Origin of the sequence: Serratia sp. CY27727, from assembly GCF_052169275.1 — a bacterium.
GTDB lineage: Bacteria > Pseudomonadota > Gammaproteobacteria > Enterobacterales > Enterobacteriaceae > Serratia > Serratia sarumanii.
This window is the reverse complement of sequence record NZ_JBJNLB010000006.1, coordinates 112940-227894: the sequence shown is the minus strand read 5'-3', so window position 1 is coordinate 227894 and position 114955 is coordinate 112940. Positions and strand designations below refer to the sequence as shown.

At 59.6% G+C, this 114955-nt stretch carries 103 protein-coding genes (2 of these 103 cut by a window edge); 78 read left to right on the top strand and 25 right to left on the bottom strand.

Annotated elements, in window-relative coordinates:
* Window positions 1–67, top strand: the 3' end of a protein-coding gene (locus ACJ8HB_RS16530) for an ankyrin repeat domain-containing protein (RefSeq protein WP_047570817.1). Its footprint begins 689 nt before the window's first position; only the last 67 of its 756 coding nucleotides appear in the window; the start codon falls outside the window, past its left edge; it ends in the stop codon at window positions 65–67.
* Window positions 68–119: 52 nt separating this feature from the next.
* On the opposite strand, the gene srmB is transcribed toward ACJ8HB_RS16530, so the two are convergent.
* Entirely contained in the window at window positions 120–1442 is a 1323-nt protein-coding gene (gene srmB / locus ACJ8HB_RS16525) for an ATP-dependent RNA helicase SrmB (protein WP_016929798.1), read from the bottom strand.
* Between the two features lie 99 nt (window positions 1443–1541).
* Between srmB and trmN the strand changes: the two genes are divergently transcribed.
* Window positions 1542–2321, top strand: coding sequence for a tRNA(1)(Val) (adenine(37)-N(6))-methyltransferase TrmN (trmN, locus tag ACJ8HB_RS16520; protein WP_047570819.1), 780 nt, complete (start codon window positions 1542–1544; stop codon window positions 2319–2321).
* Between the two features lie 38 nt (window positions 2322–2359).
* Here trmN and nadB read toward each other — a convergent pair whose 3' ends face one another.
* Window positions 2360–3961, bottom strand: a complete 1602-nt coding sequence (gene nadB / locus ACJ8HB_RS16515) for an L-aspartate oxidase (RefSeq protein WP_170943484.1) — start codon at window positions 3959–3961, stop codon at window positions 2360–2362.
* Between the two features lie 214 nt (window positions 3962–4175).
* On the opposite strand from nadB, the gene rpoE reads away from it, so the two are divergent.
* The 4 genes from rpoE to rseC are packed head-to-tail and all read left to right on the top strand — an operon-like array spanning window position 4176 to window position 6867.
* The gene (gene rpoE, locus ACJ8HB_RS16510) at window positions 4176–4751 is read left to right on the top strand and encodes an RNA polymerase sigma factor RpoE (RefSeq protein WP_004929136.1); all 576 of its coding nucleotides are present in this window, start codon (window positions 4176–4178) and stop codon (window positions 4749–4751) included.
* A gap of 30 nt (window positions 4752–4781) precedes the next feature.
* Entirely contained in the window at window positions 4782–5435 is a 654-nt protein-coding gene (gene rseA, locus ACJ8HB_RS16505; RefSeq protein WP_016929795.1) for an anti-sigma-E factor RseA, read from the top strand.
* The gene (gene rseB, locus ACJ8HB_RS16500; RefSeq protein ID WP_033635628.1) at window positions 5435–6394 is read left to right on the top strand and encodes a sigma-E factor regulatory protein RseB; all 960 of its coding nucleotides are present in this window, start codon (window positions 5435–5437) and stop codon (window positions 6392–6394) included. The genes rseA and rseB overlap by 1 nt, the downstream gene beginning before the upstream one ends.
* Window positions 6391–6867, top strand: a complete 477-nt coding sequence (rseC, locus tag ACJ8HB_RS16495; protein WP_047570822.1) for a SoxR-reducing system protein RseC — start codon at window positions 6391–6393, stop codon at window positions 6865–6867. The genes rseB and rseC overlap by 4 nt, the downstream gene beginning before the upstream one ends.
* Here the strand turns inward: rseC and ACJ8HB_RS16490 are convergent.
* Complete coding sequence (locus tag ACJ8HB_RS16490) at window positions 6864–7700, bottom strand: hypothetical protein (RefSeq protein WP_047570824.1); 837 nt, start codon at window positions 7698–7700, stop codon at window positions 6864–6866. The two genes, rseC and ACJ8HB_RS16490, sit on opposite strands and share 4 nt — an antisense overlap.
* A gap of 520 nt (window positions 7701–8220) precedes the next feature.
* On the opposite strand from ACJ8HB_RS16490, the gene lepA reads away from it, so the two are divergent.
* The 7 genes from lepA to acpS all read left to right on the top strand — a co-directional run bounded on the left by lepA (window position 8221) and on the right by acpS (window position 14765).
* Window positions 8221–10020, top strand: a complete 1800-nt coding sequence (gene lepA, locus ACJ8HB_RS16485; protein ID WP_033635625.1) for a translation elongation factor 4 — start codon at window positions 8221–8223, stop codon at window positions 10018–10020.
* A gap of 32 nt (window positions 10021–10052) precedes the next feature.
* Window positions 10053–11030: a signal peptidase I gene (gene lepB / locus ACJ8HB_RS16480; RefSeq protein WP_033635624.1), complete on the top strand. Its 978-nt coding sequence runs from the start codon at window positions 10053–10055 to the stop codon at window positions 11028–11030.
* 236 nt (window positions 11031–11266) lie between these two features.
* Window positions 11267–11947 carry a ribonuclease III gene (gene rnc / locus ACJ8HB_RS16475; protein WP_004929158.1) on the top strand — a complete coding sequence of 227 codons (681 nt, stop codon included), beginning with the start codon at window positions 11267–11269 and terminating at the stop codon, window positions 11945–11947.
* The gene (gene era, locus ACJ8HB_RS16470) at window positions 11944–12852 is read left to right on the top strand and encodes a GTPase Era (RefSeq protein WP_004929162.1); all 909 of its coding nucleotides are present in this window, start codon (window positions 11944–11946) and stop codon (window positions 12850–12852) included. The genes rnc and era overlap by 4 nt, the downstream gene beginning before the upstream one ends.
* 6 nt (window positions 12853–12858) lie before the next feature.
* Complete coding sequence (gene recO / locus ACJ8HB_RS16465; RefSeq protein WP_004929165.1) at window positions 12859–13590, top strand: DNA repair protein RecO; 732 nt, start codon at window positions 12859–12861, stop codon at window positions 13588–13590.
* 63 nt (window positions 13591–13653) lie between these two features.
* Window positions 13654–14385 (top strand): pyridoxine 5'-phosphate synthase, encoded by a 732-nt coding sequence (gene pdxJ, locus ACJ8HB_RS16460; RefSeq protein WP_047570828.1) that lies wholly within the window; start codon window positions 13654–13656, stop codon window positions 14383–14385.
* Entirely contained in the window at window positions 14385–14765 is a 381-nt protein-coding gene (acpS, locus tag ACJ8HB_RS16455) for a holo-ACP synthase (protein WP_004929169.1), read from the top strand. The genes pdxJ and acpS overlap by 1 nt, the downstream gene beginning before the upstream one ends.
* Before the next feature lie 45 nt (window positions 14766–14810).
* Here the strand turns inward: acpS and ACJ8HB_RS16450 are convergent, their stop codons facing one another.
* The 3 genes from ACJ8HB_RS16450 to ACJ8HB_RS16440 all read right to left on the bottom strand — a co-directional run bounded on the left by ACJ8HB_RS16450 (window position 14811) and on the right by ACJ8HB_RS16440 (window position 17699).
* Complete coding sequence (locus ACJ8HB_RS16450; protein ID WP_033635622.1) at window positions 14811–15071, bottom strand: YfhL family 4Fe-4S dicluster ferredoxin; 261 nt, start codon at window positions 15069–15071, stop codon at window positions 14811–14813.
* A gap of 91 nt (window positions 15072–15162) precedes the next feature.
* Window positions 15163–16707, bottom strand: coding sequence for a phosphoethanolamine transferase (locus ACJ8HB_RS16445; protein WP_190296740.1), 1545 nt, complete (start codon window positions 16705–16707; stop codon window positions 15163–15165).
* A 143-nt stretch (window positions 16708–16850) separates the two neighbouring features.
* Window positions 16851–17699 carry a MurR/RpiR family transcriptional regulator gene (locus ACJ8HB_RS16440; protein ID WP_033648938.1) on the bottom strand — a complete coding sequence of 283 codons (849 nt, stop codon included), beginning with the start codon at window positions 17697–17699 and terminating at the stop codon, window positions 16851–16853.
* Window positions 17700–17866: 167 nt separating this feature from the next.
* Between ACJ8HB_RS16440 and murQ the strand changes: the two genes are divergently transcribed.
* From murQ to yfhb, 3 genes are read left to right on the top strand one after another with little or no spacing between them, the layout of a single operon-like run.
* A complete protein-coding gene (murQ, locus tag ACJ8HB_RS16435; RefSeq protein ID WP_033648937.1) occupies window positions 17867–18760 on the top strand; it encodes an N-acetylmuramic acid 6-phosphate etherase in 894 nt (297 codons plus the stop codon).
* Between the two features lie 18 nt (window positions 18761–18778).
* Window positions 18779–20146: a PTS transporter subunit EIIC gene (locus ACJ8HB_RS16430; RefSeq protein ID WP_033635619.1), complete on the top strand. Its 1368-nt coding sequence runs from the start codon at window positions 18779–18781 to the stop codon at window positions 20144–20146.
* A gap of 3 nt (window positions 20147–20149) precedes the next feature.
* A complete protein-coding gene (gene yfhb, locus ACJ8HB_RS16425; RefSeq protein WP_047570892.1) occupies window positions 20150–20806 on the top strand; it encodes a phosphatidylglycerophosphatase C in 657 nt (218 codons plus the stop codon).
* Window positions 20807–20841: 35 nt separating this feature from the next.
* On the opposite strand, the gene ACJ8HB_RS16420 is transcribed toward yfhb, so the two are convergent.
* Window positions 20842–21906, bottom strand: a complete 1065-nt coding sequence (locus ACJ8HB_RS16420; RefSeq protein WP_033648934.1) for a DUF2157 domain-containing protein — start codon at window positions 21904–21906, stop codon at window positions 20842–20844.
* A gap of 117 nt (window positions 21907–22023) precedes the next feature.
* On the opposite strand from ACJ8HB_RS16420, the gene tadA reads away from it, so the two are divergent.
* On the top strand, window positions 22024–22530 hold the full coding sequence (gene tadA / locus ACJ8HB_RS16415) for a tRNA adenosine(34) deaminase TadA (RefSeq protein ID WP_033648933.1): 507 nt from the start codon (window positions 22024–22026) through the stop codon (window positions 22528–22530).
* On the opposite strand, the gene mltF is transcribed toward tadA, so the two are convergent.
* Window positions 22531–23991, bottom strand: coding sequence for a membrane-bound lytic murein transglycosylase MltF (gene mltF, locus ACJ8HB_RS16410; protein ID WP_004941352.1), 1461 nt, complete (start codon window positions 23989–23991; stop codon window positions 22531–22533).
* Between the two features lie 274 nt (window positions 23992–24265).
* Between mltF and purL the strand changes: the two genes are divergently transcribed.
* The 15 genes from purL (at window position 24266) to ACJ8HB_RS16335 (ending at window position 46593) form a co-directional block, all read left to right on the top strand.
* A complete protein-coding gene (gene purL, locus ACJ8HB_RS16405; protein WP_170943486.1) occupies window positions 24266–28159 on the top strand; it encodes a phosphoribosylformylglycinamidine synthase in 3894 nt (1297 codons plus the stop codon).
* An 887-nt stretch (window positions 28160–29046) separates the two neighbouring features.
* Entirely contained in the window at window positions 29047–30483 is a 1437-nt protein-coding gene (locus ACJ8HB_RS16400) for a sensor histidine kinase (protein ID WP_033635614.1), read from the top strand.
* A gap of 3 nt (window positions 30484–30486) precedes the next feature.
* Window positions 30487–31359: a two-component system QseEF-associated lipoprotein QseG gene (gene qseG / locus ACJ8HB_RS16395; RefSeq protein WP_094860016.1), complete on the top strand. Its 873-nt coding sequence runs from the start codon at window positions 30487–30489 to the stop codon at window positions 31357–31359.
* Window positions 31356–32696 carry a two-component system response regulator GlrR gene (gene glrR, locus ACJ8HB_RS16390; protein WP_033635613.1) on the top strand — a complete coding sequence of 447 codons (1341 nt, stop codon included), beginning with the start codon at window positions 31356–31358 and terminating at the stop codon, window positions 32694–32696. The genes qseG and glrR overlap by 4 nt, the downstream gene beginning before the upstream one ends.
* A 129-nt stretch (window positions 32697–32825) precedes the next feature.
* Window positions 32826–34448, top strand: a complete 1623-nt coding sequence (locus tag ACJ8HB_RS16385) for an NAD+ synthase (protein WP_025303930.1) — start codon at window positions 32826–32828, stop codon at window positions 34446–34448.
* An 11-nt stretch (window positions 34449–34459) separates the two neighbouring features.
* Window positions 34460–34798, top strand: coding sequence for a nitrogen regulatory protein P-II (gene glnB / locus ACJ8HB_RS16380; RefSeq protein WP_004847623.1), 339 nt, complete (start codon window positions 34460–34462; stop codon window positions 34796–34798).
* A 475-nt stretch (window positions 34799–35273) separates the two neighbouring features.
* A complete protein-coding gene (locus ACJ8HB_RS16375) occupies window positions 35274–36197 on the top strand; it encodes a LysR substrate-binding domain-containing protein (protein WP_004941365.1) in 924 nt (307 codons plus the stop codon).
* A gap of 115 nt (window positions 36198–36312) precedes the next feature.
* Window positions 36313–37776, top strand: coding sequence for a gamma-aminobutyraldehyde dehydrogenase (locus ACJ8HB_RS16370; RefSeq protein ID WP_047570901.1), 1464 nt, complete (start codon window positions 36313–36315; stop codon window positions 37774–37776).
* A 73-nt stretch (window positions 37777–37849) separates the two neighbouring features.
* Window positions 37850–39004, top strand: a complete 1155-nt coding sequence (gene ydcS, locus ACJ8HB_RS16365) for a putative ABC transporter substrate-binding protein YdcS (RefSeq protein WP_033648931.1) — start codon at window positions 37850–37852, stop codon at window positions 39002–39004.
* Window positions 39005–39057: 53 nt separating this feature from the next.
* The gene (locus ACJ8HB_RS16360) at window positions 39058–40086 is read left to right on the top strand and encodes an ABC transporter ATP-binding protein (protein ID WP_033635610.1); all 1029 of its coding nucleotides are present in this window, start codon (window positions 39058–39060) and stop codon (window positions 40084–40086) included.
* Between the two features lies 1 nt (window position 40087).
* Complete coding sequence (locus ACJ8HB_RS16355; RefSeq protein ID WP_094860015.1) at window positions 40088–41032, top strand: ABC transporter permease; 945 nt, start codon at window positions 40088–40090, stop codon at window positions 41030–41032.
* Entirely contained in the window at window positions 41022–41828 is an 807-nt protein-coding gene (locus ACJ8HB_RS16350) for an ABC transporter permease (RefSeq protein WP_004941378.1), read from the top strand. The genes ACJ8HB_RS16355 and ACJ8HB_RS16350 overlap by 11 nt, the downstream gene beginning before the upstream one ends.
* A gap of 35 nt (window positions 41829–41863) precedes the next feature.
* Window positions 41864–43288, top strand: a complete 1425-nt coding sequence (patD, locus tag ACJ8HB_RS16345) for an aminobutyraldehyde dehydrogenase (RefSeq protein ID WP_033648927.1) — start codon at window positions 41864–41866, stop codon at window positions 43286–43288.
* Window positions 43289–43501: 213 nt separating this feature from the next.
* On the top strand, window positions 43502–45412 hold the full coding sequence (locus ACJ8HB_RS16340) for an NAD(P)/FAD-dependent oxidoreductase (protein WP_047570904.1): 1911 nt from the start codon (window positions 43502–43504) through the stop codon (window positions 45410–45412).
* Window positions 45409–46593: a c-type cytochrome gene (locus ACJ8HB_RS16335; protein WP_047570906.1), complete on the top strand. Its 1185-nt coding sequence runs from the start codon at window positions 45409–45411 to the stop codon at window positions 46591–46593. Before ACJ8HB_RS16340 ends, ACJ8HB_RS16335 begins: the two co-directional genes overlap by 4 nt.
* 37 nt (window positions 46594–46630) lie before the next feature.
* On the opposite strand, the gene hmpA is transcribed toward ACJ8HB_RS16335, so the two are convergent.
* Complete coding sequence (hmpA, locus tag ACJ8HB_RS16330; protein ID WP_033648924.1) at window positions 46631–47821, bottom strand: NO-inducible flavohemoprotein; 1191 nt, start codon at window positions 47819–47821, stop codon at window positions 46631–46633.
* A 357-nt stretch (window positions 47822–48178) separates the two neighbouring features.
* Between hmpA and glyA the strand changes: the two genes are divergently transcribed.
* Together glyA and ACJ8HB_RS16320 are read left to right on the top strand one after the other, a co-directional pair.
* Entirely contained in the window at window positions 48179–49432 is a 1254-nt protein-coding gene (gene glyA, locus ACJ8HB_RS16325) for a serine hydroxymethyltransferase (protein WP_047570908.1), read from the top strand.
* Between the two features lie 156 nt (window positions 49433–49588).
* Entirely contained in the window at window positions 49589–50734 is a 1146-nt protein-coding gene (locus ACJ8HB_RS16320; RefSeq protein ID WP_047570910.1) for a 3-phenylpropionate MFS transporter, read from the top strand.
* On the opposite strand, the gene csiE is transcribed toward ACJ8HB_RS16320, so the two are convergent.
* Entirely contained in the window at window positions 50735–52000 is a 1266-nt protein-coding gene (gene csiE, locus ACJ8HB_RS16315) for a stationary phase inducible protein CsiE (protein WP_047570911.1), read from the bottom strand.
* Between the two features lie 182 nt (window positions 52001–52182).
* On the opposite strand from csiE, the gene ACJ8HB_RS16310 reads away from it, so the two are divergent.
* Window positions 52183–52818 (top strand): DUF1007 family protein, encoded by a 636-nt coding sequence (locus ACJ8HB_RS16310; protein ID WP_033651572.1) that lies wholly within the window; start codon window positions 52183–52185, stop codon window positions 52816–52818.
* Complete coding sequence (locus ACJ8HB_RS16305) at window positions 52809–53831, top strand: nickel/cobalt transporter (protein ID WP_094860014.1); 1023 nt, start codon at window positions 52809–52811, stop codon at window positions 53829–53831. The genes ACJ8HB_RS16310 and ACJ8HB_RS16305 overlap by 10 nt, the downstream gene beginning before the upstream one ends.
* A 55-nt stretch (window positions 53832–53886) precedes the next feature.
* On the opposite strand, the gene suhB is transcribed toward ACJ8HB_RS16305, so the two are convergent.
* Window positions 53887–54690 carry an inositol-1-monophosphatase gene (suhB, locus tag ACJ8HB_RS16300; protein WP_004941400.1) on the bottom strand — a complete coding sequence of 268 codons (804 nt, stop codon included), beginning with the start codon at window positions 54688–54690 and terminating at the stop codon, window positions 53887–53889.
* A 119-nt stretch (window positions 54691–54809) separates the two neighbouring features.
* Between suhB and trmJ the strand changes: the two genes are divergently transcribed.
* From trmJ to ACJ8HB_RS16190, 22 genes are all read left to right on the top strand, one after another.
* Window positions 54810–55544 (top strand): tRNA (cytosine(32)/uridine(32)-2'-O)-methyltransferase TrmJ, encoded by a 735-nt coding sequence (gene trmJ, locus ACJ8HB_RS16295; RefSeq protein WP_025303916.1) that lies wholly within the window; start codon window positions 54810–54812, stop codon window positions 55542–55544.
* Window positions 55545–55737: 193 nt separating this feature from the next.
* On the top strand, window positions 55738–56232 hold the full coding sequence (gene iscR, locus ACJ8HB_RS16290; protein ID WP_004941404.1) for a Fe-S cluster assembly transcriptional regulator IscR: 495 nt from the start codon (window positions 55738–55740) through the stop codon (window positions 56230–56232).
* Between the two features lie 54 nt (window positions 56233–56286).
* Entirely contained in the window at window positions 56287–57501 is a 1215-nt protein-coding gene (gene iscS, locus ACJ8HB_RS16285; RefSeq protein WP_016929764.1) for a cysteine desulfurase, read from the top strand.
* A 24-nt stretch (window positions 57502–57525) separates the two neighbouring features.
* A complete protein-coding gene (gene iscU, locus ACJ8HB_RS16280; protein WP_033635600.1) occupies window positions 57526–57912 on the top strand; it encodes a Fe-S cluster assembly scaffold IscU in 387 nt (128 codons plus the stop codon).
* Between the two features lie 54 nt (window positions 57913–57966).
* A complete protein-coding gene (gene iscA / locus ACJ8HB_RS16275) occupies window positions 57967–58290 on the top strand; it encodes an iron-sulfur cluster assembly protein IscA (RefSeq protein ID WP_004941410.1) in 324 nt (107 codons plus the stop codon).
* Between the two features lie 62 nt (window positions 58291–58352).
* Complete coding sequence (gene hscB, locus ACJ8HB_RS16270; protein WP_047570915.1) at window positions 58353–58874, top strand: co-chaperone HscB; 522 nt, start codon at window positions 58353–58355, stop codon at window positions 58872–58874.
* A gap of 32 nt (window positions 58875–58906) precedes the next feature.
* A complete protein-coding gene (gene hscA / locus ACJ8HB_RS16265; protein ID WP_033654281.1) occupies window positions 58907–60757 on the top strand; it encodes a Fe-S protein assembly chaperone HscA in 1851 nt (616 codons plus the stop codon).
* 2 nt (window positions 60758–60759) lie between these two features.
* Window positions 60760–61095, top strand: coding sequence for an ISC system 2Fe-2S type ferredoxin (gene fdx / locus ACJ8HB_RS16260; RefSeq protein WP_004941417.1), 336 nt, complete (start codon window positions 60760–60762; stop codon window positions 61093–61095).
* 32 nt (window positions 61096–61127) lie between these two features.
* On the top strand, window positions 61128–61328 hold the full coding sequence (gene iscX, locus ACJ8HB_RS16255; RefSeq protein WP_006327336.1) for a Fe-S cluster assembly protein IscX: 201 nt from the start codon (window positions 61128–61130) through the stop codon (window positions 61326–61328).
* A gap of 300 nt (window positions 61329–61628) precedes the next feature.
* The gene (gene pepB, locus ACJ8HB_RS16250; protein ID WP_047570920.1) at window positions 61629–62924 is read left to right on the top strand and encodes an aminopeptidase PepB; all 1296 of its coding nucleotides are present in this window, start codon (window positions 61629–61631) and stop codon (window positions 62922–62924) included.
* Window positions 62925–63013: 89 nt separating this feature from the next.
* The gene (sseB, locus tag ACJ8HB_RS16245; protein WP_033635596.1) at window positions 63014–63844 is read left to right on the top strand and encodes an enhanced serine sensitivity protein SseB; all 831 of its coding nucleotides are present in this window, start codon (window positions 63014–63016) and stop codon (window positions 63842–63844) included.
* A 162-nt stretch (window positions 63845–64006) separates the two neighbouring features.
* Window positions 64007–64432, top strand: coding sequence for a nucleoside-diphosphate kinase (gene ndk, locus ACJ8HB_RS16240; RefSeq protein WP_004941424.1), 426 nt, complete (start codon window positions 64007–64009; stop codon window positions 64430–64432).
* A gap of 237 nt (window positions 64433–64669) precedes the next feature.
* On the top strand, window positions 64670–65866 hold the full coding sequence (locus ACJ8HB_RS16235) for a bifunctional tRNA (adenosine(37)-C2)-methyltransferase TrmG/ribosomal RNA large subunit methyltransferase RlmN (RefSeq protein WP_004941426.1): 1197 nt from the start codon (window positions 64670–64672) through the stop codon (window positions 65864–65866).
* Between the two features lie 98 nt (window positions 65867–65964).
* Window positions 65965–66714 (top strand): type IV pilus biogenesis/stability protein PilW, encoded by a 750-nt coding sequence (gene pilW / locus ACJ8HB_RS16230; protein ID WP_039568691.1) that lies wholly within the window; start codon window positions 65965–65967, stop codon window positions 66712–66714.
* Complete coding sequence (gene rodZ, locus ACJ8HB_RS16225) at window positions 66704–67678, top strand: cytoskeleton protein RodZ (protein WP_004941432.1); 975 nt, start codon at window positions 66704–66706, stop codon at window positions 67676–67678. The genes pilW and rodZ overlap by 11 nt, the downstream gene beginning before the upstream one ends.
* 47 nt (window positions 67679–67725) lie before the next feature.
* A complete protein-coding gene (gene ispG / locus ACJ8HB_RS16220) occupies window positions 67726–68847 on the top strand; it encodes a flavodoxin-dependent (E)-4-hydroxy-3-methylbut-2-enyl-diphosphate synthase (protein WP_016929756.1) in 1122 nt (373 codons plus the stop codon).
* A 139-nt stretch (window positions 68848–68986) separates the two neighbouring features.
* Window positions 68987–70261, top strand: a complete 1275-nt coding sequence (gene hisS, locus ACJ8HB_RS16215) for a histidine--tRNA ligase (RefSeq protein WP_033635593.1) — start codon at window positions 68987–68989, stop codon at window positions 70259–70261.
* A gap of 13 nt (window positions 70262–70274) precedes the next feature.
* Entirely contained in the window at window positions 70275–70895 is a 621-nt protein-coding gene (locus tag ACJ8HB_RS16210) for a YfgM family protein (RefSeq protein ID WP_033635592.1), read from the top strand.
* A gap of 11 nt (window positions 70896–70906) precedes the next feature.
* Window positions 70907–72088, top strand: a complete 1182-nt coding sequence (gene bamB / locus ACJ8HB_RS16205; RefSeq protein WP_047570924.1) for an outer membrane protein assembly factor BamB — start codon at window positions 70907–70909, stop codon at window positions 72086–72088.
* A gap of 131 nt (window positions 72089–72219) precedes the next feature.
* Window positions 72220–73710, top strand: coding sequence for a ribosome biogenesis GTPase Der (der, locus tag ACJ8HB_RS16200; protein ID WP_047570926.1), 1491 nt, complete (start codon window positions 72220–72222; stop codon window positions 73708–73710).
* Window positions 73711–73809: 99 nt separating this feature from the next.
* Window positions 73810–74766 (top strand): AEC family transporter, encoded by a 957-nt coding sequence (locus tag ACJ8HB_RS16195; RefSeq protein WP_047570928.1) that lies wholly within the window; start codon window positions 73810–73812, stop codon window positions 74764–74766.
* A gap of 12 nt (window positions 74767–74778) precedes the next feature.
* A complete protein-coding gene (locus tag ACJ8HB_RS16190) occupies window positions 74779–75000 on the top strand; it encodes a zinc ribbon domain-containing protein (RefSeq protein ID WP_047570930.1) in 222 nt (73 codons plus the stop codon).
* Window positions 75001–75004: 4 nt separating this feature from the next.
* Here the strand turns inward: ACJ8HB_RS16190 and ACJ8HB_RS16185 are convergent, their stop codons facing one another.
* The 3 genes from ACJ8HB_RS16185 to ACJ8HB_RS16175 form a co-directional block, all read right to left on the bottom strand.
* Window positions 75005–75346 (bottom strand): protealysin inhibitor emfourin, encoded by a 342-nt coding sequence (locus ACJ8HB_RS16185; RefSeq protein ID WP_033648911.1) that lies wholly within the window; start codon window positions 75344–75346, stop codon window positions 75005–75007.
* A complete protein-coding gene (locus ACJ8HB_RS16180; protein ID WP_047570932.1) occupies window positions 75346–76371 on the bottom strand; it encodes a M4 family metallopeptidase in 1026 nt (341 codons plus the stop codon). The genes ACJ8HB_RS16185 and ACJ8HB_RS16180 overlap by 1 nt, the downstream gene beginning before the upstream one ends.
* A 62-nt stretch (window positions 76372–76433) precedes the next feature.
* The gene (locus tag ACJ8HB_RS16175; RefSeq protein WP_047570934.1) at window positions 76434–77516 is read right to left on the bottom strand and encodes a LacI family DNA-binding transcriptional regulator; all 1083 of its coding nucleotides are present in this window, start codon (window positions 77514–77516) and stop codon (window positions 76434–76436) included.
* Between the two features lie 359 nt (window positions 77517–77875).
* On the opposite strand from ACJ8HB_RS16175, the gene ACJ8HB_RS16170 reads away from it, so the two are divergent.
* Both ACJ8HB_RS16170 and ACJ8HB_RS16165 read left to right on the top strand, forming a co-directional pair.
* On the top strand, window positions 77876–79186 hold the full coding sequence (locus ACJ8HB_RS16170) for an MFS transporter (protein WP_033635583.1): 1311 nt from the start codon (window positions 77876–77878) through the stop codon (window positions 79184–79186).
* An 11-nt stretch (window positions 79187–79197) separates the two neighbouring features.
* On the top strand, window positions 79198–81564 hold the full coding sequence (locus tag ACJ8HB_RS16165) for a glycoside hydrolase family 31 protein (protein WP_047570938.1): 2367 nt from the start codon (window positions 79198–79200) through the stop codon (window positions 81562–81564).
* A 3-nt stretch (window positions 81565–81567) separates the two neighbouring features.
* Here the strand turns inward: ACJ8HB_RS16165 and xseA are convergent, their stop codons facing one another.
* Window positions 81568–82944 carry an exodeoxyribonuclease VII large subunit gene (xseA, locus tag ACJ8HB_RS16160; RefSeq protein WP_047571747.1) on the bottom strand — a complete coding sequence of 459 codons (1377 nt, stop codon included), beginning with the start codon at window positions 82942–82944 and terminating at the stop codon, window positions 81568–81570.
* Window positions 82945–83114: 170 nt separating this feature from the next.
* Here xseA and guaB point away from each other — a divergent pair, with 170 nt between their 5' ends.
* The 6 genes from guaB (at window position 83115) to ACJ8HB_RS16130 (ending at window position 89912) form a co-directional block, all read left to right on the top strand.
* Window positions 83115–84578 carry an IMP dehydrogenase gene (gene guaB / locus ACJ8HB_RS16155; protein WP_033635581.1) on the top strand — a complete coding sequence of 488 codons (1464 nt, stop codon included), beginning with the start codon at window positions 83115–83117 and terminating at the stop codon, window positions 84576–84578.
* Between the two features lie 102 nt (window positions 84579–84680).
* The gene (gene guaA, locus ACJ8HB_RS16150) at window positions 84681–86258 is read left to right on the top strand and encodes a glutamine-hydrolyzing GMP synthase (protein WP_033654273.1); all 1578 of its coding nucleotides are present in this window, start codon (window positions 84681–84683) and stop codon (window positions 86256–86258) included.
* A gap of 308 nt (window positions 86259–86566) precedes the next feature.
* Window positions 86567–87769: a tyrosine-type recombinase/integrase gene (locus ACJ8HB_RS16145; protein ID WP_023115105.1), complete on the top strand. Its 1203-nt coding sequence runs from the start codon at window positions 86567–86569 to the stop codon at window positions 87767–87769.
* A 291-nt stretch (window positions 87770–88060) separates the two neighbouring features.
* On the top strand, window positions 88061–88291 hold the full coding sequence (locus ACJ8HB_RS16140) for a helix-turn-helix transcriptional regulator (protein WP_000410046.1): 231 nt from the start codon (window positions 88061–88063) through the stop codon (window positions 88289–88291).
* A 3-nt stretch (window positions 88292–88294) separates the two neighbouring features.
* Window positions 88295–89173 carry a helicase RepA family protein gene (locus ACJ8HB_RS16135; protein ID WP_012540887.1) on the top strand — a complete coding sequence of 293 codons (879 nt, stop codon included), beginning with the start codon at window positions 88295–88297 and terminating at the stop codon, window positions 89171–89173.
* A complete protein-coding gene (locus ACJ8HB_RS16130) occupies window positions 89160–89912 on the top strand; it encodes a hypothetical protein (protein WP_012540888.1) in 753 nt (250 codons plus the stop codon). The genes ACJ8HB_RS16135 and ACJ8HB_RS16130 overlap by 14 nt, the downstream gene beginning before the upstream one ends.
* A 536-nt stretch (window positions 89913–90448) precedes the next feature.
* Here the strand turns inward: ACJ8HB_RS16130 and ACJ8HB_RS16125 are convergent.
* From ACJ8HB_RS16125 to ACJ8HB_RS16105, 5 genes are all read right to left on the bottom strand, one after another.
* Window positions 90449–90769, bottom strand: coding sequence for a hypothetical protein (locus ACJ8HB_RS16125; protein WP_023115107.1), 321 nt, complete (start codon window positions 90767–90769; stop codon window positions 90449–90451).
* A gap of 2 nt (window positions 90770–90771) precedes the next feature.
* Entirely contained in the window at window positions 90772–92376 is a 1605-nt protein-coding gene (gene trbL, locus ACJ8HB_RS16120) for a P-type conjugative transfer protein TrbL (RefSeq protein ID WP_012540889.1), read from the bottom strand.
* A 193-nt stretch (window positions 92377–92569) separates the two neighbouring features.
* Complete coding sequence (gene trbJ / locus ACJ8HB_RS16115) at window positions 92570–93364, bottom strand: P-type conjugative transfer protein TrbJ (RefSeq protein ID WP_012540890.1); 795 nt, start codon at window positions 93362–93364, stop codon at window positions 92570–92572.
* Between the two features lie 269 nt (window positions 93365–93633).
* A complete protein-coding gene (locus ACJ8HB_RS16110) occupies window positions 93634–93858 on the bottom strand; it encodes a hypothetical protein (protein ID WP_012540891.1) in 225 nt (74 codons plus the stop codon).
* 2 nt (window positions 93859–93860) lie between these two features.
* On the bottom strand, window positions 93861–94070 hold the full coding sequence (locus tag ACJ8HB_RS16105) for a TraC family protein (protein WP_000101767.1): 210 nt from the start codon (window positions 94068–94070) through the stop codon (window positions 93861–93863).
* A 487-nt stretch (window positions 94071–94557) separates the two neighbouring features.
* Here ACJ8HB_RS16105 and ACJ8HB_RS16100 point away from each other — a divergent pair, with 487 nt between their 5' ends.
* On the top strand, window positions 94558–94932 hold the full coding sequence (locus ACJ8HB_RS16100) for a plasmid mobilization protein (RefSeq protein ID WP_031633086.1): 375 nt from the start codon (window positions 94558–94560) through the stop codon (window positions 94930–94932).
* Between the two features lie 54 nt (window positions 94933–94986).
* Here the strand turns inward: ACJ8HB_RS16100 and ACJ8HB_RS16095 are convergent, their stop codons facing one another.
* Both ACJ8HB_RS16095 and ACJ8HB_RS16090 read right to left on the bottom strand, forming a co-directional pair.
* Window positions 94987–95841, bottom strand: a complete 855-nt coding sequence (locus tag ACJ8HB_RS16095) for a helix-turn-helix domain-containing protein (protein ID WP_012540893.1) — start codon at window positions 95839–95841, stop codon at window positions 94987–94989.
* A 3-nt stretch (window positions 95842–95844) separates the two neighbouring features.
* Window positions 95845–96435, bottom strand: a complete 591-nt coding sequence (locus ACJ8HB_RS16090) for a ComF family protein (protein WP_012540894.1) — start codon at window positions 96433–96435, stop codon at window positions 95845–95847.
* Window positions 96436–96633: 198 nt separating this feature from the next.
* Between ACJ8HB_RS16090 and ACJ8HB_RS16085 the strand changes: the two genes are divergently transcribed.
* From ACJ8HB_RS16085 to ACJ8HB_RS16060, 6 genes are all read left to right on the top strand, one after another.
* Window positions 96634–96762 carry a hypothetical protein gene (locus tag ACJ8HB_RS16085; protein ID WP_012540895.1) on the top strand — a complete coding sequence of 43 codons (129 nt, stop codon included), beginning with the start codon at window positions 96634–96636 and terminating at the stop codon, window positions 96760–96762.
* A 105-nt stretch (window positions 96763–96867) separates the two neighbouring features.
* Window positions 96868–98622, top strand: coding sequence for a hypothetical protein (locus ACJ8HB_RS16080; protein WP_012540896.1), 1755 nt, complete (start codon window positions 96868–96870; stop codon window positions 98620–98622).
* Between the two features lie 147 nt (window positions 98623–98769).
* The gene (locus ACJ8HB_RS16075; protein ID WP_012540897.1) at window positions 98770–98967 is read left to right on the top strand and encodes an addiction module antidote protein; all 198 of its coding nucleotides are present in this window, start codon (window positions 98770–98772) and stop codon (window positions 98965–98967) included.
* A 752-nt stretch (window positions 98968–99719) separates the two neighbouring features.
* Window positions 99720–102512: a hypothetical protein gene (locus ACJ8HB_RS16070; RefSeq protein WP_141240920.1), complete on the top strand. Its 2793-nt coding sequence runs from the start codon at window positions 99720–99722 to the stop codon at window positions 102510–102512.
* On the top strand, window positions 102509–105139 hold the full coding sequence (locus ACJ8HB_RS16065; protein ID WP_052133489.1) for a hypothetical protein: 2631 nt from the start codon (window positions 102509–102511) through the stop codon (window positions 105137–105139). The genes ACJ8HB_RS16070 and ACJ8HB_RS16065 overlap by 4 nt, the downstream gene beginning before the upstream one ends.
* A 364-nt stretch (window positions 105140–105503) precedes the next feature.
* Window positions 105504–106043 carry a GNAT family N-acetyltransferase gene (locus ACJ8HB_RS16060; RefSeq protein WP_047570944.1) on the top strand — a complete coding sequence of 180 codons (540 nt, stop codon included), beginning with the start codon at window positions 105504–105506 and terminating at the stop codon, window positions 106041–106043.
* Window positions 106044–106053: 10 nt separating this feature from the next.
* On the opposite strand, the gene ACJ8HB_RS16055 is transcribed toward ACJ8HB_RS16060, so the two are convergent.
* Window positions 106054–106428 carry a winged helix-turn-helix transcriptional regulator gene (locus tag ACJ8HB_RS16055; RefSeq protein ID WP_047570946.1) on the bottom strand — a complete coding sequence of 125 codons (375 nt, stop codon included), beginning with the start codon at window positions 106426–106428 and terminating at the stop codon, window positions 106054–106056.
* A gap of 122 nt (window positions 106429–106550) precedes the next feature.
* On the opposite strand from ACJ8HB_RS16055, the gene ACJ8HB_RS16050 reads away from it, so the two are divergent.
* On the top strand, window positions 106551–107384 hold the full coding sequence (locus ACJ8HB_RS16050; RefSeq protein ID WP_094860012.1) for an enoyl-CoA hydratase/isomerase family protein: 834 nt from the start codon (window positions 106551–106553) through the stop codon (window positions 107382–107384).
* Window positions 107385–107398: 14 nt separating this feature from the next.
* Here ACJ8HB_RS16050 and ACJ8HB_RS16045 read toward each other — a convergent pair whose 3' ends face one another.
* Window positions 107399–109180: a hybrid sensor histidine kinase/response regulator gene (locus tag ACJ8HB_RS16045; protein WP_060443642.1), complete on the bottom strand. Its 1782-nt coding sequence runs from the start codon at window positions 109178–109180 to the stop codon at window positions 107399–107401.
* Window positions 109177–109809, bottom strand: coding sequence for a response regulator transcription factor (locus ACJ8HB_RS16040; RefSeq protein ID WP_094860011.1), 633 nt, complete (start codon window positions 109807–109809; stop codon window positions 109177–109179). The genes ACJ8HB_RS16045 and ACJ8HB_RS16040 overlap by 4 nt, the downstream gene beginning before the upstream one ends.
* A 175-nt stretch (window positions 109810–109984) precedes the next feature.
* Between ACJ8HB_RS16040 and ACJ8HB_RS16035 the strand changes: the two genes are divergently transcribed.
* From ACJ8HB_RS16035 to ACJ8HB_RS16020, 4 genes are all read left to right on the top strand, one after another.
* Window positions 109985–110299, top strand: coding sequence for a hypothetical protein (locus ACJ8HB_RS16035; protein WP_047570950.1), 315 nt, complete (start codon window positions 109985–109987; stop codon window positions 110297–110299).
* A gap of 195 nt (window positions 110300–110494) precedes the next feature.
* Complete coding sequence (locus tag ACJ8HB_RS16030; protein WP_047570951.1) at window positions 110495–113557, top strand: autotransporter outer membrane beta-barrel domain-containing protein; 3063 nt, start codon at window positions 110495–110497, stop codon at window positions 113555–113557.
* Between the two features lie 181 nt (window positions 113558–113738).
* Entirely contained in the window at window positions 113739–114542 is an 804-nt protein-coding gene (locus tag ACJ8HB_RS16025) for a DUF3289 family protein (RefSeq protein ID WP_033655342.1), read from the top strand.
* On the top strand, window positions 114535–114955 hold the 5' portion of the coding sequence (locus tag ACJ8HB_RS16020; RefSeq protein ID WP_047570954.1) for a DUF943 family protein. 32 nt of this gene lie beyond the right edge of the window; 421 of the gene's 453 nt are visible here — the first part of the coding sequence; it begins with the start codon at window positions 114535–114537; the stop codon falls past the right edge of the window. Before ACJ8HB_RS16025 ends, ACJ8HB_RS16020 begins: the two co-directional genes overlap by 8 nt.

The following is a 114955-nucleotide window of genomic DNA, read 5'->3' as shown; positions in this document are numbered from 1 at the left end:
GCAGTTCCGCGAGCTGGATAAATGGCTGCAGGGGCATCGTCTGGCCACGCACTACGCGCAGCAGTAAACGCCCATAAAAAAACCGCCTGTACAGGCGGTTTTTTCTTAGGCAGCGGTGGTTATTCCGCGTCGCCGGCCGGTTTGGCCTTCGCCTGACGGCGTTTGCCGACGTTTTTGGCGTCGCGATGGCGCACTTTTACCTTGGCCTTTTCTTTGTTCTTCGCTTTATCTTCCGCGCGTTTGGCCAGCACTTTTTTCGATGGCTTGCCGTTGCTCTTCTCGTTCGGCACCTTGGTTTTCGGCCGCAGTTCGTCGATCACGCGCGCTTTCAGCGGCTCGTTCAGGTAACGGCCCACTTTGCCCAGCAGCAGATGGTCGTGCGCTTCCACCAGCGAAATGGCGGTGCCTTTGCGCCCGGCGCGGCCGGTACGGCCAATGCGGTGCAGGTAGGTGTCCGCCGTGCGCGGCATGTCGAAGTTGAACACGTGGGTGATATCGAGGATATCCAGACCGCGTGCGGCAACGTCGGTGGCGACCAGTACGTTAACCCGGCCATCCATCATGCGTTTGACCGCTTCGTTGCGTTTGGCCTGCACCATTTCGCCTTCGAGATAGCAGGTGTTGATGCCTGCTTCGCGCAGCCAGGTGGCCAGCTCGTGCACGCGCTCGCGTTTGCGCACGAAGATCACCGATTTCTGCACGTCCGGCTGCTTCAGCAGGTGGATCAGCAGCGCGGTTTTGTGCTGCACGTCATCGGCGCGGTAGTACCACTGCAGGATCTTTTTGCGTTCGCGGCGCGACGGATCGGCTTCCACTTCCACCGGCTCTTTCAGGATGCGCTCGGCGAATTCGCGGATCGCTTCGCCTTCCAGCGTGGCGGAGAACAGCAGCGTCTGGTTGCGCCAGCGGGTTTCGGCGGAGATGGTTTCGATGTCCTGCGCGAAGCCCATGTCGAGCATGCGGTCGGCTTCGTCGAGGATCAGGGTCTCCACCGCGCGGCAGTCGAAGTTCTCTTCTTTAATGTATTGCAGCAAACGGCCGGTGGTGGCGACCACTACGTCCTGGTTTTCGCTGAACACTTCCGCGTGGTTCATGTAAGCGACGCCGCCGGTGATGGTGGCGATATCCAGCGAGGTATGAGCAGCCAATTCACGCGCCTGATCGGCGACCTGCATCGCCAGTTCACGCGTTGGCGTCAGGATCAGTACGCGCGGCGGGCCGGATTTTTTGCGTGGAAAGTCCAGCAGGTGCTGCAGCACGGGCAGCAGGAAGGCGGCGGTTTTGCCGGTGCCGGTCGGAGCCGAACCTAAGACGTCGCGCCCGTCCATCGCCGGCGGGATCGCAGCGGCCTGAATGGCGGTGGGGCGATCGTAGCCTTTGTCGCGCAGCGCGTCGATCAGGCGATCATCGAGTTCGAGTTCGGAAAAAGTGGTTGCTGTCATGGTCTACCTCTACTTGGGGCGCCGATTATAGACGGGTTGGCCGCGATCTTCACCTATTTAAGCGGAAAGCCGCTCTTTTCCCGTCGATCAGATTGCCTTATGCTACGCCAGTTTTATAGCCAGGTGGTGAGTGTGAGCAAGCGATCGAAAGCCGATTTTACCCCGCGCCGCGGGGGTTTTACCTTTAAACAATTCTTTGTCGCCCACGATCGTTGCGCCATGAAAGTGGGCACCGACGGGGTGCTGCTCGGCGCCTGGGCGCCGCTGGGGCAGGCGCGCCGGGTGCTGGACATCGGCAGCGGCAGCGGGCTGATCGCGCTGATGCTGGCGCAGCGCAGCGGCGACGAAGTGACCATTGACGCGGTGGAGCTGGATGAAGCCGCCGCCGGCCAGGCGCGCGAAAACGCGGCGGCATCACCGTGGCCGCAGCGCATCCGCGTGCATGCGCAGGATATTCACCATTATGCGCAGCGGCATGCCGCTGAGTATGATCTGATCGTCAGCAATCCGCCTTATTTCGAGCCGGCGGTGGCCTGCCGCGACCAGGCGCGCCACAACGCGCGCTACACCGAAACCCTGACGCACGAGGCGCTGTTGGCCTGCGCGGCGCAGCTGCTGGCGGAACAGGGGACGTTCTGCGTGGTGCTGCCGCACGATATCGGCACCGAATTCGAACGCCTGGCGCAGCAAAGCGGCTGGCACACGGCGGCGAAAATGAACGTCAGCGATCGGGCCGATACGCCGCTGCACCGGGTGCTGCTGGCGCTGACGCGGCGGGAAACGCCGCTGCAGGCGCAGGCGCTGGCGATCAAGCAGGCCGACGGCAGCTACACCGACGATTTCCGCCGGTTGATCGCTGACTTCTACCTGTTCTACTGAAAAGAAAAGGGCGCCGATTAGGCGCCCTGTCGCAGCGTTTAAGGCTGCAATATGGTCGGCAGCGCTTCCGGCAGTAAATCCGGGTAGTCCAGCGTGTAGTGCAGGCCGCGGCTCTCTTTGCGCGCCATGGCGCTGCGCACGATAAGCTCTGCCACCTGCACCAGATTGCGCAGCTCCAGCAGGTTGTTGGAGATGCGGAAGTGAGCGTAGTACTCGTCGATTTCCGCCTGCAGCGTGTTGATGCGGCGCAGTGCGCGCTCCAACCGCTTGGTGGTGCGCACGATGCCGACGTAATCCCACATGAACAGCCGCAGCTCGTGCCAGTTGTGCTGAATCACCACCCGTTCGTCCGCATCGTCCACCCGGCTTTCATCCCAATGCGGCACCTGTTTGGCCTGCTGAATGAACGGCAGGCGCTGCAGAATGTCTTCCGCCGCCGACCAACCGTACACCAGGCACTCCAGCAGCGAATTCGACGCCATGCGGTTGGCGCCGTGCAGGCCGGTATAGCTGACCTCGCCGATGGCGTACAGCCCGTCGAGATCGGTGCGGCCGTGCTGATCGACCATCACGCCGCCGCAGGTGTAGTGCGCCGCCGGGACGATCGGGATCGGCTGCCGGGTCAGATCGAAGCCCAGCGTCAGCAGCTTCTCGTGGATCATCGGGAAGTGCTGGGTGATGAACTCCGCCGGCTTGTGGCTGATGTCCAGGTACATGCAGTCGGCGCCCAGGCGCTTCATTTCATGGTCGATGGCGCGGGCGACGATATCGCGTGGGGCCAGTTCGCCGCGCGGGTCGAAATCCGGCATAAAGCGGCTGCCGTCCGGGCGCTTCAGGTAAGCCCCTTCGCCGCGCAGCGCTTCGGTTAGCAGGAAGTTGCGCGCCTGCGGATGGAACAGGCAGGTCGGGTGGAACTGGTTGAACTCCAGGTTGGCGACCCGGCAGCCGGCGCGCCAGGCCATGGCGATGCCGTCGCCGGAGGAGATGTCCGGGTTGGTGGTGTATTGGTATACCTTGGCCGCGCCGCCGGTCGCCAGCACCACCGTTTTGGCGCGGTAGGTTTCCACCCGCTCCAGCTCGCGGTTCCAGACGTACGCGCCCACCACTCGGCGGGTGCCCGGCAGGCCGATTTTGTTCGAGGTGATAAGGTCAACCGCGTTGCGGCGCTCCATCACGCAAATATTGGGGTGAGCGCTTGCTTTCCCCACCAGCGTGGTCTCTACTTCCTTACCGGTCGCGTCCGCGGCGTGCAGGATGCGGCGATGGCTGTGGCCGCCTTCGCGCGTGAGGTGATAATGCTCTTCGCCCTGCGCGTTGACCTCGGTATCGAACAGCACGCCCTGAGCGATCAGCCACTGCACGCAGTGGCGCGCGTTGCCGGCGATGAATTCGACGGCCTCTTTGTCGCACAGGCCGGCGCCGGCAATCAAAGTGTCATCAACGTGTGAGGCAATGCTGTCCGTCTCATCGAACACCGCGGCGATCCCGCCCTGGGCGTAAAAGGTGGCTCCCTCGCTGAGCGGCCCCTTGCTGAGAACGGTAATCTTGCAATGCTGCGCCAGGCGCAGCGCCAGTGACAGGCCCGCAGCGCCGCTGCCGACGATCAGTACATCGCTTACATGTTCAGATGATGGTTGCATAACGTATGATGTGTGCAGAAGAAGAGTGAATTTCATGTTAGCCTAACTGTCCGGGCAAAAGCCACGGATAGGGTGACATCAACAGAAAAAACAATGGCGATATGGAACTTCGTGTTCTATATGAACTCCAAGCGAGTGCTTGCTCAGGAAAATAATGTATGGCTGGCAGTACAATTTTACGCGTGGAGACGGATTTGGGGAGAGTTTACCTCGGATGAGCGAGCAGTTAACGGATCAAGTTCTGGTCGAGCGGGTCCAAAAGGGCGATCAGAAATCGTTTAACCTACTGGTAGTGCGCTATCAGCATAAGGTGGCGAGTCTCGTTTCCCGCTATGTGCCGCAGGGCGATGTGCCCGATGTGGTGCAGGAGTCGTTTATTAAGGCCTATCGCGCACTGGAATCGTTCCGTGGCGACAGCGCTTTTTATACCTGGTTGTATCGAATCGCCGTGAACACGGCAAAGAATTATCTGGTTGCTCAGGGGCGCCGTCCGCCATCCAGTGATGTGGACGCCAACGATGCGGAAAATTACGAAAGTGCGGGCGCACTGAAAGAAATTTCGAACCCTGAGAACTTAATGTTGTCAGAAGAGCTGAGACAGATAGTTTTCCGTACCATTGAGTCGCTCCCCGAGGATCTTCGCATGGCGATTACCCTGCGGGAGTTGGATGGTCTAAGCTACGAAGAGATAGCCGCCATCATGGATTGCCCGGTCGGAACCGTACGTTCGCGTATTTTCCGCGCCCGGGAAGCTATCGATAATAAAGTTCAACCGCTGATCCAGCGTTAGCAATGGCGGGCACAGGAAGGGTACTTAGGCATGCAGAAAGAAAAGCTTTCCGCTCTGATGGATGGTGAATCGTTCGACAGCGAGCTGTTGAGTTCTCTGTCGCAAGATCGAACGCTTCAACAAAGCTGGCAGAGCTATCACCTGATACGTGACACACTGCGAGGTGATGTCGGGCAAGTGATGCATCTCGACATCGCCGATCGCGTAGCCGCTGCACTTGAGAAAGAACCCGCCCGGCTGGTGCCTTCCGCCGTTCAGGAATCTCAGCCGCAGCCTCACACCTGGCAGAAAATGCCGTTCTGGGACAAAGTGCGTCCCTGGGCGAGCCAGATTACGCAAATCGGTATGGCGGCCTGCGTGTCGCTGGCGGTGATCGTCGGCGTGCAGCAGTACAACCAGCCTTCTGCGCCATCGAACGCGTCCGAATCGCCGGCCTTCACCACGCTGCCGATCATGGGCCAGGCCTCGCCGGTCAGCCTGGGCGTCCCGGCCGACAGTTTCTCCACCGGCAGCGGCCAACAGCAGCAGGTGCAGGAACAGCGCAAGCGTATCAACGCCATGCTGCAGGACTATGAACTGCAACGTCGCCTGCACTCGGATCAGCTGCAGCTTGAGCAAGGCAACCCGCAACAGGCCGCCATTCAGGTTCCCGGAACTCAGTCTTTAGGAATGCAACAGCAGTAATGAAGCAAATCTGGTTCTCCGTTTGTTTATTGACGGGCAGCCTGCTCTATTCCAGCATCGCCCCGGCGCAGCCAACTGCGTCCGGGGCGTTATTGCAACAGATGAGCAGCGCCAGCCGTTCTCTCAATTACGAGCTCGCCTACATCAGCATCAGCAAGCAGGGAATCGAGTCGTTGCGCTATCGCCATGCGGTGATCGGCAACGTGCCGCTCGGCCAGCTGCTGCATATGGACGGCCCGCGCCGCGAAGTGTTGCAGCGCGGCGGCGGGATCAGCTACTTCGAGCCTGGCCTGGAGCCGTTCACGCTCACTGGCGATCACATCGTCGATGCGTTGCCGGCGATCGTCTATGCCGATTTCACCCGCTTGGCCAAGTACTACGACTTTATCTCCGTGGGCAGCACCCGCATCGCCGATCGGCCGTGTGAAGTGCTGCGCGTGGTGGCGCGCGACGGTTCCCGCTACAGCTATATCGTCTGGATGGACGAGGACACCAAGCTGCCGCTGCGGGTGGATCTGCTCGATCGCGACGGCGAAACGCTGGAGCAATATCGGGTGATCTCCTTCGCGGTCGGCGCCGACGTGCAGGGCGCGATGCAGGGGCTGCTCAAAGCCAACCTGCCGCCGCTGCTGTCGCTGCCGGCGGTGGAAAACGTCAAGCTCAGCTGGAGCACCGGTTGGCTGCCGGCCGGGGTGGACGAGGTGGCGCGCAATCGCCGCAAATTGCCGAACGTCGCCGTGCCGGTTGAATCCCGGCTCTACAGCGACGGCCTGTTCAGCTTCTCGGTCAACGTCAGCCCGGCGGGCAGCGGAGCCGGGCAGCAATACTACCGTCAGGGGCGCCGCACCATTCAGACCGAAGTGCGCGCGGGCAACGAAATCACTATCGTGGGCGAATTGCCGCCGGCTACGGCCAAGCGCATCGCCGACAGCATTTCTTTCAAGGTATCGCCGCAATGATGAAAGAGTGGGCCACGGTGGTTTCGTGGCAACAGGGCGTAGCGCTGCTGCGCTGTGAACCCAAGGCCGGCTGCGGCAGCTGCACCGCGCGTTCCGGCTGCGGCGCGCGCGCGCTGAACGAGCTGGTGCCGGAAACCGAGCATCAGCTGCAGGTGCATATCGATCAGCCGCTCGAACCGGGGCAGCGCGTTGAAGTCGGCATTGCGGAAGGCAGCCTGCTGCGCTCCGCCATGCTGGTTTATCTGACGCCGCTGCTGGGCATGATGCTGGGCGGCGCGTTGCTGCAATATTGTTTCGGCAGCGACGCCTCGGCGGCCGTCGGCGCCGTACTGGGCGGCGCGGCGGCCTTTATGCTGGCGCGTCGGTTGGCCCGGCGTCTGGGCGAGCAGGCCGATTATCAGCCGGTGGTGCTGCAGATTGGGTTGCCGCCTACCGCGATGCGCATGCAGGCGGAAAATTCCCCGCTGATTTAAACCGACGACCGCGTCATCGCCGGGTTGTGATAGGCGGGGATGCGGTTGTGGATCATATGCTCCAGCAGCGCGATGAACAGATCGGCGCTGAGCAGCGAATCGTAGTTAATCGCGAATAGCACATTTCCCTGGCCGTCGAGCAAGCGGATGCCGCGCTGTGGATGGTTTTCCACCGCGCGGATCTGCTCGAGCGGCACGTTGCCCCGCTCCGTGGTCAGCAAGGTGGCGCTCAGCCGCAGCGTTTCGGTCGGCGTGCCTTGCCGCTTGCCGAGCAGCAGTTGCCACAGCCAGCGCGCGTCGCCCTCAACGGTGTGAAACGACACCGTCTCCCCTTGAGAGAGCGCATTCAGCGCCAGCGGCCCGCGCTGCTGCAGCTGTTGGTCGACGATCACGTCCGCCAGCCGCCACGAATGGGCGACATTGCTGAAAACCGTACACCAGGGCTGATCCGCGCCGGCGCGGAACGCCGTGACGTCAAACAGCCCGCCAAAAGCCTGGCCGCCGCGAAAGCGATAGATATCGCCGATCTTCTCAAACGGGATGAAGCGCTCTTTATGATGGTGGCCGTCAAAGACCCGCACGCCGTGCTCGTACAGGCGATAGGTCAGCGTCGGGCGCAGATAGTGCCGCAGCGCCAGCAGCGTACAGCCGAGTAAAATCGTGCCCGCGCCGGCCTGCAACAGCGTGATGACCTCGCTCTCATCAATGCTGCTCAGCAGCGGCAGCACCAACAGCGCCGCCCCCACGCTAAACAGCAGCGCCGCCGCCGCCAGAATGCCCCAGTTGACCTTTGAAAAATCGTGCCGGCTCAGCATTTGCCCTTTATCGATCATAATGCACCTTCCAATCAACGTACTGGATATATGCTGGTGAACCCCGGTGGGCTGCCGATGTAGTGCCCTGAATAATGTTTTGTCGCGGAGTTCATGCCCTTTCTATCCGAGGGGCGGTGGTGGCGTATATGGGGTTTTTCCTAAAGGAAGATGGGTGAGATGGAAATCTAAGAGGTTGATCCAAATATTCTTTTTTTATAATTTCGGAGAGGGTTTATTGCGCTGCGGCCGGTTATGTATTAGCGCCGGAGTTTGGCGGCCACGAATCACCGGCAAGCCTTGGGTTCAGGCCGTATCGTCCGCGTTAACATCTGTTTTCATCCGCCGGGGCGCCCTGTAACATTTAGCGGCGCATAATAGAATGCCTTCACTGCACCGATCGCTAGGTTTTCAGTGGTGTGGCATGTAGAATGCAGCGATTCAGGTGCAAGACGGCCTAACCCATTCACTGTCGCTTTAGGTCCATGCGGGTTTCTATAGGCGAGTAATTCAGAAATACCAAGGCAGAAAAACTTTTATAATGAAGCATATACGAAATTTCTCCATTATTGCCCATATTGACCACGGTAAGTCGACGCTGTCTGACCGCATTATCCAAATCTGCGGCGGCTTGTCTGACCGTGAAATGGCCGCGCAGGTGCTCGATTCCATGGATCTGGAGCGCGAGCGCGGCATCACCATCAAAGCGCAGAGCGTGACGCTGGATTATAAGGCGCTGGATGGGCAGACCTATCAACTCAACTTTATCGACACCCCCGGCCACGTTGACTTCTCCTATGAAGTTTCCCGCTCGCTGGCGGCCTGCGAAGGCGCGCTGCTGGTGGTGGATGCCGGTCAGGGCGTCGAAGCCCAGACGCTGGCCAACTGCTACACCGCGATCGAAATGGATCTGGAAGTGGTGCCGGTGCTGAACAAAATCGACCTGCCGGCCGCCGATCCGGATCGCGCCGCGCAGGAAATTGAAGACATCGTCGGCATCGACGCCACCGATGCGGTGCGCTGCTCGGCCAAAACCGGCGTCGGCGTGCCCGAGGTGCTGGAGCGCCTGGTGCGCGACATCCCGCCGCCGCAGGGCGATCCGGATGCGCCGCTGCAGGCGCTGATCATCGACTCCTGGTTCGATAACTACCTGGGCGTAGTGTCTCTGGTGCGCGTCAAGAACGGCACGCTGCGCAAGGGCGACAAGATCAAGGTCATGAGCACCGGCCAGGTGTACAACGCCGACCGCCTGGGCATCTTCACGCCGAAGCAGGTCGATCGCGACGTGCTGAACTGCGGCGAAGTGGGCTGGCTGGTCTGTGCGATCAAAGACATCCTCGGCGCGCCGGTGGGCGATACCCTGACGCAGGCGCGTCAGCCGGCGGATAAAGCGCTGCCGGGCTTCAAGAAAGTGAAGCCGCAGGTGTACGCCGGTCTGTTCCCGATCAGCTCCGACGATTATGAGTCCTTCCGCGATGCGCTGGGCAAGCTGAGCCTCAACGACGCTTCCCTGTTCTACGAGCCGGAAAGCTCCACCGCGCTGGGCTTCGGCTTCCGCTGCGGCTTCCTCGGCCTGCTGCACATGGAGATCATTCAGGAGCGCCTGGAGCGTGAATACGATCTGGATCTGATCACCACCGCGCCGACGGTCGTCTACGAAGTGGAAACCACCGGCAAAGAAGTGATCTACGTCGACAGCCCGTCCAAGCTGCCGCCGTTGAACAACATCCAGGAGCTGCGCGAGCCGATCGCCGAATGTCACATGCTGATGCCGCAGGAATACCTGGGTAACGTCATCACCCTGTGCGTTGAGAAACGCGGCGTGCAGACCAACATGGTCTACCACGGCAACCAGGTGGCGTTGACCTATGAAATCCCGATGGCGGAAGTGGTGCTCGACTTCTTCGACCGCCTGAAGTCCACGTCGCGCGGCTATGCGTCGCTGGATTACAACTTCAAGCGCTTCCAGGCCTCCGACATGGTGCGCGTGGACGTGCTGATCAACAACGAGCGCGTGGATGCGCTGGCGCTGATCACTCACCGCGACAACTCGCAGTATCGCGGCCGTGAGTTGGTGGAGAAGATGAAAGATCTGATCCCGCGTCAGCAGTTCGACATCGCGATTCAGGCGGCGATCGGCACGCACATCATCGCGCGTTCCACCGTGAAGCAGCTGCGTAAAAACGTGCTGGCGAAATGCTACGGCGGTGACGTCAGCCGTAAGAAAAAGCTGCTGCAGAAACAGAAAGACGGTAAGAAACGCATGAAGCAGGTCGGCAACGTCGAACTGCCGCAGGAAGCGTTCCTGGCCATTCTGCACGTCGGTAAAGACGGCAAGTAACCGCGACGAGTTCGCGAAACGAGGGAGTTTGCATGGCGAATATGTTTGCCCTGATCCTGGCGTTGGCCACTCTGGTCACCGGGATCATCTGGTGCTTCGAGCGCTTCAAATGGGCGCCGGCCCGCCGCGCGAAGATCGCGGCGGTCAACGCACAGACCGCGGGCGCCGTAGACGATAAAACGCTGGCGAAAGTGGCGAAGCAGCCAGGCTGGGTGGAGACCGGCGCATCGGTGTTCCCGGTGCTGCTGTTGGTCTTTGTGGTGCGTTCGTTTATTTACGAACCGTTCCAGATCCCGTCCGGCTCAATGATGCCGACGCTGTTGATTGGCGATTTCATTCTGGTGGAGAAATATGCCTACGGCATTAAAGATCCGATTACCCAGACCACGCTCATTGAAACCGGCCATCCGAAGCGCGGCGATATTGCGGTATTTAAATATCCGCTGGATCCGAAACTGGATTATATCAAGCGCGTGATCGGCCTGCCGGGCGACCGTATTACTTACGATCCGGTGAATAAGCGCGTTACCGTGCAGCCGTCCTGCAACAGTGGGCAGTCCTGCGATACCGCGCTGGCGGTGACCTACGCCGACGCGCAGCCGAGCGACTTCGTGCAGCTGTTCAGCCGCAGCGGCATGGGCGAGGCCAGCAACGGCTTCTACCAGATCCCGCTGAGCGATAACGTGCCGCCGGGCGGCATTCGCATGCGCGAGCGCCAGGAAAGCCTCGGCAACGTCACGCATCGTATCCTGACCGTGCCGGACGCGCAGGATCGGGTGGGCGCTTACTACCAACAGCCGGGCAAACCGCTGGCGGAGTGGGTGGTGCCGGCCGGGCATTACTTCATGATGGGCGACAACCGCGACAACAGCGCGGACAGCCGTTACTGGGGCTTTGTGCCGGAGAAGAATCTGGTGGGTAAAGCCACGGCCATCTGGATGAGCTTTGAAAAGCAGGAAGGTGAGTGGCCTACCGGCGTGCGTTTCAGCCGGATCGGCGGCATTCATTAATCGCTGACTGATTCCCTGTTAATTTCACGCCGCAGCCTACTGCGGCGTGAAAGATTAAGGGGATATAAAACACAGCATTATGTTTCCACTCGTTGTAGAATACTTTCTCGAGCGATAAAAAGTTGGCCCCTGCTGGGAGCCACTGCAAACGAAACAGCTTTGGATCGGCTTTCGGCGAAGCAGGCCTGTTCCGTATGCTGCAAGTTTTTGACGCATTCTTGATCTATTGGTAACTCATGAACCCCATCGTAATAAACAGGCTGCAGCGGAAGCTGGGCTACACTTTTCAACAGCAGGAGCTTTTACTGCAGGCTTTGACTCACCGCAGCGCCAGCAGTAAACACAATGAACGTCTTGAGTTTCTGGGTGACTCGATTCTGAGCTTTGTCATCGCCAATGCGCTCTATCACCGCTTTCCTCGCGTCGACGAGGGCGATATGAGCCGCATGCGCGCCACGCTGGTGCGCGGCAACACGCTGGCGGAGATGGCGCGCGAGTTTGACCTGGGCGAATGTCTGCGGCTTGGGCCGGGCGAATTGAAAAGTGGTGGGTTCCGCCGCGAGTCAATCCTGGCGGATACGGTGGAGGCATTGATCGGCGGCGTGTTCCTGGACAGCGATATCCAGACCGTCGAGCGTCTGATTTTGGACTGGTATCGCAGCCGGTTGGACGAAATCAGCCCCGGTGATAAGCAGAAAGACCCGAAAACCCGTCTGCAGGAGTTTTTGCAGGGGCGTCATCTGCCGTTGCCTTCTTATTTGGTAGTGCAGGTTCGCGGTGAAGCGCACGACCAAGAGTTTACCATCCACTGCCAGGTGAGTGGTTTGAGCGAGCCCGTGGTGGGCACCGGCTCGAGCCGCCGTAAAGCCGAGCAGGCGGCAGCGGAACAAGCGCTGAAAAAGCTGGAGCTTGAATGAGCGAAGTAAAACAACACTGCGGGTTTATCGCCATCGTCGGCCGCCCGAACGTGGGCAAATCGACGTTGCTGAACCAACTGCTGGGGCAGAAGGTTTCCATTACGTCGCGTAAGCCGCAGACGACCCGTCACCGCATCATGGGCATCGACACCGATGGCGCCTATCAGGCGATCTACGTCGATACCCCAGGGCTGCACATCGAAGAAAAACGCGCCATCAACCGCTTGATGAACCGCGCGGCCAGCAGCTCGATCGGCGACGTCGAACTGGTGATCTTCGTGGTCGAAGGCACCAACTGGACCGCCGACGACGAAATGGTGGTCAACAAGCTGCGCAGCCTGCGCTGCCCGGTATTGCTGGCGATCAACAAGGTCGATAACGTCACCGACAAATCCAAGCTGTTGCCGCACATCGCGTTCCTCAGCCAGCAGATGAACTTCCTCGACGTGGTGCCTATCTCCGCCGAAAAAGGCATGAACGTCGACACGATCGCCGGCATCGTGCGCAAGCTGCTGCCGGAAGCGGAACACCACTTCCCTGAAGACTACATCACCGATCGCTCACAGCGCTTTATGGCCTCCGAGATCATCCGCGAGAAGCTGATGCGTTTCCTGGGCGAAGAGCTGCCGTACTCGGTGACGGTAGAAATCGAACAGTTCGTGGCCAACGATCGCGGCGGCTACGATGTGCACGGCCTGATCCTGGTCGAGCGCGAAGGCCAGAAGAAAATGGTCATCGGCAACAAGGGCGCCAAGATCAAAACCATCGGCATCGAAGCGCGCCAGGACATGGAACAGATGTTCGACGCCAAAGTGCATCTCGAGCTGTGGGTGAAAGTGAAATCCGGTTGGGCGGACGACGAACGTGCGCTGCGCAGCCTGGGCTATGTTGACGATCTGAAGTAACGATCCGTGGACGGCTGGGAGCGCGCTTTCGTCCTGCATGGGCGGCCGTACAGTGAAACTAGTCTGATGCTGGATCTGTTTACCGAAGGTCATGGGCGGGTGCGCTTGCTGGCGAAAGGCGCGCGCAGCCGCCGTTCCAATCTCAAGGGTTGCCTGCAGCCCTTTACCCCCCTGTTAGTGCGCTGGGGCGGCCGCGGCGAAGTGAAAACGCTGCGCAACGCCGAAGCGGTCTCCCTCGGTTTACCCCTCAGCGGCATGATGCTGTACAGCGGCCTGTACGTGAACGAACTGCTGGCGCGCGTGCTCGAGCAGGAAACCAACTACTCGGTGCTGTTCTTCGACTATCTGCAATGCCTGCAGGCGCTGGCGGCGGAAGACAGCTCGCCGGAGCAGGCGCTGCGCCAGTTCGAGCTGGCCTTGCTGCACCACCTGGGCTACGGCCTCGATTTCCTGCACTGCGCCGGCAGCGGTTTGCCGGTGGATGACGCCATGACCTACCGCTACCGCGAAGAGAAAGGCTTTATCGCCAGCCTGGTGGTGGATCACTACAGCTTCACCGGGCGCGAACTGCGCGCGCTGGCGGAGCGGCAGTTTCCCGATGCCGAGACGCTGCGCGCCGCCAAGCGTTTCACCCGCATGGCGCTGAAACCCTACCTCGGCGGCAAGCCGTTGAAGAGCCGCGAACTGTTCCGCCAGTTCGTGCGCAAACAGCCGAATACGCCGGTCGACGACGCCTGACCTTTTCCCGCCCTGCGCCCGCGTGTAAACTGCTGGCACTGAAAATCGTATTTAGAGGTTGTCATGGCTGATTTGCTGCTGGGCGTCAATATCGATCACATCGCCACGTTACGTAACGCGCGCGGAACCCAATACCCGGATCCGGTTCAGGCGGCATTCATTGCCGAACAGGCGGGAGCCGACGGCATTACCGTGCATCTGCGCGAAGACCGCCGCCACATCACCGACCGCGACGTGCGCCTGCTGCGCCAGACCATCCAGACGCGCATGAATCTGGAGATGGCGGTGACCGACGAGATGCTGGACATCGCCATTGAGCTGAAGCCGCATTTCTGCTGCCTGGTGCCGGAGAAGCGCGAAGAAGTGACCACCGAAGGCGGTCTGGACGTCGCCGGCCAGCTGGACAAAATGAGCGTGGCGGTCGAGCGCCTGGCGCAGGCGGGCATTTTGGTCTCGCTGTTCATCGATCCCGATCATCGTCAGATTGGCGCGGCGGTGGCGGTGGGCGCACCCTATATCGAAATCCACACCGGCGCCTACGCCGAAGCGCAGGGCGAGCTGGCGTTACAGGCCGAGCTGCGCCGCATCGCGGTAGCCGCCGCCTACGCGGCCGAGAAGGGGCTGAAGGTCAACGCCGGCCACGGCCTGACCTACCACAACGTGCAGCCGATCGCCGCGCTGCCGGAGATGCACGAGCTGAACATCGGCCATGCGATTATCGGCCAGGCGGTGATGAGCGGGCTGCCGGCCGCGGTTGCCGACATGAAAGTGCTGATGCGGGAAGCGCGCCGGTAATGGCGGTGCTCGGGCTGGGAACCGACATCGTCGAGATGGCGCGTATCGAAGCGGTGGTGGAGCGCAGCGGCGATCGCCTGGCGCGCCGCGTGCTGAGCGACGCCGAGTGGGCGCTGTATCAGCAGCACCAGCAGCCGATTCGCTTTCTGGCCAAACGTTTCGCGGTGAAAGAGGCCGCCGCCAAGGCGTTCGGCACCGGCATTCGCAACGGCCTGGCGTTCAACCAGTTCGAGGTGTTCAACGATGCGCTGGGCAAGCCGAATATTCGTTTGCACGGCCGCGCCGCCGAGCTGGCCGGGGAGATGGGGGTCACCGCGATCCACGTTTCGCTGGCCGACGAACGGCGCTATGCCTGCGCGACGGTGATCGTCGAAAGCTGAAAATAGCAAGGGCGCCTGTGGCGCCCTTGTCAGTCCTGCGGCAAATTAAATGCGATCGGCGTGGTGCAGCACCACGAACTTGTCCCACAGCTGTTCGTTGGTCTCACGATGCTGCGGATCGGTGATGATGGTGTTGTCGATCGGGCAAACCTGCTGGCAGGTCGGCGTATCGTAATGGCCGACGCACTCGGTGCAGCGATCGGTATCGATCTGATAAATCTCATCGCCCATCGAAATCGCCTGGTTCGGGCATTCCGGCTCGCACATATCGCAGTTGATGCATTTCTTGGTAATCAGCAGTGCCATTGTCAGTTATCTTTCCATCGGTGTGCTCGGGCTGGCGCGCAATCTATCATAGAATCACCGCGCGGCGGGCGTTTTTTCGTCATCTTACCGCTTAGGGTAACTCAGGTGGGTCGTCAGCCAACTGATCGAAATCAACCCTTCTCTGCCCGTCAAACACCCAGCGCTTATCGGTATCCGCCATACGCATCGTAGGCATCACCTCCGGATGGGTAACCCGTATTCCCGCCTCTTGAGCAAACAACCCGATAAAATCGAACGCGCTCAAGGGATCATCAATGATCTGGTGCTGTTGGTCGCGATCGCTCAGCACCAGCAACGGCACCTGGTAATTCTGCCGGGTATCGCCGCTGTGACGCAGAGAACGTATGCCGCCGATATCCTTATGGGAAAGACCGTGATCGGAGAAATAGAACAGTTTAAACGGCGCGCCGGTCTGTTTCAGACTGTGATAAACCTGCTCGATAAAACGATCAGTCTTGCGATAGGTAGAGAGGTAGCAGGCCAGCTCCTTATTCGGCGACTCGACGCTCGGCGGTTCGCCGTTAAGCCGCTCGCAAAAGTCGGCGTGCGAGCCCATCAGATGCAGCACATAAAGGTTGCCTTGCCCCTGGCGGCTCAATAATTGGTCAAATATCGGCAGCAGTGCATCATCATCGGTGTTGCGCGATTGATAGTCGCCTTTCTTCAGGAAGTAATGGTTATCGCTGAACATAGCGATTTTTGATACCGGCGTATCGAATTGCCCGAACATGCCCTGATTGGACAGCCAGTGGGTATTGAGGCCGGCGGCTTTTGCCAGGGTGATGATATTATCTCCGAGGGCAATGCTGTGGCCGTTGCTTAAAGCCAGCGTGCGGGGGAGCGATTCGAATGTATTCGGCGCGGTGGAAATATAATTACTGTAAAACCGTCCCTTGGCATTATCCAGAAACGGTGTAGTGGACACCGGATAACCAAATAAGGACATATGATCCCTGCGCATACTTTCGCCGACGATAATGACATAGTTTTCATTCTTCGGTGCGCCAGAGGTGAACGACCAAGAGTACGGTTCTGAAACGCCGGTGTTTAATTCATCAATTTGCTGTTGATATTGATCGTAAGCGGAGTAGGTGGATAAAAAGAAGTCAGGTAATTTAAGCTTAACCAAGCCACCGCTGAATATTCTGGTGATGACGATAACCGCAAATAACGCCAGCAAAGGCAATATGATTTTTTTTGGCAGTGCTTGTCGCCAAATAAACCTTTTTAAAATAATAAGCATGGTAAATATTACGACAGGCAGCAGATAACACCTGGCTGGGAGGGTATGCAGGAACTCACTCGCTTCTGTACTGTTGGTTTGCAGCAGGGCAGACACCACGGCCGCTGACGGAGACCCGTAAATGGCACCGACCGGCGCATACAGCGCGCACAGCAGAATAAACGGAATAATCAGGCCGTAGCGGGTAAGCGAATGATTAGATAATAATAGCAAGATAAGTGCAATAAAAAGAATATCAATGCCTTTTCCACCGCTGTATCCCATCGCTTTGATCAATATCAAAGCAATAATGGCGTAAAATAAAAAAGTGCGCAGGGTCGGGTGAGCCACGGAGTGCCGCAACTTATCTAAAATAACAGTGTGTGTATTCATAATGGTATCGTTAAATAATGCTGTCCATGCATGCTCAATTATTGAACGATAATTGAGCGAGTCACCGCCCGCACATTATTTTTCGAATGCAGAGAAGGGAAATAATTGAGCTGGCGGCGTTTTATCGGCCGCCATTATACGCCTCAAACCAGCTTTTTCATTAACTGTTCGCTGTGTTTGATGCGATCGCGGGCATGATCGAGATCGTGCTGGATCAGCGCCATAAACAGCAGGTCGGTGAGGGCGTACTGGGCCGTGCTGGAAGAGATGGCCGCGCTGCGGGTGTGGGGCTCTTCGGCGATGGTATAGAGGCAGTGGTCCGCGCGCTGCTGCAGGCCGTTGGGAGAGAAGCTGGTCAGCGCCAGCACTCTGGCGCCGGCCTGGCGCGCCTCTTCCGCCGCCAGATTGATTTCACGCCGTTCGCCGCTGAAAGAGATAGCCAGCAGCAGATCGCGTTTGTCCAGCGCCTGAACCGCCGCCAGCTGGACGTGCATGTCCGGTTCGGCCACTGCCATCACGCCGATTTTCAGCAGTTTGAAGGAGAAATCCTTGGCCACCAGCCCGGAGGCGCCGATGCCGATCAGCATCACCCGGCGCGCCTGGCGCAGCATGTCCAGCGCCTGATGCAGCCGCTCTTCGCTGTTGATGTCCAGCGTCGCGCGCAGCGCCGCCTGCTTTTCCGCCAGCAGTTTTTCACCGACGATTTTCAGCGTGTCGCTGCTGAGGATGTGGTTGTGAACGGTCACCACCGGCTCGGCCTGCGGCTGGGCCAGCGTTTCGCTCAGCGCCAGCTTCAGCGCCGGAAAGCCCTTATAGCCCAGCTTTTGGGCGAACTTCACCACGCTCGACTGGCTGATGCCGGCCAGCTCGGCCAGCTTTTGCGAGCTGAGATGGCGCGCCTGCTCGGCGTTGTTCAGCAAAAAGTCCGCCAGCTTGCGGTCGTTTTGCGCCAGTGTCGGATACATCTGGCGTATGCGCAGAAGGGTACTCATTGATCTTTCCCTGGAAACCAGCGGCCATTTTGCCATGCAGGCGGCGAAAACGCGCGGTGAAAATTTTTGTGAGCTCGTCGTTAAAATAGCAAATAGCGCTCGCTTTGTTGAATAAAATATTCAAATATTGATTTAATTTTGTGAATTAAAAATTCAAAGGTGAACAGATGAACTTAGGCGCACTGGTATCGGAAACCCGCAACCCGGCCACCATGGGGCTGGATGAGATGTCGACTCTGGAGATGGTCCGCTGCTTTAACCAGGAAGACCGCAAGGTGCCGGAGGCGATCGAAAAGGTGCTGCCGGCGATCGCGCAGGCGGTCGATTTGGCGGCGGCGGCGTTGAAGGCCGGCGGCCGGCTGATTTATTTGGGCGCCGGCACCAGCGGCCGATTGGGGGTGTTGGATGCCTCCGAGTGCCCGCCGACCTTCGGCGTGCCGCACGGCGTGGTGGTGGGCTTGATCGCCGGCGGGCCGGGCGCGTTGCTCAAGGCGGTGGAGGGGGCGGAAGACGACGAAGCCCTGGGCGAAGCCGATCTCCGGGCGCTGAATCTGACCGCCGTCGATATGGTGGTGGGGTTGGCGGCCTCAGGGCGCACGCCTTATGTGATCGGCGCACTGCGCTATGCGCGCGGGCTGGGCTGCCCGACGGCGGCCATCTCCTGCAACCCGGATTCGCCGATCGCGCACGAAGCGCAGGTGGCGATTTCACCGGTGGTGGGGCCGGAGGCGCTGACCGGTTCGACGCGCCTGAAATCCGGCACCGCGCAGAAGCTGGTGCTCAACATGCTGTCGACCGGCGCGATGGTCAAGCTGGGCAAGGTCTATCAGAACCTGATGGTGGACGTGAAGGCCACCAACGTCAAACTGGTGGATCGCGCCTGCCGCATCGTGGTGGAGGCCACCGGCGCCGAACGCGCTCAGGCCGAGGCGGCGCTGGCACAGACCGGCTTCGAGGTCAAGCCGGCGATCCTGATGATTCTGGCCGGCGTCAGCGCCGAAGAGGCGCAGCAGCGGCTGCAGCGGCACGACGGCTACCTGCGCGCGGCGCTGGCGCGTTAACTCACGGTGGGGGCGGCGATGGACAAGACAACGGCATTGGCGACACAGATCCTGGCGGGCGTGGGGGGCGAGGGCAATATCCTCAAACTGGAGAACTGCATGACGCGGGTGCGCGTCGAGGTCAGCGACGAACAGCGTCTGGATCTGGCCGCTCTCAAGCAGCTGTCCGGCGTGAAGGGCTATATCAAACAGGGTGAGCAGCATCAGTTTATCGTTGGCCCGGGCGCCGCCGCCAAGGTGGTGGACGCCATGCGCGCATTGCTGAGCGGTAGCGCGCAGCCTGCCGTCGCCGTCGGTGACGCGGCCCGCACCAAGGCGCAGGCCAAGCAAAAATACGCTGCGCCGATGAGCGGTGCGCTGAAAAAGCTGGCCGATGTCTTTATTCCGCTGATCCCGGCGTTTATCGCCTCGGGCCTGATCACCGGCATCATCAACCTGCTGAAACGGCCCGACATCGCCGGCCAACTGGCGGTGGACTACCCGAACGTGCTGGGGTTGCTGGCGATCTTCGGCAGCGCGGTGTTCGCCATCATGAACATTTTGGTCGGGGTCAACGCCGCGCGAGTGTTCGGCGGCTCCCAGGCGATGGGCGGCGTGATGGCGGGCATTCTCTCCAGCCCGGCGCTGGCGCAGATCACCTTATTCGGCGAGGCGCTGCAGCCGGGGCGCGGCGGGGTGATCGCCGTGCTGCTGGTGGTGGCGTTGATGTGCTGGGTGGAGAAACGCCTGCGTACGCTGCTGCCGGAATCGGTCGAGCTGATCCTTAACCCATTGCTGACCACGCTGGTCACCGCTTCGCTGGCGATCCTGATTCTGCAGCCGATCGGCGGTATTATCTCTGACGCCATCGCCCACGGCGCCAATCTGGCGATCGACAAGGGCGGGCTGCTGGTGGGGGCGCTGCTCTCGGGGCTGTTCCTGCCGCTGGTGCTCTCCGGCCTGCATCAGGGGCTGGTGCCGATCCACGTCGAGCTGGTGCAGGCACACGGTTCCAACCCGCTGCTGCCGATCCTGGCGATGGCCGGCGTCGGGCAGGTGGGGGCGGCGCTGGCGGTGCTGTTGAAGACCCGCAACGCGCGGCTGAAGAAGGTGATCAAAGGGGCGTTACCGGTCGGCATTCTCGGCATCGGCGAACCGCTGATCTTCGGGGTGACGTTGCCGCTGGGGCGGCCGTTTATCGGCGCCTGCCTCGGCGGGGCGGTCGGCGGCGCGCTGATCAGCTACTGGAAGGTGGCGACGGTAATCACCTTCGGCATTTCGGGGTTGCCTTTGGCGTTGACCATCGTCTCAGGTAAGGTGATGTTGTATCTGGCGGGGATGCTGATTACGATTATCGCCGGTTTTCTCTTCACCTGGATGATGGGGTTCAACGATCCCGAGGAGTAGCGTTTGAGCGACAAGCAGCAACAACCGGCCGCAGAGGGGCGCCGCGTGGTCTTTTTCGATCTGGACGGCACCCTGCATCAGGAGGATATGTTCGGCAGCTTCTTGCGCTTTCTGCTGCGCCGTTTGCCGCTGAACCTGCTGCTGGTGATACCGGTGCTGCCGCCGATCGGCCTGGCGCTGCTGCTGCTGGGGCGCGCCGCGCGTTGGCCGATGAGCCTGCTGCTGTGGGCGATCACCTTCGGGCGCGCCGAAGCGAAGCTCAAGGCGCTGGAGCGGCAGTTTATCGAGGCCTTCCGCCAGAAGGTGACCGCGTTTCCGGTGGTGCAAATGCGGCTGCGGCAGTACCTGGACGAGCACGATGCTGAAGTGTGGCTGATCACCGGCTCGCCGGAGCGGCTGGTGGAGCAGGTGTATCGCGACTCGGCGTTTCTGCCGCGCGTGCGGTTGATCGGCAGCCGCATCACGCGCCGCTGCGGCGGTTGGGTCTTGACTCTGCGCTGCCTGGGGACGCAAAAAGTGGTGCAGCTGGAGCAGCGGCTCGGTGCGCCGCTGAGGCTATACAGCGGTTACAGCGACAGCAAGCAGGATAATCCGCTGCTGTTCTTTTGCGAGCACCGCTGGCGGGTAAGCAAGCAGGGCGAGCTGCAGCAGCTGGAATAAGCCAAGGGCGGAGGATTCCGCCCTTGCTGTTTTTATCAGTACCGCGATCGGTCGTCGGTCACGTCGTGCGGCTGGCGCCCCAACTGCCAAATTTTCTCCGCATAATGCCCCAACGCCCACAGGCTCAGGCCGAGCAGCGCGAAGAAAATCGTCTTCGGCATGCTGTCCCAGAAAAACTCGAACAGGCGGGTATACAGGTTAATGCCGAGGAAGGTTAGCCCGAAGCCGCGCAGCATGGCGTCGTCATGCTTCAATCCCAGCCAAATGGCGGCGAGGGCGGCCAGCCCGAACAGCAGGCTCCAGTGGAACAGCTCGATCTGGCGCGCGCGGTACCAGCTGTCGAGGTCGCCGTAGTTGCCGAAGATAGACAGCAGCCACAGGGCGATAAACAGATACAGCAGGCCCATCGCCAGCGACACCCGCTGCAGGCCGCGTTGCGCCAACAGCGGCCGCAGCAGCAGCGCGGCGGCGATCAGCACCGCGCCAAAGGCGATAAAACGAATCGGGTAGCTCATGCCGAGCCAGTAGGCGCCCCAGCCGGACAGGTAGCCGGTCTCGGCGCCGAAGGCGTTGCCGAGCGACAGCAAGGCGAACCACCACACCAGCCCGGAGCGGCTGAACCAGCCGATCGCGCCGTACAACAGCGCGGCGAACAGTAGCAGCACGGAAACCCGGCCGCTGCCGTTATCCAGCCAGACCCCCAACTGCCATAAGGCGCAGGCGGTAAGCAACACGGCGACAAACAGCGCCGCCTCATTGCCGTAGCGTTTTTCCGGGTGGCGCCGGCGGCGACGCAGCGCCCAGACGTAGGCCAGCGCCGCCAGCACGCCGGCGATCGCCATGCGTACCGGCGCGTCGAAGCGGAACAGTCCGCTGAGCCATGCAAGCAGTTCGCTGTCGGCGAACAGGCTGGTGACGGCGATCAGCAGCGAGGCCAGCGCGGCGAGAAACGCATAGCGCGCCAGCCGCCGCCAGTCGAAAGGCTGCACGGCCACATGCTGCAGCAGCTGCTGCCGTTGTGCGGGCGTCAAGGCGCCTTCTCCCACCCAGCCGTCCAGCGCCTTGCGCACCACGACGGCGTTCTTTTTACTGAGTTTCATGCTTCTTGTCCCTGAATCACACGCTGATTCGGCCAGTATAGCCATTGGCGGGCGGCTACGACAAAGGAGGGCTAGTGTGTATAATGCCCGCCGCAAAAGCGCACGAGGAATTATGCGATGACTGAATATAACGATGAGTACTGGATGCGTCAGGCATTGCAGCTGGCCCTGCGCGCGCAGGAAGAGGGCGAGGTGCCGGTGGGTGCGCTGCTGGTGCTGGACAATCAGGTCATCGGCGAGGGCTGGAACCGCCCGATCGGCCGACATGATCCTACCGCACACGCCGAGATCATGGCGCTGCGCCAGGGCGGCGCGGTGCTGCAAAACTACCGTTTGCTGAATGCCACGCTGTACGTCACGCTGGAGCCCTGCGTGATGTGCGCCGGCGCGATGGTGCACAGCCGTATCCGCCGGCTGGTGTATGGCGCCGCCGACGAGAAAACCGGCGCGGCCGGTTCACTGGTGGACATTCTGCGCCATCCGGGCATGAACCATCAGGTGGAGATCGTTTCGGGCGTGCTGGCGGAGGAGTGCGCCGCCACCCTAAGCAATTTCTTCCGCCTGCGCCGTGAACAGAAAAAAGCGCTCAGGCTGGCGCAGCGGGCGGCGGATAAGCCGGAATAATCAGTAGTTGAGCGCCAGTTCCGGCATCACCGTCGGGTAGCCTTTCCCCAACGCCTCCTGCTCGGCGGCCGCTTGCGCCGCCTTTCTCTCTTTTTCCTGCAGATAGCCCACCAGGCTGACCTGGTAGCGGCGAATGTTTTCTACATAGTTGTAGGCTTCACGCCCGCGCGCATAGCCGTAGGTCAACTGCGGGTAGTAGCGCTTCTGGCTGAGCATCGGCAGGCGCTGTTTGACGTCGACCCAGCTGTCCGGATTGCCTTTTTGCGTCTTGGTCAGCTTGCGAGCGTCCAGCATGTGGCCCCAGCCCATGTTGTAGGCCGCCAGCGAGAACCAGATGCGCTCGTCTTCCGGCACGCTGTCCGGCACCTTGGCCATCAGCCGCTGCAGGTAAAGGGCGCCGCCCTGAATGCTCTCTTCCGGATCGAGGCGGTCGTTGACCCCGAGGCCGTCGGCGGTGGCGCGGGTCAGCATCATCAGGCCGCGCACGCCGGTGGGTGAGGTGGCCTGCGGATTCCAGTGCGATTCCTGATAGGCGATGGCCGCCAGCAGCTTCCAGTCGATCTCGTTGGCGTGCTTCTCGAACAGCGGGCGGAAGTTGGGCAGCACCGAGTCGATGGCCGACAGGAAGGTTTTGGTGTCCACATAGTCGAAGCTGCCGACGTGGCCGAGGTATTTCTCTTCGAGCCGCGCCAGGGTGCCGTCGTCCACCATCTGGCTGTAGAAGTCCAGCATCGCCGCGTACAGGCTGTCGTCGCCGTCGCGTTTCAGATACCAGGTAACCGGCTCTTCGTCGGTGACGTCGAACGCCACCGCCAGCTGCGGATGGATGCGCTGCAGCAGCGCGATGGTCACCGAATCGCCGAGGGTGTAGTCCAGCTTGCCGTCGGCCACTCGCTCCAGCAGCTCTTTGGAGGTGAGATCGCTGGAGGACTCCCAGGCGAGATCCGGGTATTTATCCTGTTTGAGCTGCTTGAGGGTGCTGACGTGCGCGGAACCGGAAGCGACCGCCAGCTTGCCTTTAATGTCGGCGAAACTTTTCGGCCGCGGGGTGCCCAGCCGGTACACCAGCTGTTGAGAAACGGAGTAGTAGGCCGGGCCGGTGCGCGCGCGGCTGAGGCGCTCCTGGTTGTAGATCAGACCCGCCGCCAGCAGGTCGGCGTCGTCGTCGTCCAGATCGTCGAACAGGTCATTGATGTTCTGATGGGGGATCACCACCAGCTTCACCCCGAGGTAGTTGGCGAAGCGCTTCGCCAGTTCGTAGTCGAGCCCACCCGGCCCTTGCTTGGTGTTGAAATAGGTCAGCGGGGAGTTCAGCGTGCTGATACGCAACTCGCCGCGGGAAATGATCTCCTGGAGTTGCCCGCCCTGGCCGCTGCGCCAGGTGATATTGGGCCACAGCGCGAGAGCCAGAAGCAGGGTGACAACGCCGATGAGGATGTAGTTTATTTTAAGACGTTTCAAATAGTTATCCAGTGGTGGCACAGGTACGCCGGCGACGATAACCGCGACTTTTCTCATGGTTAAATCACCAGTGCGGGGGCATTTTGCGCAACAAAACGCCAGTGTGCAACTTTATTGACACGTTATGACAATTCGACGGTGCGGCACGCTTTTATCAATTATCCCTACGCAAACGGTTTCGTCGGCGGCGAGGATTCTCTATAATGACGCGCGTTTTCCCCTGTTGCGCCCAATGAAGCGTCTTATCCGTCGCTTCGAAGACGAGAGAACTTTGATTATGGAAATTCTGCGTGGTTCGCCCGCTTTATCGGCTTTTCGCATTACCAAACTGCTGTCCCGCTGCCAGGACGCTCACCTGCCCGTCAGTGATATCTACGCCGAGTACGTCCACTTTGCCGATGTTAGCGCACCGCTCAGTGCCGAAGAACACGCCAAGCTTCAGCGGCTGCTCAAGTACGGTCCTTCTCTCGCCGAACACGCCCCCGAAGGCCGGTTGCTGCTGGTTACGCCGCGTCCGGGCACCATTTCTCCCTGGTCTTCCAAAGCCACCGACATCGCCCACAACTGCGGTCTGCAGCAGGTCGTGCGCCTGGAGCGCGGCCTGGCGTTCTACGTCAAGGCGCCCGAGCTGACGGAAACCCAGTGGCGGCAGCTCGCCGCGCTGCTGCACGATCGCATGATGGAAACCGTCTTCAGCGAACTGCAACAGGCCGAACAGCTGTTCGCGCACCATCAGCCGGCGCCGTATCAGTCGGTCGACGTGCTGGGCGCAGGGCGCGCCGCGCTGGAGCAGGCCAACGTCCGGCTCGGCCTGGCGCTGGCGCAGGACGAGATCGACTACCTGCTGAATGCCTTTACCGGTTTGGGGCGCAACCCGACGGATATCGAACTTTATATGTTCGCGCAGGCCAACTCCGAGCACTGCCGCCACAAGATTTTCAACGCCGACTGGATCATCGACGGCGAACAGCAGCCAAAATCGCTGTTCAAAATGATCAAAAACACCTATGAGCAGACGCCGGACTATGTGCTGTCGGCGTATAAAGACAACGCCGCCGTGATGGAAGGCTCGCAGGTCGGCCGCTTCTTCGCCGCGCCGGAGACCGGCACCTACGATTACCATCAGGAAGACGCGCACATCCTGATGAAGGTGGAAACCCACAACCACCCGACGGCGATCTCGCCGTGGCCGGGCGCCGCGACCGGCTCCGGCGGCGAGATCCGCGACGAGGGGGCTACCGGCCGCGGCGCCAAGCCGAAGGCCGGCCTGGTGGGCTTCTCTGTGTCCAACCTGCGTATTCCCGGCTTTGAACAGCCGTGGGAACAGGATTTCGGCAAGCCGGAACGCATCGTCACCGCGCTGGATATCATGACCGAAGGCCCGCTGGGCGGCGCGGCGTTCAACAACGAATTCGGTCGTCCGGCGCTGCTGGGCTACTTCCGTACCTATGAAGAGCGCGTCAACAGCCACAACGGCGTTGAGCTGCGCGGTTACCACAAACCGATCATGCTGGCGGGCGGCATCGGCAACATCCGTGCCGATCACGTGCAGAAAGGGGAAATCACCGTCGGCGCCAAGCTGGTGGTGTTGGGCGGCCCGGCGATGAATATCGGCCTGGGCGGTGGCGCGGCGTCGTCGATGGCGTCCGGCCAGTCCGACGCCGATCTGGACTTCGCTTCGGTGCAGCGCGACAACCCGGAAATGGAGCGCCGCTGTCAGGAAGTGATCGACCGCTGCTGGCAGCTGGGCGACCAGAACCCGATCCTGTTTATCCATGACGTCGGCGCCGGCGGCCTGTCCAACGCCATGCCGGAGCTGGTGAGCGATGGCGGCCGCGGCGGCCGCTTCGAGCTGCGCGATATCCTCAACGACGAGCCGGGCATGAGCCCGCTGGAAGTGTGGTGCAACGAATCGCAGGAACGTTACGTGATGGCGATCGCCCCGGCGCAGATGGCGCAGTTCGACGAGATCTGCCGCCGCGAGCGCGCGCCTTATGCGGTGATCGGCGAAGCGACCGAAGAACAGCACCTGACGCTCAACGACCGCCACTTCGACAACCAGCCGATCGACATGCCGCTGGACGTACTGCTCGGCAAGACGCCGAAAATGACCCGCGACGTCACCCGCCTGCAGGCGAGCGGCGAGGCGGTGCAGCGCGAGAACATCACGCTGGCCGACGCGGTGAAACGCGTGCTGCATCTGCCGGCCGTGGCGGAGAAAACCTTCCTGATCACCATCGGCGACCGCACCGTTACCGGCATGGTGGCGCGCGACCAAATGGTCGGCCCGTGGCAGATCCCGGTGGCCGACTGCGCGGTCACCACCGCCAGCCTGGACAGCTATTACGGCGAAGCGATGTCGCTCGGTGAACGCGCGCCGGTGGCGCTGCTGGACTTCGCCGCCTCCGGCCGCCTGGCGGTCGGGGAAGCGCTGACCAACCTGGCCGCCACAGAGATCGGTAGCCTGAAGCGCGTGAAGCTGTCCGCCAACTGGATGGCCGCCGCCGGCCACCCGGGCGAAGACGCCGGCCTGTACGAAGCGGTAAAAGCGGTGGGCGAAGAACTGTGCCCGGCGCTGGGCATCACTATCCCGGTGGGTAAAGACTCCATGTCGATGAAGACCCGCTGGCAGGAAGGCAACGAACAGCGTGAAATGACCTCGCCGCTGTCGCTGGTCATCACCGCCTTCGCCCGCGTGGAGGACGTGCGCCACACCGTGACGCCGCAGCTGCGCACCGATAAGGGCGACAGCGCGCTGCTGTTGATCGATCTGGGCAACGGCCATAACGCGCTGGGTGCCACCGCGCTGGCGCAGGTTTACCGCCAACTGGGTGACAAACCAGCCGACGTGCGCAACGTTGCGCAGCTGGCGGGCTTCTTCAACGCCATGCAGCAGCTGGTGGCCGATCAAGCGCTGTTGGCTTACCACGACCGCGCCGACGGCGGCCTGCTGGTGACGCTGGCGGAGATGGCCTTCGCCGGTCACTGCGGCGTGGACGTCAACCTTGACGGCCTCGGCGATGATGCGCTGGCGGTGCTGTTCAACGAAGAGCTGGGCGCGGTGATCCAGGTGAGCGCCGAACGTCTCGATGACGTGAAGCAGGCGTTCGCTCAGCACGGTCTGACCGACAACGTGCATCACATCGGCAGCGTGCAGGCCGGCGATCGTTTCGTCATCACCCAACACCGCAAGGCGCTGTACAGCGAAAGCCGCAATACGCTGCGCACCTGGTGGGCGGAAACCACCTGGCAGATGCAGCGCCTGCGCGACAACCCGGCGTGCGCCGATCAGGAACATCAGGCCAAGCAGGATGAACAAGATCCCGGCCTGAACGTGAAGCTGACCTTCGCACCGCAGGAAGACATCGCCGCGCCGTACATCGCCAAGGGCGCTCGCCCGAAAGTGGCGGTGCTGCGTGAGCAGGGGGTGAACTCCCACGTTGAAATGGCGGCGGCGTTCCACCGCGCCGGCTTTGACGCGGTGGACGTGCACATGAGCGATCTGCTGGCGGGGCGCCGCGATCTGCAGGACTTCCACACGCTGGTGGCCTGCGGTGGCTTCTCTTACGGCGACGTACTGGGCGCCGGCGAAGGCTGGGCGAAGTCTATCCTGTTCAACGAGCGGGTGCGTGACGAGTTCGAAGCGTTCTTCCACCGTCCGCAGACGCTGGCGCTGGGCGTGTGCAATGGCTGCCAGATGATGTCCAACCTGCGCGAGCTGATCCCGGGCGCCGAACACTGGCCGCGCTTTGTGCGCAACCTGTCGGATCGCTTCGAGGCGCGTTTCAGCCTGGTGGAAGTGGCGGCCAGCCCGTCGCTGTTCCTGCAGGGCATGACCGGTTCGCGTATGCCGATCGCCGTTTCCCACGGCGAGGGGCATGTTGAAGTGCGCGATGCGGCGCATCTGGCCGCGCTGGAAAGCCACGGCCTGGTGGCGCTGCGTTTCGTCAACAACGCCGGTCAGGTGACGGAAACTTACCCGGCTAACCCGAACGGTTCGCCGAACGGCATTACCGCCGTGACCAGCGCCAACGGGCGCGCCACGGTGATGATGCCGCACCCGGAACGCGTGTTCCGCACCGTCAGCAACTCCTGGCACCCGGAAGAATGGGGCGAGGACAGCCCGTGGATGCGCATGTTCCGCAACGCCCGTAAGCAGCTGGGCTAAAAACGGCCACCGCCGTACAGAGGGTGCAAGCAATTGCGCCCTTTTTTATGGCCGGCGTTCGCCGTCTGGCGGCAGTGTCTGCATTTTGCGACAGGCGCTATTTTCCCTGTCGCTAAATGGAGACATTTAACTATTTGATTTTATTAATGGTAAATGGGTTTGGCTTTAGTTGTCTGCATTTGGCGACAGCGCGGCGTTTTTTTCATCGCTCATCGGGGCGTGATGCACAAAGAAATTTGCTGATATAATCTTATTTTTTAATAAAATCATATTGTTATTATTTTTATTGCAAAGTTGGCACGTAACGTGCATTATTCTCGGCGGCTGCTCATTCACCTTTTTATGACGGCGCCGTAATTAGACGGCAAATCGCCTCATAAGCCTCCGAATGATGCCAAAGAAATGGTGCCTATCGTCCAACCAAACCGATAACAGACCGTGCAAGCGGCTTTATCAAGCATCGGGCGACACGTGGAGTGAGGCACCGCCTGTATCCAACTGTGATGAAGGGTTCATCAATCCTGGATACTTACGGATGCTATTCGTCCTGTTCGATGCCAGCCGCTGCGCTACATCACCCTGGGGACGAGGTTTAAGGGCATCCACACTTTCCTTGCGTTGGGGCAAGTTTCTTGCCCCGATGTCAATTCTCAACGCTGCGCTTATCCCTGTTGCGTTGCCTATGCCCTCGAAAGCAGACGCTATCCCCACACTCTTGCTATCGCACCGGTTGATGTTACCGGGGCCGCATGCCGTAGGCAGGCCAGGCCTATGGGCGCGGTTCACCGATCCCGCGGCTTTTTCCTTGCGCGTTCAGGATTCTCCCTTGCCGGGCTTTTCTCTTTCCGGCGAGTCAGTTAGCATCGTGACAGAGCTGAGAGAATGAGATGATTTCGTTGAAAAGATGGCGTTTATTCCCCCGTTCGCTGCGGCAATTGGTGCTGCTGGCCTTCCTGTTGGTGCTGCTGCCGCTGCTGGTGCTGGCCTATCAGGCCTATCAGAGCCTGGATCACCTCAGCGCGCAGGCGGCGGACATCAACCGCACCACGCTGGTGGACGCGCGGCGCAGCGAGGCGATGACCAGCGTGGCGCTGGAGATGGAGCGCAGCTATCGTCAGTACTGCGTGCTGGTCGATCCCACGCTGCAAAAGCTGTATCAGAACCAGCGCAAGCAGTATTCGCAGATGCTGGACGCCCATGCGCCGATTCTGCCGGACGAGCGCTATTATCAAACGTTGCGCCAGCTGCTGACCCAGCTGGCGGCGATCAAATGCCATAACAGCGGGCCGGATCAAGAGGCTTCCGCCTTGCTCGAGTCGTTCTCGCGCTCCAACGCCGAAATGGTGCAGGCCACGCGCGCGGTGGTGTTCTCGCGCGGCCAGCAGCTGCAGCAGGCCATCGCCGAGCGCGGCCAGTTCTTCGGCTGGCAGGCGCTGCTGCTGTTCCTGGTCAGCGTGCTGCTGGTGGTGCTGTTCACCCGCATGATCATCGGGCCGGTCAAGGCCGTGGAGCGGATGATCAACCGTCTGGGGGAAGGGCGCGCGCTGGGCAGCACCGCGTCGTTCAAAGGGCCGCGCGAGCTGCGTTCCCTGGCGCAGCGCATTATCTGGCTGAGCGAGCGGCTGGCGTGGCTGGAATCGCAGCGCCACGAGTTCTTGCGCCATATTTCGCACGAGCTGAAAACGCCGCTGGCCAGCATGCGCGAAGGCACCGAGCTGCTGGCCGACGAGGTGGCGGGGCCGCTGACTTCCGATCAGAAAGAGGTGGTGACGATCCTCGACAACAGCAGCCGCCATCTGCAGCAGCTGATTGAACAGCTGCTGGATTACAACCGCAAACTGGCCGATGGCCCGGCGGCACATGAGAACGTCGAGCTGCGCGAAATGGTCGATTTGGTGGTCGCCGCGCACAGTTTGCCGGCGCGGGCGAAGATGATTTCCACCGAAATTGCGCTGGAGGCGGAAATCTGCTGGGCAGAGCCTACGCTATTAATGCGCGTGCTGGATAATCTCTATTCCAATGCGGTGCACTACGGCAAGGAATCCGGTAACATTTGGATCCGCAGCCGTCAGGTTGGACAACGGGTGCAAATCGACGTCGCCAATACCGGCACGCCGATCCCCGAGGCTGAAAGAGCCATGATTTTCGAGCCTTTTTTCCAGGGTAGTCACCAGCGAAAAGGGGCGGTAAAAGGAAGCGGACTGGGGTTGAGCATCGCTCAGGACTGTATCCGTCGCATGCGCGGTGAGCTGCAACTGGCGACGGTCGCCGGTGCAGACGTCTGCTTCCGCATTGAATTGCCGTTAACCGCCGAGAATGAATAAATAATGTACACATGGTCTAAGCGCCTTCGTCTTTCACAGACCGAAGGTTCACCGCGTGCCACGCACAGGACGCCGCTCGGCAAACGCCCGATCGGCTGGTTGGGCGCCGTCTTCTTTATGCCGCTGTTGCTGGCGGGCTGCGTCGATCGCGCCGTCAGCGGCGGCCTGAACGCTCAGCAGCAAGAGGCGATCCCGGATACCAAGGTGATCGATTACCGCACCGCGGCTTGCGATACCCTGTGGCAGTTGGACGACAAGGACGCGCTGGATAACGCGCTCTACTGGCTGCGCGCGATGGACTGCGCCGATCGCATCGGGTCGACCCAGGCGCGCGCGCTGGCGAAAACGGTGCCTGGCGACAGCTGGTCCGGCGTTTTCAAACAGAGCATCCTGCTGGGCAGCGCGCAGCCGACTTTCGGCGAGCGCCGCCAGATGATCGACAGGATCAACAGCTACCGAATGGAGTTCCCCGGCTCGTTGCGGCCGCTGACGCAGCTGTGGCGCCAGCAGCAGATGCTGCAGATCACGCTGTTCGATGAAAAAGCGCGCTATCAGCATCTGCAGGAGAGCAGCGACAGCCAGATCGATTCGCTGCGCCAGAGCCAGGCGCGTTTGCAATCGCAGCTGCAGGACACCTCGCGCAAGCTGGAAAACCTGACCGACATCGAGCGCCAGCTCTCTTCGCGCAAGCAGCTGCAAGGGGAAATCCCGGAAAACAACACAGGCTCGCAAAAGGGCGAAGCCGCCGGTAAAAACGGCGCGGCCGCCAAAGGGGCGGAGCCGCAGGACGAACCGGAAAAGGGCACCGCGCTGCCGGTTGAACCGGAAGACACCTATACGCCGCCCCCTGCCAATAAGGAGTCTCACGCGCAATGACCGCACGCAAACCGGCCAACCTGCTCTTGGTTGACGACGATCCCAGCCTGCTGAAGCTGCTGGGCATGCGTCTGACCAGCGAAGGTTTTCACGTCACCACCGCCGAAAGCGGCCAGGAAGCGCTGCGCCTGCTGGCGCGCGAACAGATCGATCTGGTGATCAGCGATCTGCGTATGGACGAGATGGACGGCATGGCGCTGTTCGCCGAGATCCAAAAGCATCAGCCGGGCATGCCGGTGATCATCCTCACCGCGCACGGTTCGATTCCCGATGCGGTGGCTGCCACCCAGCAGGGGGTGTTCAGCTTCCTGACCAAACCGGTGGATCGCGATGCGCTGTACAAGGCGATCGACGAAGCGCTCGCGCTGTCGGCCACCCCGGCCGGCGACGACGCCTGGCGCGAAGATATCGTCACCCGCAGCCCGCTGATGCTGCGCCTGCTGGAGCAGGTGAAAATGGTGGCGCAGTCCGACGTCAGCGTCTTGATCAACGGCCAGAGCGGCACCGGCAAAGAGGTGGTGGCGCAGGCGATCCACGCCGCCAGCCCGCGCGCCGGCAAGGCGTTCATCGCCATCAACTGCGGCGCGCTGCCGGAGCAGCTGCTGGAGTCCGAACTGTTCGGCCACGCCAAGGGCGCCTTTACCGGCGCGGTCAGCAGCCGCGAAGGGCTGTTCCAGGCGGCGGCGGGCGGCACGCTGTTCCTCGACGAGATCGGCGATATGCCGCTGTCGCTGCAGGTGAAGTTGCTGCGCGTGCTGCAGGAGCGCAAGGTGCGGCCGCTGGGCAGCAACCGCGATCTGGACATTGACGTGCGCATCATCTCCGCCACCCACCGCGATCTGCAAAAGGCGATGGCGAAGAACGAGTTCCGCGAAGATCTCTACTATCGCCTCAACGTGGTGAACCTGAAGATCCCGGCGCTGAACGAACGCGCCGAAGATATCCCGCTGCTGGCCAACCACCTGTTGCGCGAAGCGGCCCAGCGGCACAAGCCGTTCGTGCGCAGCTTCTCGACCGACGCCATGAAGCGGCTGATGACCGCCAGCTGGCCGGGCAACGTGCGCCAGCTGGTCAACGTCATCGAGCAGTGCGTGGCGCTGACCTCGGCGCCGGTGATCGGCGAAGCGCTGGTGGAGCAGGCGCTGGAAGGGGAAAACACCGCGCTGCCGACCTTCGCCGAAGCGCGCAACCAGTTCGAATTGCACTACCTGCGCAAGCTGTTGCAGATCACCAAGGGCAACGTGACCCAGGCCGCGCGCATGGCGGGCCGCAACCGCACCGAGTTTTACAAATTGCTGTCGCGCCACGAGCTGGACGCCAACGATTTTAAAGAATGACAGTTTGCCGCCGGCGCCTGCCACGCAGGTTCTCAACAAATCCGGCGGAATGATTTACACTCCGTTCTCTTTGCCGCGGCGCGCCCGGCGTAGAGCACCATGGAACGTATTAAGCGGGATCGTACACAAATGAGCAGATCACTTTCCATCGCCCTGGCCCAGCTGAACCTGCTGGTCGGCGACATTGAAGGCAACACCGAACGCATGTTGCAAATCGTGCAGGAGCAGCAGAAGGCGGGAGCCGATCTGGTCATGTTCAGCGAACTGGCGCTGTCCGGCTACCCGCCGGAAGATCTGCTGTATCGCAATGATTTCTATCAGCGCTGCGACGCGCAGCTGCTGCGCCTGCAGCAGGCCTCCGCCGAGACCGCGATCCTGGTCGGCCACCCGTGGCGCGAAGGCGACAAGCTGTATAACGCGCTGTCACTGTTTGCCGAAGGCCGCCTGCTGACCCGCTACTTTAAACAGCAACTGCCGAACTACGGCGTGTTCGATGAGAAGCGCTATTTCCACGCCGGCAACGACACCTGCGTGGTGGAGCTGAAAGGCTACCGTCTGGGGCTGCTGATTTGCGAAGATCTGTGGTTCCCTGAGCCGATTGACGCCGCCAAGGCGGCCGGCGCGGAAATTATCCTGTCGATCAACGCCTCACCGTATAACCGCGAAAAGCCGTATATCCGCAAAACGCTGATGGCCGGCCACTGCCAGCGCACCCAGCTGCCGCTGGTGTACCTCAATCAGGTCGGCGGCCAGGATGAGCTGATCTTCGACGGCTGCTCCAAGGTCTTCGACGCCGCCGGCACCATGACCCACCGTCTGGCGGCCTTCGACGAGCAGGTGACCCGCCTGGAATTCAACGAGCTGGCCGTGGTGCCGATGGCCGATCCGGCCGCCGAGCTGCCGCAGCTGGCGCAGGTGTACCAGGCGCTGGTGTTGGCGGTGCGCGACTACGTGACCAAAAACGGCTTTAAAGGCGCGGTGCTGGGGCTGTCCGGCGGCATCGACTCGGCGCTGACGCTGGCGATCGCCGTGGATGCGCTGGGCAAAGACAAGGTGCAGGCGCTGATGATGCCGTTCCGCTATACCGCGGACATCAGCATCGCCGACGCCAAGGAAGAGGCGGAAATCCTCGGCGTGGAGTTCGATATCGTCTCCATCGAACCGATGTTCGACGCCTTTATGGGCCAGCTGTCGCCGATGTTCGCCGGCACCGAGCGCGACACCACCGAAGAAAACCTGCAGGCGCGTTGCCGCGGGGTGGTGCTGATGGCGCTGTCCAACAAACGCCGTAGCATCGTGCTGACCACCGGCAACAAGAGCGAAATGGCGGTGGGATACGCCACGCTGTACGGCGATATGGCCGGCGGTTTCGACGTGTTGAAAGACGTGCCGAAAACGCTGGTGTTCAAGCTGTCCGAATACCGTAACACCGTCTCCTACGTGATCCCGCAGCGGGTGATCGATCGTCCGCCGTCCGCCGAGCTGGCGCCGGATCAGGTCGATCAGGACAGCCTGCCGCCATACGATATCCTGGACGCGATCCTGGAAGGCTACGTTGAGCGCGACAAATCGGTTGCCGATCTGGTGGCCGAAGGGTTCGACGAAGCGATCGTGCGCAAGGTGATCCGCCTGGTGGACATCAACGAATACAAGCGGCGTCAGGCCGCCGTCGGGCCGCGTATCACCGCCCGTAACTTCGGCAAAGACCGCCGCTACCCCATCACATCCGGTTTTGGCCGCAAAAATTGGTAAAAGGAAAGAAGATGAAAAAGATCGACGCGATTATCAAGCCGTTCAAACTGGATGACGTCCGCGAAGCGCTGGCCGAAGTGGGCATCACCGGCATGACGGTCACCGAAGTGAAAGGCTTCGGCCGCCAGAAGGGCCACACCGAGCTGTACCGCGGCGCCGAGTACATGGTCGACTTTCTGCCTAAGGTGAAGATCGAGATCGTGGTTGCCGACGACATCGTCGACACCTGCGTGGAAACCATCATGCAGACCGCGCAGACCGGCAAGATCGGCGACGGCAAAATCTTCGTCTTCGACGTGGCGCGCGTGGTGCGCATTCGTACCGGCGAGCAGGACGAAGAAGCGATTTAATGTGATCGTCTACCGAGCACCGCCAGCTTGAGCCTGGGCAGTGCTCGGTCTCCTCACGTACTGCGTGTACGCTCCGGGTCCTGCGCGCTGGCCGTGCCTAATCTGGCCGGCGCTCGCTACGCCCCACACCTCAGTGAACATCTCCCGATCTCTCCACAATCCTGGTTATTTTCACCATTAGCATTCTAAAAAAGCGAACGCTATCGCGTTTTTGATACTTTGCCCGATCGCTTTTTTTGCGGGATCTACAATCAATCTAACAATCTTGATTGAGGTGATCCCCAATGAATTTCAAGTTGCGGCTAGGCGGCAAGGGCGTGCATCCCCAGGAGCTTACTCAAGTAAGTGACTGGGGGGACAAATCTGCCGGGAGCAGATTTGAACGCTGCTTGCAGCGGCCCGTTAGGGCGTGGCCTACGGATGGGCCACGTAATAGAACGCAGACAACAACGCAGCGGCTTGAAAGGCGATGGGGATGATGACGTTACGCCAAATCCGCCACTTTATCGCGGTGGCGGAAACCGGGTCGATCTCCGCCGGCGCCCAGGCGGTGTTTGTCTCCCAGTCTTCGCTGACGCTGGCGATCCAGCAGTTGGAAACCGAGATCGGCGTGCGGCTGTTCGATCGCCACGCCAAGGGCATGACGCTGACCCATCAGGGGCACCAGTTTCTGCGCCAGTCGTATCTGATCCTGGCGACGGTGGACAACGCCAAGCGCAGCCTGCAGATCGGCACCGAAAGCCTGACCGGCAAGCTGACCGTCGGCGTCACCAGCCTGGTGGCCGGCTACTTCCTGGTGGAGCTGCTCACGCGCTTTAAATCGGCCTATCCCAACGTCACCGTGCAGGTGGTTGAAGACGAGCGCCCGTATATCGAGCATCTGCTGGTCAGCGGCGAGATCGACATCGGCGTGCTGATCCTGTCGAACATAGAAGACCGCGACGCGCTGCAGACCGAGGTGCTGATGCACTCGCCGTATCGCCTGTGGTTGCCGCCGCTGCACCCGCTGCTGGAGCACGAGAGCATCAGCCTGGCGGACGTGGCCAAACAGCCGCTGATCCAGCTCAACGCCGATGAAATGGACGTGCACGCGCGGCGCATCTGGGCGCGCGCCGGGCTGAAGCCGGAGATCGCCATGAAGACCGCCTCGACCGAGGCGGTGCGCAGCCTGGTGGCGGCGGGGATGGGGGTCTCCATCCAGCCGGACATGGCGTACCGCGCCTGGTCGCTCGAGGGCAACATGATCGAGGCGCGCAAGCTGGACGATCTGCTGGAGCCGCTGGACATCGGGTTGGCGTGGCGGCGCGGCAGCGCGCGGCCGGAGCTGGTGACGCCGTTCCTTACCATCGCGCGCGAGAACGGCAGCAAACACGCCGCCGGGCTTAAGCATTCGATTTAATCGAACGCGGCGTTCAGTATTTAGAATTTGTTGCCCGCCAGAGGCTCGCTTAGGCTGATTAAAACTAACTTATTCACATTTAGTTAACGTTTTTGTCACTTAGGGGCGTCAGGCGATGGCAGATGTGCAGGTTCTCTCAGGTTTGTCCTGTCAGCAGTTCATTAACGGTCAGCTTATCGACGGCGAAGGCCAGCAGGAGTGCATCGTCAATCCGGCCAACGGCGAGACGCTGATCGCCCTGACCGAAGCCTCTTCGGCGCAGGTCGGCAGCGCGGTGAAAGCCGCGCAGCAGGCGTTTGGTCACTGGTCGCGCACCACGCCGGCCCAGCGCGCCGCCCTGTTGCTGCGCATCGCCGACGCCATTGAGCGGCAGGCGCCGCAGCTGGCGCAGCTGGAAGCCCTCAACTGCGGCAAACCGCTGCATCAGGCGCTCAATGACGATCTGCCGGCGGCGGTCGACGTGTTCCGCTTCTTCGCCGGCGCGGTGCGCACGCAGCAAGGGCAGCTGGCCGGCGAGTATGTGCCGGGCCACACCTCGATGATCCGCCGCGATCCGATCGGCGTGGTGGCCTCGATCGCCCCCTGGAACTATCCGCTGATGATGGCGGCGTGGAAGATCGCGCCGGCGCTGGCGGCGGGCAATACCGTGGTGTTCAAACCCTCCGAACATACGCCGCTGACCATTCTGGCGCTGGTGCCGGCGCTGCAGGAGATCCTGCCGCCGGGCGTGCTGAATATCGTCTACGGCGGCGGGGAAGGGGTCGGCAGCCAGCTGGTGGGGCACCCGCAGGTGCGGCTGGTATCGGTCACCGGCGATATCGTCACCGGGCAAAAAATTCTGCAGGCGGCGGCCAAAAGCGTCAAGCGCACCCACCTGGAACTGGGGGGCAAGGCGCCGGTGATCGTCTGCGACGACGCCGATCTCGACGAAGTGGTCAACGGCATTCGCACCTACGGCTATTACAACGCCGGCCAGGACTGCACCGCCGCCTGCCGCATCTACGCGCAGGCGGGCATCTATCCCAAGCTGGTGGACGCGCTGGGCGAGGCGGTTGCCAGCCTGCGCTTCGCCCGCAAGCGCGATCAGGACAATGAGATCGGCCCGTTAATCAGTGCCCGCCAGCGCGATCGCGTCGCCAGCTTCGTCGAGCGGGCGCTCAGCCAACCGCATATCGAATTGATCACCGGCGCCGCGGCCCACTCCGGGCCGGGGTTCTATTACCAGCCGACCCTGCTGGCGGGCTGCCTGCAAAGCGACGAAATCGTGCAGCGCGAGGTGTTTGGCCCGGTGGTCAGCGTCACGCGCTTCGAACACCTGGAGCAGGCGGTCGAGTGGGCCAACGACTCGGAATACGGGCTGGCTTCGTCGGTGTGGACGCAAAATATCGATCGGGCGCTGCACATTGCCGCCCATCTGCAGTACGGCAGCACCTGGATCAACACCCATTTCACCTTGGCGAGCGAGATGCCGCACGGCGGCCTGAAACGCTCCGGCTACGGCAAGGATCTGTCCAGCGATTCACTGCAGGATTACAGCGTTGTCAGGCACGTAATGGCGAAGTTCAAAGCCGGCTTCTAACGGTTATATCAAGAAAAATCAGGCGGCAGCCGTTCCCTGCCGCACATCGATAAGCAACACAGGGGTAATTACGATGGGAAAAACTACCGCAGTCACCACCACCGTCTCCGCGCTCTGTCTCACCGTGCTGTGCGGCCTGGCCCAGGCGGCCGATCTGCCGCAGACGCTGGGCAAAGGCGAAGGCCGGCTGGATATCATCGCCTGGCCCGGCTACATCGAACGCGGCCAGTCCGACAAAAACTACGACTGGGTCACCCAGTTTGAGAAGCAAACCGGCTGTGCGGTGAACGTGAAGACCGCCGCCACCTCTGATGAAATGGTCAGCCTGATGGCCAAGGGCGGCTACGATCTGGTAACCGCCTCCGGCGACGCCTCGCTGCGCCTGATCTTCGGCAAGCGGGTGCAGCCGATCAACACCGCGCTGATCCCTAACTGGAAGAACATCGATCCGCGCCTGCTGAACGGCGCCTGGTACACCGTGGACGGCAAAACCTACGGCACGCCGTACCAGTGGGGGCCGAACCTGCTGATGTACAACACCAAAACCTTCCCGACGCCGCCGGACAGCTGGGCGGTGATCTTCCAGCAGCAGAACCTGCCGGACGGCAAGAGCAACCAGGGCCGGGTGCAGGCTTACGACGGCCCGATCTACATCGCCGACGCGGCGCTGTTCCTGAAGGCCACCCAGCCGCAGCTCGGCATCAGCGATCCATACCAGCTCAACGAAGAGCAGTATCAGGCGGCGCTGAAGCTGCTGCGCAGCCAGCACGCGCTGATCCACCGCTACTGGCACGACACCTCGGTGCAGATGAGCGACTTTAAAAACGAAGGCGTGGTGGCCTCCAGCGCCTGGCCGTATCAGGCCAACGCCCTGAAGGGCGAGGGGCAGCCGATCGCCACCGTGTTCCCGAAAGAGGGCGTGACCGGCTGGGCGGACACCACCATGCTGCATGCCGACGCCAAGCACCCGAGCTGTGCCTACCAGTGGATGAACTGGTCGCTGGAGCCGAAGGTGCAGGGCGACGTGGCGGCCTGGTTCGGGTCGGTGCCGGCTTCGCCGGCGGGCTGCAAGGCCAGCGCGCTGCTGGGTGAGAAGGGCTGCGAAACCAACGGCTTCAACCAGTTCGACAAAATCGCCTTCTGGAAAACGCCGCAGGCGCAGGGCGGCAAGTTCGTGCCGTACAGCCGCTGGACCCAGGATTACATCGCCATCATGGGCGGCCGCTAAGCCGCGGGGCGCAGCCCGCTGCGCCCGAACTACATCAGTATGGAGCACAGAAAATGACCATTGCCGTGCAATTCATCGATGTTTCGCGGACTTTCGGCGATGTTCGCGCCGTGGATCGGGTATCCATCGACATTCAGGACGGGGAATTCTTCTCCATGCTCGGGCCGTCCGGCTCGGGCAAAACCACCTGCCTGCGCCTGATCGCCGGCTTTGAACAGCTCACTTCCGGCTCGATTCGCATCCACGGCCAGGAAGCCGCCAACCTGCCGCCGTACCAGCGCGACGTGAATACGGTGTTTCAGGATTACGCGCTGTTCCCGCACATGTCGGTGCTGGAAAACGTCGCCTACGGCCTGATGGTGAAGGGCGTCGCCAAACGCGAGCGGCTGGCGCGGGCGCAAGAGGCGCTGGAGAGCGTGGCGCTCGGTTTCGTTGCCGAACGCAAACCGGCGCACCTGTCGGGCGGCCAGCGGCAGCGCGTGGCGTTGGCGCGCGCGCTGGTCAATCGGCCGCGGGTGCTGCTGCTGGACGAACCGCTCGGCGCGCTGGATCTCAAGCTGCGCGAGCAGATGCAGGGCGAGCTGAAGAAGCTGCAGCGCCAGCTGGGCATCACCTTTATCTTCGTCACCCACGATCAAAGCGAAGCGCTGTCGATGTCCGATCGGGTGGCGGTGTTCAATAACGGCCGCATCGAACAGGTGGATACGCCGCGCGAGCTTTACATGCGGCCTAAGACGCCGTTCGTCGCCGAATTCGTCGGCACCTCCAACGTGGTGCGCAGCGAGCTGGCGCAGCGCCTGCTCGGCGAAAGCCGAACCTTCTCGATCCGGCCGGAGCATATCCGCCTGCTGGAGCAGGGCGGCGCGGCGCAGGACGAGATCCAGGTGCAGGGCACGCTGCAGGAAATCCATTACCAGGGCGCGGCCACGCGGTATGAAATCGCGCTGAACGGCGGCGAAAAGCTGCTGGTCAGCCAGGCCAATCCGCAGTGGCTCGCCGAAGGGCAACAGCGGCAGATCGGCCAGCCGATCGTCGCCTGCTGGCCGCGCGCGGCGATGGTGCCGCTGCTGGAGGAGAGGTGAGATGGACATGAGCATCGATTCCCCCTCGGCGCGCGGCGGCACCGTGCGCGCGCTGTCGACCTGGCTCTATCGCCGGTCGACGCTGTATCTGCTTTTGCTGCTGGTGCCGCCGCTGCTGTGGTTCGGCGCGGTGTACCTCGGTTCGCTGCTGACGCTGCTGTGGCAAGGGTTTTACACCTTTGACGATTTCACCATGGCGGTGACGCCGGATCTGACCTTCGCCAACCTGGCGGCGCTGTTCAACCCGGCCAACTACGACATCATCCTGCGCACGCTGACCATGGCGGTGCTGGTGTCGCTGGCCAGCGCGGTGCTGGCGTTCCCGATCGCCTATTACATGGCGCGCTACACCAGCGGCCGCGTCAAGGCGTTCTTTTACATCGCGGTGATGATGCCGATGTGGGCCAGCTATATCGTTAAAGCCTACGCCTGGACCCTGCTGCTGGCGAAAGACGGCGTGGCGCAGTGGTTCCTGCAGCACCTGGGGTTGGAGCCGCTGTTGGCTTCGCTGCTGACGGTGCCCGGCGTCGGCGGCAACACGCTGTCGACCTCGGGGCTGGGGCGTTTTCTGGTGTTCGTCTATATCTGGCTGCCGTTCATGATCCTGCCGATCCAGGCGGCGCTGGAGCGCCTGCCGCCCTCGCTGCTGCACGCCTCGGCGGATCTGGGCGCCCGGCCGGCGCAGACCTTCCGCCACGTCATTTTGCCGCTGGCGGTGCCGGGCATCGCCGCCGGGTCGATCTTCACCTTTTCGCTGACGCTGGGCGACTTTATCGTGCCGCAGCTGGTGGGGCCGCCGGGCTATTTCATCGGCAGCATGGTGTACGCCCAGCAGGGTGCGATCGGCAATATGCCGATGGCCGCGGCCTTTACGCTGGTGCCGATCGTCCTGATCGCCATTTACCTTTCCATCGTCAAACGTCTGGGGGCTTTCGATGCACTCTGAACGCGCGCCCTTAGGGCTGAAGCTGGCCGCCTGGGGCGGACTTGTCTTCCTGCATTTCCCGTTGGCGATCATCGCCATCTACGCCTTCAACACCGAGGATGCCGCTTTCAGCTTCCCGCCGAAGGGGTTCACGCTGCACTGGTTCAACGTTGCCGCCGGGCGGCAGGATATCCTCGATGCGGTGCTGCTGTCGGCGCAGATCGCCTGCCTGGCGACCGCCATCGCGCTGGTGCTCGGCACCTTGGCGGCGGCGGCGCTGTATCGGCGCGATTTCTTCGGCAAGGACAGCATTTCGCTGCTGTTGCTGCTGCCGATCGCGCTGCCGGGGATCGTCACCGGTCTGGCGCTGCTGGCGGCGTTCAAGGCGCTGAACATCGAGCCGGGCATCCTGACTATCGTCGTCGGCCATGCGACGTTCTGCGTGGTGATCGTGTTCAACAACGTCATCGCCCGGTTCCGCCGCACCTCGTACAGCCTGATCGAAGCGTCGATGGATCTCGGCGCCGACGGCTGGCAAACCTTCCGTTACGTGATCTTGCCGAACCTCGGCTCGGCGCTGCTGGCCGGGGGCATGCTGGCGTTCGCGCTGTCTTTCGATGAAATCATCGTGACCACCTTTACCGCCGGCCACGAGCGCACGCTGCCGCTGTGGCTGCTGAACCAGCTCGGTCGCCCGCGCGATGTGCCGATCACCAACGTGGTGGCGCTGTCGGTAATGCTGTTGACCATGCTGCCGATCCTCGGCGCTTACTACCTGACCAAAGGTGGGGAAAGCGTCGCCGGCAGCGGCAAATAATTTCCTTACCCGACCTCTGATAAAAGGATAACCCTATGCAAAGCCAACTGTTGATTGACGGCCACCTGGTGAACGGCCAGGGCGCGACCCAGCCGGTGTATAACCCGGCGACCGGCGAAGTGATCGCGCAGGTGGCGGAGGCCAGCCCGGAGCAGGTCGATCGCGCGGTGCTGGCGGCGGACGCCGCGTTCGCCGCCTGGGGGCAAACCACGCCGAAAGAGCGCGCCGAGCATCTGCTCAAGCTGGCGGATCTGATCGACGCGCATGCCGAGACCTTCGCCAGGCTGGAGTCGCTCAACTGCGGCAAGCCTTATCACTGCGTGTTGAACGACGAACTGCCGGCGGTGGCCGACGTGTTTCGCTTCTTCGCCGGGGCCAGCCGCTGCCTGACCGGCATGGCGGCCGGCGAGTATCTGGCCGGGCATACCTCGATGATCCGCCGCGATCCGCTGGGCGTGGTGGCCTCGATCGCGCCGTGGAACTACCCGCTGATGATGGCGGCCTGGAAACTGGCGCCGGCGTTGGCGGCGGGCAACTGCGTGGTGATCAAGCCGTCGGAACAGACGCCGCTGACCACTTTCAAACTGGCCGAACTGGCCGCCGGGCTGTTCCCGCCGGGCGTGCTCAACGTGCTGTTCGGCCGCGGCGCCAGCGTCGGCGATCGGTTGACCGGGCATGACAAGGTGCGCATGGTGTCGCTGACCGGCTCGATCGCCACCGGCGAGCACATCATCGCCCACACCGCCGCCGGCATTAAGCGCACCCATATGGAACTGGGCGGCAAGGCGCCGGTGCTGGTGTTCGACGACGCCGATCTGCAGCAGGTGGTGGACGGCATTCGCGGCTTCGGTTTCTACAACGCCGGGCAGGATTGCACCGCCGCCTGCCGCATCTACGCGCAGAAAAGCATTTATCCCGAGCTGGTGAAGCGGCTGGGCGAGGCGGTGGCCAGCCTGAAGATCGGCGCGCCGGACGACGAGAGCACCGAGCTGGGGCCATTGATTACCGCCCAGCATCTGGAGCGGGTCGCCGGTTTTGTCGAGCGAGCCAAAGCCTTGCCGCACGTGCAGGTGGTGACCGGCGGCGAGAAGGTGAAGGGGCCGGGTTACTACTTCCAGCCGACGCTGCTGGCCGGCGCGCGCCAGGAGGATGAGATCGTGCAGCGCGAGGTGTTCGGCCCGGTAGTGACGGTGACGCCGTTTGACGACGAAGAACAGGTGCTGGCCTGGGCGAACGAATCCAACTACGGGCTGGCGTCGTCCGTGTGGACTCGCGACGTGGGCCGCGCGCATCGCTTAAGCGCCCGCCTGCAATACGGCTGCACCTGGGTGAACACCCACTTCATGCTGGTGAGCGAAATGCCGCACGGCGGCCAGAAACTGTCCGGCTACGGCAAGGATATGTCGATGTACGGGCTGGAGGATTACACCGCCATTCGTCATGTGATGTTCAAACATTGATTTTACAATAATTATCCGCACAATAGCGCGGCCTTCGGGCCGGCCCCGGCCGGCCGATGATAATAATATTCCCCTATGAATTTCAGGCTACGGCTAGGCGACCAGCTTGTTCATCCCCAGGAGCTTACTTAAGTAAGTGACTGGGGATGAACAAGTGCAGGCAACAACGCTGTAGCTTGAAATACGACGGGGAAAAATTGAAAGGAAGCCTATATGGGTATTACCCGACGCGATTTTCTCAACGGGGTGGCGATCACCATCGCCGCCGGGTTGACGCCGCTGCAAATCTTGCGCGCGTCGCCGCAAACCGCCAATCAAACCCTGTACTACCCGCCGGCGCTGACCGGGCTGCGGGGTAACCATCCGGGCTCGTTCGAGCATGCGCACCAGTTGGGGCGCGACGGCAAAACCTTTGATTTCGGCAGCGTGCCCGCCGTTGAAGAGTTCGATCTGGTGGTGGTCGGCGCCGGCATCAGCGGGTTGGCGGCCGCCTGCTTCTGGCAGCAGCTGAAAGGTGAGCAGCAGCGCATTTTGCTGATCGACAACCATGACGACTTCGGCGGCCACGCCAAGCGCAACGAATTCAACACCGACGACGGCATGCTGCTCGGCTACGGCGGCAGCGAATCGCTGCAGTCGCCGCGCTCCAACTTCAGCCCGGTGGCGATGGGGCTGCTGCGCAATCTCGGCGTCGATATCGATCGGCTGGAGCAGGCGTTTGACACCACCTTCTACCCGGATCTGAACCTGAGCCGCGGGGTTTACTTCGATCGCAAGAACTTCGGCGTCGACAAGGTGGTGAGCGGCGATCCGGGCCGCACGGTGGCGGACGACATTCCGCGCGATCGTCTCAACGGCCGCTCTTATGAAGCGTTCATCGGCGATTTCCCGCTGCCGGAAAGCGATCGCCAGGCGTTGATCGCGCTGCATACGGTGAAGAAAGATTATCTGCCGGAGATGACGCTGGAGCAGAAGGTCGAGTGGCTCGATACCCACAGCTACACCCAGTTCCTGCGCGAGAAGGTGGGCCTGAGTGAGCTGGCGATCCGTTATTTCCAGCAGACCACCAACGATTTCCAGGCGGTGGGCATCGACGGCACGTCGTGCAGCGATGCGCGCATCTGCGATCTGCCGGGCCTTGACGGCATGAATCTGCCGCCGCTGGACGAGGAGTCGCAGGCGGATCTCGACGATCCTTACGTGTTCCACTTCCCGGACGGCAACGCCACGCTGGCGCGCCTGATGGTGCGCAAATTGATCCCGGCGGTGGCGCCGGCCGGCAAAGACATGAACGACGTGGTGCTGGCCAAATTCGACTACGGCCAGCTCGATCGGCCGGAGTCGCCGGTGAAGCTGCGTTTGAACAGCACCGGGCTGCACGCGGCCAACGTCGGCGACAAGGTGGAAGTCACCTACATGACCGGTGAGAAGATGACCAAGGTGCGTGCCGGGCAGGTGGTGATGGCCGGCTACAACATGATGATCCCGTACCTGGTGCCGGAGATGTCGCACGAGCAGCAGGAGGCGCTGAAGCAGAACGTCAAGGCGCCGCTGGTGTACAGCAAGGTGGTGATCCGCAACTGGCAGCCGTTCATCAAGCTGGGCGTGCACGAAATTTATTCGCCGGCCGCACCGTACAGCCGCGTGAAGCTGGACTACCCGGTGAGCATGGGCGGGTACCAGCACCCGCGCGATCCGGATCGGCCAATCGGCCTGCATATGGTCTATGTGCCGACGCTGCCGGGCAGCGGCCTCAGCCCGCGCGAGCAGTCGCGCAAAGGGCGCGCGCTGCTGCTGGGCACGCCGTTCGAGGTGCACGAGCAGATGATCCGCGAACAGCTGCAGGGCATGCTGGGCGAGGCCGGTTTCGACCATCAGCGCGACATTCAGGCGATCACCGTCAACCGCTGGTCGCACGGTTACTCCTACTTCCTCAACGGGCTGTTCGACGACGAAGACGAGGCCACGAAAATCATCGAAACGGCGCGGCAGCCGATCGGCAAGATCGTTATCGCCAACTCCGATGCCGACTGGAGCCCGTACGCCAACTCGGCGATCGATCAGGCGTGGCGCGCGGTGAATGAACTGGCCTACGGCAAGGTAGCCGCCAAGGAGGGAGCATGAGTCTGCGTTCGCTGTACCTGTTGAGCCTGCTGGCGGCCGGCGGTTCGGCCCAGGCGATGTCGGCCGGGGAATACGTCGCCAAAGCCGGTGACTGCACCGCCTGCCACACCGCGCCGGGCGGCGCCGAATTGGCGGGTGGCATGAAGTTCCCGACGCCGCTCGGGGCTATCTACGCCACCAACATCACGCCGGACAAGCTGCACGGCATCGGCGCCTATTCGTTCGAGGAGTTCGATCGCGCCATGCGCCAGGGGATAGCCAAAGACGGCCACCGGCTCTACCCGGCGATGCCGTACACCTCGTACGCCAAAATGAGCGTGGAAGACATGCGCGCGCTGTATGACTATCTGATGAAAGAGGTGCCGGCGCAGAACGTCGCCAACCGGAACAGCGACATCAGCTGGCCGCTGTCGATGCGCTGGCCGCTGGCGGTGTGGAACTCGCTGTTCCACGACGACCAGCCGTATCAGGCCGATCCGCAGCAAAGCGCCGAGTGGAACCGCGGCGCCTATCTGGTGCAGGGCGCGGGCCATTGCGGCAGCTGCCACACGCCGCGCGGCTGGGCGATGCAGGAGAAGGGGCTGGACGGCAAGGAACCGGTGTTCCTGAGCGGCGCCGAGCTGGACGGCTGGTACGCCTCCAATCTGCGCGGCCTGCTGCCGGAAGAGGTGACGGCGCTGCTGAAAACCGGCCGCAGCCGCCATGCGGCGGTCGCCGGGCCGATGAGCGAGGTGGTGACCCACAGCACGCAGTATCTCAGCGACGGCGATCTGAACGCCATCGCGGTGTACCTGCGCAGCCTGGCGCCGGACACCGCCGCCAAAGCCGCTGCGCCTGCCGCGCAGGCGGATAACCCGGGCGGCAAGGCGACCTACGCGATGTACTGCTCGACCTGCCACGGCAATAAGGGGGAGGGCACTGACTTCGCCATTCCGGCGCTGGCGGGCAATGCCACGGTAACGGCGGACAATCCGCTTACCGCGCTGCGGGTGGTGCTGGAGGGGGCGCATACGCCGACCACGCAGCAGGCGATGGCGTTCGACATGCCGGCTTACGGCTGGGCGTTGAACGATCGTCAAGCGGCCGATCTGATGAGCTATCTGCGGGGAAGCTGGGGCAACCAGGCGGCGCCGGTGACGGTGCAGCAGGTGCAGGACGCGCGCCAACTGCAGGCGAAATGAAGAGGGAGCGCGGCTTGACGGCCGCGCTCCGCAAGCATTACAGCACCTTATGCGGGCCGAAGCATTCGTAGTGGATGCGTTCGGCCTCTACGCCCATTTCCAGCAGCTGTTTGCCCACGAACTGCATGAAGGCCACCGGGCCGCAGAAGTAATAGTGCATCTGCGGATCGGCCAGGCTGCCTTGCAGCGCGCTCAAATCCATCAATCCGCGGCTGTGGTAGTCGCGGCCTTCCACGTCATCGGCGCCCGGCTCGCGGTACCACACATGGCGGCTCAGATTCGGCATGCGCCCGGCAATATCCGCCACTTCATCGGCAAAGGCGTGCACGCCGCCGTTTTCCGCCGCGTGCAGCCAGTGGACCTGCGCCTGATGCTGGCTGTCGTGCAGGGTGTTGAGCATGCCGAGCATCGGGGTTTGGCCGACGCCGGCGGAGATCAGCGCCACCGGCGTGGTCGGCGCCACGTCGAGGAAGAAGTCGCCGTGCGGCGGGGCGATGTAGATCACGTCGCCTTCCTGCGCCTGCTGGTGCAGGTAGTTGGACACTTTCCCCTGATCTTCGCGCTTCACCGCGATGCGGTAGAACTCGCCGTTCGGCGAGGTGGTCAGCGAGTACTGGCGAATTTCCTGATGTTCCAGGCTGTCGTGCTTGATGTAGACCGCCAGATACTGCCCCGGTTTGAAGTCCGCCACCCGGCCGCCGTCCACCGGCGCCAGCACGAAACTGCAGATCACGTCGCTCTGCGGCTGTTTCTTCAGGATGCGGAACGCGCGCAGATCGCGCCAGCCGCCGTTGTCGGTTTCACTCTGCTGATAAATCTGTTCTTCACGCTGGATAAATACGTTGGCCAGCACGCCGTAGGCCTTGCCCCAGGCGTCCAGGACTTCCTGACCCGGGCTGAACATTTCGTCCAGGGTCGCCAGCAGGTGACCGCCGACGATGTTGTATTGCTCCGGCTGGATATTGAAGCTGGTGTGCTTCTGCGCGATGCGCTCCACCGCCGGCAGCAGCGCCGCCAGGTTCTCGATGTTGGCGGCATAGGCGCAGATGGCGTCGAACAGCGCCTGACGCTGATCGCCGTTGCGCTGGTTGCTCATGTTGAAAATGTCTTTCAATTCCGGGTTGTGCGCGAACATGCGATCGTAAAAGTGGGCGGTCAGCTTCGGCCCGGTCGCAGCCAGCAGGGGAATGGTGGATTTCACGGTGGCGATGGTTTGGCTATCCAGCATGGAAGCGCTCCTTGGGTTGGGATCTTGACGAGAATTTTAATGATGTATTTTAAATGCATCTTATTGGGTTCCGCGTCGCTTGTAAATACCCTTGTTTTCGTTGCGGTGTTCTTCGGGCGTCGATCGCGCTCACAGAACATGAAAAAAGCGCATCGTTCGCATGAGGAAATGTCCGTTGATAAACGGCGGCGTTTAGCGGATCAAAGCCTTGCGCCACCTTATGCCAATCGTTTGCGTAAAAACCTCTGTCAAGACCTATCTTCGGTGGGGCGAAACGGTTTACACTGTGGCCCAGAACCCAAACGGGTAGTTATTTGGTGATTTTTTAGTTAGCTGATTTAAGTCAGGAGATGCCGGATGTTAAAGCGTGAAATGAACATTGCCGATTACGATGCGGAACTGTGGCGTGCCATGGAGCAGGAAGTGGTGCGTCAGGAAGAGCACATCGAGCTGATCGCGTCTGAGAACTACACCAGCCCGCGCGTGATGCAGGCTCAGGGTTCCCAGCTGACCAACAAATACGCTGAAGGCTATCCGGGCAAGCGTTACTACGGCGGCTGCGAATACGTGGATATCGTTGAGCAGCTGGCTATCGATCGCGCCAAAGAATTGTTCGGCGCCGATTACGCCAACGTGCAGCCGCACTCCGGCTCCCAGGCTAACTTCGCCGTGTACACCGCGCTGCTGCAGCCGGGCGACACCATTCTGGGCATGAACCTGGCGCACGGCGGCCACCTGACCCACGGTTCCCCGGTCAACCTGTCCGGCAAACTGTATAACGTGGTGCCTTACGGCATCGACGACAAAGGCCAAATCGACTATGACGATCTGGCCAAGCAGGCGCAAACCCACAAGCCGAAAATGATCATCGGCGGCTTCTCCGCTTACTCCGGTGTGGTTGACTGGGCCAAAATGCGTGAAATCGCCGACAGCATCGGCGCTTACCTGTTCGTCGACATGGCGCACGTGGCGGGCCTGATCGCCGCCGGCGTGTACCCGAACCCGGTACCGCACGCGCACATCGTCACCACCACCACCCACAAAACCCTGGCGGGCCCGCGCGGCGGCCTGATCCTGGCGAAGGGCGGCGACGAAGATCTGTACAAAAAGCTGAACTCCGCCGTGTTCCCTGGCGGCCAGGGCGGCCCGCTGATGCACGTGATCGCCGGCAAGGCGGTGGCGCTGAAAGAAGCGATGGAGCCTGAGTTCAAGGTTTATCAGCAGCAAGTGGCGGTCAACGCCAAGGCGATGGTGGACGTGTTCCTGCAGCGCGGCTACAAAGTGGTCTCCGGCGGCACCCATAACCACCTGTTCCTGCTGGATCTGGTCGACAAAAATCTGACCGGTAAAGAAGCGGACGCTGCCCTGGGCCGCGCCAACATCACGGTCAACAAAAACAGCGTGCCGAACGATCCGAAAAGCCCGTTCGTCACCTCCGGCGTGCGTATCGGCACCCCGGCCGTCACCCGTCGCGGCTTCAAAGAAGCCGACGTGCGCGAACTGGCCGGTTGGATCTGTGATGTGCTGGACAACATCAACGATGAAGCCACCATCGAACGCACCAAGAAGAAAGTGCTGGATATCTGCGCCCGCCTGCCGGTTTACGCGTAATCCCGCTTTCGCCCGACAAAACCCGCTGCGGCGGGTTTTTTTGTGGCCGCTCGCGGCAAACTGTGAGCTGTCTGGCACTCTAACGCATTGAAGTGGAATGAAGATTGCGGGGCGGTGTGAGCTCTGTCAAAGTATTGCCCTCACTCCGGAGGGATCATGGTTCTGCAATCCACGCGTTGGCTCGCGCTCAGTTATTTCACCTACTTCTTTTCCTATGGCATCTTCTTACCGTTCTGGGGCGTGTGGCTGAAAGGCGAGGGCATCGCGCCCGAAACCATCGGCATGCTGCTCGGCGCCGGCTTGGTGGCCCGCTTCCTCGGCAGCTTACTGATTGCGCCCCGCGTTAAAGATCCCTCTCATTTAGTCTCCGCCCTGCGCCTGCTGGCGCTGCTGACCCTGGCCTTTGCGGTCGGTTTCTGTTTCGGCAACGGCTGGGGTTGGCTGATGCTGGTGATAGCGGGTTTCAACCTGTTCTTCTCGCCGCTGGTGCCGCTGACCGACGCGTTGGCCGCCACCTGGCAAAAGCAGATCCGTATGGACTACGGCCGGGTGCGGCTGTGGGGTTCGCTGGCGTTCGTCATCGGCTCGGCGCTGACCGGGCAGCTGGTAGCGGTATGGGGCCATAACGCCATTCTCTACAGCCTGATCTTCAGCGTGCTGGCGATGCTGCTGGGCATGCTGTTGAAGCCGAGCGTCATGCCGCAGGGCGAAGCGCGCACGCGCAGCGGAACCGAACGTTCGCTGTGGGCACTGTTGAAAGAGGGGCCGGTCTGGCGCTTCCTGCTGTGCGTCACGCTGCTGCAAGGGGCGCACGCCGGCTACTACAGCTTCGGCTCCATTTACTGGCAGGAGGCGGGCTATTCGGCCTCGACCATCGGCTATCTGTGGTCGCTGGGCGTGGTGGCGGAGGTGATTATTTTCGCCAGCAGCAACGTGCTGTTCCGCCGCTGGAATGCGCGCAACCTGCTGTTGCTCTCCGCCTGCTGCGGCGTGTTGCGCTGGAGCCTGATGGCCTATAGCACCGAGCTGGGCTGGCTGCTGCTGATCCAGATCCTGCACTGCGGCACTTTCACCGTCTGCCATTTGGCGGCGATGCGCTTTATCGCCGCGCGTCAGGGGCAAGAGGTGATCCAACTGCAGGCGGTGTATTCGGCGCTGGCGATGGGCGGCGGCATCGCCGTCATGACGGTCATTGCCGGGTTCCTGTTCGAACATTGGCAGGGCGGGGTATTCTGGGTGATGGCGGCGGTCGCGGTGCCGGCCTTGTTTATCCGGCCGCCGGCGGTCAGCCTCAGCCGCTGATTAAGGGGCTTCCAGCAGCGCGCGGATCGCCTGGCGCTGCCGGGTTTCCAGCGGTAGTTCGGTATAGATCAGCGGCGGGTGCGGATCGCTGTGCACCGCCGCATAAGGGGTGATCACCAGCGTGATGCCCTGCGGCGCTCCGCCGCGCAGATAGTCGCTCAGCGGCAGGTACTTGATGTTCAGCGGCAGCAGCGTGAGCTCTCGGATCTGATATTCCACTTCCTCTTCCAGCTGCGGGTTGTCCAGCGTCAGCAGCAGCACCTGCTTTTCCTGCAGCGCGTTGTCCTGCATCAGCCAGGCGCCGAAGCTGATGGCCACCAGACCCGCCTCCTCGTTGGAAAAATGCACGCCGTACTCCTGCTCCAGCGGTTTCAGCGCTTCCTGCGTGGTGCGCATCAGCCGCGGGTATTTGCGCACCACTTCTTCCAGCAGCATATTGTCGATGCCGATGGCGAAACGGCAGCGCTCCAGCGCCGGCGCCAGATGGGCGAACAGCTGGCTGACCAGCTCCGCCTTGCTGCTGAAGGCCATGCCGGAAAGTTGCTGGAAGCGCTCGACCATGCTGTCGATCGCCACCATCAATCTCCGCTCTTGCGCTGAGTCGTTGCTGTGGTAGCTGTGATTTTTCAACATGGTGAAGGTCAGCGCCAAAAAATCGCGCTCGTCTGCCTGCGGCGGCTGGTTAAACAGCCGGTTGCAGGCCTGATGCAGCCAGGCGGCGGCTTGCTGTTCCGGCTTTTTCCGCAGCCAGTCGCGTTGAACCGCGTCGAAACGCGGATGCTGCTGCAGGCGATTTTGCCAGGCGCAGTAGAGCAGGTAATGCTGCAGGAATTGGCGGTCGCGCGCATCGAAGTGGCGGCTGAGCAGCGGCTCGCAGGCGTCGATCGCCTCTGTCAGCGCAGACGCCGGGGCGGCATCGGTCGCCAGCGCTTGCCGCAGGCGCGGGGCGAAATCGCCTTCGACAAACCGCGGGCTACAGCGCAGGGCCCGCCGCAGCCAGTGGATCAGGCACAGGCGTTGGTCGAGCACGCTGCCCCGCAGTTGGTAGCCATGGTCGGGATCGACGGCGATCTCCAGGTGATGGAAACGCTGGATTTCACTGGCCACCTCGGCTATATCTTGCCGGGTTATCGGGGGGGCGACGCCGTTGATTCGGCTTAGGGTCTCCAGCTGTAACTCGGGCTCCGGCGTGTACAGCATCAGCAGCAGATGGCAGCGCCGTTGTTGTCCGGAGAGCTCGGGCACGGGAGAGGTGTCCAGGCTCATTATCACCTTCCGGCATAAAAGGTTGCGATTATGCCTAAGCATAGCAAAAGGCTTTGTGACGGCAGGATTACCGCGCGGCTTTTACTTCGGCTTACAACTTTCGTCACAAATATCGCCGGGAGAGGCGGGCCGTTAGGCATTTATTTGTGTTACGTTATAACAAATGCAGGTAAGACAGGATAATGATGAAGTTACGTCGTCTTTTGGCTGCCTTCGGCGCCGTGTTCAGCGCCGGTGCGATCGCTCATCCGCACAGCTTTATCGACATGAACACCACCTTCGTCGCCAAAGACCAGCGGCTGGTCGGCCTGAAAATGGTGTGGGTGATGGATGAAATCACCTCGGCGGATCTGCTCTACGATGCGAAAAACGCCAAGAGCGATTCGGAAGTGTGGAAAAAGCTGGCGGCGGAAGTGATGGCCAACGTGCTGGGGCAGCACTATTTCACCGATCTTTACCGCGACGGCAAACCGGTGAAATACCTGAACTTGCCCAGTGAATATCACCTGTCGCGCCAGGGCAACCAGGCGGTGCTGGAGTTCGTGCTGCCGTTGGCCGAGCCGCAGCCGCTGGCGGGCAAACCGTTCGAACTTTCTACTTACGATCCGACTTATTTCGTGGATATGACCTATAAAGACCAAAATGCGCTGCATCTGCCGCCGGAGATGGCGCAGCTGTGCAGCTACAAGCTGATGACGCCGAAGCCGAATGCGTCGCTGCAGGCCTATGCGCTGTCGCTCGACAAGAACGACTCGCCCGGCGAAGACCTGGCCCTGGGGCAGCAGTTCGCCCAGCGGGTGACGCTGCAATGTCGTTAAATCTCTCGCAACCGACGACGAGCCGACGCCACTGGGCCTTCGGCCTGTGGCCGCTGCTGCCGTTCACGCTGGCGCTGGCGGCCGCCACGCTGTTGGCGTGGCACTATTGGCCGCAGCTGCTGATGCAGAGCGTGGTGTGGCAAAAAGCGCTGCACCAGCAGATGGCGGGGCTGTTGCAGCAGGTGAAGGCCGCGCCGCAGCAGGCCGGGCTGGCGCTGATGCTGTTCAGCCTCGGCTATGGCGTCTTGCATGCGCTCGGCCCCGGCCACGGCAAAGTGGTGATCGCCACCTACCTGGCTACCCATCCGGCGCGGCTGAAAAGCAGCCTGAAGCTGACCTTCGCCGCCTCGCTGGTGCAGGGTGGGGTAGCGATCGCGCTGGTCACGCTGATGCTGGTGGTATTGCAGCTCTCTTCGCGCCAACTGCACCAAAGCAGTTTCTGGCTGGAGAAGGGCAGCTTTATTCTGGTGATGCTGCTTGGCGTGCTGCTGAGTTGGCGCGCGCTGAAACGCCTGTTTGCGGCGATCAAGGCGATGCGCCCGGCGCCGGCGCTACGCATCAACAGCCTGACGCCGCTGGCGGCGGATCATGTGCACAGCGCCAATTGCGGCTGCGGCCACCGGCATCTGCCGAGCGACAGCGAGCTGCAGGCGGGAAGCGACTGGCGCACTCAGGCCGCCATCGTGCTGGCGATGGGCATGCGCCCCTGTTCGGGGGCGATTTTGGTGCTGCTGTTCTCCAAAGTGATCGGCGTGTTCGGCTGGGGAGTGATCTCCGCGCTGGCGATGGCGTTCGGCACCTCGTTGACCATCTCGATGCTGGCGCTGCTGGTACATTACAGCCGCCGGCTGGCTGTGCGCCTCAGCCGTTCGCGCGCGCCCGCCGCCTGGAGCGCGGTGGCCTGGGGGGCGTTGGCGCTGGCCGGCGGCCTGATCCTGCTGGCCGCCGGGCTGTTGCTGTACGTCAGCGCGCAGCCGGAATTCGGCGGCGGCATCCGTCCCTTCTCCCGCTAACGGGCATAAAAAAAGCGCTGCATCGGCAGCGCTTTTTTCGATTCGCTTCTGGCGATTAACGCTTCAGCGCTTCGCTCAGTTCTTCACGCATGGTGGCCAGCATGGCTTTCACTACGCGCGGGTTGCCTGCCACCACGTTGCCGGAGCTGAAGTGGTTGTGGCCGCCGACGAAGTCGGTCACCAGGCCGCCGGCTTCACGCACCAGCAGTTCGCCCGCGGCGAAGTCCCACGGCTTCAGGCCGATTTCGAAGAAACCGTCTACGCGGCCGGCGGCCACATAGGCCAGATCCAGCGCAGCGGAACCGGTGCGGCGGAAGTCCGCGCACTGGGTGAACAGCTTGCCGACGATGTTGATGTAAGGCGTTGCGTGCTGTTTGACCTTGAACGGGAAGCCGGTCGCCAGGATGGTGCCATCCAGATCTTTGGCGTTGGTGCCGCGCAGGCGGTAGCCGTTGAGCTGTGCACCCTGGCCGCGCGTGGCGGTGAACAGTTCGTTGCGCATCGGATCGTAAACCACGGCCACTTCAGTACGGCCTTTGATGCGTACGGCGATGGAAACGGAGAAATGAGGGAAACGTTTGATGAAGTTTGCAGTGCCATCCAGTGGATCGATCACCCATTGCACATCACGATCTTCGCCGATCAGCTCACCGCGTTCTTCGCTCACGATACTGTGTTGCGGATAAGACTTGCGGATGACGTCGATGATCAGATGCTCTGCATCGCGATCGACGTTGGTGACGAAGTCATTGGTCCCTTTCTGGCTCGCTTCTACAGCGTCCGGGGTTTCGTAGTTTTTGGCAATCAGGTTACCGGCCTTGCGCGCAGCGCGCACGGCGATAGTCAGCATCGGATGCATGGGTATCTTCCAACTAGGATGTTAAAGAACAGGAAACGGCGCGAAGTATAGCAGCTGTTCGGCAAATTGCCTACGGCTGTGTTAAGATGCTGCGATTTTCCGCCACGCTCAGAGTTTGTATGCTGCACAATATCCGCATTGTTCTGGTTGAGACTTCACATACCGGCAACATGGGCTCGACCGCCAGAGCCATGAAAACCATGGGTTTAACCAACCTTTATCTGGTTAATCCGCTGATCAAACCCGATTCTCAGGCCATCGCCCTGGCCGCCGGCGCCAGCGACGTGATCGGCAACGCCACTATCGTCGATACCCTCGATGACGCCATCGCCGGCTGTAGCCTGGTGGTGGGCACCAGCGCCCGTTCTCGCACCTTGCCGTGGCCGATGCTGGAGCCGCGTGAATGCGGCGTGCGCGCGGTGCACGAGGGCGAACACGCGCCAGTGGCGCTGGTGTTCGGCCGCGAACGCGTCGGGCTGACCAACGATGAATTGCAGAAGTGCCACTACCACGTCGCTATTCCGGCCAACCCGGACTACAGCTCGCTGAACCTGGCGATGGCGGTGCAGATCCTGGCGTACGAAGTGCGCGTGGCTTACCTCGATCGCCAACAGGCGGGCGCGCCGCAGCTGGAAGAGACGCCGTACCCGCTGGTGGATGACCTCGAGCGTTTCTATCAGCACCTGGAGCAGACGCTGCAGCGCACCGGCTTTATTCGTCCGTCCCATCCGGGCCAGGTGATGAGCCGCCTGCGTCGGCTGTTCACCCGCGCGCGCCCGGAAGGGCAGGAGCTGAATATCCTGCGCGGCATGCTGACGTCGATCGAGAAACAGGATAAACATCAAGGTAATTAATTGATGTGGCATAGCGGTGGGCGACAATAGTATTAGTTATCCAAAGGTTATAACATGTATTTTATATACCTTTGTTCTTGCTAAGTTCAAAACGTGCTAATACTTGAGTCAATTACTAGGTTAAATAGTTGACTGTTTTACTCAGGAATGTCAGACTTTCGGCCATATTTGACCAACAGGTAACCATTGAGCTATGAGACTGACATCCAAAGGCCGTTATGCCGTAACCGCTATGCTTGACGTAGCGCTGCATTCCCAGGAAGGGCCGGTGCCACTGGCGGACATTTCCGAACGCCAGGGTATTTCGCTCTCTTATCTGGAACAATTATTCTCCCGTCTGCGCAAAAATGGCCTGGTGGCCAGCGTGCGCGGCCCGGGCGGTGGTTATCTGCTGGGTAAAGACGCGGGTGAGATCGCCGTTGGCGCTGTCATCACTGCCGTCGATGAATCGGTAGATGCAACCCGGTGCCAGGGCAAAGAAGGCTGTCAGGGCGGCGATCGCTGCTTGACCCACGCCCTGTGGCGCGATCTGAGCGAGCGCATCAGCGGGTTCCTGAACAACATTACGCTGGCAGAACTGGTCAACAACCAGGAAGTGCTGGTGGTGGCGGATCGTCAAAATAACGATACGCGCCGCACGGCCAACGGTCGTCCGCAAGAAACTATCAACGTTAATCTGCGCGCATAAGCAGCTGGCGAAATTATTTTAGTTTTTGGAAGTGATGTACGGAGCACAAGAGCAATGAAATTACCGATTTATCTGGATTACTCAGCAACGACGCCGGTTGACCCGCGCGTTGCTGAGAAGATGATGCAGTTTTTGACCCTGGACGGCACTTTCGGCAACCCGGCTTCCCGTTCCCACCGTTTCGGTTGGCAGGCGGAAGAGGCGGTAGACATCGCCCGTAACCAAATCGCCGAACTGGTGGGCGCCGACCCGCGCGAAATCGTCTTCACCTCCGGGGCGACCGAATCCGACAACCTGGCGATCAAAGGCGCTGCCAATTTCTACCAGAAAAAAGGCAAGCACATCATCACCAGCAAAACCGAACACAAAGCCGTGCTGGACACCTGCCGTCAGCTGGAGCGCGAAGGGTTCGAAGTGACCTATCTGGCGCCGCAGAGCAACGGCATCATCAGCCTGCAGGATCTCGAAGCGGCGCTGCGCGATGACACCATTCTGGTCTCCATCATGCACGTCAATAACGAAATCGGCGTGGTGCAGGACATCGAAGCGATCGGCGAAATGTGCCGCGCGCGCGGTATCATCTATCACGTTGACGCCACCCAGAGCGTGGGCAAACTGCCTATCGATCTGAGCAAGCTGAAAGTCGACCTGATGTCGTTCTCCGGCCACAAAATCTATGGCCCGAAAGGCATCGGCGCGCTGTACGTGCGCCGCAAGCCGCGCATCCGCATCGAAGCGCAGGTACACGGCGGCGGTCACGAGCGCGGCATGCGTTCCGGCACCCTGCCTGTCCACCAGATCGTCGGCATGGGCGAAGCTTACCGCATCGCCAAAGAAGAGATGACCGAAGAGATGGCGCGTCTGCGCACCCTGCGCGATCGTCTGTGGAACGGCGTGAAAGATATGGAAGAAGTGTATCTGAACGGCGATCTGGAGCACGGCGCACCGAACATCCTGAACGTCAGCTTCAACTACGTTGAAGGCGAGTCGCTGATCATGGCGCTGAAAGACCTGGCCGTTTCCTCCGGTTCAGCCTGTACCTCCGCCAGCCTCGAGCCGTCCTACGTGCTGCGCGCGCTGGGCATGAGCGATGAATTGGCGCACAGCTCGATCCGTTTCTCCCTGGGGCGTTTCACCACGGAAGAAGAGATCGACTACACCATTCAACTGGTGCGTAAATCCATCGGCCGTCTGCGCGATCTGTCTCCACTGTGGGAGATGTTCAAGCAGGGCGTGGACATCAACAGCATCGAATGGGCGCATCATTAATTCTCAGGTTTCAGGAGCAAGGTCATGGCTTACAGCGAAAAAGTAATCGATCATTATGAAAACCCGCGCAACGTGGGTTCCTTTGACAACGAAGATCCTACCGTCGGTAGCGGCATGGTAGGGGCACCGGCTTGCGGCGACGTCATGAAGCTGCAAATCAAGGTTAACGATGAAGGCATCATCGAAGACGCGCGCTTTAAAACTTACGGCTGCGGTTCCGCCATCGCCTCCAGCTCGCTGGTGACCGAATGGATGAAGGGCAAGTCGCTCGATCAGGCTGAAGCGATCAAAAACACCCAGATCGCCGAAGAGCTGGAATTGCCGCCGGTCAAAATTCACTGCTCGATCCTGGCTGAAGACGCCATCAAAGCAGCGATTGCCGACTATAAGAGCAAGCATAGCGCCGAGTAATTTGTCTGAGTCGGCCCGGCCACGCCGGGCTTTGATTTGAAGTGTGAGGTTGTGATGTCTATTACCATGAGCGACAGCGCTGCGCAGCGTGTTCAGGCGTTTTTGACGAACCGCGGCAAGGGTCTCGGCCTGCGTCTGGGAGTGCGAACTTCCGGCTGCTCCGGAATGGCCTACGTGCTGGAATTTGTTGACGAAGCCAACGATGACGACATCGTGTTTGAAGACAAAGGCATCAAGGTGATCATCGACGGCAAGAGCCTGGTTTACCTTGACGGCACCGAGCTTGATTTCGTTAAGGAAGGCCTGAACGAAGGCTTCAAGTTCAACAACCCGAACGTCTCAAGCGAATGCGGCTGCGGCGAGAGTTTCAACGTCTGACAGTCCATCGTGCTCCCCCGTTTCGGCGGGGGAACTTCATCCGCTAACGCCCAGAGCACGCTATGGATTACTTTACTTTATTCGGGCTGCCAGTTCGCTACACCGTGGACGGCAGCCTGCTTGCGTCCCGCTTCCAGGATCTGCAGCGCCAGTTTCACCCCGATCGTTTCGCCAACCAGCCGGAGCGCGAACGCCTGATGGCGTTGCAGCAGGCGGCGACCATCAACGAAGCCTACCAGTCGCTGAAGCACCCGTTAAAACGCGCGGAGTATATGCTATCTTTGCACGGCTTCGATCTGGGTAACGAACAGCATACGATGCGCGACACCGCGTTCCTGATGGAACAGCTGGAACTGCGCGAAGAGCTCGACGCCATTGAGCGCAAGCCGGAGGCGGAAAGCCTGCTGGCCGATTTCGGCGCGCGGCTGGCCGCCTCCATCAAACAGCGCAGCGCGCTGATGCTGCAGCAGCTGGACGGCGAGCAGTGGGCGGACGCCGCCGACACCGTGCGCAAGCTGCGCTTTTTGGACAAACTCCAGCAACAGGTTGAACAACTCGAAGAAAAACTGCTGGGTTTTGAGTAACACCTTCTGATTCTGATTGTGGAAGCTTCAACATGGCCTTATTACAAATTAGTGAGCCTGGCCTCAGCGCCGCGCCGCACCAGCGACGCTTGGCCGCCGGCATCGACTTAGGCACCACCAACTCGCTGGTCGCCACGGTGCGCAGCGGGCAAGCGGAAACGCTGGCCGACGAACAGGGCCGCCATTTGCTGCCTTCGGTGGTGCATTATCAGGCGGACGCGCAGCGCGTCGGCTGGGAGGCGCGCCAACAGGCGGCGCAGGATCCGGCCAATACCGTCAGCTCCATCAAACGCATGATGGGCCGCTCGTTGGCGGACGTGCAGCAGCGTTACCCGAACCTGCCTTATCAATTCCAGGCCAGCGACAACGGCCTGCCGCTGATCGTCACCGCCGCCGGCCCGGTTAACCCGGTCGGCGTCTCCGCCGATATCCTGCGAGCCCTGTCCGCGCGCGCGCAAGCGGCGCTGGAAGGGGAGCTGGATGGCGTGGTGATCACCGTTCCCGCCTACTTCGACGACGCGCAGCGCCAGGGCACCAAAGACGCGGCGCGTCTGGCCGGCCTGCACGTCCTGCGCCTGCTGAACGAACCGACCGCGGCAGCGATCGCCTACGGGCTGGACTCCGGCCAGGAAGGGGTGATCGCGGTTTACGATCTGGGCGGCGGCACCTTTGATATCTCCATTCTGCGCCTCAGCCGCGGCGTGTTCGAAGTGCTGGCCACCGGCGGCGATTCCGCGCTGGGCGGCGACGACTTCGATCACCTGCTGGCCGACTGGCTGCGCGAGCAGGCCGGCGTGGCCGATCGCAGCGACCACGGCGTGCAGCGCCAACTGCTGGACGCCGCCATCGCCGCTAAAATCGCGTTGAGCGATGCCGACAGCGTGCGCGTCGAGGTGGCCGGCTGGCAGGGCGAGGTGACCCGCGCCCAGTTCGAAGCGCTGATCGCTCCGCTGGTGAAACGCACGCTGATGGCCTGCCGCCGCGCGCTGAAAGACGCCGGCGTCGCCGCCGACGAGGTGCTGGAAGCGGTGATGGTCGGCGGTTCCACCCGTGTGCCGCTGGTGCGTGAGCAGGTGGGGGCCTTCTTCGGCCGTACGCCGCTGACGTCGATCGATCCGGATAAAGTGGTCGCCATCGGCGCCGCGATCCAGGCCGACATTCTGGTGGGCAACAAGCCGGACAGCGACATGCTGCTGCTGGACGTGATCCCGCTGTCGCTGGGCCTCGAAACCATGGGCGGTCTGGTGGAGAAAGTGATCCCGCGCAACACCACCATTCCGGTGGCGCGCGCGCAGGAATTCACCACCTTTAAAGACGGCCAAAGCGCGATGATGATCCACGTGCTGCAGGGCGAGCGCGAGCTGGTGCAGGACTGCCGTTCGCTGGCGCGTTTCACGCTGCGCGGCCTGCCGCCGCTGCCTGCCGGGGGCGCGCACATTCGCGTCACCTTCCAGGTGGATGCCGACGGTCTGCTGAGCGTCACCGCGATGGAGAAATCCACCGGCGTGGAAGCCTCGATCCAGGTGAAGCCGTCGTACGGCCTGTCGGACAGCGAAATCGCCGGCATGATCAAGGATTCGATGGCCAACGCGCAAAGCGACGTGGGCGCGCGCAAGCTGGCGGAGCAACGCGTGGAAGCCGCGCGGGTGCTGGAAAGCCTGCAGGGCGCGCTGGCCAGCGACGCCGCGCTGCTGAGCGAGGCGGAAAGCCAGGCGATCGCCGCCGCGACCCAGGCGTTGCAGCAGGCGGTGCAGGGGGAAGATCCCGCCGCTATCGAAGACGCCATCAAAACATTAGATGCACAAACGCAAGATTTTGCCGCGCGCCGCATGGACGCTTCCATTCGCCGCGCGCTGGCTGGCCATTCTGTGGATGAGGTTTAACCATGCCTAAAATTGTTTTCCTGCCCCATCAAGATCTTTGCCCGGAAGGGGCGGTTCTGGAAGCTGAAAAAGGGGAGTCGATCCTCAACGTTGCGCTGCGCAACGGCATTGAAATCGAGCACGCCTGCGAGAAATCCTGCGCCTGCACCACCTGCCACTGCATCGTGCGTGAAGGCTTCGATTCGCTTGAAGAGAGCAGCGAGCTGGAAGACGACATGCTGGACAAGGCCTGGGGGCTGGAGCCGGAAAGCCGCCTGAGCTGCCAGGCGCTGGTCGCCGACGAAGATCTGGTGGTCGAAATGCCGCGCTACACCGTCAACCACGCGCGTGAGCATTAATTGTTAGCCGCAGCGCCAACCCGGAGATCATAATGGGACTGAAGTGGACCGACAGCCGAGAAATCGGCGAAGCCCTGTACGACCAATACCCGGACACCGATCCGAAAACCGTGCGTTTTACCGACATGCATCAGTGGATCTGCGATCTGGAAGAGTTCGACGACGATCCGCAGGCTTCCAACGAAAAAATACTGGAAGCGATCCTGCTGGTCTGGTTAGATGAAGCGGAGTAAATAGCGTAACGGGCTGCCATGGGCGGCCCGTTTATTTTGTATCCGACATACCCGTCGTCTTTCAAACCGCAGCGTTGTTACCTGCACGTAGTTACGTGGCCCATCCGTGGGCCACGCCCCAAGGGGCCGCTGCGAGCAGCGTTCAAATCTGCTCCCGGCAGATTTGTCTTACCCCAGTCACTTACCTGAGTAAGCTCCTGGGGATGAGATCGCTGGGCGCCTAGCTGCAATTTGAAATCCATAGGGTATGCAATAAAGCCCTAATGAAATAATAAAGGGAACATCCGGAGTAAGAAGGCTATGACAACAGAATTCATGCAGGTCACGCTGTCGCAACAACCTGCCGACGCCCGTTGGGGCGAAAAAGCGCTGCTCAGCACCAACGGCGAAGGGATGACCATCCACCTGACCGGCACCGACAAGCTGGGCGCGATCCAGCGTGCGGGCCGCAAAATTGACGGTCAGGGCATCAAAAACGTCAAGCTGGCCGGCGACGGTTGGGACTTGGAAAACAGCTGGGCGTTTTGGCAGGGTTACCGCGGGCCGAAAGGGCAACGCAACGTCGAATGGGCCGAGCTGCCGGAAGCCGCACGTCAGGAACTGGATAAGCGCCTGAAGATCGTTGACTGGGTGCGTGACACCATCAACATGCCGGCGGAAGAGCTGGGGCCAGAGCAACTGGCGACCCGCGCCGTCGATCTGATGTGCGACGTCGGCTGCGATGCCGTCAGCTACCGCATCACCAAGGGCGAAGATCTGCGCGAGCAGAACTATGCCGGCATCCACACCGTCGGCCGCGGCTCTGAGCGTCCGCCGGTGCTGCTGGCGCTGGACTTCAACCCGACCGGTAACCCGGATGCGCCGGTGTTCGCCTGCCTGGTCGGCAAGGGCATCACCTTCGATACCGGCGGTTATAGCCTGAAACAGAGCGCCTTTATGGACTCGATGAAGGCTGACATGGGCGGTGCGGCCACCATCACCGGCGCCCTGGCGCTGGCGGCGGCGCGCGGCCTGAAGCAGCGCGTGAAGCTGTACCTGTGCTGCGCCGACAACATGGTCAGCGGCAACGCTTTCAAACTGGGCGACATCATTCGCTACCGCAACGGCAAAACCGTTGAGGTGATGAACACCGATGCGGAAGGGCGCCTGGTGCTGGCCGACGGCCTGATCGACGCTTCTGAGCAGAACCCGCAGCTGATTATCGACTGTGCGACCCTCACCGGCGCCGCGAAAACCGCGGTCGGCAACGACTACCATGCGCTGTTCAGCTTCGACGACGCGCTGGCGCAGGAGCTGCTGAACAGCGCCACCGCCGAGCAAGAGCCGTTCTGGCGTCTGCCGCTGGCCGAGTTCCACCGCAGCCAGCTGCCGTCCAACTTCGCCGAGCTGAACAACGTGGCCGGCCCGGCCTACACCGCCGGCGCCAGCACCGCGGCGGCCTTCCTGTCGCACTTCGTCAAGAATTACCAGCAAGGCTGGCTGCACATCGACTGTTCCGCCACCTACCGCAAAGGCGCGGTGGATCAGTGGTCGGCCGGCGCGACCGGTTTGGGCGTGCGTACCCTGGCCAACCTGCTGCTGAGCAAAGCCAAATAATTGAACGCCCGCCGCGTCGGGCGCTAGAATGCGCATTATCTTCGGGGCCCAGCATGCTGGGCCTCGCTATTTGATCCCTGGAGTTTGCCATGAGTGCCCATCATCACGATGCCGCCCCGAGCGAGAACGAACTTGAACGCCTGCTGAAGCTGGCGGTGACGGAGCCGGCCCATCGCCCGGCGTTCTTCCGTGAACTGCTCGACGCCACGGTGCTGATCCTCGGCGACAGCGAGCAGGTGCAGCAGGACGGCGACATCGCGCTGAACGCGGATACGCCGGTCAATATCCAGCATTGGGAGAAGCAGGACGGCGGCAGCATCATTCCGTTCTTCACCTCGCTGGAAGCGCTGCAGAAAGCCGTTGAGGACGAACAGCCGTTCATCGCCATGCCGGCGCGGGTGCTGTTCGAAATCACCCAGGGCGCGGATCTGTTCCTCAATCCGAAGGCGGAGTACGGCAAGGAGTTCTACCCGGAAGAGGTGGCGATGCTGCTGGCGACCGGCGGCGTCGTCAAACCGGTGGAGCATTACGTCGATAAAGAGACCCAAATCCTGCTGGGGCAGCCCGAAGAGTACCCGTCGGCGATGGTGGATGCGTTGACCACGCTGTTCAGCCAGCGCAAGCCGGTGCGCCGCGCGTTTCTGGCGCTGATGCACGATCAGGCGGCGGACGAGAAGCCGAATCTGCTGATCGGGCTGGAAGTGGACGCCGAGCCGGCGGAGATCGAGGCGTTGATCAACGAGGCCGGCAGCGTCGCCAGCGAAACGGCGCCGAACGACGAACCGGTGGATTTCTGCCTGGTGTCGGAGAACGAGCGCGGCATCAGCCACTATCTGATCTCCCATACGCAGCCGTTTTATCAGCGCCGCTGGGGCAGTTGGCTGCGCAATTTGATCCCGTCTACCGACAAGACCCAGTAGCGCCGCCGCGTGGTCGAAAATGAATCATGAAGATCATATTTTTTTAATGAAATGTTGATTTTCCCGTAGGCAAGCGTTAACGGCGCACATATAATCTGCGCCACTTGAGAAGGCCGGCAACATTGCAGACCGGCCTGTTTTGGAAGTCATACAGAGGCCATCATGACCGTAGAACGTACCTTTTCCATCGTTAAACCAAACGCTGTAGCCAACAACGACATCGGCGCTATCTACGCTCGTTTCGAGCGCGCCGGTTTCAAAATCATCGCCGCTAAAATGCTGCGTCTGACTCGCGAGCAAGCTGAAGGCTTCTACGCTGAGCACAAAGGCCGCCCATTCTTCGACGGTCTGGTTGAATTCATGACCTCCGGCCCAATCATGGTGCAGGTTCTGGAATCTGAAAACGCCGTGCAGCGCAACCGCGACATCATGGGCGCAACCAACCCGGACAACGCGCTGGCCGGTACCCTGCGTGCCGACTACGCGGACAGCTTCACCGCTAACGCCGTTCACGGTTCCGATTCCGTTGAATCCGCACAGCGCGAAATCGCTTACTTCTTCAACGAAAGCGAAATCTGCGCACGTTAATCGTGCCGTTTCTTGGCTGATAACCAGGCATTCACCGGCTGAAACAATAAAAATGCCCTGAATGCCTTTCAGCCGTAGCCACCCGCTACTAAAATTTGTACAATGCCGCGCCCCTGATAAGACGACTTGTCAGGGGCGTGTTTTTAGTGCCGCCACCCGAATCATGCGGGCTGAAATGCACAACTTACTGTCCATTCTTTAGCGCCATAACGTGTAATAACGAGGCCAGAGATCATTATGTTAGAACCCATCACGTCCGAGCACACCGTGTCTGAAAATAATTCGCTGACTACCCCCTCCGTTAACGTGGAGCAACCGGCTGCGGCCAAAATCAACCTGCTGGACCTGAACCGCCAGCAAATGCGCGAGTTCTTCGCCGAAATGGGCGAGAAACCGTTCCGCGCCGATCAGGTGATGAAGTGGATTTACCACTACTGCTGCGACGACTTCGAGCAGATGACCGACATCAACAAAGTCCTGCGCGGCAAGCTGCAACGCGTGGCGGAAATCCGCGCGCCGGAAGTGGCGGAAGAACAGCGTTCGGCCGACGGCACCATCAAGTGGGCGATTAAAGTCGGCGATCAGCAGGTCGAAACCGTGTACATCCCGGAAGCCGACCGCGCGACGCTGTGCGTCTCCTCGCAGGTAGGCTGCGCGCTGGAGTGCAAATTCTGTTCGACGGCGCAGCAGGGCTTCAACCGCAACCTGCGCGTGTCGGAAATCATCGGCCAGGTGTGGCGCGCGGCGAAAATCATCGGCGCGCTGAAGGTGACCGGCCAACGCCCGATCACCAACGTGGTAATGATGGGGATGGGCGAGCCGCTGCTCAACCTGAACAACGTGGTGCCGGCGATGGAAATCATGCTGGACGACTTCGGCTTTGGCCTGTCCAAACGCCGCGTGACCCTGTCTACCTCCGGCGTGGTGCCGGCGCTGGACAAGCTGGGCGACATGATCGACGTGGCGCTGGCGATCTCGCTGCACGCGCCGAACGACACCATCCGCGATGAGATCGTGCCGATCAACCGCAAGTACAACATCGAGACCTTCCTGTCCGCGGTGCGTCGCTATTTGGAGAAATCCAACGCCAACCAGGGCCGCGTGACCGTCGAGTACGTGATGCTGGATCATATCAACGACAGCACCGACGATGCGCATCAGCTGGCGGAAGTGCTGAAAGACACGCCGTGCAAGATCAACCTGATCCCATGGAACCCGTTCCCGGGCGCCCCTTACGGCCGCAGCTCCAACAGCCGGGTGGATCGTTTCTCCAAGGTGTTGATGGAATACGGCTTTACGACTATTGTTCGTAAAACCCGTGGTGACGATATCGACGCCGCCTGCGGGCAACTGGCGGGTGAAGTGATCGACCGTACCAAGCGTACCCTGAAGAAGAAAATGGCCGGGGAACCTATCAACGTACGGGCGGTCTGAATCCTATAGCACCATTTTTTGTTATCTAACAGCCTGTTATGCGAAAGCGTGTCGCTGGCGGGCGTTAGCTGACGGCCGATAAGGAAATGAATGCGGGCATGAAGCTGAAACTGTGGGGTGTGTGGCTGGCGGCCGGGTTGTTGGCCGGGTGTTCCGGTTCAGCGCCGGAAAAGGAAGCACAAGTCTCTGAGGCGGGCCAAACGCGGTTGCAGCTGGGCCTGGAGTACCTGCAGCAAGGCGACATGGACGCCGCGCGCCAGAACCTGGAAAAGGCGCTGGACGCGGCCCCGCAGGATTACCGCACGCAGTTGGGCATGGCGCTCTATGAGCAGCGGATCGGTGAAAATGCCGCGGCCGAACAGCGTTATCGGCAAGCGCTCAAACTTGCGCCGGGCAATGGCACCGTATTGAATAATTACGGTGCGTTTCTTTGCAGTTTAGGGCAGTATGTACCGGCGCAACAGCAGTTTAGCGCTGCGGCGCTGGCGCCCGATTATGGCCAGGTCGCCGACAGCTTGGAAAACGCAGGTTACTGTTTTCTCAAGGCCGGACAAAACGATGAGGCGCGCACGCTGTTGAGCCGCGCGCTGAAAGTCGATCCGGACAAAGGCACTCCGCTGTTGGCGGAGGCCGAAAAGCAATTTGGAGAAGGGAAGCGCGCCCAGTCGCAACTTTTATTGGATGTTTATCAGCATGTTCTGCCGGCCAGCGCCAGCAGCTTATGGTTACAGATTCGTTTCGCCGCGTTAGCCGGCCGTCAGGATAGCGTTCAACGCTATGGCAAGCAGCTAGCGCGAAGTTTTCCACAATCCAAACAGTACCAGCAGTTCTTAGCTAATGAATACTGAAGCCTCCCAAGATAAAACCGTATCCATGACGACGGGCCAGCGCCTGCGTCAGGCCCGTGAGCAACTCGGGCTGAGCCAACAGACCGTTGCAGAACGCCTGTGTCTCAAAATGTCCACCGTGCGCGATATCGAGGAAGACAGCGTGTCCGCTGACCTCGCTTCCACCTTCGTGCGCGGCTACATCCGTTCCTACGCCAAGCTGGTGCATTTGCCGGAAGACGAACTGCTGCCGATGCTGGCCAAGCAGGCGCCGTTGAAGATGGCGAAAGTGGCGCCGATGCAAAGCTTCTCGCTGGGCAAGCGCCGCAAGAAACGCGACGGCTGGCTGATGAGCTTCACCTGGCTTATCGTGTTCGTGGTGATCGGCCTGACCGGCGCCTGGTGGTGGCAAAACCACAAGGCCCAGCAGGAAGAGATCGCCACCATGGCCGATCAGTCCTCCGCGCAGCTTTCGCAGAATAACGAAGGGCAGTCCGTGCCGCTGACCGACGGCAATGCCGATGCCGGCACCAACGTGCCGTTGACCGACAACAGCGCCGCGCCGGCCGATACTGGCGCAGCGGCTCAGGCGCCGGCGGCGACCGCCCAGGCGCCGAGCGCGGCTCAGCAGCAGCCTGCCGTGGTGTCGCCAAGCCAGACCACCCTGCCGGAAACCGCGCCGGCGGCACAAGCGCCGTTGCCGACCGCCGATGCGGGCGTGGCTGCGCCGGCGGCCGATCCGAATGCGCTGGTGATGGATTTCTCCGCCGACTGCTGGCTGCAGGTGACCGACGCGAGCGGTAAGACGCTTTTCAGCGGCACCCAGAAGCAGGGCGGCAAGCTGAACCTGACCGGCACTGCGCCGTATAAACTGACCATCGGCGCGCCGGCGGCAGTTCAGATCCAGTATCAGGGTAAACCGGTTGATTTAAGCCGGTTCGTTAAGTCAAACCGTGTTGCTCGCCTGACCGTCGCCGCGCAGTAATCGCGCGGCACCGGTCGTGATGTCAGAGCAGCAATGGAGAGTAAGTAATGCATAACCAAGCGCCCATCAACCGTCGAAAATCTACACGCATTTACGTCGGCAAGGTGCCTATTGGTGATGGCGCGCCGATTGCCGTGCAGTCGATGACCAACACCCGTACCACCGATGTTGAAGCAACGGTTAATCAGATCAAAGCGCTGGAGCGCGTGGGCGTCGACATCGTCCGCGTTTCGGTTCCTACCATGGACGCCGCCGAGGCGTTCAAGCTGATCAAGCAGCAGGTCAACGTGCCGCTGGTCGCCGATATCCACTTCGATTATCGCATCGCGCTGCAGGTTGCCGAATACGGCGTAGACTGCCTGCGCATCAACCCGGGCAACATCGGCAACGAATCGCGCATTCGCTCGGTGGTGGACTGCGCCCGCGACAAGAACATCCCGATTCGCATCGGCGTCAACGGCGGCTCGCTGGAGAAAGACCTGCAGGAAAAGTACGGCGAACCTACGCCGGAAGCGCTGCTGGAATCCGCCATGCGCCACGTGGACATCCTCGATCGCCTCAACTTCGACCAGTTCAAGGTCAGCGTCAAGGCGTCGGACGTGTTCCTGGCGGTGCAGTCTTACCGCCTGCTGGCCTCGCGCATCGATCAGCCGCTGCATCTGGGTATCACCGAAGCCGGCGGCGCACGCAGCGGGTCGGTCAAATCGGCCATCGGCCTGGGCATGCTGCTGTCTGAAGGCATCGGCGACACCCTGCGCATCTCGCTGGCGGCGGATCCGGTCGAAGAGGTGAAGGTCGGTTTCGATATCCTGAAGTCGCTGCGCATCCGCGCGCGCGGTATCAACTTTATCGCCTGCCCGACCTGTTCGCGTCAGGAGTTCGACGTGATCGGCACGGTGAACGCGCTGGAGCAGCGCCTGGAAGATATCATCACGCCGATGGACGTTTCGATCATCGGCTGCGTTGTGAACGGCCCGGGCGAAGCGCTGGTGTCCACCATGGGCGTGACCGGCGGCCACAAGAAGAGCGGCTTCTATGAAGACGGCGTGCGCCAGAAAGAGCGTTTCGACAACGAACAGATGATCGACCAGCTGGAAGCGAAAATTCGCGCCAAGGCCGCGATGATGGACGAAAGCAACCGCATCACGGTCAATCTGCTGGAAAAATAAGCGTTATCGCTACACGGCGGGCCTGTTGGCCCGCTTGTTTATGAACCTGAAGGGCAGAAAACCGCATCCGCGTTGAATACCGGGCGGCAAAGTCCCTATAATCAGGTTCATTTTTACAGACAACGGACAGAGAACTCACGTGGCAAAGAACATTCAAGCCATTCGCGGCATGAACGACTACCTGCCGGAAGAAACGGCATTATGGCAGCGTATTGAAGGCACCCTCAAGCAGGTGCTGGGCAGCTACGGTTACAGCGAAATCCGGTTGCCGATTGTAGAGCAGACCCCGTTATTCAAACGCGCGATCGGTGAAGTGACCGACGTCGTGGAAAAAGAGATGTATACCTTCGAAGACCGCAACGGCGAAAGCCTGACGCTGCGTCCGGAAGGGACGGCCGGCTGCGTGCGCGCCGGCATCGAACATGGTCTGCTGTACAATCAGGAACAGCGTCTGTGGTACATCGGCCCGATGTTCCGCTACGAGCGCCCGCAGAAGGGTCGTTACCGTCAGTTCCATCAGCTGGGCGCGGAAGTGTTCGGCCTGCAAGGCCCGGACGTCGACGCCGAGCTGATCCTGCTGACCGCCCGCTGGTGGAAAGCGCTGGGCATCGCCGAGCACGTCAAGCTGGAGCTGAACTCCATCGGTTCGCTGGAGGCGCGCGCCAACTACCGCGACGCGTTGGTGGCGTTCCTGGAGCAGCACGTCGAGGTGCTGGACGAAGACTGCAAACGCCGCATGTACAGCAACCCGCTGCGCGTGCTGGACTCCAAGAATCCTGAGGTGCAGGCGCTGCTGAACGACGCGCCGCGCCTGTCCGAGTACCTGGATGAAGAATCCCGTGCTCACTTCGCCGGTCTGTGTGAACTTTTGGCGCAGGCAGGTATCCCATATACCGTTAACGAGCGCCTGGTGCGCGGTCTGGATTACTACAATCGCACCGTGTTTGAGTGGGTGACCACCAGCCTGGGCGCGCAGGGCACCGTCTGCGCTGGCGGCCGTTACGACGGCCTGGTCGAGCAATTGGGCGGCCGTGCCACCCCGGCGGTCGGTTTCGCCATGGGCCTCGAACGCCTGGTGTTGCTGGTGCAGGCGGTTAACCCGGAATTCAAGGCGCCGTCGGCTATCGACGTGTACGTCATCTCTTCCGGCGCGGGCACCCAGAGCGCGGCGATGCAGCTGGCTGAACAGGTGCGCGACGCGGCGCCGCAGCTGAAGCTGATGACCAATTACGGCGGCGGCAACTTCAAGAAGCAGATCACCCGTGCGGACAAATGGGGCGCGCGCATCGCGCTGATCCTGGGTGAGAGCGAAGTGGCGGCGCAGCAGGTGGTGGTGAAAGACCTGCGCAGTGGTGAACAAGAAACGCTGGCGCAAAGCGAAGTCGCTGCGCGTCTGGCTTTGATGTTAGGTTAAGGAGAAGGACACCGTGGAAGTCTATACCACTGAAAACGAACAAGTCGACGCACTGCGTCGGTTCTTTGCCGAGAACGGCAAAGCGCTGGCGGTGGGCGTGGTGCTCGGAATTGGTGCCCTGGTTGGCTGGCGTTACTGGCAGAGCCATGAAAACTCCAACATGATGGCTGCGTCGCAATCCTATCAGGAAGCCAGCGATCGTCTGGCGGCCGGCAAGCCGGATGACGTGGCTGCCGCGGAGAAATTTGTCCAGGCTAACGGCAACAGCTACGGCGTATTGGCCGCGCTGCAGTTGGCCAAGCACTTTGTCGAACAGAATGATTTCGCCAAGGCGGAACAGCAATTGGCGCTGGCGCAGGGCCAGACCAAAGACGACAACCTGTTGGCGATGATCGACCTGCGTCTGGCGCGCGTCCAGCTGCAGGAGAAAAAGCTGGATGAAGCGCTGAAAACGCTGGATGGCGTGAAAGGCGAAGGCTGGGCGGCGATGATGCAGGATGTGCGCGGCGATGTGCTGCTGGCCAAGGGCGACGCCAAAGGCGCGCGCGAAGCTTACAGCAAAGGCATTGAGTCCAACGCTTCTCAGGCGCTGCAGGTTCTGCTGCGCATGAAATTGAATAACTTGTCCAGCTAAGGGGAATTCCCATGCAATTGCGTAAAACACTCTTGGTCGGACTGGTTTCCGCTGCCTTGCTGAGTGGTTGCTCGCTGTTTAACAGCGAAGAAGACGTGGTTACCATGTCGCCGTTGCCGAAAGTTGAAAATCAGTTTACGCCGAGCAAGGCGTGGAGCACCTCGGTCGGCGACGGCATCGGTGAGTATTACTCCCACCTGCGTCCGGCCTATCAGGACAGCACCATTTACGCCGCCGATCGCTTCGGCATCGTGAAAGCGATGGACGCCGACAGCGGCAACGAGAAGTGGAAGGTCAATCTCTCCGAGAAGACCGGCTTCTTCTCCAGCAACCTGTCTGCGCTGCTGTCGGGCGGCCTGACGGTCGCGGGTGACAAGGTTTACGTCGGCAGCGAAAAAGCGGTGGTTTACGCATTGAACACCGCCGACGGCGCCATCGCCTGGCAGACCAAAGTGGCCGGCGAAGCGATCTCCCGTCCGGTTGTCAGCGACGGCATGGTGTTGGTGCACACCTCCAACGGCATGCTGCAGGCGTTGAACGAAGCCGACGGCGCGGTGAAATGGACGGTTAACCTGGACATGCCTTCGCTGTCGCTGCGCGGTGAATCCGCGCCGGCCGTCGCCTTTGGCGCCGCCATCGTCGGCGGTGACAACGGCCGCGTCAGCGCCGTGCTGATGCAGCAGGGCCAACTGATCTGGCAACAGCGTATTTCTCAGCCGAGCGGCGCGACCGAAATCGATCGCCTGAACGACGTGGACACCACGCCGGTGATCGTTGACGGCGTGGTCTACGCGCTGGGCTACAACGGCAACCTGACGGCGCTGGATCTGCGTTCCGGCCAGATTATCTGGAAACGCGAGCTGGGTTCGGTGAACGATTTCATCGTCGACGCGGGCCGCATCTACCTGATCGACCAGAACGATCGCGTCGTCGCGCTCAGCACCGAAGGCGGCGTGACCGTGTGGACGCAGAGCGATCTGCTGCACCGCAACCTGACGCCGCCGGTGATGTATAATGGTTATCTGGTGACCGGTGACGCCGAAGGCTATCTGCACTGGATTAACACCACCGATGGCCGTTTTGTCGCCCAGCAGGAAGTGGACAGCTCCGGCTTCCTGTCTGCGCCGATGGTGGCCAGCGACAAGCTGATCATCCAGGCTCGCGGCGGGAAAGTTTACGCTTTCACCCGCTAACGCCGCTCGTCGCAAGGCTTGAAAACGGCTCCTGAATGTTCAGGGGCCGTTTCGTATTTTTATAAGCTGCACCGCTGGTGTCTATCCACAGTGTAGTAACGCATTGATTATTAAGTAATGAGGCTTCAACAATGATACCTGTCGTCGCGCTGGTCGGGCGCCCGAATGTGGGTAAATCCACCTTGTTCAACCGTTTAACCCATACGCGCGATGCGCTGGTGGCGGATTTCCCGGGGCTGACGCGTGACCGCAAGTATGGTCGTGCTGAAATCGAAGGCAATGAATTTATCATCGTCGATACCGGTGGTATCGACGGCACCGAAGACGGCGTTGAAACGCGCATGGCCGGTCAGTCGCTGCTGGCGATCGAAGAGGCGGACATCGTGCTGTTCATGGTCGACGCCCGCGCCGGCCTGATGCCGGCGGATCAGGGCATCGCCCAGCACCTGCGCAGCCGCCAGAAGGCGACCTTCCTGGTGGCCAACAAGACCGACGGTCTGGATCCTGACACCGCCACCGCCGATTTCTACTCGCTCGGCCTGGGTGAAGTGTTCGCTATCGCCGCTTCCCACGGCCGTGGCGTGACCCAACTGATCGAACACGTGCTGGTGCCGTTCGTGCCGGAAAAACCGGAAGACGTCGAGCTGACCGAGGAAGAGGCCAACGCCGCTTACTGGGCCGAGCAAAACGGCGAAACGCTGGAAGGCGAAGACGACGAAGAGCCGGAAGAAGCGTTCAACCCGCAGGATTTGCCGATCAAGCTGGCGATCGTCGGCCGTCCTAACGTTGGTAAGTCTACGCTCACTAACCGTATCCTCGGCGAGGAGCGCGTGGTGGTGTATGACATGCCGGGCACCACCCGCGACAGCATCTACATTCCGATGGTGCGCGACGAACGCGAATACGTGCTGATCGACACCGCCGGGGTGCGTAAACGCGGCAAGGTGACTGAAACCGTCGAGAAATTCTCGGTGATCAAGACCCTGCAGGCGATTGAAGACGCCAACGTGGTGCTGCTGGTGATCGACGCGCGTGAAGGCATCTCCGATCAGGATCTCTCGCTGCTCGGCTTTATCCTCAATAGTGGGCGCTCACTGGTGATTGCGGTCAACAAGTGGGACGGCATGAGCGAAGAAGATCGCGAGCACGTGAAAGAGATGCTCGACCTGCGTCTGGGCTTCGTTGACTTCGCGCGCGTGCACTTCATTTCCGCTCTGCACGGCAGCGGCGTCGGCAACCTGTTCGAATCGGTGCAGGAAGCCTACGAGTGCGCAACCCGCCGCGTAAACACCTCGATGCTGACCAAAATCATGCAGATGGCGGTTGACGATCACCAGCCACCGTTGGTGCGCGGCCGCCGCGTGAAGCTGAAATACGCTCACGCCGGCGGTTACAACCCGCCGATCGTGGTGATCCACGGCAACCAGGTCAGCGATCTGGCTGATTCGTACAAACGCTACCTGATGAACTACTTCCGCCGCTCGCTGAACGTGATGGGGACGCCGATCCGCATCCAGTTCAAAGAGGGCGACAACCCGTTCGCCGGCAAACGCAACCTGCTGACGCCGACCCAGATGCGTAAGCGCAAGCGCCTGATGAGCCACCTGAAAAAGAGCAAGTAATCGCTCATGAGGGGCGCGGCAGTGATGCCGCGCCCCTTTTTTATTGGCCCGAAATCGTTTTATTATCTGAAGATTACCTCGCCTGCCTGAAGGAACACCATGTCCTGGGAAACCTGGAGTTTTGCGTTTAACGTCACCGTGCCGAATCTGCTGATGATGCTGCTGGGGATCCTGCTGCGCCATTGGCGCCTGATGGATGACCGCTTTGTCGACGGCGCGACCCGCCTGGTGTTCAATCTGGCGCTGCCGTGCCTGCTGTTTTTCAGCATCGCCACCAACCATCCGCAGCTGCTCGGCAACCTGCCGCTGGTGCTGTTCGGCGCGGTCGGCACGCTGGCGACCTTCCTGCTCCTGGAGCTGGCCGCCAAGTGGCTGGTGAAAGAACCGCGTGAGCGCGGGGTGTTCGTGCAGGGCGGTTTCCGCGCCAATACCGCCATCGTCGGCCTGGCCTACGCCATGACCGCCTACGGCAGCGAAGGCATTGCGCTCGCTTCGCTGTACCTGACGGTGACGGTGATCCTGTTCAACGTGCTGTCGGTCATCACCCTCACGCGCAGCCTGCAGGGCGGGCAGGGCAAGAAAATCAGCCACCTGTCTTTGCTGCGCAGCATCGTTACCAACCCGCTGATCATCGGCCTGGTGTGCGGGCTGCTGTACGCGCAAACCGGGCTGGGCATCCCGGCCGTGATCCGCCAGACCGGCAGCTATATCTCTGCGCTGTCGCTGCCGCTGGCGCTGCTGTGCACCGGCGCCAGCCTGGATTTTCGCGCCATGTTCCGCTCGTCCAACGTGGCGGCGCTGTCGTCGGCGGCCAAGCTGTTTCTGGTGCCGTGCCTGATGACGCTGGCCGGCTGGCTGTGCGGGTTTCAGGGGGCGGCGCTGGGCATTATCTTCCTGTTTTCCGCTACGCCGACCGCGTCGGGCAGCTATGTGATGACGCGCGCCATGGGCGGCAACGCCACGCTGGCGGCCAATATTATCGCCATCACCACCGTCGGTTCGTTCTTCACCACCGCGTTGGGGATTTATTTCTTGCGCTCATGGGGCGCGATTTAACCTGGAGTCGTTATGGAAGCGCACTGTCCGCAATGCCGTCAGACCATGAAGTGGGTAGCGGGTCACTACCATTGTGAAGCCTGCCAGCGCGATTATCGGCAGCTGGCGAGCTGCCCGGCGTGCGGGCAGCCGCTGCAAGAATTGAAAGCCTGCGGGGCGGTGGATTACCTGTGCCAGAACGGGCACGTGCTGATCTCCAAAAAACGGGTGAATTTCAGCTATCAGCCGCTGTAAGTCCTCACTCATCCACCTGGCCGGTTTTCCACAGATCCACCAGCGCCTGCGGCGCGCTGCTTTCCGGGATTAACAGCACGATCTCAGTGCTCAGGGTGGGGCTGGTGTAGTTGATTTGCACGCGGTAGTAGCGTTGGTCGCCGCAGCCGGGGGAGCTGGGCTGGCCTTCTTCCTGCGCATAGGGCAGCGTCTGGTTCAGCAACTGATTCAGGCGCTGCCGCTGCTCCGGCGTGATATCGGCCAGCGCGATGCGGCGCTGGCCCGCCAGTTTGGGAATGTAGGCGAAGCCTCCCTCGCGCGCCAGCTCAATGACCGTATCCTGATTGAGCGTCGGCAGCGGTTTCATTATTCCACCCCCACCTGATGCCAGGCTTGCTGCACCTTGTCCGCCACGCTCTGGTCGAAACGCGCTAGCGCATGTTTCATCGTGGTGCGGGCGAAGGTGGCGAAGTCGGCGTTTTGCGGCAGCGCTTTGTCGCACACCGTGTCATACCAGACGTAACCGGCTTTCTCCCAGGCGAAGCCGCCCAGCGCCGTCGCTGCCAGGTAGAAAGCGCGGTTAGGGATGCCGGAATTGAGGTGCACGCCGCCGTTGTCTTCCTTGGTCTGGATATAATCCTTCATGCTGGCGGGCTGCGGGTCTTTACCCAGCAGCGGATCGTCGTAGGCGGTGCCGGGTGCCGACATCGAGCGCAGCCCTTGGCCTTTGATGCCCTCGGCGAGCAGCCCGGCGCCGATCAGCCAGTCGGCTTTATCGGCGGTTTGCTGCAGGTGGAACTGCTTGACCAACGAGCCGAATACGTCGGACAACGACTCGTTGAGCGCCCCGGACTGCTGATAGTAGATCAACCCGGCTTCGCTCTCGGTCACGCCGTGCGCCAGCTCGTGGCCGACCACGTCGATGGCGATGGTGAAACGGTTGAAGATCTCGCCGTCGCCGTCGCCGAACACCATCTGCTGGCCGTTCCAGAAGGCGTTCTGGTACTCCTTGCCGTAGTGCACGCTGCCGACCAGCGGCAGCCCCTGGTTATCCAGTGAATTGCGGCGATAGGCCTGCCAGAAGAAATCGTAGGTGACGCCGAGATAGTCGTAGGCTTCGTCCACCGCCACGTCGTGGTTGCTGGGCTGGCCCTCTTTGCGCACCTGTTTGCCGGGCAGCTGGGTGCCGTTCTGGGCGTCGTAGATATCGCGGAGCGCTTCGCCGGCTCGGGCGTTTTTCTCGGTCGGCGAACGCAGCGGCTTGTTACCGAGCAGGCTTTGCACGTGGTTCAGCGTGTGCAGCGCGCAGTCGCGCTGCGGGGCGTTGCCGTGTTCAATGATGCGGCGCAGCATGTAGGGAGGAATGACGGAACGCATGCGCTGGGCTGGCATAGTGGCTCTCCTTAGGCAAAAATTTTACCTCATCGAATGAATGCACTGTGCCTAAGTGTAGCCTACTCGTCATAAAGCCTGTGGTCATGCGTGCTCACCGCCGGCGCGGTCTTGTGCGGGCTGATGCGTCGCACCGAGGCGCGCACCGCCAGCCGGCCGTGCAGCAGCAGATTGCACGGCGGCGCGTCGGCGCGCAGCATGCGCCGCTGCAGCAGTTGGATCGCCTCGTAGCCCAGTTCGTCACGCGGCACCTGCACCGAGGTCAGCGGCACATCGTGGATTTCCGCCAGGTTGAAGCCGTCGGTGCTCATCACCGAGACGTCGCCCGGCACGCTCAGCCCCCGCTTGTTGAGCGCTTTGACCGCCCCGACCGCCATGTAGTCGCCGCCGGCCAGGATCGCCGTCGGCAGCGGGGCGTGGCCGTGGAGGCCGTCGAGATAGGTGGTCAGCGCCTGCTCGGCCTCTTCGCCGCCGAAGCCGGAGGTGGTGATCAGATGGCGGCCGTCGTCGAACGGCAGATGATGCCGGGCGTAGGCCTGGCGGATGCCCGCCAGCCGCAGCTCCATGGTATGGCGGCGCAGACACTGCAGATTGAGGATATGGCTGTGCCCCTGCTGGAACAGGTAGCTGGCGGAGTAATCGCCGATCAGCTGATGGTCCGGCGAGACGCTGTCCAGCCGCATCTGCCGATCGCTGCAGTTGATCAGCACGCAGGGCTTGTGCAGATCGGCAGCCAGGGTGTGGATATGCTCGTCGTCGATGCCGATGATCAGCGCCGCTTCGGTGTGCGGGTCGCTCATCTTTTCCAGAAACAGCGCGCCGTCGCTGTGTTGCTCTTCCAGCCCGCAGTAGCGGATGCGCACCTCGTGCTCCATCAGCGCGGCGGCGATACCCTGAATGACCTTGTAGTAGAAGATGTCGGTGCGTACGTCGAACGCGCGCTGCGGCGCGAACACCATCACGTTGTTCAGCATCAGCCGGCCGCTGGAAATACCCTGCAGAATGCCGTTTTGCTGCGCACAGTCCAGCACCTTGCGGCGCGCCTCTGCGCTGGTGTTGGCCTTGCCCGCCAGCACGCGGGAAACGGTGCTGATCGACAACCCGGTTTGGCGAGCGATCTCCTGAATTTTCAGCTTTCCGTTCATTCTGTGATCTCCTTCAAATTCGTCCGTGAGAATATTTTCATTGCAGATTTTCAGCGTCTTGACCGGATTTCTTGGTCATTATGACTATTTTTTCACCCGCCTGTGAAAATCTTTGCAAAAAACAGCGTTTCGCTGCGCGCTCTCGCTGAGTAGTCTGCATTGGTACACCAATTTTAGCGACCTGTCAGTCCAATTTTAACGGTGTGCGAAAATGAAAACAAAAATAAATCATGGGGTTGTGATTGTCTGTCGGCCAATGATATGGCGCCGACCCGTTTTCACCGCCCCCGTGTTTGATAGCACAACGTACCCTACCAAAACGCGCGTCGCCGTAGCCGGCGGCCGCGGGGAGAGAACCGATGAGTGTGGAGATCAATCAGGCGGTCGCGCAGAGCGGCCGGCGCAAGTTCAAATCGCTGCGCTGGTGGATGCTGGCGCTGTTCTTGCTGGGCGTCACGGTCAACTACATCACCCGCAACTCGCTGGGCATTCTGGCGCCGGAGCTGAAAACCAGCCTGAACATGAGCACCGAGCAATATGCCTGGGTGGTGGCGTCGTTCCAGCTGGCTTACACGGTGTTTCAGCCGATCTGCGGCTGGCTGATCGACGTTATCGGCCTGAAGATGGGCTTTCTGATCTGCGCCGGCATCTGGGCGGTGGTGTGCATGCTGCACGCCGGCGCCGGCAGCTGGCTGCAACTGGCCATTCTGCGTTTCTTCATGGGGGGCGCGGAGGCGGCGGCCACCCCGGCCAACGCCAAGGCGATCTCCGACTGGTTTCCGAAGAAGGAGCGGCCGATCGCCGCCGGCTGGGCCGGCGTCGGTTTCTCCATCGGCGCCATGCTGGCGCCGCCGATCATCGTCATCGCTCACGTCTCCTTTGGCTGGCAGGGCGCCTTCCTGTTCTCCGGCGGGCTGGCGCTGATCTGGGTGGTGCTGTGGTGGCTGTTCTACCACTCGCCGCAGCAGCACCCGAACCTCAGCCAGCAAGAGCTGGATCTGATCCGCGAAGACAACGAGCCGGTGCTGCCTAAGCTGCCGTTCCTCACCTCGCTGGCCAGCCTGTGCAAGAACAAGAAGTTTTACGGCATCGCCATCCCGGCCTTTCTCGCCGAGCCGGCCTGGGCGGTATTCAGCTTCTGGGTGCCGCTGTACCTGGCCACCGAACGCGGCATGGATCTGAAACAGATCGCGATGTTCGCCTGGCTGCCGTTTCTGGCGGCGGATATCGGCAGCGTCGCCAGCGGCTATCTCACCACCCTGTACCGCAAATGGTTCGGCTGCAGCCGCGTCAACTCGGTGGTCGCCAGCTCGGTGACCGGCGCTTTCCTGATGGTGTCGCTGGCGTTCGTGGCGATCACCCAAGATCCCTATGTGGCGATCGCGCTGATCTCGATCGGCGGCTTCGGCCACCAGGTGATCTCCTGCATGCTCAGCGCGCTGGTGGTGGAGTCGTTCGATAAAAACCAGATGGCGACGGTCAACGGCATGCGCGGATCCAGCGCCTGGATCGCCAGCTTCCTGTTCACGCTGCTGATCGGCGCGGTATCCGACACCATCGGCTTCAACCCGCTGTTCATCGCCATGGGCTTCTTCGATCTGATCGGTGCCCTGTTCCTGATTGCCCTGATCGCCGAACGCGGCGGTAAGAAAACACCTTCACACAGCTAAGTGGAATGCTTATGAAAACCTTGAAAAACTGGACGCTGGCAGCGCAGCATGCCGACCACGTTGAGCTGCTGGTCGATGAACGCCACCGTTTCTGCCTGTACGTGCTGGAAGACGGTCTGTTCCGCGTGTTGATCAAACGTGAGGGCGAACTGGCGCTGGATCGTACCTGGAGCATCGCGCCGCAGGAAGATGTGCCCTGGGAGGGGCGCGATCGGCTCAGCGTCGCCGGCTTCAGCCTGCCGGGCTACCAGCTGCGCCAGGAGGGCGATCGGCTGGTGGTCAGCACGCCGCTGCTGCGCGTGACGGTGCATCAGCCGCTGTGGCTGGAATGGGAATATTGCAACGCCGCCGGCGAATGGCGGCCGCTGGCGGCGGATCGGCCGACCAGCGCCTACCAGCTCAATGCGCACGGCGACGGCGTGGCGCACTATCAGCGGCGTTTCGCCGATGAGCGTTATTACGGCCTGGGGGAGAAGGCCGGCGATCTGGAACGCACCGGCCGCCGCTTCGAGATGCGTAACCTGGACGCGATGGGCTACAACGCCGCCAGCACCGATCCGCTGTACAAGCACATTCCGTTCACCATCACCCGCGGGCCGGAGGCGAGCTTCGGCCTGTTTTACGACAACCTGAGCAGCTGCTGGTTGGATTTGGGCAACGAGATCGACAACTACCACGCGGCCTATCGCCGCTATCAGGCCGAAGCGGGCGATCTGGATTACTACCTGTTCCTCGGGCCGAAGGTCTTGGACGTCACTAAGGCCTTCGTGCGCCTGACCGGCCGCACCCACTTCGGACCGAAGTGGAGCCTGGGCTACAGCGGCTCGACCATGCACTACACCGACGCGCCGGATGCCCAGCAGCAGCTGCAGCAGTTCATCGCGCTGTGCCGTCAACACGCCATTCCCTGCGACTCTTTCCAGCTGTCGTCGGGCTACACCTCGATCAACAACAAGCGCTACGTGTTCAACTGGAATTACGACAAGGTGCCGCAGCCCAAGCAACTGAGCCAGGCGTTTCACGACGCCGGCCTCAGGCTGGCGGCCAACATCAAGCCGTGCCTGCTGCAGGATCACCCGCAGTATCAGGCGGTGGCGGCGCAGGGGCTGTTTATCCGCGATTCGCAAAGCGACGCGCCCGAGCGCTCCAGCTTCTGGGACGACGAAGGATCGCACCTCGACTTCACCAACCCGGCGGCGGTGCGCTGGTGGCAGCAGGGCGTCACGCAGCAACTGCTGGAGATGGGCATCGACTCGACCTGGAACGACAACAACGAGTACGAAGTGTGGGACGGCGAAGCGCGCTGCCACGGCTTCGGGCGGCCAATCGCCATCAAGCACATCCGCCCGGTGATGCCGCTGCTGATGATGCGCGCCTCGATGGAGGCCCAGCAGCGCTTCGCGCCGCAGAAGCGGCCGTATCTGATCTCGCGCTCCGGCTGCGCCGGCATGCAGCGCTACGTGCAGACCTGGAGCGGCGACAACCGCACCAGCTGGCAGACGCTGCGCTACAACATCCGCATGGGGCTGGGCATGAGCCTGTCCGGGCTGTATAACCTTGGCCACGACGTCGGCGGCTTCTCGGGCGACAAACCGGATGCGGAGTTGCTGGTGCGCTGGGTGCAAAACGGCGTGATGCATCCGCGTTTCACCATCCACTCCTGGAACGACGACGCCACGGTCAACGAGCCCTGGATGTACCCGGCCGCCACCCCGGCGGTGCGCGAGGCGATCAACCTGCGTTACCGGCTGATGCCGTATTTCTACACGCTGTTGTGGCAGGCCTGCGCGGATGACGAACCGATGCTGCGCCCGACCTTTCTCGATCATGAACAGGATGCGCACACCTTCGGCGAGAACGACGATTTTCTGATCGGCCGCGATCTGCTGGTGGCCAGCGTGGTGGAGCCGGGGCAGCGCCGGCGTGCGGTATATCTGCCGGACAACGGCGAAGGCTGGTACTGCTTCTACAGCGGCCAATGGTTCGGCGGCGGCCAGGCGGTGACGCTGGAGGCGCCGCTGGAGCGTTTGCCGCTGCTGGTGCGCGCCGGGGCGGCGCTGCCGCTGTCGCAGCGGCTGGCGCATGTGGACGTGGCGGCCGACGATCGGCGCGAGCTGCAGCTGTTTCCGCTCAAGGGCTGCGGCGCAAGCAGCGGGCTGTTGTTTGAGGACGACGGTGAAAGCGAAGGCTGGCGACAGGGCGATGCGCTGTGGCTGCGTTGGGAAATGCGCTGCGACCATCAGCGCATCATGCTGGATATCACGACGGAAGGGCGTTTCCGCCCGGCCTGGCGCACGTTGGCGCTCAGCCTGCCGGAAGGCGAAATGCGCGCGCTGTGGGTGAACGGCGAACCGGGCGAGCGTTTTACGCTGGAGTAGGGGTTACTCGGCCGCGCGTTTCTTGCGCGGCTTCTTGGCGACGGTGATGGTTTTCACCTCGCTTTCCACCCAGCCGTCCTGCAGGCGGGTTTTCAGCAGTTCGCCGACCTGCGCCTGCTTGGTGGTTTTCAGCAGCTCGCCGCGCGGGGTTTGCGTCACGCTGTAGCCGCGCGCCAGCGTCGCCAGCGGGCTGACGGTTTCCAACTGGCTGCAGGCCACGCCGAAGCGCTGGCGGTAGGCGTTGAGCTGCCGCTCCATTGCTTGCTGCAGGCGGTATTCCTGCTGCTGCACGCGCTGTTGGTAGCGATGAATGCGGCCCTGCGGCTGCACCTGCGCCAGCCGCTGCTGGGCGCGTTCGCTGCGGCGGGCGGCCAGGCGCAGCTGTTGCTGCATGCCGTCTTCCATCCGGCGCTGCAGCTTGAACAGCAGCGTTTGCTGGCGCGCCAGGCGCAGATGCGGATGCTGCTGCTGCAAACGGTGGTGAATGCGGGTGAACTGCTGCTGGCGCTGCGCCAGATAGTAATCCATCGCCATCTCCAGCCGCTGCTGCTGCGATTGCAGCTGGCGCAACAGCTCGAGCTGATTGCGGCTGACCAGTTCGGCGGCGGCGGAAGGGGTCGGCGCGCGCAGATCGGCGACAAAATCGGCGATGGTGATGTCGGTTTCATGGCCGACGGCGCTGACGATCGGAATGCGGCTGGCGAAGATCGCCCGCGCCACGCGTTCGTCGTTGAAGCTCCACAGATCTTCCAGCGAACCGCCGCCGCGGCCGACGATCAGCACGTCGCATTCGTCGCGGCGGTTGGCGGCCTCGATGGCGCGCACGATCTGCATCGGCGCTTCCGCGCCCTGCACCGAGGTGGGGTAGATGACGATCGGCAACGACGGATCGCGCCGCTGCAATACCTGCAGAATATCGTGCAGCGCCGCGCCGCTGGCGGAGGTGATCACCCCGACGCGTTTGGCCGGGGCGGGCAGCGGCTGCTTGAACTGCTGATCGAACAGCCCTTCGGCGCTCAGGCGCTGTTTCAGCTGCTCGAACTGTTGCTGCAGCAGGCCGTCGCCGGCGGGCTGCATGCTCTCGGCGATCAGCTGGTAGTCGCCGCGCGGTTCATACAGCGTGATGCTGGCGCGCACCAGGACCTGCTGGCCGTTTTGCGGCCGGAAGGTGACGCGGCGGTTGCTGTTGCGGAACATCGCGCAGCGCACCTGGGCGCGATCGTCTTTCAGCGTGAAATACCAGTGGCCGGAGGCGGGCTGGGAGAGGTTGGAGATCTCGGCGGAGAGCCAAATCTGCCCCATTTCCATTTCCAGCAGTTGGCGAACCGTCTGATTGAGGCGGCTTACGGTAAAAATGGAAGGCGAAACAGGTAGCGACATGTGACCCAGATCAAATTTCAAAACAATCACTTAATTGGTCGATACTACATGGCTGAAAAAGGTAATCAAGACTTTTTGTAAGAAAGTGCTGGAGGCAACCGATTCCGCTCTGTATAATGCCGCGGCAATATTTTATCTTTTTCACAGCCCACCCTGGTGAGATATTGCCCATGCTACGTATCGCTAAAGAAGCTCTGACGTTTGACGACGTCCTCCTGGTTCCAGCCCACTCCACGGTTCTGCCTAACACCGCAGAGCTCGGCACCCAACTGACCAAAACCATCCGCCTGAACATCCCTATGCTGTCCGCAGCCATGGATACCGTTACCGAATCCGGCCTGGCCATCGCGCTGGCGCAGGAAGGCGGCCTGGGCTTCATCCACAAAAACATGTCCATCGAGCGCCAGGCTGAAGAAGTCAGCCGTGTGAAGAAGCATGAAAGCGGCGTAGTTACCGACCCGCAGACCGTTACCCCATCCACCACGCTGCAGGAAGTGAAAGAGCTGACCGCCCGCAACGGCTTCGCCGGTTACCCGGTCGTCACCGAAGACAATGAGCTGGTCGGCATCATCACCGGCCGCGACGTGCGCTTCGTGACCGATCTGACCCAGCCGGTCACCGCGGTCATGACGCCGAAAGATCGCCTGGTCACCGTGAAAGAAGGTGAAGCGCGCGACGTGGTGCTGCAGAAGATGCACGAAAAGCGCGTAGAAAAAGCGCTGGTGGTGGACGACAGCTTCCACCTGCTGGGCATGATCACCGTTAAAGACTTCCAGAAAGCGGAACGCAAACCGAACGCCTGTAAAGACGAGCACGGCCGTCTGCGCGTGGGCGCGGCCGTCGGCGCCGGCGCCGGCAACGAAGAGCGCGTTGACGCGCTGGTGGCGGCAGGCGTTGACGTTCTGCTGATCGACTCCTCGCACGGCCACTCCGAAGGCGTGTTGCAGCGCATCCGCGAAACCCGCGCCAAATACCCGGATCTGCAGATCGTCGGCGGCAACGTCGCGACCGCAGCGGGCGCCAAAGCGCTGGCTGAAGCCGGCGTGAGCGCGGTGAAAGTCGGTATCGGCCCTGGCTCCATCTGTACTACCCGCATCGTGACCGGCGTGGGCGTACCGCAGATCACCGCCATCGCCGACGCGGTGGAAGCGCTGGAAGGCACCGGCATCCCGGTTATCGCCGACGGCGGCATCCGCTTCTCCGGCGACATCGCCAAAGCGATCGCCGCGGGCGCATCCTGCGTGATGGTCGGCTCCATGCTGGCGGGCACCGAAGAATCCCCGGGCGAAATCGAGCTGTATCAGGGCCGTTCGTTCAAATCTTACCGCGGCATGGGCTCTCTGGGCGCGATGTCCAAAGGCTCTTCCGACCGTTACTTCCAGACCGATAACGCCGCCGACAAACTGGTGCCGGAAGGTATCGAAGGCCGCGTGGCCTATAAAGGCATGCTGAAAGCCATCGTGCACCAGCAGATGGGCGGCCTGCGCTCCTGCATGGGCCTGACCGGCTGCGCCACCATCGACGATCTGCGCACCAAGGCGGAGTTCGTGCGCATCAGCGGCGCCGGCATTCAGGAAAGCCACGTGCACGACGTGACCATCACCAAAGAGTCGCCGAACTACCGCATGGGCTAATGCCTTAACCTCTCCTGAGTGAGAGGCCGGGGTGGGGCGTTAAGCCCCATCCCGAAACACACATTTTCGCTCTTTTTCTCTTGTTGCTGGAATTCGCCTCACATGACACAAAATATCCATAAGCATCGCATCCTGATACTGGACTTCGGTTCGCAATACACCCAACTGGTCGCCCGCCGCGTGCGCGAAATCGGCGTTTACTGCGAACTGTGGGCCTGGGACGTTAGCGAAGAGCAGATCCGCGAATTCAACCCAAGCGGCATCATCCTCTCCGGTGGCCCGGAAAGCACCACCGAAGCCGGCAGCCCGCGCGCCCCTGACTACGTGTTCAACGCCGGCGTGCCGGTGCTGGGCGTGTGCTACGGCATGCAGACCATGGCGATGCAGCTGGGTGGCCATGTGCAGGGTTCCACCGAACGCGAGTTCGGCTACGCGCAGGTGGAAATCGTCAACGAGAGCGCGCTGCTGCGCGACATCGAAGACGCCATCAGCCCGGCCGGCAAACCGCTGCTGGACGTGTGGATGAGCCACGGCGACAAAGTGACCGCGATCCCGTCCGACTTCGTGACCGTCGCCAGCACCGACACCTGTCCGTTCGCCATTATGGCCAACGAAGAAAAACGCTTCTACGGCGTGCAGTTTCACCCGGAAGTGACCCACACCCGTCAGGGCCAGCGCATGCTGGAGCGTTTCGTACTGGACATCTGCCAGTGTGAAGCCCTGTGGACCCCGGCCACCATCATCGAAGATGCGGTCGAGCGCATCCGCGAGCAGGTGGGTGAAGATCACGTGATCCTCGGCCTGTCCGGCGGCGTTGACTCCTCCGTCACCGCGATGCTGCTGCACCGCGCCATCGGCAAACGCCTGACCTGCGTGTTCGTCGACAACGGCCTGCTGCGCCTGAACGAAGCCAAGCAGGTAATGGAAATGTTCGGCGACCACTTCGGTCTGAACATCGTGCACGTCGAAGCGGAAAACCGCTTCCTGACCGCACTGGCGGGCGTGGACGAGCCGGAAGCCAAGCGTAAAATCATCGGCCGCGTGTTCGTTGAAGTGTTCGACGAAGAAGCCTGCAAGCAAGAGCAGGTGAAATGGCTGGCGCAGGGCACCATTTACCCGGACGTGATCGAATCTGCCGCTTCCGCCACCGGCAAAGCGCACGTGATCAAGTCGCACCACAACGTGGGCGGCCTGCCGAAAGAGATGAAGCTGGGCTTGGTCGAGCCGCTGAAAGAGCTGTTCAAAGACGAAGTGCGCAAGATCGGCCTGGAGCTGGGCCTGCCGTACGACATGCTGTTCCGTCACCCGTTCCCGGGCCCGGGTCTGGGCGTGCGCGTGCTGGGCGAAGTGAAGAAAGAGTACTGCGACCTGCTGCGCCGCGCCGACGCCATCTTCATCGAAGAGCTGCACAAAGCCGACCTGTACAACAAAGTCAGCCAGGCGTTCACCGTGTTCCTGCCGGTGCGTTCGGTCGGCGTGATGGGCGACGGCCGCAAATACGACTGGGTGGTCTCCCTGCGTGCGGTAGAAACCATCGACTTCATGACCGCGCACTGGGCGCACCTGCCGTATGACTTCCTCGGCCGCGTCTCCAACCGCATTATCAACGAAGTGGACGGCATCTCCCGCGTGGTGTACGACATTAGCGGCAAGCCGCCGGCGACGATTGAGTGGGAATGATCCCACGTCCGGTATAGACCGGCACCAAAGAGCATTAAAACACCCATAAGCCCGCGTAATTGCGGGCTTTTTTCGTTCTTGGCGTCGCACTGTCTGGCAAATTTTCGCATCGCCAAGCACCCCGTTTCTATGGCATGGTAGATGGTACGATTTGAACCTGATGCCATGTTCGGCACTCGATACCATGCCGCCTCTGATGGGGTTTTCATGGTATTGAATTTAGGTAACACATTGTTCTTAAAGGGTTTTTTTGAGGATTTGTGGGGCTTTTTGAACATGGTATTTTTGAGAGGAAACCCAACCCGACCATGCTGACTGATACCAAGCTGCGCAACCTCAAGCCAAAGGACAAGCTCTACAAAGTGAATGACCGTGACGGCCTCTACGTGGCCATCACGCCAGCGGGTTCGATTTCATTCCGCTACAACTACTCGATCCACGGCAGGCAGGAGACAATCACCTTCGGCCGCTACGGTGTCGGAGGGATCACGCTAGCGGAAGCACGCGAACGGCTGGGTGAAGCCAAGAAGATGATCGCCGCAGGGAAATCTCCAGCCAAGGAGAAGGCGCGGGACAAAGCACGCGTCAAGGATGCCGAGACATTCGGCGCGTGGGCCGAGAAGTGGCTGCGCGGCTATCAGATGGCAGAGAAGACTCGCGATATGCGTCGAGCCACGTTCGAGCGCGAGCTTAAGCCGAAGTTCGGCAACCAGAAGCTGACAGAAATCACCCATGAAGATTTACGGGCGCTGGCTGATGCCATCGTGGAGCGCGGGGCACCGGCAACGGCCGTGCTTTGCCGCGAAATCGTGATGCAGGTCTTTCGGTGGGCCATCGAACGCGGCCAGAAGGTCGAAAACCCGGCCGATTTGGTGCGCCCCTCGACCATCGCCAAGTTCGAGCCGCGAGATCGAGCGCTGACGCCCGATGAAATCGCCTTGATGTACCAGTACATGGAGCGCATCGGCACCACACCTTCGATCCGCGCGGCCGCCAAGCTGCTGTTGCTGACGATGGTACGCAAGAGCGAACTGACCAACGCAACGTGGAGCGAAATCAATTTCACCGACGCGCTCTGGACAATCCCCAAGGAGCGGATGAAGCGCCGCAATCCCCATCTGGTGTTCCTGTCGAGGCAGACGCTGGACATTTTCATAGCCCTGAAAACGTTCGCGGGCGGCTCGGAGTACGTTCTGCCATCGCGCTATGACTCGGATTTGCCGATGAGCAGCGCCACGCTCAATCAGGTGCTCACGCTGACCTATCGTCTGGCGCAGAAAGAAGGGCAGTCGCTTGGCAAGTTCGGACCGCACGACTTGCGGCGTACGGCCAGCACGCTGCTGCATGAGGCGGGCTATAACACCGATTGGATTGAGAAGTGCCTCGCGCACGAACAGAAGGGCGTTCGCGCCGTCTACAACAAGGCCGAATATCGCGACCAGCGCCGGGCGATGCTACAGGATTGGGCGGACATGATTGACGAGTGGACAATCAGGAAGCCCCGCCTCTAGGGCTGATTCGGAGCCTTGAGACCTCCATTTTGTAGCGAAATGCCCACTTCGGTGGGCATTTTTTTTGTCCCGAAATAGACGTTTGCTGGACACTCTTCCTCTCCAGAATTTCCTTAAGAAAACTTCCGAAAAAACAAAAGATTGGGCGATTGTCGCTGTCCCGAAACTATACGTTTGCCGGACGACTAACTCATTGATTTAGAACGAAAAAATAGCTCATTAATGCTGGAAAACACCGGCATTGTGTAGCAATAATTAAACCTCGGACGATGACAAAACGAGGTATTCGGTGTGGAAAAAGAATTAAGGAGAGCCAGTAAAGTTCTCATCAGCAAAAAGCAACTGCTGGAGATGATTCCGCTGTGCGAGCGCACGATCTACAACTTTGAAAAGCAGGGGAAATTCCCTCAGCGCATTGCACTCAGTAGCCGCAAGGTCGTGTGGGATTTGGCTGAGGTTGAGGCATGGATTGATGCGTGCAAACATTCCAGCCCGGCCCCTCGCCCCGGAATGGGGGCTTGAATTGTGGCGATTGACTTACGGGCAGCGTTCGAGAACGAACCGCCCACACTAGACTTTATTTGGCCGGGCTTCCTCGCAGGGACAGTAGGCGCGTTGGTGGCTCCCGGAGCCACAGGTAAGAGCTTCTGGGCGCTGGAAGCCGCAATGACCATCGCGTGCAGCGTCGCGGGTGGTGATCTTTTAGGGCTTTCCCCGGCCAGTACTGGCCGCGTGGTCTATTGCGCCGGGGAAGACCCGGCAGTCGCACTGGTGCGCCGTATTCATTCCATTGGCCAGCACCTGAACCAGCAGTCACGCGACGCCATCGCGCAGAACCTCACCCTTGAGCCGATCATGGGTAAGCGCTTGAACGTGATGGATGAGCGGCACCTTGCCCGCGTCATTGAATTTTGCGCCGGTGCCCGATTGATCGTACTGGATACCCTGAGCCGCATTCATGACAGGGACGAGAACAGCAATGGCGACATGGCAAGGCTTGTCGCCACGCTGGAGCATATTGCGGCCAGCACCGGGGCGTCAGTTCTGTATCTGCATCATGTCAGCAAGGGCAGTGCCCGCGAGGGGCAGACGGATCAACAGCAGGCGGCACGAGGCGCATCCGCTCTAATCGACAATGCCCGCTGGTGTGGCTATGTCGCCAGAATGACCGAGGCTGAGGCCGAACGCCTCAGTGATCGCATATATGACCGACAGCCTATCGGGGAAAACCGCCGGAAGTTCTTCGTTCGTTTCGGCGTTAGCAAACAGAACTACGCCGAGATTGACGCTGATCGTTGGTATCAGCGTCATGACGGCGGCGTGTTGCTGCCGGTGGAATTGGCGGCGGTGACGAAGGAACGCACTCTGCACGTCGTAAGTGGGAGTGACGATGAGCGGTGGTAATGCTGTGACCCCCACCAGTACTAGCGCACAGGCGCGGGTAATGCTCTATCAGCCTAGCCAGCGCCCGCGATTGCGCGAGGGTGATTGGACAGACACATCATTTGGCCGCTGCCGCGTGGCAGGCAGGCTAGGCCAGAGGCACGCCGATATTGTGGAAGCGGTCCTGTACTGCGCAGAACGTCGGCGCCCTGTCTCTGACGGCGGCGTAGAGCTGCTGGTAGACCCCGCTCGGGTGAGAAAGACGCTTTCCGACAGCCGCTACAGCTTTACGCAGATCGAAAAGCTGTTGGCCGAGCTGCGAGCGGCGACGATCACAATTGAGACGCCACAATTCGATTTCCCAATAATCGGGGGATTGATTGATCACGTTATCCCATCGCCCATGACACGGCCTGATCCCCTAACAGGGGGAGAGCGGAATCTGTGGAGAGTGCGCCTTGGCGTAGCGCTGGTGATGCTGCTTGAGCATGACTTGAGTCTGTACTATGACCCAGCCCCCATTGCTCGCCTACAGCATGGCATCAGCCAAGCAGTCGCAAGGCACGTCTTGAGCCACAAAATAGAGCCGACAGGCGGTTGGTATCTTGATACCGTTATCGTGGCCGTTGCTGGGATCGTGCCGAGCAAAGCAATGCGAGATGCACGATTCAGGCTGAGAGAAGATGCCGACGAATTGAAGGCGCTCGGCCTGATTCTAGATGGCGACCGGTTGAGGAAAAAAGGTACTGGTGACGCCTAAAGCGTCGCACACCCGCCCCATAGCGTCGCACAACCGCCCGGTAGCGTCGCACAACCGCCCGAAACGTCGCACACCCGCCCGGAGTTAGCAGGATATTCAGGATATTCAGATCCTGCGCGGCACAGCCCGCGCTTGAGGCGCGGTCCGGCCTTGCCAGTCGGCCTACGGCCGTTGGGCACCAAAAAGGTAGGGCGGGCCTGCCGTCGTCGACGCGGTTAGTTCCGTGGATTACCCACCGGTCGTAGCACCTGGTCGAGCCGTTGAAACCGGCAAAAAGACATCAGGCACCAAAAAGGGAAGGGCAGGGCCAAAACGAGCATAAGGCCTCTAACGGCCTGCGAAAGCGTCCAAAATCCCTCCCGTATGGGCCGTGGCGGCGTTTTTTCAGTGTCGGAATGGGGGTTGTGGCTGTCATGTGTGAAAACTTCTCACAGCGCTATACAGGCCGTTTTTGCGGTGTTTAATAGACGGAGAAGCTGCGGCAGGCAAACAAAACCCCGCACTTAGGCGGGGTTGTTTGGGTGGCTGGCCAGCGATCAGCTATTGTCGCGCTTCTCCTGCCTTTGAGCTTCCTGTGCGGCTTGGATGGCCATCAACACTTGCTGGTTTAGAGCGGCGTTATTCTTGCTGCCAAGCAGCGGTAGACGGTTCAGCGCCTGTGCCCCGGAAAACATGCGATAGGAAGCTGACAGGGCGAGCGGGCTTACCCGAAGCTGTAAGGCCGTGTATTGGCGATCCAGCCTATCAAGCTGTGGCCCGTAGCCCTTGCTACGTAGCCATCGGCCGAGCGCCCACATGCCGATAGCGAAGGTCGAGGCGAATACTACAAATCCAGCGAATATCAGAATGTCAAACATGGTTATTTCTCCAGTTGATCGTTGTTCGAAGCGGTGCCCTGCACGTCGAGCGAAGCGAGGCGACCGGGAGTAGAACTGGTGTCCGAAGCTGGTCGGATAACATTAGATTCCTCGACTACCGTTTCCGCGCCGTTGGCCGGGGCTGTCGAGTTGGCATCGTCGGGAACAGGTGGTGGAGAGCCTGCGCCAAGAGACAAAGAGTGCGCGTTCTCCATGCCCGGCACTGCCATCGAGGCCATTACGCCGAGCATCTTTGCACCACCATTGGCCGCTTGGGAAAGTGCGTTGCCGGAGCTGACAACTCCCCCTTTTGGTGTCGCTTGCTGGTCGTTGTTGTCGTTGCCCTGCGCCGCTTTTCCGGCCTGCTTGGCTGCCTGCTGCACTCCGCTGCTAGGATGCTGCGGCGCGGCCCCCGGCGTTTGTGGTGCGCCGCTACCGCCCACTCGGGCACCTACCGACGCCGCGCCCTTGGCCGCCGTTTGGCCGCCAGTGCTCGCGCCGATACCAGAGGTCGCACCGCCCCCACCTGTTGCGGCCGCTGCGGGCGCACCACCACTGGCAAAGCTGGAATTGATTGCGGCGGCCAGACCGCCGCCGCCAATCCCTCCGGCACCCGCCGCACCGGCAGCGCCGCCAGTCCCAGCAGCGCCGAGAGCACCGGCAGCAGCAGGAGCCGCGGCCCCAGCCGTGGCGATGGTGGCCGCCGCTGCGGCGGCCCCGGCAGCACCGGCTACCGCCATCCCGCCAATGGCGGAGCCGCCGCCCATCGATGTGCCGCTTATCATGCCGCCGATCAGATCAGGGATGGTCTTCGTCAGATAGCAGCACACCAAGGCCAGACCGACCATCGTCATCAATGACGCTTCGTCGTTGGTGTAGGCTGCTAGCCACTGCTTAGCCGACTGTACGATCAGGCCGACAATCAGCGTTAAGACGAACAGTTTGGCTCCGATTGCGACGGTAAAACGCATGGGCGCAGTTGCAAAGTCCCGCGTCCATTGCGAACCACCAAAGCCAAAGAACAGCACAGATGCGTTGATGATCACGTAGGACTCTACGAGCGTCACAAACATGAACGCTGCGATGAAGGCGAAGCACGCCAAGACCAGCACAGCGCATACAGCGATCAGAATTCCCTTGGCCGGAGAAAACACTGAAATGCCTTCCACCATGGTGCGGCCGAAATCCAGCGCAACTGCGAGCATGTCGCCGGGTTCTAATGCACGGCCAAGACCGCTTGCCGATGCTGCCGCATCGCGGAAGCTATCGACAATGGCCGTCGACCACTCCACGGAATAAGTCATGACTGCGAGGAAGAAACCGATCACCATCACGAAGCGCAGCAGTTCGCCGACAATCTCGCCGAAATCAGCTTGCTTCATGACCAGAGGCATAAGCGTCCATACGAACTGGATGGTGGCCAGCAGCCAGAACAGTCTAATGGCGTAGTAATACAGTTTTCCTGACCACTGGTGCGACTGCTGCAGAACGAGATCGAGAAGGCCCTGAACCGATGTATCGGCGTGGGACAGGTCGTTCGCAGCCATAGCATTTCCGGCGACAAGCACGCTCGCTAGGACAAGGAACAACAACAGACGACGTTCCATAACTAGTACCCCTTGACGCCGCCGCGAGTGTTCGGGCGCGCCTCAAATGCGGCATCAGCGTCACGCTGGTGCCGTTGTTGTTCCGACACCGCAGTGCATTCGCTATTGCCTTGAACAGCCACAGTGACCACAGAACCGGCCAATGCGGACGCGGTGCAAATCAGGGCTATAAGCCATTTCGAAATAGTCATTCTCAGTACCCCTTAACGCCGCCGCGTGTGTTTTTACGCGCTTCAAACTGTTGTTCGGCGGCTTCGCTAGCGGCCGTCCGGTCGCCTTGCTGGGCCATGTAGTTGCCCTGCATATTGATTTGCGTGGCTACCAGATCGCGCAGCTTTTGCAGTTGCTGCACGTTCTGCGAGGCTATTTCGTTGCCCGCCTGAATCGCCTGCATCCGGCCAGCGGCCGACTGCGAACGGGAAACCATGCGGGCAAGTTGCGCGTCCTCAGACTCGAAAGTGCCGGTATTGAGGTTCGCCGCTTCCATCGCGGTTTTCACGTTGTCGCGCCCCTGCTCTGACCACTTCTGATAACGATCCCGCGCCGGGACTGCCTCCGAGTTCGCGGCTTGATTCAGGTAGGACTCGAAGCCCGGAAACTGCGTGTTGAACTGCGAATCCATGTTCTGGATTTGGCGGCCCAAGGCCTGCGACTTCGTGTAGATATTCACCACGCTTTGCAGGTCGGCCGCGATGCTGCCGAACATGGAGTTGGGCAAGCTCAGACCCTGCGTAACCATGTTTTGATACTGCTGAATCTGCGTTGCCAGTTGCTGGGCCGTGTTCAGTTGCGTGTTGACCGCTTCGGCGTACTCGTACATCTGCTGATAGAACGTCGAGCAGTTCGAGCAGTAGATGGCATAGGCCGGAGCCGGTGCCATGTAGAGACTTACACCAAGGCCTGCGCTTGCCATTGCTAGAGCGAGCGCCGCGCCTCGACCGAATTTTCGGGCGGCATAAGCCGACGTTTTTTGCGATTCCATTTCCATACCGAATACCTCATTTTGTCATCGTCCGAGGTTTGATTATTGACCGATATGGAGCAGTTTTAAATATGCGGATAATCTTGTATCCGCATAGAATTCAATGATTTATGTCCGTAAACTGTCCGTCAATCTTCACGAGATTGTTTCTCAACGCTATGATTTTGATCGCGTTTTTCATGACAAGCGGAACGAGCTTGGTTGTCCGTTTTGATACATTTTGCGGACAAAAAAAAGCCCACCGAAGTGAGCTTTTGATAGGGCAGTGCGCGGCGTCAGTGGGCAGCGTAATAGGGATTCTGTGCGCGATAGAGGTCACGCTCCGGTTCAGGAATGTGTAGCGTTTCAAGGTGCCAATCTTCGAGTGAAGAAGCCAGCTCGGCCGCTATGCGCTGGGCTTCCATAACGCTGTCGCCAGGCCGCCCGCTGGCTCGACCGAGGCAGGCTTGCAGTTCGTTGAGTTGATTGGCCAATGCGCTGATGCGGTGAGCTGTCTTCATGATCAATTCCCCTTGCTGATCCTTTCCACGATTTTGTCGAATTCTTCCCGGACTTGATCGTCCGTCAGCTCAAGATTAACCAATCCTGACTTTATTGCAATTCTTCCGATTCTTTCTGCTGCCTCATTGTCGAGTTTTGCCAGTCTTGCTTTCGCCATTTCAAGCTCCGAAAGGGCATCAGAACGGCGCTCTGCGAGGGTTTTTCGTGCCATGATTACTCCGTTGTTTCTTGATGATCGAGTTTCGAAAAAAAGCGCGTAAACGGAGGCTATGTTCTCACCTGAGTCTAGCAATTTACAAGGCTTAGATTTGGCTGGTCTAGCGGATGGCCTCTCAAAGCCCCTCCTTTTGGTGTCAGTCAGTCCTTGATGCTCATGAACTCAATCGGAAACGCATTTCTATGCGAATGTACGCGATTCTATGCGATTAAAAGAATTGATTAATGCGACGCTACGCGAATGTATGCGAATTAGCGCGAATGTACGCGATTACGCCATATTTTAATGGCGATTCTGCTCCAGTCGCATAGAATCGCAGAGAAGTAGCAGGCAGGATGTGTGTTGTACGGGTACGGGCACGCCCGTCCCCATCCAACACCGCCCCTTATTCGCCTTCGGCTCAACGGAATCCTGCTCTGCGAGGCACACAGACGCTGCCGCGTTCAAGTGCACAATTTGTCCCTAATAGGAGTTGATCATCATGAGTGGCGTGGTTGCACCAAAAAATACGACGGCGCGGCGGCGCGGTAAGCCCATAGAGGTTTGGGTAACGGACGAGGAAAAAACTGCGATTACGGAGCTTGCTGACCAAACTGGTTTGTCTCGTTCCGCTTATTTGCGCGCCGTTGGTCTGAATAGACCGGTCGGAGCACGTGCCGATCTTGAAGCAGTGCGTGAACTGGTGAAGCTGAATGGAGACCTGGGCCGGGTGGCTGGCCTGTTGAAACTCTGGCTTGTGGAAAAGCGAGGCCAAGGTGCAAGGCCCATCGACATCGAAAGCGTGATGATCGAATTCAGGGAATTGCAGGCGCAGATTCGAGAGAAGATGAGCGCCATAGTCTTTGCCCGGAAATGACAACGGCCCAAGCGGGCCGTTTCGGTTTATTGTTCGTGCTGATGGGTGTTGAAATCATGCCGTTCTTCGAACGTGCATTTCCACGTGTAGGCCCGCTGTTGCTGCCATATTCACCAGTGCATCTAGTCCAAACAGATCGACCTTGCCTCTCGTAAGATCGGAAATTCGGGGCTGCGTTACGCCGAAAACCTTGGCAGCTTGTGACTGGCTTAGATGGGCGTTAACGATATGCTGCTTAAGAGCGGACATGAGTTCTGATCGCAGTTTCATGCTTTCTGTTTGAGCAGCATTTTCATTAAATGGATCTTGTCCTGTTTGTTCGTCTGGCATGGCAGCAGTCTTATCCTCTACGGACACGTCGAGGGAAAACTGTTCGTGTGAAATGCTGGCAATTTTTGATGTGAGACCGATTTTTTCTTCTGCCTTAGTTCTGGCATGTGGCGACATAAACGTAAGAAGATGCTCAAGCCCCGAAATATCTGAAATCGTCACAAAATCCTTATCTTTGTTGATAAAGACAACGGATTTTTTTCTCTCTCGAAGTAATTCAATGACGTTGCTCAGGGTTCCGGTGCTTTTGCAGTCCCAAATCATTAATCCATAATCACTGCTGCGAGCCATCTCTAAGTCTTTTGCTGTAAAATAGGCTCGGCTTCCAACTTTTGCTTTTGAGTAAACCCGGTGTACTGGCCAATCGGCGATGTTATTTCGTGGGGTTTCACCCGTGCAATACACCGTCACGTTATTGGCTTGATAGTTGCGAAGACACTCTTGAATGGATGAGTCCGCACCATCTGCGTCACCAACTACAATATTGAAGTTTGACGACACAATTTTGTTGATTCTCTCCTGCACCTTGGCATGCAGGCGACTAATCGAGATTGAGCCGGCTATAAATACTGTTGTCATAGCTTATTTCCACGTAATTGCGGCAGCGTAGACGCGATTTATTTTGTTGTACGTCCGCAGTGCATTGCAAACAGCGGCCATAGTCGCGCCTGTATCGAACAAATCATCCAGCAACAGTGCATCCCAACGGCCTTCATTGGTGATACACGGATTGATGCTGAACCTACCTTGCAAAGCCGCATCTTTTTCTTCGCGGCTGTGCAAGTTTTTGAGTTGAGGGGCACCTTGCGGTGCAGGTGCTTTCACCACAATATTGTTGAATACCGGAATCCCGGTAATTCTCCCGAGTTCTGCCGCAAGTTCATCTACCGGCTGCCGAGCGCGGGTGGTGGATGCTGGCATAGGAATTATCAAGCCAATTTTCCCAAACAATGGCAGTAATGTGGCTTGAATCTGCGCCGCCAGCGGTGCGATTTGATTCCAGTCACCTCGGTACTTGAGTTGGTAGAGAGCTTCCCCTGGCTCAGACCGAGTGTTGTCAAACCGGGGATGTCCGTACTCATCGTCCCCGAGGTAAACGCTTGAGAGCGTATGCTTATGCAGGGCATAGCCGAGGTCCCAGCTACCTTCGAGCTTTCTGACTTGAACTTGCATGCTTTGGCGGTCCTTTGGGTTGTTTGCAGTGTCGGGGAAGCTGCTAGAAACGCCATCTGAATATACAAAATTTTGTATGATCTTTCAAGGTGTGATCTGGCGAATAGATGTTGGATTGTGCAATCCAAAATGTGGACAATGAAATTGTCTTGGTGTGTTGCATGCTTTATCGTCACTGGAGAAAGGAGGGCGGCACCAATGAAAGACAGATCGCATGACATGGTGATGGCCGATCTGTTGCTGCAGATGCCCACGCCCTCGGAAGGTGAGGCGAGGGCGGATGATGCCTGTGCAGGCCGCGCTCAGCTAAATATTGTTATTCTGTAAATGCCAGTATAGTCAATCAGGACTGCTCCGGGTCGTGCTTCTGCATGAACCGACGTCTGGTGAGCGTCCATTAAAACATGATTTAACTAATGGAATGAATTTTATATGATAAAAAGAATAGATAAAATCGCCATAACGAATGTTAAGGGGATCGAAAGCTCTGTTTTTGATGTTCAGCTTATTCCAAACAAACCGACACTCGTTGTAGCTCCTAACGGTTTCGGAAAAAGCTCTATTGCTGCTGCTTTTGGTTGCCTGCGTTCGAAAAAGATGGATTTGGATAAGGACGAACGCCACAAGGGTGATGAAGGTCGCCATCCATCTCTTAAAATTAGTTATACCATGCAGGGCGGAGACAAGATTGAAAAAGAAGCGAATCATACAAAAAATGAACTGGCAGCGACATTTGGCGTTCATGTAATTAATAGCCAGTTAGTTTCGAAAGCAAAGAAACTCAAAATTGCGGGCGCTAACATTGTCACTTCAGCAATTGAAGTCACTCCGATCGTACTGATCAAAAATATTCCTCCGAAAGAAAAATTTAGCTACTCCTTCGCAGCAGTAAAAGTGGGCTTCGGAAAAAACGGAAAGGTATTGCCAAACATTTCAAATCTTCTTGCCGATAATCGGATAATGGCTAAAATTTGGAATCAGGTAGATTTTACCAAACAGGACCAGGCCGGTGTTAAGAAGGCAATAAAAGCTCTACAAGATGAGATCAACGCCGGGACAGGAAATACAGATAAAATCCTTGCCGATGTTAAGGATGAAACAACACAAGCGGTGTTAGCCATTGACTTTGTTAGCAGCATTTTGGCAGCCTTGGCGGAATCCGGATTAAACGATTTCTCGCAAATCGAGGCTATCCTCGTAGCCTTGCAGATTGGTGATATTCACGCCAACGATAAGGCCTCCTTTAAAAAAGCAGGGGAGCGCGCTAACTATGCGTTCGAAAAAGCAGCCTATATTGAGGATTTCTCTGCGCTTAAAGGCACTTGGCGTAATATTCAGCCAAAGGAAACAGCGGATGGACTTGTGATTGCCTTTCCGAAGGCAAATCAGATTTCCAACGGAGAGCGAGATATCATTTGCTTTGTAGCTCAGTTGAAAAAAGCCAAGCTCCAACTCAAGAAAAAAAAGGCCATTATTTTAGTCATTGATGAGATATTTGACTATCTGGATGACGCCAATCTGGTTGCCTGCCAATATTATCTGACGCAAATGATTGCGGAACTGAAATCTGAAGGTCGCCAAATTTTTCCATTGATTATGACTCACTTAAATCCTGGGTTCTTCAGGAATTTTACTTTTAGCGATCAAAAAGTTTGTTATCTAAACAAAATTGCGGTCTCGAACAAAGCGGTCGAAAACATAATCTCTAAGCGAGATGACCCTGCCATATCGGATGCAATTTCTAAGCACTTCCTGCACTTCCACTCTGAAGACGTAGACCTATCTAACGAGTTTCAGGCCCTTGGACTCCCTGCTGATTTGGCCAAGGCGTCTCAGTTTTCAGTACATTGTGCCAGCCAAATGCAGCGATATGTTGAAGGTAAGGGCTTTGATCCCCTTGCAGTTTGCAGTGGCGTACGCCGAAAGGTAGAGCAATTGACATTTGATTCGTTAGCGGAAGAGTCCCGAGAAGAGTTTCTGTCGGTACACAAAACCGTCAACAAATTACAATTCGCAGAGGCTGCGGGAACTACAGTTCCTGAAGTCTATTATTTGTTGGCGGTGATTTATAATGATGCGATGCATATCAGGCCCAATCAAGATAATTTCTCCGGATTGGGAACAAAACTGGCTAACCTGACCATCAAGCACATGATTTCCACACTAATTCAGCCTGATGCCCTTTAAGCCACCGCCCTGCTTCGGTGAAGTCGCTTCTGTCTAGCAGACAGGACGATGGGCAGAAGCGGCAGCTATTGGCTGAATCAAATGGTCTAGTATTAGCCTGAGTAGGCTATGTATGAGACTTGAGGGCGCTACGAACAGGGGCAATTGATGAAAGACCGCAGTCACGATGAGGCGATGGCCGAGCACTTCCGCGCCGATCCTGCCTATGCAGCGGAGCTGCTTGCCGAAGTGCGCCGCAATGGTGATCCAGCCGAGCTGGCCATCTTGTTGCGGCTGATAGCCACGGCCTCGGCAGATGACGCTAGGTCGGATGACGCCGATACAGGGCGCACTCTACCTCGCTGATTTGAGCATGGTATTTTTCATGGTTTAGTGTTCTTTGTATCAATTAACGTGATGATTTGTAAGGGTGTTTTTTGGTGTTTTATAATTGAGTGGGAATAAACCTGCGTCTAGCAATAGCTGGCACTGACTGGTACTAAAAATCATGAAGCCCGCGATTGCGGGCTTTTTTGTTTTTGTGTCTGGCACTTTCTGGCTGCTGTTAGCAAGGGAGTAGGATTTTTTCAATATAATTCAAGGTGTTGGTGAGAGGTTGCAAAAAAACGAACCAAAAAATTCGTGTATTTTTTCCTTTTAACTGTTTGTTAGGTGTATTTTAAAAAGAGTTAAAGATCACTATATGTGATTAATTCGATTTTGCTTCGTTCTGCACCGCAGTCAATCAGATTTTTTGTGTAGCGTTATTTCTCGATTTTTGAGTAAAACATACTTCCCAAAGCACTAATTTCGTAGTTTGTGTAATATGGCGAAAATAATGTCGACTATAGACTTTTATCCCGAAGCCAGTGGAATCGGCCTCCTCACATCGCTATGATGTGTAGAGTGACTACAGCTGCTGACTATCTCAAACTACGGAACTGGCGACATCATGTCTCTGATTTTATGACTATAGTTCTCAAACAGGCTCACTTTTATCAATGTTAAGATTTTGATGTTTTTGATTTTTTTATGCAGTCTAGGTGAAGGTTAGGTTAATATTACCTTTAAATTGAGCTGATAAAGACAAAATATTGGCAACTAATACAGGGGGAAAAATGCGTATTATTGATCTAAATGGGAATGGAGCGGAACGTTTCGATAATCCTGATAAAGTGCTTCAGGACGAAGCTTTAGACCAGTTAAATGCAATAATTCAGGCTCAGATTTCCAGTCTTGAAGCCCCCCCCTTTACACCGCCGACAGGGAAAGAGCTAAGTTACACTCGCCCCCATAATGGTATCTTGGTCGAAGGCGGACGCGGTAGTGGGAAGACAACCTTTCTACTCAACGCGTTACACTATCTCCAAAGGCAATCGCAAGGTTCTGCATATAAATGGTTTGAGGGACTTTCATCTAAACTGCAAGTGCTGCCCCCGGTCGATCCCACTCTGATAGAGACTAAGGAGCATATTATAATCGTCATCATCTCGCTGATTGATGCTGCACTTGACGACCCTGCCAATAATTCTGAAGCAGATCGTACGGCAGTCAACGAGGCACGCAGAAAGATGGCGGAAGGTCTGGGGCTTCTTGACGGTATTGGGAAATCCAAACCGTATGGAGATGAATGGGAAGATCCTGAGTGGATCATGAGCCGAGGTCTACGAAAGGCTCGCAATGGGAGATCATTCGAGATCAAGCTTCAGGTATACATCTTCGAAGCCCTAAAGGTTCTCAATAAAAAAGCTTTTGTTCTGGCGTTTGACGATGTGGACACAAATTTCCAGCACGGGCGCACGATTCTCGAAACAATGCGGAAATATTTAACATCACCGCAATTGGTTCTGTTGATCTCCGGTGACCTCGACCTCTATGGGCGGCTGGTACGACGTAATATCTACGACACGTTCGGTAAGAATGTTATGGAATACGACTCGGATGTCATCGGCCAAGAAAAAACGGGTATCGCTGCTGCTGTGCAAGAGCTTGAAGAGCAGTATCTTCTGAAGATTGCCCCCCCACAGAATCGGATCTCTATGATGCCGCTGGGGGGGATCATGCAGTCTGAATCCTCTACTGAAATAATGGTTGTCCCATTCAGACAGACTGAGAAAACTCCTTTGCGAGAGTGGGCTAGCGGTAATATACGCCGGCAGTTGCTGGAAGGGCTATCAGTCAACGGGGAGCGGTCCCCGTATCATCCTTTTCTTGAGCTTATCTCCCGCGAGCACCTGCGATTGGTGATAGGATACCTTCGAGCAATTGGTGATCCAAGTTCGGTACTTGCATGTCGTGGGGTCTTTTCTGTCTTCGAAACACGTCTCCGCCTTTCTGGCGTGGATTCATTACAGTTAGCGCATGCAACTCACAACGATGTCCTATTGCTTGTATTCCGTTGGCTTGTGGCGCAGGATAAACCGACGTCTCTTGCTCGTTTCGGTGTTCCCAGCGATGCAGATAAAGCAATTATCCTCCACTGCTTTGCGTTGGCCATTTCCAAAGAGCTGAACGGCTCTCCCGTAAAGTGCCTGAGAACCCTTCTTACACTAAATCTTCCAATTTCGATGATGCAGCGCCCGGGCTTCTCGGAAGTAGAGGTGCGCAAGGCGATCCTTGAATTTATCTGGGATGATGCCAGCCCAGACCTTCTTGAAGTAGCGGGACGTATTGGCTCCATCGCTCGTTTCGATACCGTCGAAGAGAGTTCAAACAGCATCGGTAACTTGAGAGCGAGTTGTTTTGGCTCGGTAGGCACGAAGAAGAAAGAGGATCGGTCTGAGATAATGAGCCGGATGTTTCATTTATCACAGGCCAAAGTCAAGACGGTTCAGGACCTGAAAAATGCCATTAAGTCAGAGGGTTTTACGGTTTCCGCAGACAAGTGGTTGAACACACTTGCAAGCAACACGGAGATAGCAGGCTTGAATGCTGAGAAGGGGGTTGTCTGGTTTCCGCTAGAGAATTTGACAATTCGCTGCGGAGCGTTTGGGTCTCTACTAGATTTGCTGACGTACGACAGGTTTAGCAGCCGTGGAGAACAATTCAGATCCATCTCGGCTCTCTCACTGTTGGCGGCAATCTCAAAAATTCTAGCCGATGAAGAAGACCGTGAACTGCATGAGCTGGCGCTAACTTCTATAATTCCGGTATTCCGCCCTGATGCTGGTGTTGTGCGTGCAGATCAATCTGAGATCGATGATACGCCCTCTAATAGCAATGTCGAAGGAGATTCTGAACCGCTCGAAGCCGAGTATAAATCTGATTTTCAGGCTTTTATGGAGCGAATGAATGCTTGGAAATGTTTTGCACGACAGTACGCCAGTGAGGCCGAGCAGACTGACCGGAAAACAGCAGAGGTCTCCCCGTCGGAGCTGGCGCGTATTGCCGAACGTATACACGACCAACTGACCTCGTTGGATGAAAAAGTTACTTCGGAGTGGAAGACCGGACATATCCTGCACCGGCAGATCACTAATGTCTTACATGCATTGCTTGTCATTACATCAGGCAGTTCTGGCCGACTGGCTTCGCCAAAGTCTACGGATCGTCCGCTGGTTGAGGCACTGCGACATGCAACTGCTAAAAATGCTCGTACTTTCCATCCTCTAGCTGCAATTGTTCTCGCCTGTCCCTTAGTCTGGGCTTTCCTGAACCCTGAGGAGGTTTACGACGTCAGTGGCAGTAGCACCGACAACGTAAGAGATGAGGTTGATAGAGCACTCAAGGTGTTCCAAGACAATAGGGGTACAGAAGAGATACCCTTTAACTCGGACTGGCTCAGCCCGCCCGAGATATCGATCGCGATCGGTCGTCCCAAGGCGATTCCACGTACAGTAAAGCAGAAAGGCTTCTTCGACGTGTTGAATGTAGTTCCTCGATACTATCCCAAGTCTAGTGCTGCAAAATGATTGGTGAAGCTGCCGAAGATCGGTTTCAGATTCGCGCACTGGTGGCGCTTGCAAAGGCGATCTTCTCCAATCTTGATCTGGTCGCCCATCTAGAAAAAAGAGCAACCAACGGAGCGGCAGATGAGTATCTGATGAAGCTCTGCGTCACCGCTGAAGATTGTGCTGAGATCGCTAGGACTTATGTCACTGGTCGGTTTCTACGGTTTCGCAAGTTACATCCGTCCCTGACTGACGAAGCACTGGAACACAGAGTTGCTTGGGCAGTCGCTGGTCCGGATCGGGAGCGAGCTGAGCGGGCGAGATGCGATCTCGATGATCCCGCGCGTTGTCTTGTGCCTCTACTCACGCGCCTTGCAGAGACCTTTCTGTGTGAGGCTCGCGACGGATCTCTGCGTGTACGGTCGCGCTTTCTCGCCGACTGGCAGGATCTTATCCTCGTCGTCCCGCCAATGCTGGTTTGCTCTGCCTGGATGGCTGCACAACCAGACGGGCCAGGTGTAACAATCTCGGAGCGCAGGGCTTTTGAAAGGAGAGTTCAGCGTTGGCTTTGCGACAGCACGCTGCCTGTCGACGATGATCCGCTTCTTGACCAGCTTTGCAAGGCTGAAGGTTTGGATGAAACCCACATGCACCTCAATGGTACCACAGAGGCAGAGAAAGTCTGGATGGATGCTTTGCGCAAGACCTCCAAGGTTGTGGAAGCTGTTAGTGGAATCATAAAACATGAGGATGGGATGCACGCTAGTATAGGGAACGGCGTCAACCGACAACTGCGTCAGGAAGACTCTATTCTTACCCCTAAACGCCTCAGAGAGCGAGTCGAACATGCTGTCGCACTAAAGTCATTCCTACTAGAGAGCTGTGCTCCGACTGGCGTACAAGTTACGTTAGAAGAATTGAGTCTTGAGAGCCGATACGCTGCTGCGGTTCGAAACAGGCTTACAGATAGCAGTGTATCCGCGACCACCGCTGAAGCACTACAACTAGTAGATATCATTACCAAGCTTGCTGACGGTCGAGGCTGTTATGTTCATGGGATTGCTTTCCTCTGGTACACACTGATCCGAGCTCAATTCTGCAGGCTCTTAGTTCAGCAGGTCGAGCAGACGGGGTTCGATCAGTTCCAGTACATCACCTTCAACGAATTGCGTGAGGCAACAGAAAAGGGGTTTGCCGAACGCTTCCGCCAGATCGAGAGAGGATTACAGCAACCGGTTGACTTTCTTGAGGGACGTTTTGCACCGAAGACGACACCAGATGGAAACGCAAGCCGATTAATGCAGATCCTGCGCGGCTATCTCCAGTTCTTAGATGAGGAACCGGAGGGCAAGTCGAGCGGCAAATTGGCGAGAATCTTTTCCGATCCTGAGACGGCCCATTTGTCGCTACCAGAGATACTAGAATTAGTACGCTCGTTCGAGGACGGAAAAATGGAGAATGGCAAAGAGGTGGTGCCTCGAAGTCAACGACGACTGCGGCTTGGACTTGTGGCGCATTTCATCAAACGGACCGATCCCTTAGAACGTGCTCGTTTCCGAAAGGGGGGGGGGCTTGCGCCGGTTTGCAGGGATAGTAAGGCTCGGCGAGAGGCTGACCAGGTCGCGCGGGCGTTGATCGTCCTGATGAATAAAACTACTGGCCTTTCCGAGATGATCCGAGGCGTGGATGCTGCCAGCAATGAGCGTCATGCCGGTCCTGAGGTCTTTGCCCAAGTTTTTCGACGGATGCGACGAGCTGGCATCCAGCGCTTCACCTATCATGCAGGTGAAGACTTTGTACATCTTGCTTCAGGTCTAAGGGCTATCAATGAGGCGGTTCGGTTCCTCGATCTGTCGGCTGGTTGTAGAATTGGGCATGGCACTGCTGCAGGGCTGATGCCTGAGAAATGGTGGTCATCCGTCGAAGGCTGGGTGATCCAACCGTGTGAGGAGCGTCTAGATGATCTCGTCTTTGCATGGGGAACCCTTGTGCATAAGGGGGTTTTGCTCGACAGGCTACCCATACTCGATTTGGAAATACGGCGGTTAGCTATGCAGATCTGGCAGGATCCGGCGTTAACACCAGAGATTCTCTTACGTGCTTGGCAACTGAGGCACCTTGACCCCATCGTCCGTATTTACGGCAACTATGACGTCGATCGAGACCGTAATTTCGAAATCCAAATGTTTCAGGACAGTAAACGCCGAGATCCCCATGCCCATGCACAGTTTCTTCGCCGTCACGGTGTTGGCGTGTCCGGTGATGCCCTGTTAAGAGGTAGTGAATCCCTCCTCGTCACCCGCGAGACGGATGTTTTGAGCCCTGATGTCCTTGAGATCCTGCAAGCAGCGACACTGGAGCTGTTGCTGGAACGCCGTATCGCCATTGAGACTCTGCCTAGCAGTAATGTTCGGATTAGCATTCATCAATCTTATGAGGATCATCATGCTCTTGGGTGGCTAGGCTTTGGGCGAAGCTTCTGTTCAACCTCGGTTGTTATCGGATCGGATGATCCTGGCATCTTTGCGACAAGCTTAAGGACGGAATACGCCCACCTACTCCGTGCTCTGGAGGCAAATGGTGCTGGCTTGGAAGCGACGGCGGTTTTGGAACGTATTAACAGAACGTCCAAGCGTTTCCGTTTTTGATATCAAAGAGGGGGGATTATACACCATCGATACTTTCTTACTACAGTACTACTTATGGCATTGGTTATGAGCCTCTTTAAAAATGTATTGATTTTTAATGATTTTTCAAAGGGGTAAATAATTGAGTGGGAGTGTCCTGCTTGCCGGCCCAGGCCAGCTCTGAATGGCAAAAACAATCCCTAAGTCCACTTAACTGCGGGTTTTTTTATATATTATCCGGCGCCTGTCCTCCGAATTTCCCCATGGCCAACCCGCGCCGTTTTCTCTGGTCAGGGTTCACGACGCCGTTAAACCCAAGTAAGTTATCTCTTTATCTCGGTGGTGAATTAAGCCGCCGAAGGGTGAATGGTATGACGGAGGTGCCATGACGGTTTTGCCAAGACGAATCCTTCTGCCTGACGAGCTTGAGGCGTCTTTAAGACCGCTGGCGCGGGATGACGTTGATGCCTGGTCGGCGTATTTGAGCCAGCCTGGCGTCACGGAACATACCAGCTGGGGCGACGTCGGGCCGGCGAATCTAGCGCAGCTTATTTCGGATTATGCCGCAGGCAGGGGCGCGTTTCGTTGGGCCATTGTGGATTCGAATGACCGCTTGCTCGGCACCGTGGGGTTGAACGAGATATCCCGTGAGAACGGCCGGGCGGAAATTGCTTACGATCTTGACCCGCGCCACTGCGGCAGAGGGCTGGCGACGGCCGCGGCAAGGGCCGTCGTACACTGGGCGCAGACTGCGCAGGGCCTGCAACGCGTTCAGGCTACGGTTCTTGATAGCAATCTCCTATCGATTGCCGTCCTGGAGCGCGTGGGCATGCAGCGTGAGGGCTTAATCCGTCAATATCGCCTAGTGCGTGGTCAGACCCGTGATTACTGGATGTACGCGGCCATTTTGCGCGCAGAGCATTGAGGCGCGAGCCTCAATTTTCACCCTGTAGGTGTTGCTCGTCGTATCTTTTTTGGCACTCCTGAATCGCCTCAATATTCCCCAATGTCCAGTCGAACAGTATCGAGAACGGCCCCTGCAGGGATTTGCCAAGCGGCGTCAGCGAATACTCGACGCCAAGCACTCGCCCATCCAACACTTTGCGATACACCATGCCGTTGCGTTCCAGTTTGCGCAGGGTCTGGGTCAGCACGCGTTGCGTGACGCCATCCAGACGGCGCTTGATGGCGTTGAAACGCTGCGGCTCGCGCAGCACTTCCAGCACCATCATGGACCATTTATCTGCAATCTGATCGAGCACGATGCGGCTCGGGCAGTCGGCGCGGTAAACAACATCGGTCTTATCCATCGGTATCCTCCCGCATCCCTGGGATGCTTAAGGTGCGTAATTGACGCCAGGTATGCAAAGTATACCATTCGAAACACGGCGCGAATAACCCGCACTTGTACCCCAGGTAAAAGGACATTGAGATGACAGATACAGATTTCAGCAAACTCAGGCTGTCTCATGCGCATGGCGTGATGACGATCGCTATCGATAACCCACCGGTAAACGTACTCGATGTGGCGCTGATGTCGGAAATCAGCCGTTTATTGCTCGCGGTGCGTGTCGATCCGGATACGCGGGTGTTGGTGTTCCAGAGCGCGAACCCAGCGTTATTTATTGCTCACGTCGACATGACCTTGATCGATGAGCCGCACGCTTTCGACGAACTGGCGAGCAACGCGCCGGAGGGGCTTAATCCGTTCCAGGCGTTTGGCGAACTGCTGCGCAGCCAGCCGCAGGTCACTCTCGTTAAGCTGGCCGGGCTGGCGCGCGGCGGCGGCGCCGAGTTTGTGGCGGCGGCCGATATGGCTTTCGCTGCACGGGAAACGGCGGGACTGGCCCAGTGCGAGGCCTTGATGGGCATTACGCCCGGTGGCGGCGCGACGCAGTATCTGACGAGCCGAATGACGCGCGGCCGCGCTCTGGAAGTGATCCTGGGCGCCGAGCTTTTCGATGCCGCTACCGCAGAACGCTACGGCTGGATTAACCGCGCCTTGCCTGCCGCCGAGCTTGATGATTTCGTCGATCGGTTAGCGCGCAATATCGCGGCATTGCCTGCGGGAGTGATTGCGGCGGCCAAACAGGCGATGCCTGCGCCGGATCTGCAGGCCGGTTTTTATCGCGAGCACGACGCCTGGGCGGGATTGTTCGCACGCCCGGCAGCGGAGCGGTTGATTCGCGGCGGGCTGAAGGCCGGTGCGCAAACCCCGGAGGGGGAGCGCAACCTTGAAGGCCTGCTGCGGCATCTTGCCCGCTAAGGCACCGCCGCGCGCTAGCCCGCCCCCCACTGCGTCAGTAGCGCATGCAGCCTGGCCGGCTCCAGCGGTTTGCGCAGCACCAGATAGCCTTCCTGCTCGGCCTCTTGCAATATCTGCGAGTTGAACTCGCCGCTGACCATTGCGCCGCTCACGTCCGGCAGGCGTTCGAACAGCGCTTTCAGGATGTCGAAACCGCTCTCGCCGGAACGCAGGCGCTGGTCGCACAGCACGGCGAACGGCGTAAAACCGTCGTCGACGATGGCGAAGGCTTCCTCGGCGGAGGCCGCGCAGCGCACGGTGATGCCCCAGGTGCTCATCAGGCTCTCCCAGGCTGAAGTCACCAAGGGATCGTCGTCCACCACCAGGCAGGCGCCGCGCAGCGGCGCATAGCGGATGGGCGTGGCGATGTTGTCGTAGGCGGCCGCGGTTTCCGGCGCTTTGTCTTCGCCGATGTATTGCGTGAAGCGCATCCAGAAGCGCGAACCTTTGCCTTCGACGGAGTGCATGCCGTACTTCACCTTCATCAGCTTGGCGCAGCGCGCCACCACCGCCAGCCCCAGCCCGTGGCCGGCGCTGTCGATTTTCCAAGCCAATTCGGGGCGGTAGTAAGGGGAGAAGATTTTGCTTTTCTCTTCGTCGGCGATGCCCACGCCGGTGTCCCACACTTCCACCAGGCACTCGGCGCCGCGCGGGCGGATGGCGATCAGCACGCCGCCCCGTTGCGTGTAGCGCAGGGCGTTTTGGATCAGGTTGATCAACGATTGCCGCACCAGCAGCGGATCGCCCATCACGCTGATGCGCCGTTTAGGCCGCCAGGTGCGCAGCGCCAGGGCGCGGCTGTTGGCCTCTTCGCGGAACAGGGTGATCACCGAGTCGAGCAGGGCGCCGATATCCACATGGGTGGCGGCGGTGCGCACGTTGCCGGACTCGATCTTGCTGAGATCGAGCAGCGAATTGAACATCAAATGCACCGAACGCACGCTCTGCTGCAGATCCAGCAGCTGTGGCGTCAGGCTGTCGTCGCGGTTCTTGTGGATGATGGCTTCGATCAGAAAGCCCATGGCGTGCACCGGCTGGCGCAGATCGTGGCTGGCGGTGGTCAGGAACTGGTTCTTGTCCAGCAGCGCCTGTTCCGCCTCCTCTTTAGCTTGCCGGAACTGTTCCGCCAGGCGCGAGCTTTGTTCTTCGAGCAACGCCTGCTGGATAAAGAACGCATGCGAGGTTAACGCGTGGCGGTAAATGGCGAAGCCGTACAGCAAGTTCAGCATCAGCACGATGAACATCACGTCTTCCAGCCGCCAGATGATGCCGAGGTTCAGCAGCCCCCAGGAAGCGAAGAAAAAGCGGGTAAAGGTGCTGATAACCGGCGTCAGATGCGTTGCGTTGGCGGCGACGATCGCGGCGATGCTGATATTGAGCAGCAGAAAAAAGTCAAAGTTATGGGTCTGCGGGGTAATTAAATAGAGTGATGAGATCCCCAATCCGTGAATAAACGCCACCTTATTAATGCGCGGCAGCCAGCGGCGCAGCACGGCGTCTTCATCATTTTCTTTGGCCTCGCGTTGGTAGCGCCGATGCCATATTCTGATCGCCACGGCGCATAGCAGGTAAACCATGATCCAGGCAATGGTTGGGCCGAGTTCATCCCCCAGCAAATAAATCCAGATGGCGAACGGGATGCCGACGAAAGGCACGGCGGTGAAGCTGAACACCAGCCGCATGAAGGTGTTGTCCAGCAGGCGGATCTGCGCGCGTGAGGAGATGCCATCATTTTGTAAATTCTGGAAAAACTTCATGGTGACGGATCCCGTTTGCCGTGCAACAGCGTGATGGCTTCCACCCGGCTGTTGACGCCGATCTTTTTCAAGATATTACTGATATGCTCTTTCACGGTGGGTTCGGAAATAGACAGCTGCGTCGCGATCCTTTTATTCGGCAGGCCGCGCAGCATCATAGTCAATACGTCGATTTGTCTCGGCGTTAAATTGAGTTTATTTAAATGTTCATGACTGTTTTTAATGGCGGGTTCATTTCCTTCCGGGAACCACTCCTGATTATTATTCAACGCAAAAACCGCTCTGGCGAATAATTCCGGGGGTTCATTCTTTAATACGAACCCATGCCCGCCGGCATTGTGCACTTTCTGCCAGATATCGTTATTTTCGTCGCCGCTGACCACCAAAATACGCACCTGAGAATAACGTTGTTTTACTTCTTTGAGTAATTTCAACGCCGTACCGGAAGAGAGCCAAAAATCGATCACCAGTAAACGCGGTGGGCCATTTTCCCTAATATGACGGTAGCAATTTTCTTCATTGGTCACCACATGTGCCTGTTTGAATCGGCAATGCGTGCTGAGAAAGTTAGCGATACCGCTTGCTACCAATGGATGGTCATCAACGACCAACGCATAATCCTGCCCCAAAGGATTCTCCTTTCGCCTTCACAGTTCAGATAGGTCTGATGAATTATTATCAACCCTCCCTACTTTAGGAGGGTTTTTTCGTTTAGGAAAGGGAAATATATTATTCGAGGATTTGGATAAGAGAAAACATAAAGCCAATCGATAATTTTAACTGATTGGTTATAAAGGATAATTTATGAAAAAACCACTTATCGTTTTAACCGTTACGATGATGATAGCCGGTTGTTCCACCCTGAAAACCGATCAGGCCATTCCATTACTGCAGGCGGAAACCGCCAAAATGCTGGGCCTGGGCTCATCGGACGAAATTACCGTGACCAATGTCAATGGCGCACCGCCGGATGCGCTGGGCGGGCAAAAACTTTCTTATCGCGCCACCACGGAAAAAGGCCGCATTTTCGATTGCTCGTCGCTGATGATGCCGGGAATTTTAGGTTCGTCGCCGTCGCTGAGCGCGCCGACCTGTACGCCGGTGGTCACGCATAAATAATTCGCTTTGGGGGCGGTATTGCCGCTTCCTGGTTTTCCATCGTCGGAGCGTCAGCGCCGGGGGGCAATAAGCTTTTGCTTCGACGATCACTAAACCGGCGTGCGCGAAATAACGCCTTACACCTCCTCTAGTGCATTGAGTTTCCCTATAACAATAAATTTCGCGCCATCACGCCAACGAGTACGGAGATAGCCCGTGAATGACAAGACATCGCATCCTTTAGCGGTTAAAACACCGCTTTCCAAACTTTACCTCGCTCTATTTTCTGCGCCGCTGTTGATGCTGGCGCCCGCCGATATCGCTCGCGCAGATGATGCCATTTTTGATGGCGACGCAAAAATTACCGAATCATTGGCCTACACCGGGGACGTTTACGTCGGCCGTAATCAAAGCGGCAACCTGCTGATCGATAATGGCAAGATCAGCGCCTATAACATCAATATCGGCCGGATGTTCAACGGCCAAATTCATGAAAGCCTGGTCACGGTCCGCGGGCCGAACGCCGAGCTGAACGCGGTGAACGATCAGTTCGTGCTGCGCGGCGGCCTGAATCTGGGGCGGGGCACCCTGCGGGTTGAAGACGGCGCGCTGGCCAGCGCGAAAGAGATCGTGGTCGGCACCACGCGTGGCTACGACAGCCACCTGATCGCCACCGGCGCCGGCTCCCGCGTCACCAGCAATTTTCTCAGCGTCGGCACCGATTTAGGGGCACGATCCACGCTGGCGATTGAAGACGGCGCGGTGCTGAACACCGCCTTCGACGCGCGCATCGGCAATGGCAGCGGGCCGGGCGAGACCGATACGCTGAGCCCGAAAGCCACGGTCACCGGGGCCAATTCCCAATGGAACGTCGGCCGCGCGCTCACGCTTTACGGCGATCTGGACGTGCTGAACGGCGGCGCGGTCAGCGTTGGCAGCATCGAAGTGGCGGGCGTCTCCGGCGCGCGTAAAACCGCCGAGCTGACGATCGCCGGCAACGGCTCACGGTTTACCAGCGGCAGCAGCGTCAACGTCGGCGATTACGGCAACGGCGTGTTGGCGGTCATGGACGGCGGGACATTCTCCGCCGGCGGCAACGAAGTGGTGCTGGGCAAGACCGGCTCCGGCTCGAACCGCGGCGCGCTGATTATCGGCAGCCGCGGCAATATGGATACCGGCACCGGGTTGACCGAGCCGACGCTCGGCGCGGCGGGCGCCGCAGGCACCATCGATGCCCAGACGGCGATCGCCCTGCGGGGCGGATTGTTCCGCAGCTATGTGTACTTTAACCATACCGACGGCAATTACGTTTTCAGCAACAAGATGAGCGGCGAAGGCGAGGTGATCAACAGCGCCGGGCAGACGACGCTGAACGGCGATCTCTCTGAGCTGCAGGCGAACGTCACCGCGCGCGGCGGCAAGCTCATCATCGCCAGCGACATCAATACCCAGAAAGAAGACGACATCTTCGAGATCCAAACCCTCAGCGCCGAGAACGGCGGCACGCTGATCCTCAACGCGATGGCGGGTTCCGACGTCAATAACGGGCAGGGCTACAGCAGCGCCGCGTCGATCAAGGCCGGCGGCACATTGGGCGGCAACGGCACGCTGGGCCAGACCGAGATCCAGTCCGGCGGCCATATATCGCCCGGCGACGGCAATATCGGCACGCTGACGCTGAAACGCTACCTGAACTTTATCGGCGAATCCTTCTACGACGTCGATATCGCCGGCGACGGCCGCAGCGACCAGCTGCTGGTGGCGGGCAAAACCACCATCAGCGATCGGGCCAAGGTGCAGGTTACGGCGCTGGATCCGCAAACCAGCTATAAAACCGGCCAAAGCTATCGCATTCTGACCTCGGACGGCGGCATTGACGGCCAGTTCGCGGCGGCGGTCTCCAAGTCTGCCTTCCTCGATGTGGCGCTGAATCACAGCGCCAACGCCGTGGATCTGACCATCGCGCAGAAAGACACGGGCGGTGAAAATCCAGGGGGCGAAAACCCGGGTGGAGAAAACCCAGGCGGTGAGAATCCAGGGGGCGAGAATCCGGGCGGGGAAAACCCAGGGGGTGAAAATCCAGGGGGCGAGAATCCGGGTGGGGAAAACCCAGGCGGTGAAAATCCGGGGGGCGAGAACCCAGGCAGCGGCAAGCCGGGCATTTTCCAAACGGTGGCCGAAAGCGGCAACCAGTGGAATACCGCCGGTGCGCTCTCGACGCTGACGCAGAGCGGCCCTTCGCTGGCGCTGTACAACTCGCTGCTGCTGCTGAGTGCGCCGGAAGCGCGCGAGGCGTTCAATCAGCTGTCCGGCGAAGTCTATCCGTCGATGCAGTCTAACCTGATCGCCGGCAGCACCCAGCTGTTCAACGTGCTGAACCAGCGCATGCTGCGCCTGTTCGACAACGACAGCCTGCCGATACCGCCGTTGGCGATGTCGCTGGTGCAACCGGCGCAGGCGCAAAACAGCGGCGTCTGGGGGCAGACCTTCAGTTCCTGGGGCAAAAACAGCGGCAACGGCAACGTGGGCAAGCTGGATGGCAACACCACCGGTTTCCTGTTGGGCGCGGATCGCAAGCTGACTGATCATAACGTGCGCATCGGCGGCTACTTCGGTTACAGCCGCGGCGACTACGACGTCGACAGCCGCCGTTCCAAGGCCGATACCGACAACTACCACATCGGCCTGTATGCGGCGGGGCAGCAGGATGCGTTCTCGCTGCGCGGCGCGCTGGGTTACACTTGGCACAAGATTGAAGGCAAGCGCAACGTCGATTTCAGCGGCTTCTCGGATCGGCTGAAGTCGGACTACGATGCCAACTCGCTGCTGGCGTTCACCGAAGCGGGTTACCGTTTCGGCCAGCCGGAGATGAACGTCGAACCGTTCATCAACCTGAGCTACATCCGTCTGCATACCGACAGCTTCCAGGAGTCGGGTGGCGCGGCGGCGCTGAGCGTGCGCAATGAAACGATGAACACCTTCTACTCCACGCTCGGGGTGCGCGGTGTGACCGAACTGCCGAAGAACGTCAGCCTCTACGGCTCGCTCGGCTGGCAGCACGCCTACGGCGATAAGAACACCTCATCGCGCATGGCGTTTGCCGGCAGCGACGCGTTCGTCACTCAGGGCCAGGCCGTGGATGACAACGTGATGGTGGGCGATATCGGCGTGAGCGTGAAACTGTCGCGCGCCGCGACGCTGGATGTCGGCTATCAGGGGCAATTCGGCGCCGATACCCGCGTTAATTCGGTCAACGCCAACCTGCGCTGGTCGTTCTGATTCTTCCTCTAGACTTCTCTGGTACTTGCAGGCCCGCTTGATGCGGGCCTTTTTTATGGTGAACATTAAGTTTCCCGTGAGCCTGCGTAAGGGGGCGCTAAGACATTTCCCGATATGAGCAGGGCGGGATTGCCTGTATGATTAATGTTCTTCTTAGCATGGGCAAGGGACTGATTTTCCAATGCGTGACTTGACAAGGCCGTTAACGATTTTCACAAGCAAGAAGCCTTTTAACGACCGTTTTGCTGATGATATGCAATATGGCGATATGGATGAACGTACACTTAAGCAACGATATCGTTTGGGGCAAGTATCAACGTTTATCGATTGGAGTACTTATAAATCGCCCTATGACCATCCGGCAACGCGAAATATTCCGGCAGCTGGAAAAGAAAAGGCGGTTGCAATGCTTTTTGATGAGCTGAGAGCTGCATCGAGATACTTTTCTTTTACTGGCGTTTATCAAGGGTTGATAGTTAAACTTTTCAATCATATGCAGTACAATAACGGAACTGACTTTCAAGATGTTCAAATGGACTTGGCCTATAAAAGGCTGATACTGAGCGATAAATCAGAAAATAGTACGCTAATTCGAATTAAAAGTGTTCTCGATACCTTTGATTTTAACTCATATCAGTTGAATAAAGATGCATTTACTCTTCAGTTATCACAGAGCCGTTTGCCAAAGTATGTTCGCTGGGAAGACTGCATAAATGGAATGGGAGTCAGTGTACATGAGGTCAATAGTACAGAGATTAGTATTGATTCTTTGTTTTTTCAAGATAATAAATATACTGCTGTGATTAGCTATAAAGCTCAGGATCATTTTGGGTTAGATAAAGAAGATATTAGTAAATTAAAGTTTAGTTCTATTGGGTTTTTCAGGATTTGGTTTGTACTTCAAAGGTATAAAGAGTTTGCGTTTAGACCCTTTTTCACCAACTTTGGCGCGAAAATAATAGTGACAGGTGAAAACTATGCTTAACAAAAAAAAGGTTGCGTTCTTTTCTTTGGTCGCCGTAGCGGCTCTTTGGTTGGTTTGGGTGCTTGTCAGGCCGGCTAATGTTGTGCGGGTTGATGGTGCTGCTGTTTATGTTCAATACCTTCCGCTGACCACGGAAGGTAAAATATCTTGGTGGAATGACAATAAAGATAAACTTCAGGATAAGTATCATATTATCAAAGACGAGAATCATTTTACCGTTGCCGTAATGAATTTTGACGGCTATGTTGCCGCTCCGACTGGCAGCAATGATGGAAGTATTGATGACTATCATTGTCTTAGCGAGGGTGATGCCAAGAGCAAATGTATCTATAAGGATATAGCGATGATTATTAATGGTGGTGTTAATAAAAGAATTTTTATTAGTCTGGATGGGAAGACTTTCGCTCAAGAGC

Coding starts and splice junctions, on each gene's coding strand:
- srmB (WP_016929798.1), bottom strand. CDS start 1,442: ATGACAGCAACCACTTTTTCCGAACTCGAACTCGATGATCGCCTGATC.
- trmN (WP_047570819.1), top strand. CDS start 1,542: ATGCTACGCCAGTTTTATAGCCAGGTGGTGAGTGTGAGCAAGCGATCG.
- nadB (WP_170943484.1), bottom strand. CDS start 3,961: ATGCAACCATCATCTGAACATGTAAGCGATGTACTGATCGTCGGCAGC.
- rpoE (WP_004929136.1), top strand. CDS start 4,176: ATGAGCGAGCAGTTAACGGATCAAGTTCTGGTCGAGCGGGTCCAAAAG.
- rseA (WP_016929795.1), top strand. CDS start 4,782: ATGCAGAAAGAAAAGCTTTCCGCTCTGATGGATGGTGAATCGTTCGAC.
- rseB (WP_033635628.1), top strand. CDS start 5,435: ATGAAGCAAATCTGGTTCTCCGTTTGTTTATTGACGGGCAGCCTGCTC.
- rseC (WP_047570822.1), top strand. CDS start 6,391: ATGATGAAAGAGTGGGCCACGGTGGTTTCGTGGCAACAGGGCGTAGCG.
- ACJ8HB_RS16490 (WP_047570824.1), bottom strand. CDS start 7,700: ATGATCGATAAAGGGCAAATGCTGAGCCGGCACGATTTTTCAAAGGTC.
- lepA (WP_033635625.1), top strand. CDS start 8,221: ATGAAGCATATACGAAATTTCTCCATTATTGCCCATATTGACCACGGT.
- lepB (WP_033635624.1), top strand. CDS start 10,053: ATGGCGAATATGTTTGCCCTGATCCTGGCGTTGGCCACTCTGGTCACC.
- rnc (WP_004929158.1), top strand. CDS start 11,267: ATGAACCCCATCGTAATAAACAGGCTGCAGCGGAAGCTGGGCTACACT.
- era (WP_004929162.1), top strand. CDS start 11,944: ATGAGCGAAGTAAAACAACACTGCGGGTTTATCGCCATCGTCGGCCGC.
- pdxJ (WP_047570828.1), top strand. CDS start 13,654: ATGGCTGATTTGCTGCTGGGCGTCAATATCGATCACATCGCCACGTTA.
- acpS (WP_004929169.1), top strand. CDS start 14,385: ATGGCGGTGCTCGGGCTGGGAACCGACATCGTCGAGATGGCGCGTATC.
- ACJ8HB_RS16450 (WP_033635622.1), bottom strand. CDS start 15,071: ATGGCACTGCTGATTACCAAGAAATGCATCAACTGCGATATGTGCGAG.
- ACJ8HB_RS16445 (WP_190296740.1), bottom strand. CDS start 16,707: ATGAATACACACACTGTTATTTTAGATAAGTTGCGGCACTCCGTGGCT.
- ACJ8HB_RS16440 (WP_033648938.1), bottom strand. CDS start 17,699: ATGAGTACCCTTCTGCGCATACGCCAGATGTATCCGACACTGGCGCAA.
- murQ (WP_033648937.1), top strand. CDS start 17,867: ATGAACTTAGGCGCACTGGTATCGGAAACCCGCAACCCGGCCACCATG.
- ACJ8HB_RS16430 (WP_033635619.1), top strand. CDS start 18,779: ATGGACAAGACAACGGCATTGGCGACACAGATCCTGGCGGGCGTGGGG.
- ACJ8HB_RS16420 (WP_033648934.1), bottom strand. CDS start 21,906: ATGAAACTCAGTAAAAAGAACGCCGTCGTGGTGCGCAAGGCGCTGGAC.
- tadA (WP_033648933.1), top strand. CDS start 22,024: ATGACTGAATATAACGATGAGTACTGGATGCGTCAGGCATTGCAGCTG.
- ACJ8HB_RS16400 (WP_033635614.1), top strand. CDS start 29,047: ATGATTTCGTTGAAAAGATGGCGTTTATTCCCCCGTTCGCTGCGGCAA.
- qseG (WP_094860016.1), top strand. CDS start 30,487: ATGTACACATGGTCTAAGCGCCTTCGTCTTTCACAGACCGAAGGTTCA.
- glrR (WP_033635613.1), top strand. CDS start 31,356: ATGACCGCACGCAAACCGGCCAACCTGCTCTTGGTTGACGACGATCCC.
- ACJ8HB_RS16385 (WP_025303930.1), top strand. CDS start 32,826: ATGAGCAGATCACTTTCCATCGCCCTGGCCCAGCTGAACCTGCTGGTC.
- glnB (WP_004847623.1), top strand. CDS start 34,460: ATGAAAAAGATCGACGCGATTATCAAGCCGTTCAAACTGGATGACGTC.
- ACJ8HB_RS16375 (WP_004941365.1), top strand. CDS start 35,274: ATGATGACGTTACGCCAAATCCGCCACTTTATCGCGGTGGCGGAAACC.
- ACJ8HB_RS16370 (WP_047570901.1), top strand. CDS start 36,313: ATGGCAGATGTGCAGGTTCTCTCAGGTTTGTCCTGTCAGCAGTTCATT.
- ydcS (WP_033648931.1), top strand. CDS start 37,850: ATGGGAAAAACTACCGCAGTCACCACCACCGTCTCCGCGCTCTGTCTC.
- ACJ8HB_RS16360 (WP_033635610.1), top strand. CDS start 39,058: ATGACCATTGCCGTGCAATTCATCGATGTTTCGCGGACTTTCGGCGAT.
- ACJ8HB_RS16355 (WP_094860015.1), top strand. CDS start 40,088: ATGGACATGAGCATCGATTCCCCCTCGGCGCGCGGCGGCACCGTGCGC.
- ACJ8HB_RS16350 (WP_004941378.1), top strand. CDS start 41,022: ATGCACTCTGAACGCGCGCCCTTAGGGCTGAAGCTGGCCGCCTGGGGC.
- patD (WP_033648927.1), top strand. CDS start 41,864: ATGCAAAGCCAACTGTTGATTGACGGCCACCTGGTGAACGGCCAGGGC.
- ACJ8HB_RS16340 (WP_047570904.1), top strand. CDS start 43,502: ATGGGTATTACCCGACGCGATTTTCTCAACGGGGTGGCGATCACCATC.
- ACJ8HB_RS16335 (WP_047570906.1), top strand. CDS start 45,409: ATGAGTCTGCGTTCGCTGTACCTGTTGAGCCTGCTGGCGGCCGGCGGT.
- hmpA (WP_033648924.1), bottom strand. CDS start 47,821: ATGCTGGATAGCCAAACCATCGCCACCGTGAAATCCACCATTCCCCTG.
- glyA (WP_047570908.1), top strand. CDS start 48,179: ATGTTAAAGCGTGAAATGAACATTGCCGATTACGATGCGGAACTGTGG.
- ACJ8HB_RS16320 (WP_047570910.1), top strand. CDS start 49,589: ATGGTTCTGCAATCCACGCGTTGGCTCGCGCTCAGTTATTTCACCTAC.
- csiE (WP_047570911.1), bottom strand. CDS start 52,000: ATGAGCCTGGACACCTCTCCCGTGCCCGAGCTCTCCGGACAACAACGG.
- ACJ8HB_RS16310 (WP_033651572.1), top strand. CDS start 52,183: ATGATGAAGTTACGTCGTCTTTTGGCTGCCTTCGGCGCCGTGTTCAGC.
- ACJ8HB_RS16305 (WP_094860014.1), top strand. CDS start 52,809: ATGTCGTTAAATCTCTCGCAACCGACGACGAGCCGACGCCACTGGGCC.
- suhB (WP_004941400.1), bottom strand. CDS start 54,690: ATGCATCCGATGCTGACTATCGCCGTGCGCGCTGCGCGCAAGGCCGGT.
- trmJ (WP_025303916.1), top strand. CDS start 54,810: ATGCTGCACAATATCCGCATTGTTCTGGTTGAGACTTCACATACCGGC.
- iscR (WP_004941404.1), top strand. CDS start 55,738: ATGAGACTGACATCCAAAGGCCGTTATGCCGTAACCGCTATGCTTGAC.
- iscS (WP_016929764.1), top strand. CDS start 56,287: ATGAAATTACCGATTTATCTGGATTACTCAGCAACGACGCCGGTTGAC.
- iscU (WP_033635600.1), top strand. CDS start 57,526: ATGGCTTACAGCGAAAAAGTAATCGATCATTATGAAAACCCGCGCAAC.
- iscA (WP_004941410.1), top strand. CDS start 57,967: ATGTCTATTACCATGAGCGACAGCGCTGCGCAGCGTGTTCAGGCGTTT.
- hscB (WP_047570915.1), top strand. CDS start 58,353: ATGGATTACTTTACTTTATTCGGGCTGCCAGTTCGCTACACCGTGGAC.
- hscA (WP_033654281.1), top strand. CDS start 58,907: ATGGCCTTATTACAAATTAGTGAGCCTGGCCTCAGCGCCGCGCCGCAC.
- fdx (WP_004941417.1), top strand. CDS start 60,760: ATGCCTAAAATTGTTTTCCTGCCCCATCAAGATCTTTGCCCGGAAGGG.
- iscX (WP_006327336.1), top strand. CDS start 61,128: ATGGGACTGAAGTGGACCGACAGCCGAGAAATCGGCGAAGCCCTGTAC.
- pepB (WP_047570920.1), top strand. CDS start 61,629: ATGACAACAGAATTCATGCAGGTCACGCTGTCGCAACAACCTGCCGAC.
- sseB (WP_033635596.1), top strand. CDS start 63,014: ATGAGTGCCCATCATCACGATGCCGCCCCGAGCGAGAACGAACTTGAA.
- ndk (WP_004941424.1), top strand. CDS start 64,007: ATGACCGTAGAACGTACCTTTTCCATCGTTAAACCAAACGCTGTAGCC.
- ACJ8HB_RS16235 (WP_004941426.1), top strand. CDS start 64,670: ATGTTAGAACCCATCACGTCCGAGCACACCGTGTCTGAAAATAATTCG.
- pilW (WP_039568691.1), top strand. CDS start 65,965: ATGAAGCTGAAACTGTGGGGTGTGTGGCTGGCGGCCGGGTTGTTGGCC.
- rodZ (WP_004941432.1), top strand. CDS start 66,704: ATGAATACTGAAGCCTCCCAAGATAAAACCGTATCCATGACGACGGGC.
- ispG (WP_016929756.1), top strand. CDS start 67,726: ATGCATAACCAAGCGCCCATCAACCGTCGAAAATCTACACGCATTTAC.
- bamB (WP_047570924.1), top strand. CDS start 70,907: ATGCAATTGCGTAAAACACTCTTGGTCGGACTGGTTTCCGCTGCCTTG.
- der (WP_047570926.1), top strand. CDS start 72,220: ATGATACCTGTCGTCGCGCTGGTCGGGCGCCCGAATGTGGGTAAATCC.
- ACJ8HB_RS16195 (WP_047570928.1), top strand. CDS start 73,810: ATGTCCTGGGAAACCTGGAGTTTTGCGTTTAACGTCACCGTGCCGAAT.
- ACJ8HB_RS16190 (WP_047570930.1), top strand. CDS start 74,779: ATGGAAGCGCACTGTCCGCAATGCCGTCAGACCATGAAGTGGGTAGCG.
- ACJ8HB_RS16185 (WP_033648911.1), bottom strand. CDS start 75,346: ATGAAACCGCTGCCGACGCTCAATCAGGATACGGTCATTGAGCTGGCG.
- ACJ8HB_RS16180 (WP_047570932.1), bottom strand. CDS start 76,371: ATGCCAGCCCAGCGCATGCGTTCCGTCATTCCTCCCTACATGCTGCGC.
- ACJ8HB_RS16175 (WP_047570934.1), bottom strand. CDS start 77,516: ATGAACGGAAAGCTGAAAATTCAGGAGATCGCTCGCCAAACCGGGTTG.
- ACJ8HB_RS16170 (WP_033635583.1), top strand. CDS start 77,876: ATGAGTGTGGAGATCAATCAGGCGGTCGCGCAGAGCGGCCGGCGCAAG.
- ACJ8HB_RS16165 (WP_047570938.1), top strand. CDS start 79,198: ATGAAAACCTTGAAAAACTGGACGCTGGCAGCGCAGCATGCCGACCAC.
- xseA (WP_047571747.1), bottom strand. CDS start 82,944: ATGTCGCTACCTGTTTCGCCTTCCATTTTTACCGTAAGCCGCCTCAAT.
- guaB (WP_033635581.1), top strand. CDS start 83,115: ATGCTACGTATCGCTAAAGAAGCTCTGACGTTTGACGACGTCCTCCTG.
- guaA (WP_033654273.1), top strand. CDS start 84,681: ATGACACAAAATATCCATAAGCATCGCATCCTGATACTGGACTTCGGT.
- ACJ8HB_RS16145 (WP_023115105.1), top strand. CDS start 86,567: ATGCTGACTGATACCAAGCTGCGCAACCTCAAGCCAAAGGACAAGCTC.
- ACJ8HB_RS16130 (WP_012540888.1), top strand. CDS start 89,160: ATGAGCGGTGGTAATGCTGTGACCCCCACCAGTACTAGCGCACAGGCG.
- ACJ8HB_RS16125 (WP_023115107.1), bottom strand. CDS start 90,769: ATGTTTGACATTCTGATATTCGCTGGATTTGTAGTATTCGCCTCGACC.
- trbL (WP_012540889.1), bottom strand. CDS start 92,376: ATGGAACGTCGTCTGTTGTTGTTCCTTGTCCTAGCGAGCGTGCTTGTC.
- trbJ (WP_012540890.1), bottom strand. CDS start 93,364: ATGGAAATGGAATCGCAAAAAACGTCGGCTTATGCCGCCCGAAAATTC.
- ACJ8HB_RS16110 (WP_012540891.1), bottom strand. CDS start 93,858: ATGAAGACAGCTCACCGCATCAGCGCATTGGCCAATCAACTCAACGAA.
- ACJ8HB_RS16105 (WP_000101767.1), bottom strand. CDS start 94,070: ATGGCACGAAAAACCCTCGCAGAGCGCCGTTCTGATGCCCTTTCGGAG.
- ACJ8HB_RS16100 (WP_031633086.1), top strand. CDS start 94,558: ATGAGTGGCGTGGTTGCACCAAAAAATACGACGGCGCGGCGGCGCGGT.
- ACJ8HB_RS16095 (WP_012540893.1), bottom strand. CDS start 95,841: ATGACAACAGTATTTATAGCCGGCTCAATCTCGATTAGTCGCCTGCAT.
- ACJ8HB_RS16090 (WP_012540894.1), bottom strand. CDS start 96,435: ATGCAAGTTCAAGTCAGAAAGCTCGAAGGTAGCTGGGACCTCGGCTAT.
- ACJ8HB_RS16085 (WP_012540895.1), top strand. CDS start 96,634: ATGAAAGACAGATCGCATGACATGGTGATGGCCGATCTGTTGCTGCAG.
- ACJ8HB_RS16080 (WP_012540896.1), top strand. CDS start 96,868: ATGATAAAAAGAATAGATAAAATCGCCATAACGAATGTTAAGGGGATC.
- ACJ8HB_RS16075 (WP_012540897.1), top strand. CDS start 98,770: ATGAAAGACCGCAGTCACGATGAGGCGATGGCCGAGCACTTCCGCGCC.
- ACJ8HB_RS16070 (WP_141240920.1), top strand. CDS start 99,720: ATGCGTATTATTGATCTAAATGGGAATGGAGCGGAACGTTTCGATAAT.
- ACJ8HB_RS16065 (WP_052133489.1), top strand. CDS start 102,509: ATGATTGGTGAAGCTGCCGAAGATCGGTTTCAGATTCGCGCACTGGTG.
- ACJ8HB_RS16060 (WP_047570944.1), top strand. CDS start 105,504: ATGACGGTTTTGCCAAGACGAATCCTTCTGCCTGACGAGCTTGAGGCG.
- ACJ8HB_RS16055 (WP_047570946.1), bottom strand. CDS start 106,428: ATGGATAAGACCGATGTTGTTTACCGCGCCGACTGCCCGAGCCGCATC.
- ACJ8HB_RS16050 (WP_094860012.1), top strand. CDS start 106,551: ATGACAGATACAGATTTCAGCAAACTCAGGCTGTCTCATGCGCATGGC.
- ACJ8HB_RS16045 (WP_060443642.1), bottom strand. CDS start 109,180: ATGAAGTTTTTCCAGAATTTACAAAATGATGGCATCTCCTCACGCGCG.
- ACJ8HB_RS16035 (WP_047570950.1), top strand. CDS start 109,985: ATGAAAAAACCACTTATCGTTTTAACCGTTACGATGATGATAGCCGGT.
- ACJ8HB_RS16025 (WP_033655342.1), top strand. CDS start 113,739: ATGCGTGACTTGACAAGGCCGTTAACGATTTTCACAAGCAAGAAGCCT.